Below are 112,492 nucleotides of genomic sequence, written 5' to 3' on the forward strand. Positions count from 1 at the left end.
GATCCCCGAGCGGCTCGAGACGATCTGGCAGAAAAGCGACGAGACCGGCGTCTCGCCCGATGTCGTCGCCGACCGCATGGCACAGAAGCTCATCGGTCGCTGACGACCGGCATAGCGGCTCGGATTTTCGACAGGGGCGAACACGCGGTGCAGCAATCGCACTTGCCCCGCGCCAGCCGTTTTGCCAAAGCTTAGGCGGACGGACACATGCACGGTTTCGCCAATCCCAAGCGCTTTCTGGGCCTCGCCCGATGGCTGACGCCGCTGCTTCTAGGCAGCGGCCTTTTGCTGTCGGCAATCGCGCTCGCCTGGGGTGTCTTCAACGTCCCCCCGGACCGCCTGATGGGCGACACGGTCCGCATCCTCTTCATCCACGTTCCCTCGGCATGGCTGGGGATGGGCGGCTGGACCGCAATCGCCATTTCGAGCGCGGTTTTCCTCATCTGGCGCCATCCGCTGGCAAGCCTCGCCGCACGCGCGGCTGCGCTGCCCGGTGCGGTATTCACCGCGGTCTGCCTTGCGACCGGCTCGATCTGGGGGCGCCCGACCTGGGGCACCTGGTGGGTGTGGGACGGGCGGCTGACTTCGATGCTTGTCCTGCTGTTCCTCTATTTCGGCTACATGGCGCTGTCGCAGTCGGTCGCGCGCGAGAACGCATCGAGCCGTATCCCCGCGATCTTCGGCCTCGTTGGCGCGATCAATATCCCGATCATCAACCGCTCGGTCGTGTGGTGGAATTCGCTCCACCAGCCGCCGAGCATCACCATGGGCAAGAGCGCGATCGACGGGGTCTTCCTCGCGCCGCTGCTGCTCGCGGTTGTCGGCTTCTCGCTATTGTTCGGCGGCATCGTGCTGGCCCGCATGCGCGCGCTGCTTGCCGATACGCAGGCCGAGGCGCGCCTGCGCCGCAAGGCGATGGGAGAAGCCCTTGCGTGAGAACCTCGACCAGATGGACTTCGTGGTCGCGGCCTATGCCGTGGGCCTCGTCGCGATCCTTGCGCTCGTCATATGGGCATGGTTCGACATGCGCCGGGCGGAAAAACGCCGCGACGATGCGAAACGGAAATAGAGTTTCATGAAAGCCAAGCACCAACGCCTCGTCCTCATCGTCATCGCGCTTGTCGCGCTGATCGGTGCCGGGCTGCTCGCGGCCTATGCGCTGCGCAACCAGGCGAGCTATTTCTACGTGCCGAGCCAGATGGCCGAGAATCCGCCCGCGGTCGGTCAGGCCGTGCGTCTCGGCGGCATGGTGCAGGAAGGCTCGCTCAAGACGCTCGAAGACGGGATCACGGTGTCTTTCGTCGTCGGTGACGGCGATGCGACCGTGCCGGTGCGTTTTGCCGGCATCCTGCCCGATCTCTTCGTCGAAGGTTCGGGCGTCGTCGCCGAGGGCAGCCTCGGGGCCGACGGCACTTTCGTCGCCGACAACCTCCTCGCCAAGCATGACGAGAATTACGTCCCGCGCGAACTGCAGGAAATGAGCGAGCATCAGGCGCGCGAAGTCGTCGCCGAGACGGAGGAATCCGCACGGTGATCGCAGAGCTCGGTCTTGCCGCCCTGTGGCTGGCGGGAGCTCTCTCCGTGCTCCAGCTCTTCGCCGGCGTGCTGGCGGTGCGCGGGCACGAGGACATGGCGGCGCTGGTCCGGCCTGCCGCAGTCGTGCAGGGCGTGCTTGCGTCGATTTCGTTCCTGACGCTGCTTTACCTATTCGCAATCACCGATCTGTCGGTGAAGCTGGTCGCAACGCATTCGCATTCCGCCAAGCCGTTGATTTTCAAGCTTTCCGGTGCTTGGGGCAATCATGAAGGCTCCATGCTGCTGTGGGTCACGGTGATGGCGCTGGCTGGCGGGCTGATCGCGCTGATCGAGCGGCGGCTGTCGGAAAAGACCATGCTGGCAACGCTGGCTGCGCAGGCTTTCGTAGGCATCGGTTTCTACGCCTTCATCCTGCTCAGCTCGAACCCGTTCGAACGACTGCCGATGCCCGCTGCCGAAGGACAGGGGCTCAACCCGCTGCTGCAAGACATCGGCCTCGCCTTCCATCCGCCCACGCTTTATTTCGGCTACGTCGGCCTCTCGGTCGCTTTCAGCTTCGCGGTTGGTGCGCTGCTGACCCGCTCGGTCACGCCCGATTTCGCCCGCGCGATGCGGCCGTGGATTCTCGGCGCATGGATTTTCCTCACCCTCGGCATCACGGCGGGTAGCTACTGGGCCTATTACGAGCTCGGCTGGGGCGGCTGGTGGTTCTGGGACCCGGTCGAGAACGCCTCGCTCATGCCATGGCTTGCTGCGACGGCCCTGCTGCATTCGGTGAGCGTGCTCGCCTCGCGCGATGCGCTGCGGACATGGACGATCATGCTCGGCGTGGTCGCATTTTCCATGTCGATGCTCGGCACCTTCCTCGTCCGTTCGGGGGTCCTCACCAGCGTCCATGCTTTCGCGGTCGATCCGGAGCGCGGGACCTTCATCTTGATCCTGCTTGGCATCTACATCGGCGGCGCGCTGACCCTGTTCGGCCTGCGCGCCAACAGCATTTCCGAAGGCGAGCGTTTCAAGGTGACGAGCCGTGAGGGCGCGCTGGTGTTCAACAACGTAATGCTGAGCGCGATCCTCGGCATCGTGCTGCTCGGCACGCTCTACCCGCTGCTGACCGAGGCGTTCGACGTGCGCGTGTCGGTCGGGCCGCCCTATTTCAATCCGGTCGGCGCGATCTTTACCGTGCCCATGTTGCTCGTCATGGCGGTCGGCCCGCTGCTGCGCTGGCGGCAGGACAAGCTGTCGCGCATCCAGATGCCGCTTGCGGTGATCTTCGCGATCATGATCGCGGTGCTGGGACTGGTCGTCGTTCTCGGCTCCTATTCGCTGCTCGCCGACCTCGGCCTTGCGATTGCCGTCGGCCTTGCGGTGGCGAGCTTCCTGCCGCTTCGCGGGCGCAACCTCCTTCGCGTGCCGCTTGCCACATGGGGCATGGTGATCGCGCATTTCGGCCTCGCCGTCGCGCTGTTCGGCATGGCGAGCGAATCCGCTTTCACCAAGGAGCGCCTCGCCGCCATTTCGGCTGGCCAGAGCACCGAAGTCGGCCCGTGGCAGGTGACGCTAGAGGGTGTGCAGCCGGTCGCCGGTCCGAACTGGACGGCGCTCGAGGGGCAGCTTTCCGCTTCCTACGAAGGTGGCGAGCCGATCATGCTCAACCCGCAGGCGCGCAATTTCTGGGCGCCGCCGCAGGAAACCAGCGAAAGCGTGCTCGCGACCCGCTGGAACGGTCAGCTTTACGCGGTCATCGGTAACGAGGCGGGGCAGGGCCGCTGGCAGCTTCGCCTGTGGTGGAAGCCCTTCGTGACTTTCATCTGGTACGGCGGCCTGCTCGTCGCGCTCGGCGGCCTGCTGGCGCTGATCGGACGGGTCGCGACCGACCTCAAGCGTCGCCGCGTCATGCGCAGGAAAGAGCTTCACCAAGAGGAGGCTGTGGCATGAAGAAGCTCTGGCTCTGGATACCGCTCGGCCTGTTCCTGATGTTCTGCGGCGTGGCAGCCTACCAGCTGACGCAGCCGAAGGATGAATTCATCCCGAGCACGATGATCGGCAAGCCGCTGCCGCAGTTCGACCTGCGCGCCGCAAGCGGGGACCGGCCCGGCCTGACCACCGCCGACCTCGCCGACGGCAAGCCCAAGCTGCTCAACATCTGGGCGAGCTGGTGCGTGCCCTGCATCGCGGAGGCCCCGCATCTCGAGCGACTTCGCCAGAGCGGTGCGGAAATCGTCGGCGTGGCGATCCGCGACCGGCCGGAAGATGTCGCCCGCTTCCTCGATCAATACGGCAATCCCTACACGCGCATCGGCGCAGACGACCTCAGCGAAGTGCAGCTCGGCATCGGTTCGTCCGGCGTGCCGGAGACCTTCGTCATCGATGGCAAGGGCACCATCGTCTACCAGCACATCGGCGACGTTCGTGCGAGCGATGTCCCGGTCCTGCTCGCCAAGCTGCGGGAGGCGGGGGCATGAGCAGGCTTCTTGCGATCCTGCTGCTGGCATTCGCCGCATTGCCTCTTTCGGCCCAGCAGTCGCTGCCGCCGGCGCCCTATGCCTACCAGCAGCTCGAAGACCCGCGGCAGGAAGCCGAGGCGCAGGCGCTGATGGAGACGCTGCGCTGCCTCAAGTGCCAGTCGCAGTCGATCGCCGATAGCGATGCGCCCATGGCTGGCGACATGCGCCACCAGGTCCGTACGCGTATTGCTGCCGGGGAAGAGCCCGAAGCGATCCGCGCCTGGCTCGTCGAACGATATGGCGACTACGTCAGCTATGCCCCGACGGTCAGTGAGACGACGTGGCCGTTGTTCGCAGTTCCCGCCGTGCTGGTGCTCGTCGCGCTGCTCCTGCTGTGGCGCCGTATGGGCCGCCGGAAAGAGGGTGAGGCATGAGCTGGGTCCCGATTCTCGCGCTTGCGGCGCTGGTCTTCATCGCGGCCGCCTTCTTCCTGAAGCTGCCAAAGGCCGGCTGGACGACATTCGGCGCGGCGCTGCTGTTCGGCCTTGCCGGCTATGCGCTGCAGGGCGAACCGGGCAAGCCCGCTGCGCCCAAGGATCGCGTGGCGGAAATCCAGCAGAGCAATTTCGCGCTGATCGAGGCGCGCAGGTCGCTGTTCGGCACCGACCAGCCGCCCGCACGCTGGGTCACCGTTGCCGACGGTTTCACCCGCAAGGGGCAATTCGCCGACGCGGCAGACCTGCTTCGCAATGCCGTCGCCGAGAACCCGCGCGATGCGGAAGCGTGGGTCGCGCTCGGTAACGTGCTTATCGAACACGCAGACGGAATGCTCACCCCGGCAGCTCTCTATGCCTACGAGCGCGCCGAGCGGATCGATCCGGGCAATCCGGCGGCAGCCTATTTCACCGGTTTCGCGCTGCTGAGGGCAGGGCAACCCGGCCAGACGCGGGCGATCTGGGCCGATATCCTCGAGAATGCGCCCGAGGATGCACCGTGGCGTGAAGAGCTTGCGGGCCAACTCGAACGGCTCGACCAGATGCTCGGCCAGGTCGCGAACTAGTCCGGTAGATTGTATTGCAGCGCAACACGCATGCTGCTACGCGCCGCAACCTTGTGAGCGGCCGATGCCGCATTAATCGAAGGACGGGGCCAGCGGTGCGATGAGCGACGCGTCTTCCCAAGCCGAAACCAATCCGCACGGGCACGGAAAAGGGCACGCAGCCTCGCGTACGGCCTTGGCCGTGGGCGCCATAGGCGTCGTCTTCGGCGACATCGGTACCAGCCCGCTTTACGCGTTCCGCGAGACCTTCATCGGTCCCAACCCGCTGCCGATCGACTACAACCACGTCCTCGGCGTCGTCAGCCTGATTTTCTGGTCGATGACGCTGGTCGTTGCGATCCAGTATGTCACCATCCTCATGCGCGCTGACAACAAGGGGCAGGGCGGTTCGCTCGCCCTCGTCGCGCTCATCTCGAGCAAGATGACGAACCCGCGCTATACGTGGGTCGCGATCCTGCTCGGCGTATTCGCAACCTCGCTGTTCTACGGCGACAGCATGATCACGCCGGCGATTTCGGTCCTGTCATCGGTCGAGGGCCTGACGGTCGTCGACCACAGGCTCGACCCCTATGTGATCCCGATCGCGCTCGCGCTGCTGGTATGCCTCTTCATGCTGCAGAAGCGCGGGACGGCGAAGGTCGGCGCTCTCTTTGCGCCGGTGATGATCGTCTACTTCAGCGTCATCGCGTTCCTCGGCGCTGCGCAGATATTGCAGCACCCGGAAATCCTCTGGGCGCTCAACCCGTGGTACGCGATCCAGTTCTTCATCCTCGACAAGTGGTTCGCCTTCCTCGCACTAGGCTCGGTCGTCCTCGCGGTCACCGGTTCCGAAGCGCTGTATTCCGACATGGGCCACTTCGGGCGCGGGCCGATGAAACTGAGCTGGTTCGGTTTCGTCATGCCGTGCCTGCTGCTCAATTACTTCGGGCAGGGCGCGATGATCGTGAGCCTGCCGCCGGAGCTTGCCGCAGAGGCGATCAAGAGCCCGTTCTTCTTCCTCGCGCAGGAAGAATGGCGCCTGCCGCTCGTTATCCTTGCGACCTGTGCGACCTTCATCGCCAGCCAGGCGGTGATTTCCGGTGCCTTCTCGATCACCCACCAGGCGATCCAGATGGGCTATGTCCCGCGCCTTTCGATCCGCCACACCAGCGAGACCGAAGGCGGCCAGATCTACATCCCGATCGTCAACTGGGCGCTGATGATCGCGGTCATCATCCTCGTCCTCACCTTCCAGAACTCGTCCAACCTCGCGAGCGCATACGGCATCGCGGTGACGGGTGCGGTGACCATCGATACGCTGCTGATGGCAGTGCTGCTGGTCGGCGTGTGGAAGTGGAAGTGGTGGTATGCCGCGCCGGTCGTGATCCTGTTCCTGATCGTCGACGGGGCCTATTTCGCCGCGAACCTGATGAAGGTGCCCGCGGGCGGCTGGTTCCCGCTGGTCGTCGGCGCGGTGATCTTCACCCTGCTCACGACCTGGGCGCGCGGCCGCAAGCTGATGCGCGAGCGCATGAGCGAGGTCGCCCTGCCGATCGAGGTGTTCGCCAAGTCGGCCAAGAACAGCGCGACCCGCGTGCCGGGGACCGCGATCTTCATGGCCTCCACCACAGGCGGCGTGCCGAGCGCGCTCCTGCACAACATCAAGCACAACAAGGTGCTGCATGAACGCGTGGTCATCCTGACCGTGCAGATCGACGACGTGCCCTATGTCGATGCGAGCGAGCGGTGCGAGTATCACGACCTCGGCGACGGGTTCTACCGCGCCATCCTGCACTACGGTTTCATGCAGGAAACCGACGTGCCGCAGGGCCTCAAGACCATGCAGCAGTGCGGCGGCGAGTTCGACATGATGCAGACCAGCTTCTTCCTCAGCCGCCAAACGCTGCTGCCGAGCGAGAAGCCGGGCATGCCGCTGTGGCGCGAGAAGATCTTCGCATGGATGCTGCGCAACAGCGCGACGGCGATGGAATTCTTCCGCCTGCCGACCAACCGCGTGGTCGAACTCGGCAGCCAGGTCCGGATCTAGCGGCTAGCTGCCGGTCGGCGGTTCTTCCTTCAACACGTCGTCCTTTTCTTCCACCGCCAGCCCATGCTTCAGCAGCATCGGGATCTGGGTGAAGGTGAAAAGGAAGCTCAGGGGCATGAAGACCCATAGCTTGGCCCAGAGCCATGATTCGAAGCTCAGGTTCGTCCGCAGTGCTTCGTTGAGGGCGGCCAGGAACAGGAAGAAAAAGCCCCAGTTGCGCGAGAGCTTCGCCCAGCCTTCGTCGCTCAGGCCTTCGAAGGCTGCTTCCAGCAGGATGCGCAGCAGCGCCTTGCCCTTCCAGTAATAGGCGCCGAGCAACAGGACACCGAATGTGACGTAAATGATCGTCGGCTTGATCTGCACGAACACCGGATCGCCCAGGAAGATCGTCAGGCTGCCGAAGCCGACGATCAGCGCGGTCGAGAACCACAGCATGGGCGATACCTTGCCGAGCCGCCATTTCGACACTGCGAGTGCAATGACCGCCGCGACCATGAAGGCGAGCGTGCCGCGAATGACGGCGGCGATTTCGGCAATCGGCTCGCTTTCTTCCGGCGAGAACCACTTGTAGACGCCGAGGAACACCAGCAGCGGGCCGTAATCGACCGCCACGTTGAGCCAGCCGGAGCCCTGCTTCTTTTGGCTCTCGGCCATCAGGCAACACCCGCAATGACGCGTGCGACGAGGTCCGGGTCGAACGGGCGCAGGTCGTCGATCTTTTCGCCCACGCCGATCGCGTGAATAGGCAGGCCGTATTGCTCGGCTGCCGCAACCAGCACACCGCCGCGTGCCGTGCCGTCGAGCTTGGTCATGATGAGACCGGTGACCCCGGCGACTTCCTTGAAGATCTCGATCTGCGAGAGGGCGTTCTGGCCGTTGGTCGCATCGAGGACGAGCACCACGTCATGCGGCGCCTCGGGGTTGAGGCGGCCGAGGACTTTGCGGATCTTTGCCAGCTCGTCCATCAGCTCGCGCTTGTTCTGCAGGCGGCCGGCGGTGTCGACCACCAGCGCGTCGATACCCTGGTCGGTCGCAGCCTTGACGGCATCGAACACGATGCTCGCCGGATCGCCGCCTTCGGGGCCGCGGATGATCGGAACGTCGATCCGCTCCGCCCAAGTCGCGAGCTGGCCGATTGCGGCGGCACGGAAGGTGTCGCCAGCCGCCAGCATCACGCCGTAGTCGTCTTCCTGGAACAGGTGTGCGAGCTTGGCGATGGTCGTCGTCTTGCCGCTGCCGTTCACGCCGATCACGAGGATGACCTGCGGGCGCGGGAAGGCGGTAATCTCGAGCGGCTTGGCGACCGGGCGCAGGATTTCGGCGATTTCCTCGGCGACGGCTTCCTTCAGTTCCTGCTCGGTGATCGAGAGGCCGAAGCGCTTGTCGGAAAGGCGCTGGCGGATGCGCGATGCCGCCGACGGACCGAGGTCGGACATGATCAGCGCGTCTTCGACATCGTCGAGCGTCGCATCGTCGAGCTTGGCGGTCGAAACCGCCTCGGTCAGGTTGGTCGAGAGGCGCTCCGACGTCTTGCGGAAACCGCCGAACAGGCGGTCGCGCCAACTGGTTTCGCTCATATGAGTAGGCCTTCCTCGAGGCGGCTGGGCGTCAGTGTGATGATCGTACCGGGCGCGGTGCCTTCGGGCACGCGGACCCGCGCGAAGTTCGGCGCATAGCCGGTTCCGTCGCGTTCGGCGAGAACGTCGAGCGGGGTTCCGACGAGCGATTTCAGCCAGCCGTCCCGCGCGCTGCGGACCTCCGCGCGCAGTTCGGCGGCGCGTTGCTTGATCGTCGCGCGCTCGACTTGCGGCATGCGGGCTGCCGGCGTGTCCGGGCGTGGCGAATAGGGAAAGATGTGGCCGTGAACGATGCCGAGTTCGCGGATGATGCTGCGGTTCTCGTCGTGCTGGGTCGCGTCCTCGGTCGGGAAACCGGCGATCAGGTCGGCGCCGATGGCGATTTCGGGCCGCTTCGCCTTGAGCCGCTCGACCAGTGCAATCACGTCGGCGCGCAGGTGGCGGCGCTTCATGCGCTTCAGGATCAGGTCGTTGCCATGCTGCAGCGAAAGATGGAGATGCGGCATCAGCCGCTCCTCGCTGGCCAGCAGTTCTTCGAGTAGCGGGTCGATCTCGATCCCGTCGAGCGAGGACATGCGAAGTCGCCCGAGCGAGGGAAAACGACCTAGGACCGCTTCGATCAGGCTGCCGAGCGGCGGCTTGCCGGGCAGGTCGTGGCCCCACGAGGTCAAATCGACACCCGTCAGGATGATTTCCGGCGCGCCTTTGTCGAGATGGCGCTCGACCTCACGCAGCACCTGATCGACCGTGAGAGACCGGCTCGGGCCGCGTCCCTGCGGGATGACGCAAAAGGTGCAGCTGTGGTCGCAGCCGTTCTGGATCGCGATGAAGGCGCGGGTGCGAGCGGGCGGGGCGGTCGCCTCAGTCTCCGGCACGTTCCACGCACGCGCGTCGAGCTTGGCGGTATTCGCAATGAGGCCGTCGACCTCGGGCATGGCGCCAAGCTGCTCGCGTTCGATATCGGCCGCGCAGCCAGTCACCATCAGGCGCGCATCCGGCCTTTCGCGGCGTGCGCGCCGGATCGCCTGCCGGGTCTGGCGGACGGCCTCGCTCGTCACCGCGCAGCTGTTCACCACGACGATATCGCTTTCGCCTGCGAGCATGTCACGGATGCGTTCGCTTTCTGCGATGTTGAGACGGCAGCCGAGTGAAATGACTTCCGCCCCCTTCGATTTCGTAAGGGTGCTCAAGCGAAGTCGTCCCACTCGAACGTGCCGCGGAAGGATTCGGTCGCTGGGCCGGTCATGCGGATTGTCCCGCCTTGCTCCCACGCGATTTCGAGCGCGCCGCCCGGCAGGTGGACGGTCACCGGCGAGGGGACCAGCTTGCGACGGAGCGCCGCGACGGCGGTTGCGCAGGCACCCGTTCCGCAAGCCTTGGTCAGGCCAGCACCGCGCTCCCACACGCGCAGGCGGATTTCGCCTCCTTCGATGGAGGCGACGTTGACGTTGATCCGCTCGGGAAACAGAGGGTCCTGTTCGATCACCGGGCCGATCCGTCCGAGGTCCACCGCTTCGGCATCATCGACGAAGAAGATCACGTGCGGATTGCCGACATTGACTGCATCGGGCGCTTCGAGCTCTTCCCAGCCGACCGGCATGCGCTGCGTATCCATCGGGTGGTCGAGCGGGATTTCGTCCCAGCCGAAGCGCGGTGCGCCCATGTCGACCGCTGCGCCGCTGCTGGCAGGTTCGAGCCCGATCACACCGCCGGACGTATCGACCGTGCAGGGTTCGCCATGAAGGCGGGCTACGGCGCGGGCCGCATTGCCGCAGGCCTCGACCTCTCCGCCGTCGGAATTGAAGATACGCATGCGGAAATCGGCCTGCGAGCCATCGGGCGCATCCTCGAGCACGATCAGCTGGTCGCAGCCGATGCCCTGGTGCCGGTTCGCGATCGCGCGCACGCGGCCGGGTTCGAGCGGCAGCGGCTCTTGCGAACGGCGGTCGAGAATGACGAAGTCATTGCCGAGCCCGTGCATCTTGACGAAGGGGATGCGCATCCAAGGCGCATCTATGGTGTGGCAGGCCCCGCGTCCAGAGGCGGCTTAGGCCTGGCGGCGCGCCTGAGGGTCGGCTGCGACTTCGACTTCCGGCGCGACAGCCGTATGCTCGGCTCGCTCAAGCGTGGCTTCACCGTGCCCGGCAACGCCCAGCAGGTTCTTCCCGGCAAGACGTTCGCGGACCTGCGCCGCGTCCTCCGGCTGGCCGTAGAAATAGCCCTGACCCTTGAGGCGGCCCTTGCCCTGCAGCGCCTGCAGGATCTCGTTGTCCTCGATCCCCTCGGCGGTCACCGGCAGTTGCAGCCCTTCGCCCAGCTGGATGATCGCGTCGATCAGCTTCTCGTTGCCGGCCTTGCCGTTGAGTTCGCCGACGAAGCTGCGGTCGATCTTCAGGCGGTCGAACGGCAGCGAGCGAAGCTGCGCGAGGCTGGAATAGCCGGTGCCGAAATCGTCGAGGCTGATCTTGACGCCCTGGTTCTTGAGGCTCGTGATCATCGAGCGCACCTGGCCGATATTCTCGTGCAGGCAGCTCTCGGTGATTTCGATCTCGAGCCGTTCGGCCGGGAAGTTCTGTTCGGTCAGCAGCTTGAGCATGCGCTGGGCGAACCACGGGTCGCGCAGCTGTACGGGCGAAATGTTGACTGACAGCGTGAGGTGCGGTGCCCATTCCTTGGCATCTTCCATCGCGGCGGAAATGAGCTGTTCGGAAAGGCGGCCGATAAGGCCGATTTCCTCGGCCACCGGGATGAAGATGTTCGGTCGCACGAGGCCGAGTTCGGCGGATTTCCACCGGGCGAGCATCTCGAAGCCGACGATCTCGCCGGTCTCGATGTCGATCTGCTGTTCATAGAAGGGTACGAATTCCTTTGCTTCGAGCCCCCGGCGAAGTGCCGTTTCGAGCTCCTTGCGGAAGCGCAGGTCGGTTTCCATCGTCGGATCGAACCAGAAGTGGCGGTTCTTGCCCTGCTTCTTGGCCTGATACATCGCGATGTCGGCGCGGTGGAGCAGGCCTTCGCCGTCGACCTTGCCGTCTTCCGTGTGCTCATCGCCGACTTCGGACGTCGCGACGCCGAGCGATATGGTCACGTCGAGCGGCACGCCGTCGAGGTCGTGTGGGCGCGAGATTGCTGCGGTCAGCTCACTGGCGAGCTGGTCAATCGCATCGGGCGAGCGCTTGTCGAATGCGACGACGCAGGCGAACTCGTCGCCCCCAAGCCGCGCAAGGAGCGCGTCGTCGGGGAGCGTGTTGCGCATGCGGTTGGCCACTTCGACCAGCAGCTGGTCGCCTACCTTGTGGCCGTTGAGGTCGTTGACCTGTTTGAAGTTGTCGAGGTCGACCATCATGAAGGCGACGCGCTTCGCATTATCGGCGCAATTCGCGATCAGCTCGTCGGTTGCAGGCGTGACGCTGCGTCGGTTGAGGCAGCCGGTCAACGGATCGGTTTCGGCGAGGATACGGGCGCGTTCTTCGGAGTCGCGGCGATGTTCGATCTCCGACATCAGCTCGCGGTAACGGCGCAGGCCGAAGACGATCAGGGCGATATTGAGGAGAAGGGCATTGAGGAGGACGTAGTTCGGCCCAGTGTCGTTGTAGACCCAGCTGCGGATGATCTGCGGCAGGATGGCGCCGCCGGTACCGATGAACATGAGGATCGCCGCGATGGCGATACCGAGTGCGACCACGTCGCGTTCAACTCTTTTCCGTACGCGACGGACAGGATCGATGATTTTTGCCATGCGACTGCGATCGACTGCGCGACCTTTCCCCCTTTGGCACCTTCCTTCGCTCGCTATGCAAGTTCACGATAAACATCCCGTTAATTTTGAAAGCCTTGGCGACAGCACCCGGCGAAACGTTGGACAGCGGCAGTCTTCACCACCAAGATCGGGGCGTATTTTCTTTGAAGAAGGCAATGAAGCATGGCGCGATACTGGCTCATGAAATCGGAACCCGACGAATACGGGTGGGACGATTTGGCGGCCAAGGGCGAGGGGCTGTGGGACGGCGTGCGCAACCACCGCGCGAAGAACAATCTCGCAGCGATGGAGGAGGGCGACCAGGCCTTCTTCTATCATTCCAACAAGGGTCTCGAGATCGTCGGCATCATGGAGGTGAGCGAAGCCGGGCTGACCGATCCGGCCGACCCGGAAGGGAAATGGGCCGCGGTCAGGGTGAAGCCGGTTCGCAAGCTCGACCGGCCTGTTACGCTCAAGGAAATCAAGGCCGAACCCGCGCTTGCCGAGATGGAACTGGTCAAGCTGATGCGCCTGTCCGTCAGCGAGGTTCGCAAGGACGAATGGGACCGCATCATCGCGATGAGCGAGGGCTGAGGACGGCGCCAAGAGGCTGCGCGTCGTAAAGTTACGCGGTTAATGTCCCATCCCGCGACAGGCCTGATTTTGCGGGAGGCGGATGGTTACCAATCGGTTAAGACGCCTGCATGCGCAGATCGCTTGTTCTTTCCGACGAAACCGCCCGCCACCCGTTCCTGGCAACGCTTCCGCCGCATGTCCGCAAGGGCGAAGACGCGGTTCCGGCCCGGCACTGGCTGTCGCTCACCAAGGACGACATCTCGGGCTTTGCGACTGCCTATGCAGCCTGCTTCATCGCGGTGCTGGTCTTCATCATCTGATATGAGCGGCCCGAGGGCCGGCAATCATACGAGCGAGTGATCCGTCTCGTTCTTGTAGAGCCGGTGGCCGAGCCATGCCGAGACGAGGCACATCGCTGCGCTCAGCAGCAATTGCTCGACGATCGGAATGCCGATCGCATTGAGCGACATCGCCAGCAGAGAACCGACGACCATTGCGCCCGAATTGACGATGTTGTTCGCCGCGATGGTCCGCGCCGCCTGCTCGGGCTTCACCCGCGTGGTCAGGAAAGCGTAGAGCGGGACGACGAACATGCCTCCTGCCACCGAGATGCCGAGCAGGCAAAGCAGCAGCACCGTCGCCATCGGCCAGCTGAGGAACTCCATGAAGTCGAGCAGGTCGCTCGGCGGGTCGGCCGCCCATAGCTTCGACACGATGTAGAAGGCGACAACGAACAGCCCCATGAAGATGACCGAGATCGGTGCATAGCGCGCCGATACGCGTCCCTTGAGCAGGGCGTTGATCGACACCGAGCCAACCGCAACACCGATCGAGAAGACGACGAGGAAAAGGCTGGCGACTTCCGGCTCGGCCATGATGACGTTCTTGGCGAGCGGGAAGAACTGGATGAACAGCACCGAACCGATGGTCCAGAAGAAGCTGATGGCGAGGATCGCGTAGAACACCTCTCGGTTGTGCATCGTCTCGGCGATCAGGTTCTTCGAGGAGCGGAAAATGTTCCAGTCGAGCTTTTCCTGCGCGCCTTGCGGCGGCGCATCGGGCACCTGGCGCGAGACGAAATAGCCGACCACCGAGGTGATGATGATCCCCGCTGCGGCAAATTGCACGTCGATCCATCCGGCGAGGATCGTGCCTGCGAGGATCGCGATATAGGTGCCCGCCTCGACGAGGCCGGTGCCGGCGAGTACCTCTTCCTTGCGCAGGTGCTGCGGAAGGATCGCGTATTTGATCGGGCCGAGGAAAGTCGACTGCACGCCTGTCAGGAAGAGCGCGAGCAGGAGGAGGGGTATGGCGATCAGCTCGACCGCGATGCCTTTCCACGCAAGGTAGAGTCCCGCCGCACCGATCACCATCAGCCCGATCTCGCACGCCTTCACCGTCCGGATGATTGCGGCCTTGTCGCGCATGTCGGCGAGCTGGCCGGCGAGAGCGGAAAGGACGAAGAACGGGAGGATGAACAGGCCCGATGCGACTGCGCTGAAAGCACCTTCGGTCTGGGGCGAATTGAACACCTCGTAGACCACGAAGAGGACCATCGCGTTCTTGTAGAGGTTATCGTTGAAAGCGTTGAAAAGCTGCGTGACGAAGAGCGGCAAGAAGCGCCGGCGGCGCAGTAGGTGCGTCGATGTCGTCATTAAACCCTGCTGCTTGCTGCGGCCCCTGCAGCCGGGTCTAACGCATATGACCCTTGGGACAAGGCCAATCATTGTCTTTTGCCCGCCGCAGGTCTGGTCTAGGGGAGGCAGGATGCTGACCCTGCCCAACATTCTCACGCTGTCGCGCATCGTCGCGGTGCCGCTGCTGGCGGCGCTGTTGTGGTGGCCGGAATGGAAGGTCGGCTACGCCCTGGCCTTCGCGCTCTACTGCCTCATGGGCATTACCGATTACTTCGACGGCTACCTCGCCCGGTCGAGCGGGACGGTGTCGAAACTCGGCATTTTCCTCGACCCTATCGCCGACAAGATCATGGTCGCCGCGGTGATCCTCGTGCTGACGGCACAGGGATATCTCCGCGGCCCATATGGCGGGGACGTCCACGTTATTGCCGGGCTGGTCATCCTGATGCGCGAGATCGCCGTGTCGGGGCTGCGCGAATTCCTCGCCGGGCTGCAGGTGTCGGTACCCGTGACCAAGCTCGCCAAGTGGAAGACGACGTTGCAGCTGGTCGCCCTGGGCGCGCTGATCCTGGGGGGCGCGGTTCACGGTCCGCCGCCGACGCTGGTGTCGGAGATCGAGCGTCCGCTGGCCGATCAATGGGTCCACCTCGTCGGTCTCGCGAGCCTGTGGGGCGCCGCGATCCTGACGCTGGTGACCGGTTGGGATTACCTGAGGGTCGGCCTCAAGCACATGGACTGAAGGCCTTTTCGGGCCCGTCAGCCGATCAGCGGAAGGCCGAAGCGGTCGCGCGGATCGTCGCGGTCGAATTCACTGTTCGGAACGTAGCCGAACTGCTCGACCACCGTCTGGTGCAGCGGGGTTTCGAACTTGATGCCGGCGTTCTTCTCGATGCGCCAGACAACGCGTCCGTTGACGATGACCTTGGGCTGCAGGCGCAGGCGGATCTGGGTGCCTTCGTCGATCGCCTCGTCGGGCGTTTCGATCATGCAGCCGCCGCATGAAAGGTTGTAGAGCTTAACTACGCCCCGTTTTCCGTCGACTGCGCACTCGATTTCCTGATCGGTGGAGAATCGGTTGTATGACCGCATTTCCATAGTTCCCTCGCCTTTCCGAGGGCACTTGTTAGCGCTCAATTTACCAAGAAAGCGTGAACGGTCACAATCGGACCGGACGGATCAGCCTGCGCGAAGTTCTTCTGCAAGCAGGCGAAATTCGTCTGCGCGGGGCGAATTCTTGCGCCAGATGAGCGCGATTTCCCGGCTCGCATTGGCCGATTTGACCGGCCGCGCGACGATTTTGGTGTTGTCGAGGATGCCGGCGTCGATCGCCATCTGGGGCAGCATGGTCAGGCCAAGTCCGTTGTCGACCATCTGTACGAGCGTATGCAGGCTCGTGCCGATCATGGTCGCGCTGGCCCGCAATTCCGGGCGCGCACATGCCGCAAGCGAGTGTTCGCGCAGGCAGTGACCGTCCTCGAGCAGCAAGAGGCGCCCCTCGTCGATCATCGAGGGCGGAATGGTCTCGGGCGGGTCGCGCGGATCGTTTTCCGGGAAGGCGACGTACAGCTTGTCTTCGCCGATATGCTCGTACTCGACCTCGCCGGTATCGAAGGGGAGGGCGAGGAGCACGCAATCGACCCGGCCATGATGGAGCGATTCGACTGCGTCCTGGCTGGTTTCCTCGCGCAGCATCAGCTTGAGGTTGGGCCGCTCCGTGCGCAGGCGCGGCAGGATGCGCGGCAGCATGAAGGGCGCGATTGTCGGGATGACGCTCATGCGCAGTTCGCCCGACAGCGGCTTGCCGCTCGCCTGGACGAGGTCGCTAAGTTCCTCCGCCTCGCGCAGCAGGCGATGGGCCTTGGCGACAACCTGTTCGCCCAGCGGAGTAAAGCGCACCACGCGGCGGCTGCGCTCGACCAGCGTCACGCCGAGCAGGGTTTCCAGCTCGCGGATGCCCGCCGAGAGCGTCGACTGCGAAACGAAGCTCGCCTCCGCAGCGCGGCCGAAATGCCCGTGCTCGTGCAGCGCGACGAGATATTGCAGCTGCTTGATGGTGGGCAGGTAGGTGCTCATTCGGCGGCGTGTGCCTCTTCGGTCTGGGCGGCCTCGGCCTGATCTTCAGCCTGTTCGACGGCAAGGTCTTCCTGCGCCTGAGCCAGGTCGTCGGCCATGTCGTCGATATGCGTCATGTGCAGCTTTCCGCCCTTCACGGCGAAAGCGAGCTTGCCTTCGACCAGTTCGAGCGCGTCGCGGCCGAAGACTTCGTAGCGCCAGCCCTTGAGGATCGGCAGGTCGCGGATGCCGGCGGCGAGCGCCTCCATCTCGTCGGCCTTGGTCAGCAGGCGGCTGGCGACGTCGATCTCGCGCGCACGGATCTTGAGCAGCAGCTTGAGGAGGTCGGCAACAAGCGCGCCTTCCTTGCCGAGCGGCGCGCCGCGCTTCATCTTCGCCGGCATCTCGCTCTTCGATAGTGGCTCGGCCTGCGCGATGACCTTCATCAGGCGCTTGCCGATGTCGTTGTCCTTCCACGCCTGGCTGAGGCCGCGCACTTTCACGAGGTCGGCCTGCTTCTTGGGCGGATGGCTGGCGATGTCGGCCAGCGTCTCGTCGCGCATGATGCGGCCGCGCGGGATGTTCTTGTGCTGCGCCTCGCCTTCGCGCCAGGCTGCGAGTGCCTTGAGGCGGCCGAGGACGGTCGGATTGCGCCCGGCCTGGCGGATACGCTTCCACGCGCGGTCGGGTTCGATGCGGTAGTTTTCCGGGTCGGCGAGTTTTTCCATCTCGGCATCGAGCCAGCTGCCGCGATCGGTCTTGATCAGCTTTTTCAGGATCTTGGGGAAGATCTTTGCCAGGTGCGTCACGTCGCCGATGGCATATTCGATCTGCCGGTCGGTCAGCGGACGGCGGCTCCAGTCGGTGAAGCGCGCGCCCTTGTCGACCGTGATGCCGAGCCAGCTCTCGACGAGGTTGGCATAGCCGATCTGTTCCGACTGGCTGATCGCCATCATCGCGATCTGCGTGTCGAAGATCGGGTGCGGCGTCTTGCCGGTGAGGTTGTAGATGATCTCCACGTCCTGCCCGCCGGCATGAAAGATCTTGAGGACCTCCTCGTTGTCGGTCAGCAGGTCGAGCAGGGGCTTCATGTCGAGCCCGTCTGCAAGCGGGTCGATCGCCGCCGCTTCCTCCTCGTTGCCGATCTGCACGAGGCACAGTTCCGGCCAATAGGTGTTCTCGCGCATGAACTCGGTGTCCACGCAAACGAAGTCGGATTTGGCGAGGCGGGTGCAGAGCTCTTCCAGCTCCGCGGTCTTTGTAATCAGGTCGTGTATTTTCATCGTTCTTGTCTGTATGTGGGCGGAGTACCGCCGCTCGGGTTCGTTCCCTCGGGCGCGCACGGCTTGACAAAGCCGGTCGCATCCCCTGTTAGCGCGCGCGATATTCGCGCGACGCGCCACCAGTGGGCGCGCCCTTAGCGCCATAGCTCCGAAAATGGAAAGATTTTAGATGCACGCCTATCGTACCCACAACTGCGCAGCCCTGACCAAGGCCGATGTCGGCGAAACCGTCCGTCTTTCCGGCTGGGTCCACAACAAGCGCGACCACGGCGGCGTGCTGTTCGTCGACCTGCGCGACCACTACGGCATCACGCAGATCGTCGCCGACAGCGACAGCGAGGCGCTGCCGGTGCTCGAGAAGCTGAAGCTGGAATCGGTCATCACCATCGACGGCAACGTGAAGGCGCGCGACGAAGTTGCAGTGAATGCGAACCTCCCGACCGGCGAGATCGAGGTCTTCGCCCGCTCCGTCACAGTGCAGAGCCGCGCGGAAGACATGCCGCTGATCGTCAACCAGGCGGAAGACTATCCCGAAGAAACGCGCCTCAAGTATCGATTCGTCGATCTGCGCCGCGAGCGCGTCCACAACAACATCATGCTGCGCAACCGCGTCATCACCTCGCTGCGCCAGCGCATGATCGAGCAGGGCTTCAGCGAGTTCCAGACGCCGATCCTGGGTGCATCGAGCCCCGAGGGCGCGCGCGACTACCTCGTGCCGAGCCGCCTCCACCCGGGCCGTTTCTACGCGCTTCCGCAGGCCCCGCAGATGTTCAAGCAGCTGCTGATGGTCGCCGGCTTCGACCGCTACTTCCAGATCGCCCCGTGCTTCCGCGACGAAGACCTGCGCGCAGACCGTTCGCCGGAATTCTACCAGCTCGACTTCGAAATGAGCTTCGTCACGCAGGAAGACGTCTTCCAGGCGATCGAACCGGTCCTCGCCGGCGTGTTCGAGGAATTCTCGGGCGGCAAGAGCGTGACCCCGGCAGGCGAATTCCCGCGCATTCCGTATGCAGAATCGATGCTGAAATACGGCACCGACAAGCCCGACCTGCGCAACCCGCTGATCATCTCTGACGTCACCGGCCACTTCGAGAAGTCGGGCTTCGGCCTGTTCGAGAAGATCGTCGGTACCGGCGGCCGCGTGCGCGTCGTCCCGGCACCGAACACGCATGAGAAAAGCCGCAAGTTCTTCGACGAGATGAACGACTGGGCGCGCCGCGAAGGTTTCGCCGGCCTCGGCTACGTCACTCGCAAGGGCGGCGAATTCGGTGGCCCGATCGCCAAGAACCACGGCACCGAAGGCATGGAAAAGCTCTATGCCGAACTCGGTCTCGGCGAAAACGACGGCCTGTTCTTTGCCGCGGGCAAGGAAAAGGACGCCGCCAAGCTCGCCGGTGCCGCGCGCACCCGCGTCGCCGAGGAACTGGGCCTGATCGAGGAAGGCTGCTTCAAGTTCTGCTGGATCGTCGATTTCCCGATGTTCGAATACGACGAGGAACTGAAGAAGGTCGACTTCAGCCATAACCCGTTCTCCATGCCGCAGGGCGAAATGGAAGCGCTGGAAACGCAGGACCCGCTCGATATCCTCGCCTGGCAGTACGACATCGTCTGCAACGGCTACGAGCTGTCCTCGGGCGCCATTCGTAACCACCGTCCGGACATCATGTACAAGGCATTCGAAATCGCCGGCTACACCAAGGCCGACGTGGACGAGAACTTCTCGGGCATGATCGAGGCCTTCAAGCTGGGCGCACCGCCGCACGGCGGCTCGGCCCCGGGTATCGACCGCATCGTGATGCTGCTCGCCGACGAGCCGAATATTCGCGAAGTGATCGCTTTCCCGCTCAACCAGAAGGCGCAGGACCTGATGATGGGCGCGCCCTCGCTGGTGAGCCCGAAGCAGCTGCGCGACGTGCATATCCGCACCGTCGAAGCCCCCAAGCCGGAAGGCGCGCAGGCGACTCGCGTCGACCGCGCCGGCGACAACTGAGCTCGAGACCCGAATTTCGTGCACACCTAAGCGCGTAGCGGATGCAGCGCAGGCACTTGCGCTGTGCCGCTACGTTCATTAGGGCGAAAGGGAATTTTCAAACCCCCACATTTCGAGAGGGAAATACATGAGCGATACCGCTGACCGCGTGCAGAAGATTGTCGTCGAGCACCTCGGCGTCGAGGCCGACAAGGTCACCCAGGAAGCCAGCTTCATCGACGATCTGGGCGCAGACAGCCTCGACATCGTCGAGCTGGTCATGGCGTTCGAAGAAGAATTCGGCGTGGAAATTCCCGACGATGCGGCTGAGAAGATCACCACCGTCGGCGACGCCACGAAGTACATCGAAGAGCACAAGGGCTGATCGGCCCTCCCGCCGTGCTCGCCTGACGTGAGTCGGCGGGATCAGACAGGCTCGACCCGGATGCGGGCCGGGCCTGTTCTTTTTTGACGGAGAATTGCATGCGCCGCGTTGTCGTAACCGGTCTTGGTCTTGTCACCCCGCTCGGTGGTGATGTCGAAACCTCGTGGAAGAACCTCATCGCCGGCGAAAGCGGCGCAGGCCCGATCACGCGCTTCGACGCCAGCAACCAGAAGTGCCAGATCGCCTGCGAGGTGAAGCCCAAGGATCACCCGTGGGGCTTCGATGCGGACAAGCGCGTCGACCACAAGGTCCAGCGCCAGGTCGATCCGTTCATCGTCTACGGCATCGATGCCGCCGGACAGGCGCTCGAGGACGCCGGCCTTGCCGAGATGGACGACGACCTGAAGATGCGCACCGGCTGTTCGATCGGTTCGGGTATCGGCGGCCTGCCGGGCATCGAGAGCGAATCCATCGTGCTGCACGAACGCGGCCCGGGCCGCGTCAGCCCGCACTTCGTCCACGGCCGGCTGATCAACCTGATCAGCGGCCAGGTCTCGATCAAATACGGCCTGATGGGCCCGAACCACGCGGTCGTGACCGCCTGCTCCACCGGCGCGCACTCGATCGGTGACGCGGCGCGTATGATCAAGGACGGCGATGCCGACGTGATGCTGGCGGGCGGCGCTGAGAGCACTATCAACCCGCTCGGCGTTGCAGGCTTCGCGCAGGCGCGCGCGCTCAACATGAGCATGAACGACCGCCCGACCGAAGCGAGCCGGCCCTACGACAAGAACCGCGACGGTTTCGTCATGGGCGAGGGCGCCGGCGTGGTCGTGCTCGAGGAATATGAGCACGCCAAGGCGCGCGGCGCGACGATCTACGCGGAAGTCGTGGGCTATGGCCTCTCGGGCGATGCCTACCACGTCACTGCGCCGCACCCGGAAGGCAAGGGCGCGGAACTCTCGATGCGCATGGCGCTGCGCAAGGCCGGTCTCGAGCCGGCGGATATCGACTACGTCAACGCGCACGGCACCTCGACCATGGCCGACACGATCGAACTCGGCGCGGTCAAGCGCGTGCTGGGCGACGATCTCGGCGGTGCTTCGATGAGCTCGACCAAGTCCGCCATCGGCCACCTGCTCGGCGGCGCCGGCGCGGTCGAGGCGATCTTCTGCATTCTTGCGATCCGTGACGGCATCGTGCCGCCTACGCTCAACCTCGACGATCCGGACGAGGGGACCGAGGGCGTCGACCTCGTACCCAAGCAGGCCAAGAAGCGTGAAGTACGCGCCGCGCTCAACAACAGCTTCGGCTTCGGCGGCACCAACGCCTCGCTGATCGTCAAGAAGGTCGACTGATGCTGCGCATCGGCGCCCTGCTGGCGCTGATTGCCGCAATCGTCGGCGCGGTCATCTTTGCGTGGGGATGGTACGGCGCGGCCGAGATCGAGGAGGAGACGCCGTTCGTCGTTTCCTCCGGCTCGACCCTGACGTCGGTTGCGCGCGATCTTGAGAACGACGGCATAATCGCCTCGGCCGATGCCTTCCTGCTGCGTGCGAAGGTGCTGGGCGGGGGCGATCCGATCCAGGCGGGCGAGTTCCTGTTCGAACCGGGCATCAGCCAGGCCGATATTCTCGACAAGCTTCAATCGGGCGATGTGATCCGCCGCTTCATCACCATTCCCGAAGGCATGCCCTCGATCATGGTCTACGAGCGGCTGATGGCGGAAGACCTGCTGACCGGTGAAATCCCGGTGCCGGTCGAAGGCTCGGTCCTGCCCGACACCTATGATTTCGAGCGCGGGGAGGAACGCGCTGCCGTTCTCGCCCGGATGCAGGCCGCGATGCAGAACTACCTCGCCGAGGCGTGGCCCAAGCGGGGGAACGACATCGCGGTCGACAATATCGCCGATGCCGTCACCCTCGCTTCGATCGTGGAGAAGGAAACCGGCGTCGCGCGCGAGCGCCGTATGGTTGCCGGCCTCTACTCGAACCGCGTGAAGAAGGGCATGCTGCTGCAGGCGGACCCGACGATCATCTACCCGATTACCCGCGGCAAGCCGCTCGGCAGGCGTATCCGTCAGTCGGAGATCGCGGCGGTCAACGACTACAACACCTACACGATGACCGGCCTGCCCAAGGGCCCGATCACCAATCCGGGCCGCGAGAGCATCGCCGCAGTTCTCAATCCGGCGGATACCGACGCGGTCTACATGGTTGCCGACGGCAGCGGCGGCCATGCCTTCGCGACGACGCTCGAAGAGCACAATGCGAATGTCGAGAAGTGGTACGCGCTGCGCCGCGAACGCGGGGAAATGTGAGCGGGGGCGATAACGATCCGCTGATCGTGACGGCCGAACTGCCGAAGGAACTGGCGGGCTGGGCGACCGGCCTGCGCCGCCAGCATTTCCCGCCCGAGCGCAACTACCTCGACGCGCACGTGACGCTTTTCCACGCCCTGCCGCGCCAGTACGAGCGCGAGGTGCGCGATTGCCTCTCCGACATCGCAAGGGAAACGCCGCCGGTCGATGGACATCTCGAAGGGATCATGTCGCTCGGCCGGGGAACCGCCCTGCGGCTGCACAGCGAAGGCATGATCGCCGTGTGGCGCGAAATGACGCGGCGCTTCCATGGCCTGCTGACCGCGCAGGACCAGCACAAGCCGCGCCTCCACGTCACCATCCAGAACAAGGTCAGCGGCGCGGAGGCCAAGGCATTGCAGGCGCAGCTCGAAGGCACGATCGAGCCGCGCGATTTCCAGTTTCGCGGCCTGTCGCTCTATATCTATCGCGGCGGTCCGTGGGAGTTTCTGCACACCTACGCATTTCGCGGCAAAAGGTAGGTTGACCGCGGGCCGGTGCAGCCCTAAATGCGCCGCCTGTCGAGCGAGCCCAGTGCTCCGACAGGCCCGATGGGGCGGAGTAGCTCAGGTGGTTAGAGCAGCGGAATCATAATCCGCGTGTCGGGGGTTCGAGTCCCTCCTCCGCTACCACGGATCATCCTATGAAGAGGCTGACCTCCAGGTTTCCCAAATTGCTTCGAGCAGGCTGCCTTTAGTGCGCGGCGCAGCGTGCTTCTATTCCCAAGCTGCGCTCGCAGATCGCCAGACTTTTGCCTCCTCGTCCCATACACTTGAGACTACACAGGGTGTGGGGTTGATCCCGTCGCAGTTGGACCCATGGACCCGTGCAAGCAAAACGGTGTGCGGACCGAATTTGGTGGTTGTCCAGCCTTGGTTCTGGATTGAATTCAGCTCAGATCCGATCATAAAGTGGGACATGGCACCGCCGGTGCCGCCGTAGAGCGATGCGGCAGTGGAGCATGCGAACCGGCCTTCGTTAACAACCCAATCATCGGCATTGTCCCCATCCAGGTCCACCCGTTGGACAGCACCTTCTTCGAGAGCGAATTCACCGCTGTCGAAATTCGCACATTCAGCCCGTGCAGCGTCAATCTTGGCTTGAATAGCACTTGGCATGTCCGCTGTATCAGCCGCTGCTGGCGACGACACAAGCGAAATGGCTGTAGCGAAAGCGAGGCAACCCGTTGATGAAATCTGGGCCATAGGACTCTCTCCTTCAATCCATGTGCTCGCCGACCCGAGAACGGATGGTGCGAAAATTTCTCGTACGGGGCAAGCATTCATCCCAGGGTGACTTCTCCCTCGTCGGAATCATAATCCGCATGTCGGGGGTTCGAGTCCCTCCTCCGCTACCAGGTTTTCCAGATCTCTGTGGTGTTTTGCCCGCTATTGCCAAGCTGCGACGGGCGGGTGTAGCCAATTGGTGAGGGTCGCTGGTGGGAGGTTCCATTGGCAGATCAACCGGCGAGAACGCGCGTTTATCAAAACCATCATCTGGATTCGACTAGATGGAACTGGTTCGAACCACGTGATGACGACATCATCATAGCGACGTCCTACAAAGCCGGGACTACCTTGATGCAGACGATCGTCGCCAATCTCCTATTTCCCGACGACGACATGCCGGCACCCGCTTCCGACATGTCCCCCTGGCTGGATTTTCGGCTCTTTCCCCTCGAACTGGTTCTTGGCCAGCTGGAAGCGCAGGAGCACAGGCGCTTCATCAAGACGCACACGCCTCTCGACGGATTGCCCTACTTCTCCAAAGCCAAGTACATTTGCGTGAGCCGCGACCCACGCGATGTCTTCATGTCGCTCCTCAACCATTGGGGCAATCACACCGAAGCGTTCTACATGGCGGCCAACACTACTCCGGGCAGAGTTGGTGACGAGTTCCCGCGTTTCAGCGGTGATATCAAGACCATATGGAGAGACTGGATCACCCGCAGTTGGTTCGATTGGGAACTGGGTGGCTATCCCTATTGGTCGCATCTGAGCTACGCACTCACGTTCTGGGAGCACCGTGATAGGGACAATATCATGTTGACCCATTTCAATGACCTGCGGGCCGATCTCGACGGCGAAATGCGGCTTATTGCGGATTATCTTCAAATCGACGTTCCAAAGGAGAACTGGAGCGATGTCGTGCGTCGCTGCACCTTCGAGGAGGTCAAGAAGAACCCGGCCAAGGTCGTGGGCGAGGGTATTTCTTTCGCATTCGAGGGAGGGGCAGATACCTTCATCCACAAGGGGACCAATCGGCGTTGGGTCGGCGTTCTCGATGAGGAAGACCTTGCGCTCTACGACGAAGCGATGGCGAAGCTGCCGGAGGACTTCAGGCATTGGCTCGAACACGGAAGAAAGGCGGAAGCGACCGCCTAGGCCCTGGTTTGCGGGCCGACAGGTCGAGCACCTCCTCCGTTATCGGCGCAATCGTCTGTTTGCAGGATGCGTGCCGCTGTCATAGTCTCCCGGTGGGTCGGGGGGAGATTGATGATGCATGCTTTCGCGCGATCCGTAGTCCATACATTTGCCGCTATCTCGTTGGCCGTTCCAGTCGTGGCGGCGAACGCACACGATTCTGTCGATCACCAGCTCGAGGAGATGCGTGTCGAGAGGATGCAGGAAGCCACCGTGGCCTTTCTCGCTACGCTGGACGATCAGCAGCGGGAAAATGTGATGAGCGCGCTGGACGACAATGCGACCAGGACGAGCTGGTCGAACCTGCCGATCACTATGGCACCGCGATCGGGCATGCCCGTGGCAAGCATGTCGTCCGAACAACGCCGCGCCTTGCATGTTATGTTGGGTGCGGCGATGTCGAGCCAGGGCTATCTCAAGTCGGCGACCATCATGTGGCACGAGGACGTGCTACGCGAGATGTTCGACACGATGGTGGCGGCAATGCCGGAAAGCGATCCGCGCAAGCAACAAGCCCTTGCCTTCGCCGACAATTACGACACCGAAAAGTTCTTCGTGACAGTTTTCGGGGATCCGGAAAGCGAGAATTGGGGGTGGCTCGTAACGGGGCATCATTTCGCCGCAAACTTCACCGTTTCCGGCGGCAAAATCGCCTTTACACCGATGTTTCTCGGAGCCAATCCGCAGGTCGTTCAGGAAGGACGCTACGCGGGCTGGCAACTGCTGCAGCACGAGGCGGACAGGGCATTGGACCTGCTCAATTCACTCGACGAGGGCCAACTTGGACAGGCTGTCGTTGCAGCAGAAGTCGACGGCTCCATATTTGCCGGGCCGGGAAACCAGGACAGCCACAAGACGGCTTTCGGCATCAAGGCCTCCGATCTCAACTCAATGCAGCGCCGCTTGCTGGCTGGTCTTATCGACGAATATCTCGGAGATGCTTCTGACGAGGCCGCCGCGCGGCAACGGGCAAAGATTGACGCGGACGGTCCTGACGCACTGAGGTTTGCCTGGTGGGGGCCGACCGATGAGCCCACGGGCCGCTACATGTTCAGAGTGCAAGGACCGTCGGTTCTTATCGATTACGTCCGCGAAAGATCTGGGGACGGGTCAAATAACCACGTCCACTCGATCATGCGCGATCCGTCGAATGATTATGGCGCCGACTGGCTCAAACGCCACTACGAAGAAGCGCATCAGGAATAACGAGCGGGATCGCATGGCGGAGGGCGAGTCCCTCCTCCACCGCCGGTCCCGAATGAACGCCTAAGGCCGTTTCTTCTTCGCGAAGCCCTTGCCGCCGCGGTTCGGTTTGCCGCCGGGCTTGCCCTTGGCCTTGTCGAACTTCTTGAAACCACCCTTCGGCCTCACACGCGCATTGTCGGCGTTTCCGCCACCGTGCTGGCGCTTGCGGTTGGTCCTGGCGATTTCGCGCGGGCCGGTTTCGGAGCGCTCGAACGCGATGGGATCATCGTCGCCGTCGGTTTCGGCTGAGCGCGCGGCGGCTTCGGCGAAGCGGTCGGCTATCTGGCGCGGGATCTGGAAGAAGGTTTCCTCCGGCCCGATGCGGATCGCGCCGATTTCGTTGCGGGTGATGTGGCCGCGGCGGCAGAGCAGCGGCAGGATCCAGCGCGGGTCGGCGTTCTGCCGGCGGCCGAGGTCCATGCGGAACCACACCGTGTCCTCGAAACCGGGACGATGGCGGTCCTTCTGCGCCTCACGCCGTGCCTCGGGCGTATTGGCAATGAGGTCTTCAGGCTCGGGCAGTCGCGCACGGTGTGAGCGCACGAGCATGGCCGCGATTTCCTCCGGCGTGCGCTCGGCAAGCAGGCGCTGGGCGAGCTCGCGGTCGGTTTCCTCGACCTCGACCGGCTGGAGTAGGGTTTCGAGCAGGCGCTCGCGATCCTTGGCCTTGATCATCTCGCGATGCGGCGCGTCGGTCCACTCGGCGGAAATCTTCGCATGACGAAGCATCGATTCGACGCGCTTGCGGCGCGAAAACGGCACGATAAGCACCGCCGTCCCCTTCTTGCCCGCACGTCCCGTTCGGCCCGAGCGGTGCTGCAGCGTCTCCGCATCGCGCGGAATCTCGACATGGACGACGAGGCTGAGCGTCGGCAGGTCGATACCGCGCGCGGCGACGTCGGTGGCGACGCAGACCCGGGCGCGGCGATCGCGCAGGGCCTGAAGCGCCTGGTTGCGCTCCGACTGCGAGTGCTCGCCCGACAGTGCGACGACTGCGAAGCCGCGCTCCTGCAGGGTGGCGTGGAGGTGGCGGACCTTCTCGCGCGTGGCGCAGAACAGGATCGCGGTTTCCGCCTCGTGATAGCGCAGCAGGTTGACCACCGCGTTCTCGATCTCGGGCGGGGATACCGTCACCGCTTGGTACGAGATATCGCCGTGCCCGCGGCCTTCACTGATGGTCGCGATCCGCAGGGCGTCGCGCTGGTAGCGGCGAGCGAGCGCCTCGATCGGGCGGGGCATGGTGGCGGAGAAGAGCAGCGTGCGGCGCGTTTCCGGCGTGGCGTCGAGAATTTCCTCGAGCTCTTCGCGGAAGCCCATGTCGAGCATTTCGTCGGCTTCATCGAGCACGACCGTTTGGAGGCCCGACAAATCGAGCGCACCGCGCTCGAGGTGATCGCGCAGGCGGCCCGGCGTACCAACGACGATGGTCGCGCCCGAACGCAGTGCCTTGCGCTCCTGCTGCGGGTTCATGCCGCCCACGCAGGTCGCGATGCGCGCATTGGCCTTGCCGTAGAGCCACGCGAGTTCGCGGCTCACCTGCAGCGCGAGTTCGCGCGTCGGCGCAACGATCAGCGCGAGCGGCTGGTCGGAGAAGGGAAGGGTGTCGGCATCGCCCAGCAGGTCTTTCGCCATGGCGAGACCGAAGGCGATCGTCTTGCCCGATCCGGTCTGGGCGGAAACGACGAGGTCGCGTCCGGCGGCTTCGGGCTGGAGCACTTCCGCTTGGACGGGTGTGGCGTCGCTGTAGCCACGCTCTGCAAGAGCGGCTTCGAGACTGGCGGGAAGGGGCGGAAAAGTCATGGCATGGGGCCTGAAACAAGAGGGGTAGGGCAGCTCGCTGCAACCGGCCCGAAAACGGCCGGCAGGAAGAGCGCTTTGGCTATCGAGCTTTGGGGGTTTGGCGCCCCCATACTCGCAGAAATCGCATTTGGCTTGCGAAAAAGCGGGGAGGCGGGCGAATTGCACGCGGAGGCGGTGTTGCCAGCGATGCCGGGCGGCGAATTTCCCTTTAGGTATCAGGGGGAATTCGATAGCACATCGCTTCGATCAAATTCCAAAGGCTCAGATGGCCGACATACCGACTTCCTACCAGCTCGCTTCGCCGTCGATCCGGCCGTACGTCCAGCAATTGTGGCCGGGCGCGATGGCGATGCCGTTCGATACGCGCGACGAAGAGGGGCGCAAGATCAAGCTGACCGACGATCATCTGTCGGGCCGCTACATGCTCCTCATGTTCCTCAACGACCCCGACAGCGAGCAGGTCGAGCCGCTGCTTCGCTCGCTGGCGGAACTCGAACCGCGGCTCGACGAGGCGAATGCGACGGTCGTGGCAGTCAGCGCATCGACCGATGCGGCGCGCAACAAGCGGATGAAGCGCGAGAGCGGCTTTCCCTGGCCTGTCATTTGCGATTCCTCGGGCGCGCTGTTCGCGTCCTACGGGCTGCACAAGGCAGGCGACCAGACGGTGCGGATCGTGATGATCACGCCCTACCGCCAGATCCGCGCGTGGTTCGACCTCGAAAAGGATGCAAGCGCAACGCTGAAGACGATTATGGACCTATTGAAGAACTCGCAGGCCGCAGAAGAACTGCGCTGGAGCCCGCCGCATGCGCCGATCCTGATGGTGCCCAACGTCCTGTCGCCCGAAGAGTGCGGCAGGCTGGTGGAATCGGTCGAAACCGACACCCCCTTCATGGTCAGGCCGCCGCGCCCGGGCGAGATTGCCGGCAATTACAAGATCCCGGTCTACGACCACGAGCGGCAGGACCGGGTCGACCTGATCATCAAGGACCCCAATACGCTGGCCTTCCTCGACGAGCGCATCTTTGGCCGGGTCACGCCGATGATCAAGAAGGCCTTTGCCTACGACGTGACGCGCCGCGAGGACCTGCACATCGCGCGCTATGTCGGCAAGCGCGAGGGCTTCGAAATGGGCCACCGCGACAATGTGGAACCGGCGGTCGCCCATCGCCGCTTCGCGCTCTCGATGAGCCTCAACGACGATTACGAAGGCGGCGAGATCGCGTTCAAGGAATTCAGCCCGAAAGGCTACCGCGTCCCCGCAGGGACGGCGATGATCTTCTCTTCGTCGCTGCTTCACGAGGTCCAGGAGACGACGTCGGGCGTGCGCTACAACCTGATCTCGCACCTCTTCAGCTAGGGCCGGTTTTTGCGATCACGCTTGCGGTGTAGTATTCGCGCTCCTGAAGGGAGAGAGCGATGAAAATCACCGCAAGAGCAGTCCTCGCAGGCATGTCCGCCTTGGCGATCGCGGCGTGTTCGCAGGCCGGGGAAGAGCCGGCTGCCGAGGAGGTCGTGGCCGAAGAAACGCAGGCGGCGGAAACTGCCGAGGAAACTGCGGCTGCTGCGCCTGAAGAGGTCTTCGAAGTGTGCGACGAGAATGGCAATCGCTATCCGTCGGAAGCGGACGCACAGGCCGCGGGTCTCAGCGAAGCGGAATACGGCGCGACGTTCTGCGACTATTTCCCTGAGGAATAGGGTCGTCGGGCTGCGGGGCTAGCCGGAGAAGCTGGTCTCAAGCGATTCCGGCACTTGTTCGGCCGACACCACCTCGGCGTATTTCGCTTCGAGGTCGCGCAGGTTCTGGCCGTGGAGATCCGCGTCCCGGTCGGCGCAGGCATCGCCGACCACGAACGGGATGTAGCCATATTGCAGCGTGTCGAGCGCGCTCGCCCGCACGCATCCCGAAGTCGAGAAACCGCCGATGTAGAGCGTGTCGATCGCGCGCTCTTTCAGCCAAGCGTCCAGCTCGGTGCCGAAGAAGGCGGATGGGTATTGCTTGATGAAAACCGGCTCGCCTTTGCGCGGGGCGAGTTGTGACGGGAATGCGCCTAGCGGGCCCTCGCCGACGAAGACCTCGAGCGCGGGTACCTTGCGGAAGAAATGACCGCCATCGGAGCCGCCCGGCTTGTAGCGCACCCCGGTCCAGATGACGGGCAGTCCACGCTCGCGAAACTGGTCGGCGAGAAGCGCCATCCGTTCGAGCGCCGCCTGTCCGCTGTCGAGGAACAGGGGCGATTGCGGCTCAACGTAAGCCGCAACTGGGTCCACCAGTAACAAGGCGGGCGATTTGCCGGGCTTCAGATGCCCCGAAAAGGCGCTGTGCCATTCTGTCACGTCGGACGCCCTTCCGCTCCCCTCAGATCGCTTCAGCCTCTTGAAGCCGCGCGATGTCGTCTTCGCCCATTCCCAGCAGCTCTGCAAAGACTTCCGCATTGTGGATGCCCGGCGAGGTTGGAGCAGGGCGGCGCACGCCGGAGGGGGTGGCTGAGAACTTGGGGAAGGCGTTCTGCATCTTGAGCTTGCCGTGACCGTCGGTCTCGACCTCGATGATCGCCTCGCGCGCCTTGAAATGCGGATCGTCGACCATGTCCCTGGCGGTATAGACCCGTCCGGCGGGGATCGAATATTCGATCATCAGCGCGTCGACCTCGTCGATCGTCAGCGTGCCGGTCCAGGCGTTGATCAGCTCGTCGAGCTCGGTCTGGTTCTTCCCGCGCGCAAGGTGCGTCTTGTAGCGCGGGTCTTCGGCGAGTTCGGGTTGCCCCATCGCCTTCGCCAAACGCGCAAAAATGGCGTCGTTGTTCGCCCCGATCATGAAGGGGCCGTTTTTGCAGCTGTAGACGTTCGACGGTGCGATGCCCGGCAGGATCGAGCCCGAACGCTCGCGGATGAAACCGTTGTAGTCGTATTCGGGCACGAGGCCTTCCATGACCTGTAGGACCGCCTCGTAAAGCGCGGTGTCGATCACCTGGCCTTCGCCCGTCTTCTCGCGGTGGTGGAGTGCGGCGAGCACGCCCATGCAACCGTATGTCGCACACAGCGTATCGCCGATCGAGACGCCCATGCGCGCCGGGGGACGGTCGGGATCGCCGACGATGTAGCGCCATCCGCCCATCGCCTCGCCGATGCCGCCGAAGCCCGCGCGGTCGGAATAGGGGCCGTATTGCCCGTAGCCCGACATACGCGCGATGATCAGGCCGGGGTTTTCCTTGTGAAGCTCTTCCGGCGACAGGCCCCATTTCTCGAGCGTGCCGGGCTTGAAGTTCTCGATCAGCACGTCCGCCTTGGCGATCAGCTTGCGTGCGAGCGCCTGTCCTTCGGGGATGCGCAGGTTGCAGGTGACCGAGCGCTTGTTGCGGCCGATGACTTCCCACTGGACCTTCTCGTCGCCCTGGCCCCACAGCCGCATCGGGTCGCCCGCGCCGGGCGGTTCGATCTTGATGACATCGGCCCCCATGTCGCCGAGCAACTGGCCGCAGAACGGACCGGCGAGGAGCTGGCCCATTTCGACGACGCGAATGTCGGAGAGTGCCCCGCTCATTCCGCTGCCTCTGCCAGCTGCGTTTCGTGCCATTCCGGCTGGATCGGGGCGGGAAGGCCCGTCTCCGCTTCGCAATTTGCGCGCAGCGCCTCGATACCGGGGCCGTAGTCGAACAGCGGCAGTTCTCCGCGATCGGCCTTCATCTGGGCGCGCAGGGCATCGGTGGCCGACGTGTCGATCTTGCCGTCCTTGTCCGCGACGACCCCATAGGCCTTTGCGCCGTCGGGCGTGACGAGACCTTGCCGGATTTCGAGGCCGACAAGTTCTGGATCGCGTTCGAGCGGATCGCCCCATCCGCCGCCGCCCCAGGTGATGAAGTGTAGCAGGTCGCCTTCGCGCACCGGCACGTCTTCGATCTTGTTGCCGACGATCTCAGTCGTGCCGTCGGCGCGTTCGAGCACCTTCTTGGCGCGCGCGCCGGGATGGCCGCCGTTGACGCCCCATGGCGGGACGAACCAGCGGTCGTCATGGATCGCTACCTGCCCGTCGGCGAGGAAGCGGTAGGTCATGTGGATGCCGTTGCCGCCGCGATGCAGACCCGCACCGCCGCTATCGGGCTCGGTCGAATAACGCTCGATGCGCAGCGGGAAGTAGCGTTCGAGGAACTCGTTCGGCACATTGGTGAAGCCCGGCCACAGCGAATGCCCGTCCGGTCCGTCGCCGAGGGGGCGCCCCGGAATGCCGCCGAAGCCGATCTGGAACAGCTGGAACCACTCGCGCTCCTTTCCGTCCCGCTGATCCCACCCGGAATAGAACAGGTGCGGCGAGGACGAGAAACCGGCTGCATTGAGGAACTCCGGCGTGCCCTGTCCGAGCAGGCCGCCGAGAATATCGAAGATGCGTCCGAGTGCGTGCGTGCGACCCGAAAGAGCGGCGGGGAACTGCGGCTTGAGCAGCGAACCTTCCGGGATGCGGACCTCGATCAGGTCGTAGAACCCGTCGTTGAACAGGATCTGCGGGTCGAAGACCATGATCATGTAGATCCCGAAGAACATCTTGAACATGTTCTCGTTGAGATAAAAGTTGATCGAGGCGGCGGACTGCGGATCGGTGCCGTCGAAGTCGAGGATGACCTTGTCGCCCTCGCGCCACATGGTGCACTTGATCTTGTAGGGGCCGTAGCCCTTGCCGTCGTCGCAGATGTAATCCTCGAAACTGGCGGGCTTTTCCGCAACCGCCTGCGAAATCAGTGCCTTCATCGCGCGGTAATTGCGATCGAGCAGTTCCTGCGTTGCCGAGACATAGACATCGTCGCCGAAACGCTCCGCCATTTCCACGACGCGGCGTGCAGCCACTCGGCAGGAGGCGATGAGCGCGTTGAGGTCGGCCTGGCACCAGTCGGGTTTGCGCGTCTGGTGCATGACGAGCTTCATCAGGTCTTCGTTGTAATCGCCCTTCTTCCAGATCTTCACCGGCGGGATGCGCACGCCTTCCTCGAAGATCGAGCTTGCCCCGATCGGCATGGAGCCGGGGACCGAACCACCGATGTCCGACTGGTGGCCGAACATCGCTGTGTAGGCGAGCAGGCGTCCGTCCTTGAACACGGGCAGCAGCACCAGCCAGTCGTTCGAGTGGCTGATCGCGCCCTCGCAGGAATAGGGATCGGACAGGAAGATCATGTCGCCGTCTTCCAGCGTGTCGTCGTAGCCTTTGAGGAAGCCGTCGATGAAGCTGCCGAACTGGCCGACGATCATCTTGCCCTTGGGGTCTGCGATGAGCGGGAAAGCGTCGCCCTGTTCGCGGATGCCGGGCGACATGGCGGTGCGCACCAGCGTCGCGTCCATCTCGATGCGCGCGTTGCGCAGCGCGTTCTCGATGATGTCGAGCGTGACCGGATCGATCGCGACCTTCTCGAAGGGCGTGTCGTTGGTTTCGATGATTTGTGCCGGCATCGTCTCAGCCCTCCTGGTTCGGGTTGATGAGAATGTTACCCACCTTGTCGACCGTGGCGACGCAGCCGCTCTCGACCAGGGTGGTGGAATCCATTTCGGTGATGATCGCGGGGCCGGAGATGATGTCGCCCTGTCGCAGTTTTCCGCGGTCGTAGATCACCGCGGCCTGCTCGCGCCCGTCCATCCATAGAGTGTGGTCGCGGATCTTGGCGGCAGACGGATCGCCGTCGCCCTTCTCCAGCTCGATTGCGGGGAGGGCAGGCGCCTGTCCGAGCGCAACGGCGCGCAGGTTCACGATCTCGTGCGGCGTATCCATGTTGAAGGTGAACAGGCGCAGGTGCTCCTCGTCGAAACGGGCGAGCACGCCTTCGATGCCGTCTTTCTCGAGGATCGCCTTGTCGATCGTCAGCGGGACTTCGAAGGCCTGGCCCGCATAGCGCACGTCGACTTCGAACTCGGTCGTGATCTGGTCTTCGGCAACCCCGTCGGCGAGCAATTCGCCGCGGGTCTGCTTCGCCATTTCGTCGAGCACTGCCTCGAGGTCTGCGATGCTCGTGTCCTTGGCCAGCTTCGAGAAGCTGCGCGCGGTTTCGGTGCGCATCTGGGTGGTCGCATCGCCGAGCGCACACAGCACGCCGGGCGAAACCGGCGAGACCGCGGGCCAGCTGCCCATAAGCTTGGCGACGGCGTTGACATGCAGCGGCCCCGCGCCGCCGAAACCCATCAGTGCGAATTCGCGCGGGTCGTAGCCCTGCTGCACGCTGATCATGCGCAGCGCGCCGAACATGTTCTCGTTCACGATGTCGATGATCCCGCGCGCGGCTTCCATCAGGCTCACCCCGAGCGCGTCCGCGATGGTTTGCACTGCCTTCTTCGCGCCCTCGCGATCGAGCTGGAAACTGCCGCCGAGCAGGTCTTCGGGCAGGTAGCCGAGAACGACGTTTGCATCGGTCACGGTCGGCTGCTCGCCGCCCTTGTTGTAGGCGACGGGGCCGGGCACCGCGCCCGCGCTTTCCGGGCCGACGCGCAGCGCCTTGGTCAGCTCGGGCACATGCGCGATCGAACCGCCGCCTGCGCCGACCGTCTTCACGTCGAGCGCCGATGCGCGCACCGAGAGGTGGCCGACATCGGTAGTCCGCACACGGCGAGCCTCCAGCCCTTCGATCAGCGCAACGTCGGTCGAAGTCCCGCCGACATCGAGGGTTAGGATGTTCTTCAGCCCGGCATTCTTCGCGACCCACTTTGCGCCAGTGACGCCTCCTGCCGGACCCGACATGAGGATGTTGACCGGATGCTCTTCCGCCTTGTGGCTGCTCATCAGGCCGCCGTCCGAACGCAGCAGCGAAAGCCTGCCTTCGACGCCCTGGTCTTCGAGCTTGGTGCGCAGGTTCGAGACATATTTGCTCACCACCGGGCGCACGGCAGCGTTGGCCACCGTCGAGAGCGTGCGCTCGTACTCCTGCATTTCCGGCAGGACTTCGTGGCTCAGCGACACGGGAACGCCGGGCAATTCCTCGGCGGCGATTTCGCCGATGCGCTTCTCGTGCGCGCCGTTGACGTAGGCGTTGATCAGGCTGACCGTCAGCGCCTCCACCCCGTTGTCCTTGAGCTTGCGCAGGGCCGTGCGCACTGCATCCTCGTCGAGCGGGCGCACTTCTTTGCCGTCTGCGCCCATGCGGCCGGGCACTTCGACCGTGTCTTCAAGATGGGCGAGCGGCTGCGGCTTGGGCCAGACGATCCAAGCCGCGAGGCCGCCGGGAACGAAGCTGCGCGCAATCTGCATTATGTCGCGGTAGCCTTCGGTCGTGACCAGCCCGACCTTCGCGCCCTTGCCTTCGAGCACCGCATTGGTCGCGACGGTCGTTCCGTGGAGGAAATAGGCGATATCGCTTGCCGAAACGCCCGCCTCCTCGGTGATCGCCTTCACCCCGTTGAGAATACCCTCGGAGCTGTCATGCGGGGTCGAGGGCGTCTTGTGGCGCCAGAACCGGCCATTGTCCTCGTCGAACAGCAGAAGATCGGTGAAAGTCCCGCCGACATCGACACCCAGCCTGTAAGTCATAGAATCTCCGTGGCTCAAATAAGGATCAGGCCGCGCGCGCGACCAGGGATGGCAGTTCCCGGCCCAGCCGTTCGGCGAACCAGTGGTTTGTGGCGATGGCCGCGTCGAGATCGACGCCGCTGTCGATCCCGGACTGGTCCATCAGGTAAATGAGGTCTTCGGTCGCGATATTGCCGGTCGCCTTGGGCGCGAAGGGGCAGCCGCCGAGCCCGCCGAGCGATGCGTCGAAAACGCGCACGCCCGATTGGTAGGCTGCCCATGCATTCGCGATTCCGGTGCCGCGGGTATTGTGGAAATGACAGCGCATCGGGATCTTGCCGCCGAGCAATTCGCCGAGCCTGCCGAATAGCTCGGTCACCTGTGCAGGAGTGCCGACGCCGATCGTGTCGGCGAGGGCGATTTCGTCCGGCTCCTCCGCTGCCATTTCCTCCGCGATCGCGAGGACGGTTTCGGGTTTGACCTCGCCCTCGAACGGGCACCCGAAGGCCGCGCTGATGGTAACTTGCGCGCGCATACCTTCCGCCTTGGCGAAACGGATCATGTCGCGGTTCTCGGCGATGCCCTGCTCGATCGTCTGGCCCTGGTTCTTCTGGCCGAATGTATCGCTCGCGACGAGCACGCAGCCGACCTGGTCGATACCTCTATTGCCGCCTTCACGCGTTGCGAGCGCGCGCATGACGCCGCGCTTGTTGAGGGTCAGGCCGATGTAGGTAACGTCCTCACGGTCGGGCAGGCCGGCGATGACGGCCTCCGCATCCGCCATTTGCGGGACACGCTTGGGATGCACGAAACTCGCAACTTCGAGCCTGCGCGCGCCGTAGCCGATCATGCGGTCGATCAAGGTGAGCTTGGTGCCGGTCTCGACCGTTTCGGGCTCGTTCTGCAGGCCGTCACGCGGGCCTACTTCTACCAGTTCGATTCTATCCGCGTGGTCTGTATACATTTTGTCAGGCCGCATCCTTGTCGATGGAAGGAAGGCCGCGATGTGCATCGGCATAGGCGTGATAGGCGCGGCGGATGTGCCCGGCCATCACCGCCTCGGCCCAGGCGCCGTCATGGCGGGCGAAAGCCGCCAGCAGGTCGTCATGCTCGCTGTGCGAACTGTTGAACGCATCGCGCCCGTAATGCTGCGCCGTGCGCCAGACGACCGGCTGTTCGATCAGCGATCCAAGCAGCCGGATCAGGCGCCGCGAACCCGAAGCCTCGAGGATAATCTCGTGGAATTGCTTGTTGTATTCGAGAAACGCCGCGACGTCGGGGTTCTTGCCGCGAATGGCCGTGTAAATAGCTGAATTACAAGCGCGAAGGCGTTCGAGGGTGCGATCGTCCATCCGCTCGGCCGCGCGCTTTGCGGCATAGCCTTCGAGCATGGCGCGCAGCTCGAATGCATCGGCGACATCGCTGAGCGACCAGTCGGCGACGAAACTGCGCTGGGATTCGTTCTTGCGCACGAGCAGCTCGGCTTCGAGTCGGCGAAGGGCATCACGGACTGGCGTGCGCGATACGCCGCAACGCTCGGCCAATGCTTCTTCGCTCAGTTGCTCGCCCGAAGAAAGCTCGCCCGACAGGATCATCGCGCGAATGGTGTCGTATGCTCTGTCTGAGGCCTTGGCCACAATGGTCTCTCGCTCTTGACTCGGACAAATTGTATACAATAAGACCCGCACAGCGCAACAGGCTCGAATATTGGGGGTCGGGCGCAGGGGAGTGCTTGCCGGGGACAGGCGGCGCCACGCAGGTGGCCGCATCCCGGCGCTGGAAATCACGGTTCAGGGAGAACTGGGAATGCGCAATCTGAAGTTCCATCTCGCCGCTGGGGTCGCTCTTAGTGCGGTGCTTCAAGCCAACCCCGTCATGGCGCAGGACGCCGAAGCGGCGACGGAAGGCTCTTCGCAGAATACTCCGATCATCGTGACCGCGCGTCGCCAGAACGAGCAGCTGCAGGATGTGCCTGCATCGGTCTCGGTCATCACGGCAGATGCGCTTGCAAAGACCGGCGCGGACAATGCGGAAGATTTCGTCCAGCTGACCCCGGGCGTGACCATCGTCACCGGAACGGCGGAAGCGGGCGATACACAGATCAACATTCGCGGCATCAACGGTGCGCGCGATGCGGAAAGCTCGATCGCGCTCGTGGTCGACGGCATTCTCAAGACGAACACTGCGCAGCTCAACCAGCCACAGGGCACGCTGCGGCAGGTCGAAGTGCTTAAAGGCCCGCAAGGCGCTCTCTATGGTCGCAACGCTGCTGCCGGCGCCATCGTCCTGTCGACGCTGAGGCCGTCGGACTATTTCGAAGGCGCGGCCAAGTTCTCCTACGCCAATGAAGACACGATCGAAGCGACCGCGCATGTCGCGGGCCCCATCGGTGACAATCTCGGCTTCGTCCTTTCGGGTTACTATCGCACCACCGACGGCTTCTTCGAAAACATCTTCACCAACAGCAAGACGGTAGACGACCAGGAAGTCTGGTCGGTCGACGGTCGCCTGATCGCCGAACTGGGCGATGCGACCGAGCTGGACGTGAAAGCGCGCTATTCGCAGCTGCGCGGCGCTTCGATCAACTTCAACGCCTCGTTCCACCTGCCGCAATTCGCAGCGTTCAATCCCGCCTTCTACGAGGACGTGAACGACCACGAATTCCGCTATTACAACAATATCGATCCGTCGAACGACCAGGACAGCTTCGATGTCTCGGCCAAGATCGAGCACGATTTCGACAGCGTCACGCTGACCGCCTGGGCGCTTTATTCCGATGTCGACCAGAGCCTCGTCGCGGACGGCACCTCGGCGGACTTTGCGCGCTACATTCCGTTCCCGGCTCCGACCCAGACGGCAGCGGACGTGGCCGGCGCATGTTTCGCATCGACTGCTGCGCTCACCGGCTTCCCGGTCAACCAGCCCGGCTTTATCGGTCCGACCCCGGTGCCGTTCCTGTTCGATCCGGCGACCGGCTCGACCTTCGGCCCCTACAGCCCGTCGACCTGCGACGGTACGCAGTTCCAGTCGCGCGAGCAGACCGATATCAGCGGCGAAATCCGCATCGCGTCGAACGGCAGCGGACCGCTCAGCTGGCAGCTCGGCCTCTATTACCTGAATATCGACCGTGAGACGGGCGTCAGCCTCGGTGCAGACACGGGCGGGGCGGTCATTCCGCAGCTCTACAACGCGCCTGGCACGTCGAACCCGACCTCGCTGCTGCTGGCCGACAAGTTCGATACGGATGTCTATGCGGCGTTCGGCAATATCGAGTACGAGATGGGCGACCTCACCGCAGGTCTCGCGCTGCGCTACGATATCGAGGATCGCAGCACGAGCTCGCTGGTTCCCAACGTGCTCGACCCGATCACCGGCGGGCCGATCAACCCGGGCCAGCTGTTCGGCACGCTCGATCCGGCCAGCGCGACCTACAAGCAGCTGCAGCCCAAGCTCAGCCTCAGCTGGCAGCCGAACCCCGACCTCAACGTCTATGCCAACTGGGGCATCGGCTTCAAATCGGGCGGCTTCAACAACCAGGGCTCCTCGGCGATCATCGACACCTTCTACGGTGACGGCGTGACCCCGGGCACGATCGATGCCGGAGTGACGATCTTCGACCAGTACGACAAGGAGGTGTCGAGCGCCTTCGAAGTTGGCCTGAAGGGCAATGTCGCCAATGGCCGCATCACCTTCGATCTGGCCGGTTACTACACCGAGATCGACGACATGCAGTTCTTCGAATTCTTCGTCGGCAGCTTCGGCCTGCTGCGCGTGGTTTCGAACATCGACGAGGTCGAGGTCATGGGCGCCGAGCTCAACGTGACCGGCGAGGTCGTCGATGGCTGGAAGCTCTACGGCTCGTTCAACGTCACCGACAGCGAGATCAAGGCGAACAGCTCGCGGCCTTACACGGTCGGCAACAAATCGCCTTACACCGCCGACTACACGATCAACCTCGGCACCGAGATCGACACTCCGCTCAGCGACGGCGTCGACCTGATCGTCCGCGGCGACTATCGCATCACCGGCCCGACCTGGTTCCACTCGGTGCAGGACCAGGAGCGTCCGACGATCTTCACCGCGCTCATTCCGATTTCGCAGGTCAATTTCCTGCCGGCCGAATTCGGCAATGCGCGCTACGATGTCGCGCGGCGCGATACCTACGGCGTGCTCAACGTGCGCGCCGGGCTGGAGATCGGCAACTTGAGCATCTTCGCCTTCGGCGAGAATGTGCTGGGCGAGGAATACATCGCAGAGGCGATCCCCGCGATCGAGTTCGGCGGTTCGTTCATCTCGCCGGGCGCACGCAGCCTCTACGGCGTCGAGGTCGGTTTCAAGTTCTAGCCCCTAGAACCGCCCGATAGGAAGGGCGTTGCCCGGACAGCCAGCGTTTGCACGTGCATACGTTTTTTGTCGGCAACGCCTTTGACCGCTCTCGGTAGCTTGCCTATCGCTCGATTCCGATGGCCGATCCGCGCGACCTCCCACCGCCACCGGACTTCGCAGCGTTGCGGGAGAGCGAGCGCGTCGCCCTGTTCCTCGACTTCGACGGCACGCTGGTAGAGATCGCGCCGACCCCCGACAGCATCGCGGTGCCGGACGACCTGTCCCTACGGCTCGAAGATCTCGCGCGCAGGCTAGACGGGCGGCTCGCGGTCGTAAGCGGGCGTTCGCCGGAGGATCTCGCGGGCCATACCGGGCGCATGGCTGTCGCTATCGCCGGCTCGCATGGAATCGCCCGACAACGGCCCGATGGTTCGACGCTGGGCAACTCAGCCGAGGGAATACCCGAAGAGCTGCGCGGGCGTATCGAGCGCATTGCAGGAGAGGTCGGAGCGGATATCGAGCGCAAGACCCACGGCATGGCGATCCACTATCGCTCGGCCCCGCATCTCGGCGAGCAGATCATCGACGCAAGCCGCGACCTTGCAGCCGAAACGCAATTCGAACTGAAGCTCGGCAAATGCGTCGTCGAATTCGTCCGCCCCGGCGCGACGAAGGCAGGCGCGGTCGAGGCTTTCATGGCTGAGCCAGAATTCAGCGGCTCGCTCCCGATATTCGTCGGCGACGACGTGACTGACGAGGACGGCTTTCGCGCGGCAAGCGCACTTGGCGGTTTCGGGATCGCGGTCGGGGAACGGGAAAGCGAAGGGGCGCGTTTCCATCTGTCGGACGTAAGGGATGTTTATGCATGGCTGAATCTGTGAGCGAGCGGCAGGCAAACCTCGAGCTGTGGCCGATTGGCAATTGCCAGGTCAGCGGCCTGATAGACGATGCGGGCGGCCTGGTCTGGGGCTGCGTTCCACGCGTCGATGGCGATCCGGTGTTCTGCTCGCTCCTCAATGGCGCCCAGCAGCAGGCCGGCGTGTGGCGGTTCGAGCTCGAAGGGCAGGTCTCCGCCACGCAGCGATACGAACGCAACACGCCGATCCTTATTACCCGGCTCGAGGCGGAGGATGGGAGCGCGGTCGAAATCTCCGACTTCTGCCCGCGTTTCGAGCGTTCGGGCCGGATGTATCGCCCGGTGGCGTTCATTCGCATCGTCCGCCCTGTGGCCGGGACACCGCGCCTGAAGGTCACACTGCGACCGATGAAGAATTACGGTGCGCAGCTTGCCGATACGACCAATGGCACGAACCATATCCGCTACCTGATCGGACCGCAGGCCATGCGCCTCAGCACCGACGCGCCGATCGGCTATTTGCTGGAGAACCGCAGCTTCCGGGTCGAAGCGGATATGCATTTCTTCCTCGGTCCGGACGAACCGTTCGTCGGCAATGTCCGCTCAGAACTGCGCCGGATGGAAGCCCAGACCGCGAAATACTGGACCCATTGGGTTCGCGGTCTGCACATTCCGTTCGAGTGGCAGGAAGAGGTGATCCGCTGCGCGATCACGCTCAAGCTGTGCCAGCACGAGGAAACCGGCGCGATCGTCGCCGCGCTCACGACTTCCATTCCCGAGGCGCCCAATAGCGAGCGGAACTGGGACTATCGCTACTGCTGGATTCGCGATTCCTATTACACGGTGCAGGCGCTGAACCGTCTCGGCGCGCTCGACGTGCTGGAGAAGTATCTCGCTTACCTGCGCAATATCATCGACGCGGCGCAGGGTGGGCAGATCCAGCCCCTCTACTCGGTCATGGGCGAGGGCGAACTGAACGAGACGACTGCGGCGCACCTTGCCGGCTATCGCGGCATGGGCCCGGTGCGCGTGGGCAATGCCGCCTACAAGCAGGTGCAGCACGACTGCTACGGCCAGATCGTTTTGCCGACCGTGCAGAGCTTCCTCGATTCCCGCCTCCTGCGCGTCGCCGACGATCATGATTTCGAAGGTCTCGAGCAGGTCGGCGAGATGGCGTGGAAGATGCACGACCAGCCCGATGCCGGTCTGTGGGAATTCCGCACGCGGCAGGAAGTTCACACCTATTCCGCCGTAATGTGCTGGGCCGCCTGCGACCGGCTGGCGACGACCGCGCATTATCTCGGCAAGGAAGACCGCGAGGAGTTCTGGCGCGAACGGGCTACGGCGATCGCAGGGAAGATCGAGAAAGAAGCCTGGGTCGAGAATGGCGAGGAGGGCGGTCACTACGGTGCCAGCTTCGAGAGCGATTATCTCGACGCGAGCCTGCTGCAGATGGTCGAGCTGCGCTTCCTCTCGCCCGACAACCCGCGCTTCAAATCGACCTTCGCTGCGATCGAGAAGGTCCTTCGCCGGGGCGAGCACATGCTGCGCTATGCGAGCGAGGACGATTTCGGCCTGCCGGAAACCGCATTCAACGTCTGCACCTTCTGGCTGATCGAGGCGCTGCACCTTGCCGGCCGTGATGAAGAGGCGTGCGAGCTGTTCCGCACGATGCTGTCGCACTCGACCAAGTCGGGCCTGCTGTCGGAGGACCTCGATTTCGAAACCGGCGAGCTTTGGGGGAACTTCCCCCAGACCTACTCGCTCGTAGGAGTAATCAACTGCGCGGGGCTGCTGTCGAAACCGTGGAGCGAAATCCGCTAGGGGGAATTCAATGAGCCGTCTCGTCGTCATCTCGAACCGCGTCGCCGTGCCCAAGGCCAGAGGCGCTGCCGGTGCGCAGGGCGGACTGGCGGGCGCGCTCAATTCCGCGCTCAAGAAATTCGGCGGCGTATGGTTCGGCTGGTCCGGCCAGCAGAGCGAAGGCGGCACTGGCAATATCAACCTGCAGCGCAGCGACGGCGTGACCACCGCGACGATCGACCTGTCGAGCCGCGACATCGACGAATATTACAACGGCTACGCCAATTCGACGCTCTGGCCGCTGTTCCATTACCGGATCGACCTTGCCGAATACGAACGCGAGTTCGGCAAGGGCTATGAGCGCGTGAACGAACGTTTCGCCGAGAGCGTCGCGCCGCTGGTCGAAGACGACGACCTCGTCTGGGTGCACGACTACCACCTGCTGCCGCTCGGTGAGCGCTTGCGCTCGCGCGGCATGAAGAACCGGATCGGCTTCTTCCTCCACACGCCGTGGCCGCCGACAAATCTGTTCGTATCGCTGCCCTATCACGAGCGGCTGGTCCGCACGATGCTCGAATACGACCTGATCGGTTTCCAGACGCGAACTTGGCTGGAAAGCTTCCTCCACTATTGCGGCAAGGAACTCGGCGCCGAAGTCGATGACGAGACCGGGCGCATCGAGTTCGAAGGGCGCGTCACCCATGCGCGCGCCTATCCGATCGGCATCGACTGGGACCACTTGCAGTCGCAGATGGACACGGGAGAGGCGCGGCAAGCGGGCCAGCGCCTGCTTTCGAGCACGCGCCACCGTACGGCGATGATCGGGGTCGACCGGCTCGACTATTCCAAGGGACTGCCCGAAAGGCTCGACGGCATCGGTCGCTTCTTTGACCAGAACCCCGACAGGGTGCGCGATCTCGTTTTCATCCAGATCGCACCGCCCAGCCGCGAGGATGTCGAGAGCTACCAGAAAATCCGCACGACGCTCGAACAGAAAACGGGCCAGATCAATGGCGCGCGCTCGGAAGTCGACATCGTGCCGATCCGCTACGTCAACAAGGGGCATTCGCTGGCCGAGCTGTGCGGCTTCTACCGCGCGGCGAAGATCGGCCTCGTCACGCCCTTGCGGGACGGCATGAACCTCGTCGCGAAGGAATATGTGGCGGCGCAGGACCCCGAAGACCCGGGCGTCCTCATCCTGTCGCGCTTTGCCGGTGCTGCCGAGCAACTGACCGAGGCGCTGCTGGTCAATCCGCACAGCCGTGACGATATCAGCCACGCGATCAGGACAGCGCTCGACATGCCGCTCGAAGAGCGCAAGCGCCGCTATGAAGCGCTGATCAAGACGGTGCGCGACGACAACGTCCAGCAGTGGACTGAGGAATTCACGCGCGACCTCGCCGGAGCCGGCTAGCAGACCGGACGATCGAACCGGCCGGGCTCGCGGTACTGGCCCGTACTTTCCTGCATGACGTCCTTGAGGTCGCGGTGCTTGGGTCGCTCCGCCCGGGCGCGCAGCACCTGGTTGACGCGCCAGACGAGGAACTTCTTGTCGAACGGCTTGCGGATGTAGTCCTGCGCCCCCTGGTACAGCGCCTGCTCCTCGTCCTGCGCACCGGACATGGCGGTGAACATCATGACAGGCAGGTCGTAGAGGCTGGCCGAACTCCTGATTTTTCGCAGCACTTCGCTGCCGCTGAAACCGGGCATGTCCTGGTCGAGCAGGATGAGATCGGGCCTGCGCCAGCCGAGCAGCTTCAGCGCCTGCGCCCCGTCGGTGACCCAACCGCAGGCGTGCCCGGCCGAAATGAGCACGTCGGCTGCCATTTCGGCGATCATCTCGTCATCGTCGGCAATCAGGATATAGGCCATTGCTCGAACGCTCCTGCTGGTTTGCTGGTGGATGCCGTCCTAGCCGCGGCACGAAAAGCGTTGCTGAAGAACGGGTTAGGTAGTTCTACCCCCGCTGGCTTGTGCCCCGGACAGGAAAAGCCGCTTGCCGCACAGGCAGGTGGCTGGCACGAGCCTGCGCATGTCCAAAGACCGTATTCTGCCCCTCGAAGGGGTTCACAATTTCCGCGACTACGGCGGCTACGTCACGACCAACGGCGGCCGTGTGAAGCGCGGCGTCCTCTGGCGCTCCGGGCAGCATGTCGATGCGACCGAGGACGACCTCGGCCGGATCGCCGAGCTGGACCTGAAGCACGTAATCGACTTTCGCGGGCGCAGCGAGCGCACCAGCTATCCCTGCCGCAGGCACGAGGATTTCGGAGCGCAGGTCCTGTTCTACGATGGCGAGACCGCCGCGCTTGCTCCGCATGTCGAAGCGGCCGAGGGCGTGCTCGATGTCGAGAGCGCTCATGCCAAGATGGAAGCGCTCTATTCGCGCCTTCCGCAGCGCGAGCCGGTGCTCCATGTCATGCGGCTTTATTTCGATGCACTGTCCAAGGGGGAGGGGGCCTCGCTCGTCCACTGCCTCGCCGGCAAGGACCGCACAGGAATGGCGGTCGCGCTGCTGCATCATACGCTCGGCGTGCATTGGGACGATGCGATGGAGGACTTCCTCCTCACCAACACAGCCGGCAACATCGAAGCCCGCGTTGCCGCAGGCGCGGTCGCGGTGCGCGACAAGTGGGGCAATATCAGCGACGATACCATCCGCGTGCTGATGGGCGTCGACGAGCGCTATCTCGCCGCGATGCGCAAAGCTGTGGAAGCGGAATACGGCTCCCTCGACGCTTTCCTGAAAGACGTGCTTGGAGTGGACGAAGAAAGGCGCGAGGCGCTGCGCTTGCACCTCGTCGAAGCGTGACCAGATTGGGTCACTGAAACGAATACCGAGAAGGCGATAATTCCATGGCTACCCATCGCACCAAGATGCTCATCATCGGCTCCGGCCCGGCTGGCTACAGCGCGGCGATCTACGGCGCACGCGCTATGCTCGAGCCGATCGTGGTGCAGGGCCTCCAGCCCGGCGGCCAGCTGACGATCACCACCGATGTCGAGAACTATCCCGGCTTCCGCGACGTGATCCAGGGCCCGTGGCTGATGGAAGAGATGAAAGCGCAGGCCGAGCATGTCGGCACGCGCATGATGTGGGACACGATAGTCGAGGTCGATCTCGAAAGCGGTCCGCCGTGGCGCGCGATCGGCGACAGCGGCGACGAATACATCGGCGACACGCTGGTCATCGCGACCGGCGCGCAGGCCAAGTGGCTCGGCGTTCCGGGTGAGCAGGAACTGGGCGGCAAGGGCGTCAGCGCCTGCGCGACCTGCGACGGCTTCTTCTACCGCGGCAAGAAGGTCGCTGTGATCGGCGGCGGCAATACCGCGGTCGAGGAAGCGCTCTACCTGACGAACCACTCCGACGACGTGACGCTGATTCACCGCCGCGACGAGCTGCGCGCGGAGAAGATCCTGCAGGAACGCCTGTTCGCCTCGGACAAGATCTCGACCCTGTGGAACAAGACGGTGGTCAGCTTCGAAGCTGGCGAAAACGGCACGCTCTCGCATCTCGTTCTCAAGGATACCGAGACGGGCGAAACCTCGACGCTGGAAGTCGACGGCGCTTTCGTCGCCATCGGCCATGCGCCCTCGACCGAGCTGTTCAAGGGCAAGCTGCCGATGGACGAGACCGGCTATTTGCTGGTCGAACCGGGCACGCCGAAGACCTCGCTACCGGGTGTCTTCGCGGCGGGCGATGTGATGGATCATACCTATCGCCAGGCCGTCACCGCGGCGGGCGTTGGCTGTATGGCTGCACTGGACGCCGAGCGCTTCCTCCAGACGATGGATTTCGCCAGGGAGGAAGCGCAGGCGGCTGAGTGAGCGGTTACTCGATGTAACCGAACACCACCGTCGCGGCGTGGAAGATCATCGCGATCAGCACGACGCTCGACAGGGCGAAGAGCACGAAGCGCACCATTACCTTGTTCGCCGTGACCTGCACCAGCGAGTGCGCGACGCGTAGGCCGACATAGATCCACGCCAGTAGCGCGTGCTGGCCGTCGCCGTGACCGGTGATCGCCAGCACCAGCGCGACCGCGTAGAACAGCGTCGGCTGTTCGTGCAGGTGGTTGTAGTTGTCCGCCTTCCAGCTGACCTTCTCCGGAAGCGCCGCGCGCAGGCTCGCGCCGGTCGAGCCGACGAGCTTGGTCGGGTCGGAAATGTCGGGTGATTTCGACATCGCGGGAATGCGCGTCGCATACATCCAGACCCACATGATCATGGTCCAGATCATGAGCGCCACGAGCGGCTGGAGAATTTGCGATTCGAGATAGGTCATCCGAGAACTCCGGGATCATGGAACAGCGTCGCGATCAGCGCGCGAACGGCGAGAATGGTGAGGGCGATCGTCGAGATCAGGAACAGCAGGAAGCGCACTTTCACGACGTTGACCGTCGCCTGCCAGATCGAATGGATGATGCGCAGTGCGACGTAGGCCCATGCGAAAAGCACGTCCCACTGGCCCGCACCCATGATCGCGAGGATCACCACGGTCGCATAGAACAGGGTCGGCTGCTCCATCAGGTGGGCGTAGTTATGCGCTTTCCAGTTGATCTTGTCGGGAATGACCCCTTCGAGGTCCTGTCCCCGGCCACCGGGCTTCGCGTCAGCGAGGCCGGTGCCCGCCTTCGAAATCGCCGGAAGCCGCGTTCCGGCCATCCAGAACAGCATGATGATCGACCAGACGACCAGCACGGCCGCGGGTGCAAGGATTTGTGCCTGCATGGATTCCCCCTCCATTTCGTTGACGGCAAGTGGTGGCGAGCGGGGGGAGGATTGTCAAACGCAACCTAGCGGTCGGTGATGACCCTGGCGAAGCTGTCGGCGTCGGTATTGCCGCCGGTGACCATGATCACCGTGTGCTCGTCGAGCGGGACCTTCCCGGCGAGCGCGGCTGCAAGGGCTGCGGCACCGCCGGGCTCGACGACGAGATGCATCCGGTCGAACGCGAAACGCTGGGCGGCGCGCACTTCATCTTCCGTCACCGTCACGCCCGGATCCGAGCGGTCTTTCAGGACGGAGAGGTTGATCGGCTTGGTCGCGGTCGGCTGCAAGGCGTCGCAGATCGTGCGCGGCGGGTTTGGCCCGACCTCCACGATCTCGCCCGCTGCGATCGCCTGGCCGACCATGTCCCACCCTTCCGGCTCGACCGGTACGATCGCGCTATTGGGGCAAGCGAGGGCGAGCCCGGCGGCAAGCCCGCCGCCACCGCAACAGGCGACGATACGGCTGGGCTGGCGACCGAGTTGGGCTTCGACCTCGACGCCTGCGCTCCCCTGACCCTCGATCACCCACGGATCGCCGAACGCATGGACAAGGATGCCACCGCGCTCTTCGATAAGCTTCGCCGCAACCTCGTCGCGGTCTTCGCCGGGGCGTTCGTAAAGCACGATTTCCGCGCCCAGCGCGCGCGTCGCCTCTAATTTCACCTTGGGGGCATCGCGCGGCATCACGATTGCGGCCTTGATGCCGAGCCTTCGCGCAGCCCACGCGACGCCTTGCGCATGATTGCCGCTCGAAACCGCGACGACGCCTGCCTCGCGTTCTTCCTGCGAAAGAGAAGACAGCCGGTGCCACGCCCCGCGTATCTTGAAGGCGCCGATAGGTTGCAGGCTTTCCGCCTTCACCCAGCAGGACTGCCCGTCGATCTCGACCGGCAGCAGCGGCGTCATCGGCAGGATATCGGCGATCTTGCGGGCGGCTTCGAGTACGCCGTCGCGAGTGGGTGTGCGGATCATTTTGTGGTCCTAGCGCATTCGACTAAGGAGCGTGCAAGATTCGTTTCCGGAGAAACCAAACCATGTCGACAGTTCTCGTAATCGGTGCCGGCGGCGTCAGCTCCGTCTGCGTCCACAAGATGGCCTTCAACAAGGACATTTTCACCGATATCCACCTCGCCAGCCGTACCAAGGCCAAGTGTGACGCTATCGCCGCCAGCGTGAAGGAGCGCGCTGGGGTGGACGTGAAGACCTACGAGATCGACGCCGAGGAAGTCCCGGCGATGGTCAACCTCATCAAGAAGGTCCAGCCGAGCCTGGTCGTCAACCTCGCGTTGCCGTACCAGGACCTGCCGATCATGGACGCGTGTCTCGAAGCGGGCGTCGATTACCTCGACACCGCCAACTACGAGCCCAAGGACGATGCCAAGTTCGAATACCACTGGCAGTGGGCCTATCACGACCGCTTCAAGGAAGCCGGCCTGATGGCGCTGCTGGGTTCGGGCTTCGATCCGGGCGTCACCAGCGTCTTCACCATGTGGCTCAAGAAGCACAAGCTCAAGACCATCCGCCAGCTCGACATTCTCGACTGCAACGGCGGCGACCATGGCCAGGCCTTTGCGACCAACTTCAACCCGGAAATCAACATCCGCGAAGTGACCGCGCCCGCGCGTCACTGGGAGAACGGCGAATTCGTCGAAACTCCGGCAATGGCGAAGAAGGTGGAATTCGACTTCGAAGGCGTCGGCCCCAAGAACATGTACATGATGTATCACGAGGAGCTGGAAAGCCTCGCCAAGTTCAATCCGGAGATGGAGCGCGCGCGCTTCTGGATGACCTTCGGCGATGAATACATCAAGCACCTCACCGTGCTGCAGAACGTTGGCATGACGCGGATCGATCCGATCAAGTACAAGGGCAAGGAAATCATCCCGCTGCAGTTCCTTGCAGCCGTCCTGCCCAAGCCCGAAACGCTGGGCGAAACGACCAAGGGTAACACCAACATCGGCGTCATCGCCACCGGTGAAGCGCTCGACGGTTCGGGCGAAAAGACTTTCTACATCAACAACATCTGCAGCCATGAAGCGGCTTACGAGGAAACCGGCAACCAGGCGGTCTCCTATACCACCGGCGTGCCCGCGATGATCGGCTCGGCCATGATGGTGACCGGCAAGTGGGAAGGCGACGGCGTGTTCAACATGGAGCAGATGGACCCCGATCCCTTCATGGACATGCTCAACGAGCATGGCCTGCCGTGGCAGGTGAAGGAACTGGATGGCCCGGTCGACTTTTGATGGGGCGAGCGATCCGCAGTCTTGGAGCTTTGCTGCTCGTTGCGAGCGCAGGCTCCTTGCAGGCTGACCCCACGACCGCGCCGGCGATCGAAGACCAGGCATTCACCTACAAGGGGCCGATCCCGGCGGAGTTTCGCGGCCTTTGGGCCTATACCGATTCCATGTGCGTGGACGGCAAGCACCGGCGCGTGCCGGAGACCGGTATCTTCGTCGGCAACGTGACATTCGGCACGTTCACGAACGGACTGCCCGATGCCGGGCAGAGCCTTGCCGTTGGGCATGAATGGACCGGCGAGCGTCAAATCTCGGTTGCGATGGGCCCCGGTACCGAACCGCAAGTGCTGACCTTGACCGACCAGGATCGCCTTGTCGTGCAATGGGGCGAACGCGGGCCCTTCGAATTCATCCGTTGCTCCCCTGTCGAGGAATAGGCTCGGTCGGCGGGCCGGGGGGCGGAGCGACCATCGCCTTGTCGATCCGCTGATCATGTTTAGGAAGCTGTAGTCTGATGGAAACCAAAGCCGGCGATCCGGGCGCTTTCGCCCACTTCGACCTCAATCGCGTCGACAGCCCCGCATTCGTAGTGGATGCGGCGAAGCTACGTGCGAACCTGCAGGTGCTCGCGGAAATCCGCGACGTGGCCGACATCAAGATGCTTTCGGCGCTCAAGGCCTTCAGCATGTGGTCGGTCGCGCCGATCATCGGCGAATATCTCGACGGGGTCTGCACCTCGGGCCTGTGGGAAGCTCGGCTTGCGTCGGAATTCTATGATGGCGAGATCAGCACCTATTGCGCCGCCTACAAGCCGGACGAGCTTGAAGAAGTGTGCCGCCTGTCGGACCACGTCATCTTCAATTCTCCGCAGCAGATCGAGCGAGCGCGGCTCATCCTCGAGCAGGCGCGTCACACCTCGGGCGACTTCGACATCGGCCTGCGCCTCAACCCGCAGGTGCCGACCGGCGAGGTTCCGCGCTACGATCCGTCCTCGCCCGGCTCGCGTCTCGGTTTCCCGATCGACCAGCTGGAGCCGGAACACATGGAAGGGATCGACGGCATCCACTTCCACAATCTGTGCGAGCAGGACTTCGAGCCGCTGCATCGCACATGGGACAAGGTGTTCGACGCGATCGAGCCCTATTTCGGCCAGCTCAAATGGATCAACATGGGCGGCGGCCACCACATCACCCGCGCCGACTACCAGCGCGAGGAGCTCGTCGAGTTCCTCAAGGATGCGAAGGACGACACCGGGGCGGAAATCTATCTCGAACCGGGTGAGGCCGTGGCGCTCGACGCAGGGATTCTCGTCGGCACGATCCTCGATGCAGGCGTGAACGAGGTGCCTTTCGCGATCACGGACGTATCGGCGACATGCCACATGCCCGATGTGATCGAGGCGCCTTACCGCCCGGCAATGCTGCACGAGAATCCGCAGAGCGGTAACAGCCCGGTGCGCCTCGGCGGTCCGTCGTGCCTCGCCGGCGACGTCATCGGCGATTACCACCTGCCGGTTCCGTGCGAGCCGGGGCAGCGTATCGCGTTCCTCGATCAGGCGCATTATTCGATGGTGAAGACCAACACTTTCAACGGTGTACCGCTCCCGTCGATCTGGCTGTGGGACAGCGAAACCGACGCTTTGGAGCAGGTCAAATCCTTCGATTACGAGGATTTTCGGAACCGTCTTTCCTGAGTGCGTTGATTCCTTGAAAACCACGGCAAGGACCGCGGGTGAGACAGCGCATTTTTGATTTGCGATTCAGCGATCAGGCCCTATATGCGCGCCTCCGCTGCCGCTCCCTTGGAAAAGGGCGGGGACTCTTAACCGCAAGGCAGCCTTGTCAGAAACTAAAACCTTCTGGGGGTCCCTTGAATTGCACATCTACCCTGACGCTCGGTCTGTAGTTCGCGATCTCGCGCCGGACGAACCGGTCATCCTCAACCGCCCGCACGCCGCTGCGCGCGCCGCCCGCTTCTTCAACGAGAAGTTTCCGGGCAAGTCGCTCTATGCCGTGAAGGCGAATCCATCGCCCGAACTGCTGCAGATCCTGTGGGACAACGGCATTTCGCATTACGATGTCGCGTCGATCGCCGAAGTGCGCCTCGCGCGCGAAACGCTGCCTGATGCCACGCTGTGCTTCATGCACCCGGTCAAGACGCCGCGCGCCATTCGCGAGGCTTATCACACGCACGGTGTGAAGACCTTCAGCCTCGATACGGTCGAGGAGCTGGAGAAAATCGTCGACGCGTGCCGTGATGAAGAGGGCAATGCGGCGAAGGACCTGCGCCTGCTCGTGCGCATGCGCGTCTCGTCGGAATATTCGGAGCTTTCGCTCGCCGCCAAGTTCGGTGCGGAACTCGCCGATGCAGCCGAACTGTTGCAGACCGTGCGCCAGCATTGCGACTGGCTCGGCGTGTGTTTCCACGTCGGCAGCCAGGCGATGACGCCGTTTGCCTATGTCACCGCGCTCGACCGCGTTCGCGCTGCGATTGCCGAGGCGAGCGTCGTGATCGACGTGATCGACGTCGGCGGCGGTTTTCCGAGCATCTATCCGGGCATGGAGCCTCCGCCGCTGGAGGATTACTTCGCCATCATCGCCAAGCATTTCGAGGCGCTCCCGATCGCCTACAACGCCGAGCTGTGGTGCGAGCCCGGCCGGGCGCTGTGCGCGGAGTATTCCTCGCTCATCGTCAAGGTCGAGAAGCGCCGGGGCGAAGAACTCTACATCAACGACGGCGCCTATGGCGCGCTCTACGATGCGGCGCATGTCGGCTGGCGCTTCCCGCTGGCGGCGCTCGAGGACGACCTGCGCGATCCGGAGATGGATTTCTCCTTCTACGGGCCGACCTGCGACGATGCCGACTTCATGCAGGGACCGTTCCCGCTGCCGTCGGACATCCAGGCCGGCGACTACATCGAGATCGGCATGCTCGGCGCCTATGGCACTGCGATGAAGACCGGCTTCAACGGCTTCGGCAATGCCGAGCAGGTCCTCGTCGCCGACGACCCCATGATGAGCCTCTACGACGGCAGCCGCGTGCAACCGGAGGCAGACAATGTGGTGAGCCTTCGCTGAAGGCCCCGCATTGCGACACGAGATAACCCCGGTGGCCCGAAGCTGCCGGGGTTTTTTCTTGCGCAATCGAGGCGGCCTGCCGATGCTGCGGGGAAAGGCAGAAGAGGGCTAGCGCATGATCGAATTCTTTACCGCACCGGCACCCAACGGCTGGAAGGTTGCGATCATGCTGGAGGAATGCGGTCTCGAATACGAACCGCGCTGGGTGAACCTCGGGGCCGGGGACCAGCACACGGAAGAATTCCTCGCGATCAATCCAAACGGGCGCATACCCGCGATCACCGACCACGCGCCGGCGGATGGAGGCGGGCCGCTGACGATCTTCGAATCCGGCGCGGTGCTGCTCTATCTCGCGGAGAAGTCGGGACAGTTCCTGCCCAGGGATGTCCGCGGTATCTCCGCAGTGCGCCAGTGGCTGTTCTGGCAGGTCGGCCACCTCGGCCCGACGCTCGGGCAGCACGGGCACTTCCACCTCTATGCGCAGGAGAAGCTGCCCTACGCGATCGACCGCTTCCACCGCGAGGCACTGCGCGTCTACGGCGTGATGGACGGGCAGCTTTCGCGCGAAGAATATATCGCCGGGCCCGAATACACCGTCGCCGACATGGCGTGCTTCCCCTGGGTTCGCACCTGGAAGGCGCAGGGCATTCCGCTCGCAGACTTCCCGCATGTGAAGCGCTGGTATGATGCGCTCAAAGAGCGGGAAGGGCTGCGGCGCGGCGTCGCGCTGGGGAGCGAGTTGCAGCGCAGCGGCGAGATGGATCCCGAGACACGCAAGAACCTGTTCGGCGGGGGAGGGCAGGCGCAATGAGCGTCAAAGTCGAGTTCTTCTTCGACCTGTCGAGCCCGTGGACGCGGCTCGCTTTCGCGAACATTCGCAAGACGCTGGATGGCCTCGACTACGAGCTGGTCTGGCGTCCGTTTCTCGTCGGCGGGGTGTTCAATGCCGTAAACCCGGCCGTCTATGAAAGCCGCAAGCCGGAGAACGCTGCGCGGCTGGCGCGCAGCTTCGGCTGGCTCAAGCAATGGGCCGAGCTGGCTGGTGTCGCGATGAACTTTCCGTCCGAATACCACCCATTGAAGTCGTTCCATGCGATGCGCTTCTGCTGCGCGCTGGAGGACGACCAGCAGGCTTTGGAGGCCTTCGCGCAAGCTGCATTCGAGGCCTATTTCACCGACGCCCGCAATCTCGACGACCCGGCCGAATTGGCGGCGGTCGCGAGCGAGGCGGGCTTCGACGGGCCCGCGATTGGCGCACAGGCCGCGAGCCAGCCGATCAAGGATCGCCTGCGGTCCAACACCGACGAGGCGATCGAGCGCGGGGCATTCGGCTCCCCGACGATTTTCGTCGACGGGGAGCACATGTATTTCGGCAACGACCAGCTACCGCTCGTGCGGCAGCGAGTCGTTGGGCTCGCCTAGCGCTTGCCGAAGACGACGCCGCCGACGACGAGGTCGCTGCTGTCCGCGCGGCGCGTGTTGAGCGAGAAGGCGTAGCCGAACTCATTACCCTGCGGGCCGAAGAACCAGCCGGCGAAAGTCCCCGCGACCGTGTTGCTCGAATCGACCAGCACGTCGTCGAAGTTCTGGGTCGAGCCATCGATGCCCGTACTGCCGGTGAAGGTGCCGAGATCGGTCACGGTGCTCGACGTGCCACCGCCATTGAGGATCTCGCGGCCCTTGATTTCGAGCGTTACGTCGATCTCGCCCGTGGTCGGGTTGGCGGTCAGGCGCGAGGTCGAGTTGCTGATGGCATATGACGTGGTGGGGCCGGCCCCGGCGTTCTGGATCACGTATACCGAGCCGTAGAACCTGGTTTCAGCAAATTCGATATTCGACGATGGGCTGTCGTTGAGTTCGGTCGGAACGCCGAATGCGCAATACATGTTCGCCAGCCCGTTCGGTGTCTGGGCAACGATCTGGCCGAAACGCCCGTATTCGAGCCTCGAACTCGAAGAGTTGGTGGGTGAAAAGCTGGAGAAGCGCTCGGTGAAGCCGTTGCCGTTGACCTTGGCAAAGATCTCGAGCGCCGGATCGGTGCTGGCATCGCGGTCGGCGGCCGAAAATGACAGGGTGAAGCCTGCCGAAGTCAGGCCAAGTCCGTCGGACTGGATGTCGAATGCAGGCGCATCGCGGTTAGAGGTGAGGGTCACGCCCTGTCCGAACGGAGCGGCAGGGATCGCCGATCGCTGCGGGCCGACGAACTCGACGCCCGCACAGGAGGTGCGGAAAGTCTGCGTACCGGTTAGCTCGGCAAATTTCGCATATGTCGGGCTCGGCGCAGGCGTGCCGCCGCCGCTCGACCCGCCGCCGGATCCGCCGCCGCTCGTGCTGCCGCCACCGCCGCCGGTCGGTGGCGGGCTCGATCCTTCGCCGCCGCACGCAGCAACAGTCAGCGCCAGCAAGGCGGCGCCCACCAGTTTCATCGGTTTCATCAAGTGCTCCCCTAGAATTCGGCAGGGAGCATAATCTTCTCAATTATATGTAGTTTGTATTCGCGCGACATTCTCGGGTCGAATGGAGCGCTGCGTTACCTACTGTGGTGGAAAACCCACGAAGCGCGCCGCCTCCGAAACTTCACGGCGGGTGATCTTCACCGGGTTTGCCGGGAAATCAGGGTCGGGCCAACCCATGGCGACCGCTTTCATGATCACCTGGTCGTCCGGGATATTCGCATGTTCGCGCACGACGGGCGACTGCATGATGCCTTGCGAATTGATCACGCAGCCGAGCCCGCGGCTCCAGGCCGCATTGACGAGTGCCGTCGTGACCGCGCCGCAATCGAAAGCGGTATCGTCGCTGTCGGAGAGTTCCTTGTCGTAGGTTACGATAACGCACACCGGCGCATCGAACTGGCGAAAACCGCGAAGGACCCAGTCCTGCCGCTTTTCCTTGTCGTCGCGCTCGATGCCCATCGCCTCGAACAACTGGATGGCGCAGCCGACCTGGCGTTCGCGGTGAACGCCCTGGAACGGGTGCCCGCGCCGGAATTCGCGGCTGTCGGGAACCCCGGCGAGAATGTTTTCCGTGTTACCCTTGCGGATCCGGTCGAGCGGTTCGCCGGTGATGACATGGAAATGATAGGGCTGGGTGTTCATCGAGGAGGGCGAACGCATAGCGAGTTCGAGCACTTCCTCGATCAGTTCCTGCGGCACCGGCTTGTCGAGATAGCCGCGAATGCTGCGGCGTCCCATGACCACTTCGTCATAATTCATCTGCGTGCCGGACATGCTGTCTCCCCAGTTTCGTTTCGAGACTGGTTAGCAGGCACTGGCGATGTGTCGAGTGGCTTAGCTCAGGCCGCCGACGGAAACTTCCATGAACTGGGGCCGGGATTCGTCGCGCTTGCCCTCGGTCGGGCCGGCAGTACCCGGCTTCGCTGGCAGGCCAGCGGCCGCGATGGTGTAGCGTGAAACGCGGTGACGGGTGCACAGGCCCCCGGCGCCGTCGCTGACGAGCGGGGTTTCGAATTCGACGCCGAACTCGCTGCCCTTGACGCGCATGACGGTGCACACCGCAAGCTGGCCTTCGCCCATGTCGAGGACGAGCTGCACGCCCGGTTCCAGCCCGACGATGCCCTCGAGCCCTGCGCCATTGCGCGAGAGGTCGCGCATCACCGCGTTGTAGTAATAATCCTCGTGGATCGCGCCCACTCGGCGGAAGACCGAGCGGCGGTCGGGGCGATAAACATCGGGGCCGTCCGGCTCGATCTTGAATTCGCCCGAAGCAAGCCGGCGGTCGATTTCCTCGACCGGCAGCGGCTTGGAATAGATGAAGCCCTGGACGAGCTTGGCGCCCTTTTCCTTGACCACTTCGAGCTGGTCGAACGCTTCGACGCCTTCGACCGTCGTTTCCATGTTGAGCGCGTTCGACAGGCCGACGATGGCGGCGATGATCTTGGCGCTGTTCTTGTCCTTCTGGGTACAGCTGTCGACGAAGCTCTTGTCGACCTTGATCTTGTCGAACGGAGCGGCGCGCAGGTAGCTGAGCGAGGAATAGCCTGTACCGAAATCGTCGAGCGCGAGCCGCACGCCGAGGTCCTTCAGGTTCTTGAAGGTGCGCTCGGTCTCGTCGCTATCGCCGACGAAGATGCTTTCCGTCAGTTCGAGTTCGAGGCGGTCCGGCTCGATCCCCGAATGGGCGAGCACGTTGGCGACCACGTTCGGGAAGCCCGGATTGGCGAACTGGACTGCCGAGACGTTGACTGCAACGCGCACGCTTTTCGGCCAATTGAGTGCCGCTTCGCATGCGGTGCGCAGCGCCCATTCGCCGAGGTTGTTAATGAGATCGCTGTCTTCCGCGACCGGGATGAACTGTCCGGGACTGATGAAGCCGCGGTCGGGATGCTCCCAGCGCATCAGTGCTTCGAGGCACACGACATTGCCGGTCTTGACCGAAACGACCGGCTGGTAATGCAGCAGGAGCTGGCCTTCCTCGAGAGCGATGCGCAGGTCGTCCAGCATCAGCTGGCGCACTTCTTCCTCGTCCTTGAGGTCGGAGGAATAGAAACGGTACTGGCCGCGCCCGCCATTCTTTGCGGCGTAGAGCGCAAGGTCGGCGCTGCGGGTCAGGTTCTCGCGCGTGTCGCCGTCGAACGGGGCGATCGCGACACCGACCGAGGTGCCGATGATGGCGCGCTTGCCCTCGTCGAGCGAATAGGGCTGCGACAGGATCTGGATGATCTTCTGCGCAAGTTCGCCCAGCGCGCCGCGGTCGTCCTGGTCGGGGACCATGACCTGGAATTCATCGCCGCCGAGACGTGCGACGGTGCCCTGTTTGCCGACGATGTTGGTCAGGCGCTCGGCAACCTGCTGGAGAAGCTCGTCACCGGCTTGGTGGCCCAGCGTGTCGTTGACGCGCTTGAACTTGTCGAGGTCGAGCATCAGCAGCGCACAGCTGCGGCCCGAGCTCTTGTAGGCGGCGAGCGTGCCGTCGAGTTGCTTGTTGATCGTATGGCGATTGGCAAGGCCGGTCAGCGAGTCGAATTCGGCAAGCCGCGAATCCGCCAGCTTGCGCTCGTATTCGCGGGTCACATCGACTGCGCTGCCGCGATATCCTTCGAAATTGCCGGATGCGTCCTGGACCGGATAGCCGGTGATCGACCACCAGACCTGCCGCACGTCCTGCTTGCTCTTGCCGAGCGCGAAACGCACGACCTGCTCGCGGATTTTCTTGTGGCCCTTGACCTGGAACTTGAGCGGGCGGACGCCCTGCTGGTCGGGGTTTTCCTCGTCGACCTCGAACACGTCTTCGATCGGATGGCCGAGCAAAGCGCCGACCTCCTGGTCGAGCGACGCGGCTGCCCGTTCGGACAGGTAGCACAGCTTGCCGTCGCTGTCGGTTGCCCAGACCCAGCCGATGCCCGCTTCCTCGAACTGGTCGAGCACGCGCGAACGCAGATCAGCGCTCACGCCAGCGGACGCGCCGCTACGGCCCGAAATATTCTTGAGGAAACCTGACATCGCCATACGGGATGCCTAGGTGCTCCATGGTTACTATTTCGCTAAAATCGGGGCTCTATTCGCCCTTGCGGAAATACGGTTTGTCGCCTGCAATCGTGACACGCTCCATCGCCCGGCGCTCGGGGAAATAGTCGCTTGCCGCGAGATGCTGGCATGCACGGTTGTCCCAGAAGGCGACCGAGCCCGCTTTCCAGCGAAAACGGCACTGGATTTCGGGATCGGCGGCGGTCGCATAGAGATGGGCGAGCAGCCAACGGCTCTCCTTGTCGCTCAACCCTTCGATATGGCTGGTAAAACCAGTGTTTACGTAGATCGTCGGCTTGCCGGTTTCGGGGTGGGTGCGAATGACCGGATGGCGCATCGGCGGGTATTTCTCGTGCAGTTCCTCCGGTGCCTTGCCGAGACGGCGCGCGAAAACCCGCGCGATGTCGTGAACGGCGGTAAGTCCTTCGCAGAACTCACGCATTTTCGGACTCAGCCGCTCGTAAGCGAGGTTCATGTTGGCAAACAGCGTGTCGCCGCCGACCTCAGGCACTTCGCGCGCAAGGAGGATCGACCCGAGCGACGGGCATTCGCGCCAGGTGACATCGGAATGCCAGTTGTTTTCCTGCCCCTTGCTCTTGGGCCCGTGCACGATGCGCAGGACTTCGGGGTTCGGCTGGTCTGCCGGTGTCGCCGGGTGGATTTCGAGCTCGCCGAAATGCCGCGCGAAGGCGATGTGCTGTTCCTGCGTCAGGTCCTGATCGCGGAAGAAGATTACCCCGTGCCTGAGCAATGCAGCACGGATTTCCGGAATGCAATTGGCGGTGTCCTTGGCACCGAGATCGATGCCGTGGATTTCCGCGCCGATCGCAGGCGTCATCGGACGAATGTCGAGCGAGCCGGTGTCGAGCTCCGGCGCGTCGGTCGGTTTGGCAAGTGTTGCCATGATCCTCTCCCTCCCGTTTTCGGGTTGGAGCGGAGTGTGCGCGCTTACGCCGCCTTGCGCAACTGCAGTTCGAGGCGGTCCCAGATTTCGACCAGAGCGGTGGTCAGGTCGTCCATCATAGCTTCGGTGTGTGCCGGGCCCGGGGTGAAGCGCAGACGCTCGGTGCCGCGGGGCACGGTCGGGAAGTTGATCGGCTGCACATAGGCGCCGTACTCGGCGAGCAGGATGTCGCTGATCTTCTTCGCGCGAACCGGATCGCCGACCATCAGCGGCACAATATGCGTCTCGCTATTCATGACCGGAAGGCCGGCCTCGGCGAACTTCGCCTTGAGCAGGGCGGCATTGCGCTGCTGTGCATCGCGTTCCTCGCTCGAGGCCTTGAGGTGGCGCACCGCGGCCAGCACGCCCGCAACGAGAGCGGGGCTGAGCGACGTCGTGAAGATGAAGCCCGGGGCATAGCTGCGGATGCAGTCGACGATCTTGGCATCGGCGGCGATGTAGCCGCCCATGACGCCGAATGCCTTGCCGAGCGTGCCTTCGATGATGTCGATCCGGTGCGCAGCCTCGTCACGCTCCGAAATGCCGCCGCCATGTTCGCCGTACATGCCCACCGCGTGGACTTCGTCGATGTAGGTCAGGGCGTTGTATTTTTCCGCGAGGTCGCAGATCGAGTGGATCGGGGCGACGTCGCCGTCCATCGAATAGACGCTCTCGAAGGCGATCAGCTTGGGCGTTGCTTCGTCTTCGGCTGCCAGCAGCTCTTCGAGGTGTTCGAGGTCGTTGTGGCGGAAGACGCGCTTTTCGCAGCCGGAATTGCGGATGCCGGCGATCATGCTGGCGTGGTTCAGCTCGTCGGAGAAGATGATGCAGCCCGGCAGCAGCTTGGCCATGGTCGAAAGCGTCGCGTCGTTGGAGACGTAGCCGCTGGTGAACAGCAGCGCGCTTTCCTTGCCGTGGAGGTCGGCCAGCTCGCGCTCGAGCTGGATGTGGTAGTGCGTGTTGCCGCCGATGTTGCGGGTGCCGCCCGAACCGGCGCCGACGTCGTGCAGCGCTTCTTCCATCGCGCCGATGACCTTCGGGTGCTGGCCCATTGCGAGATAGTCGTTCGAGCACCATACAGTGATCGGCTTAGGGCCGTTATGGCCGTGGAAGCAGCGTGCGTTGGGGAATGCGCCCTTGTTTCGAAGGATGTCGATGAAGACGCGGTAACGTCCCTCGGCATGCAGCCGGTCGATCGCCTGGTCGAAGACTTGGTCGTAATTCATCGTATTCCTACGCGTAGCGCCGCCCCGTCCGCGGCCTGTCCGTGAGGGCCGATTTAGTGGGAAACGCCCGATTTTGCCACCGCGATCTTTGCGAGCGATTCGCAAGTATCAGAAGCGTTCGAGACGCTCGATTCCGTAGGATTTCAGCGCGGGTGCAAGCGGTTGGAACTCTTCCAGCGGACCGGTCGTGACGGCCATGTCCGGCACGCTGCGCGCAAACTCCTGTCCTTCGACGAGATGCGCGATCCGGCGCGCGATTCCTGCCGAACCGTCGACCAGCGTAACGCCGGGGCCAAATTCCTCCGCCAATTCCTCGGCGAGCAGCGGGAAGTGCGTGCAGGCGAGGACGACTGTGTCGATCCTGTCGCCATCCGGCATCGACCTGAGCGCGCCAACCGCGCGCCTGATCGCCTCGCGATCGACCGGCTCGCCGCGCAGCTTGGCTTCCGCAGGGGCGACGAGTTCCGCAGCGCCGTGGCGAAGCAAGCGGTGGCCGTTGCCGAACTCGGCCTCGAGGCGGTCGACATAGGCCTGCCGGATCGTCGCCTGCGTGCCGAGCAGCCCGACTACACCGGTCCTGGTCATGGCAGCAGCAGGCTTAATCGCCGGGACCGTGCCGACGATCGGGATTTCGAGCACCTCGCGCACCATGCCGAGAGCGATAGTGCTGGCGGTGTTGCAGGCGATGCAGGCGAGGCGCGGGCGATAGCGTTCGCTCATCCGACCGAGCAGCCCGGCGACGCGCGCGGCGACCTCAGCCTCGGTCTTCTCGCCATAGGGCAGGCCCGCCTGGTCCGCGGCGAAGATGACCGGCGCTTCCGGCAGCAGCTTGCGCAACTCGCCAAGCACCGTCAGCCCGCCGACGCCGGTATCGAAGATCAGGATCGGAGAAGAGGCGGAATGGTCCAATTTCGTCCCGTTTTGCGCAGCAAGGGCATGTCGCCGCTTTGTCTTTTGCCAAGCGCCTATTAGAACCACCGCGTTTCGACAAGCACTTGGACTGGCGATAGGGGCGCAGATGGGAACCGAGTTTACGATCAACGTGCTGTGGGCGGCGCTGCTGGGCTACGGCTTCGGCTCGATCCCCTTCGGCCTGCTGCTGACGCGAATCGCCGGGCTGGGCGATGTGCGCAAGATCGGCAGCGGCAATATCGGCGCGACCAACGTCCTGCGCACCGGTAACAAGGGACTGGCGGCCGCGACGCTGCTGCTCGATCTCGCCAAGGGGTTCGTGCCCGTCTGGCTCGCCGCGCAGTGGTTCTGGCAGGACATGGGGTGGACGGCGCTGTTCGCGGTCATAGGCCATTGCTTCCCGGTCTGGCTCGGCTTCAAGGGCGGGAAGGGTGTTGCGACCAATGCGGGCGTCGCCTTCGGCCTCGCCTGGCCGTTGGGGCTGATTTATGCGGGCGTCTGGATCGGCATGCTGGCTATCACGCGCATCAGTTCGGTTGCCGGGATGAGCGCGGTCGTCGGTGCGGCCGTGGGTGCATTCGCGCTCGGCTTTGCAACTCCGGCGAAGGTGCTGGCGCTGGTCGCGATCCTGATCATCTGGCTCCACCGCGAGAACATCAAACGCCTGATTGCCGGGACCGAACCGAAGGTCGGCAGCAAGTCGTGAGCGAGGGGACAGGGTCGCAAACCGGCCTCTCGCAGGCCGAAGCCTTCGCGCGCATCCGCTTGCTGCGCTCGCCCAATATCGGGCCGGTAACCTACTTCCACCTGCTCCAGCGTTTCGGCGATGCGCAGGCCGCGCTGGAGGCCCTGCCGGATCTCGGGAAACGGGGCGGCAGGCAATATTCCGCTGCAAAGGTCGACCGGATCGAGCGCGAGGTCGATGCGGCGCGCAAGGCTGGCGCGAAGTATCTGTTTCACGATTCCCCGACCTATCCGGAACTCCTGCGCGAGATCGAGAGCGCACCGCCCATCCTGACCTGGCGGGGCGACTTCTCGCTCGCGCAGCAACCCTGTGTCGCGATGGTCGGCGCGCGAAATGCCTCGGCGGCCTCGGTCAAGCTGGCGCGCGAACTGGCTTCGGGGCTTTCGCAAGAAGGCTTCACGGTCGTCTCGGGCCTGGCGCGCGGGATCGACGGTGCGGCGCATGAAGGAGCGATGCCGCACACGATCGGCGTCATCGCGAGCGGGATCGACATCGCCTATCCGCCGCAGCACGCCGATTTGCAGGAGCGGATTGCGAACGAGGGGCTGTTGCTCGCCGAACAGCCGCCCGGCACCGAGCCACGCGGGAGCCACTTTCCGAGCCGCAATCGCATCATCGCGGGGCTCGCGGCCGGAACGCTGGTGGTCGAAGCCGCGCCAAAGTCGGGTTCGCTTATCACCGCACGGCTTGCTGGCGAGTCCGGGCGCGAGGTTATGGCAATACCCGGCAGCCCCCTCGATCCGCGCTCGCAGGGGTGCAACCAGCTCATTCGCGACGGGGCGGTGCTCGTCCAGTCGGCCGACGAGATCGCGGAACTCCTTCGCGGCTTCGACGGCTCGGCGCGAAGCAGCCTGCGCGAAGCCGCCTTTCCCGAATACGACTACGAAATCGACGAAGGCGCAGATGAACCGGCGGAAATCGTCGACCTGCTCACCACTGCTCCGGTCGCGGTCGACGAGATCATCCGCCAGTCGGGCGCAAGCGCAGGCTCTGTGCAAATGGCGCTGTTGGAGCTTGAAATATCCGGTGAATTGCACAGACATGCCGGTGGACGTGTCAGTATTGCACGAGGGGGTCGCATATGAATTCGGAAATGTCTGCCGGCGGGAAGGTCGAGATGATCTTCGACGAAGCCAAGCGTATCGGGCTGACCAGCCTGCCGTTCGCCATCGCCTATATCGCGCTGCTTGCCGGGGGTTCGACGCTGGTCGATGCCATGGCGTGGAACACGGGCGGCGATCTGCTGATCAACATCGCCTCGCTGATCCTCAGCTACATGCTCGTCAAATTCATGATCGAGAAGTCCGGCATCGCGCCCGATGGATTGCTGAACGGCTTCGGGACCTATTTCGGGATCGCCCTTCTTTCGGGCTTCGGCACGGTGCTCGGCATCCTGCTGCTCGTCATTCCGGGCCTTATCCTGATGATCCGCTGGTCGGCCGCCTATGGCTACGGCCTTGCCGGAGGGCACGGCGCGACCGAGGCTCTCGGCGAATCCTGGCGTGCGACCGAAGGCCACTGGTTGTCCGTCGGGATGGCGCTTCTGGTGCCGTTCACCGCTTTCGTGATCGGCCTTGGCGTCTACTTCCTGTCGATCGACGAGTTCGGCGTCGTCAACGTGCCCCTCTCGGGCCTCGGCAACGCGATGATGTCGCTCGGCACGGTGCTTTCGACGGCTATCGGGCTTGCCGTGTATTCGCTTACGGCGAGCCCGGTCGAAGAGATGGTCGACGTCTTCGAATAAGCGCATCGCTCATTTCAGCGCTTGACGCACCGCGCGGGCGGACCCCACTTTCGCGCGTACGTACACGTATACGCGTAAGGGACTGCTTCTACTTCCATGCAACTCGTCATCGTTGAATCGCCGGCCAAGGCGAAGACCATCGAGAAATATCTCGGCAAGGACTTCAAGGTTCTCGCAAGCTACGGCCATGTCCGCGACCTGCCGCCCAAGGACGGCAGCGTGCGTCCGGACGAGGACTTCGCGATGGATTGGGAACTCTACCGGGACAAGCAGAAGCGCTTCAAGGAAATCAGCGACGCGGCGAAGGATGCCGACCGCCTGGTCCTCGCGACCGACCCCGACCGTGAAGGCGAGGCGATCAGCTGGCACGTTCGCGAGCTGCTGCAGAAGCGCAAGGCGCTGCCGACCAAGGTCGACCGCGTCACCTTCAACGCGATCACCAAGAATGCCGTGACCGAGGCGATGGGCAAGCCGCGCGAGCTCGACCAGGACCTAATCGACGCCTATCTCGCCCGCCGCGCGCTCGACTACCTGTTCGGCTTCACGCTTTCGCCCGTGCTGTGGCGCAAGCTGCCCGGCGCGAAGAGCGCAGGCCGCGTCCAGTCGGTCGCGCTGCGTCTTATTTGCGAGCGCGAGCACGAGATCGAGATCTTCAAGCCCGACGAATACTGGAGCATCGTCGCCAAGCTTGAGCAGGACGGCACCGAATTCGATGCGCGCCTCGTCAAGTTCGACGGCAAGAAGCTCGACAAGCTGACGCTCGGCAACGAGGGCAGCGCGCTCGCCGCCAAGGCAGTCGTCGAGAACGGACGCTTCACGGTCGAGGATATCGAGACCAAGCCGCTCAAGCGCAATCCGGCACCTCCGTTCACCACCTCGACCCTGCAACAGGAAGCAGCCCGCAAGCTCGGTTTCTCGGCGAGCCATACGATGCGCCTCGCGCAGTCGCTCTACGAGGCGGGGGCGATCACCTACATGCGTACCGACGGGGTGCAGATGGACGGCAGTGCAATTGCCGCCGTGCGCGATGCGATCGGGGATCGCTACGACAAGTCCTACCTGCCCGAAAAGCCGCGGTTCTATTCGACCAAGGCGAAGAACGCGCAGGAGGCCCACGAGGCGATCCGGCCGACCAATTTCTCGCGCGATGCGGCAGGCAGCGGCGACGAGGCGAAGCTCTATTCGCTGATCTTCAAGCGCGCCATGGCGAGCCAGATGGCCGCAGCCCAGCTCGAACGCACGACTGTCACCCTGCGCGACGGGACCGGCCAGAACGAACTTCGTGCGACCGGCCAGGTCGTGAAGTTCCCCGGCTTCTTCGCGGTCTACCAAGAAGGGATCGACGACAAGGAAGACGATGACGACGGCCTGCTGCCGATCATCAACAAGGGCGATTGCCCGGCCAAGAAGTCGGTCGATGCGAACCAGCACTTCACCCAGCCGCCGCCGCGCTATTCCGAGGCGAGCCTCGTCAAGAAGCTGGAGGAACTCGGCATCGGGCGTCCCTCGACCTATGCCTCGACCATCCAGACGCTGCGCGACCGCGACTATGTGCGGATGGAGAAAAACCGTTTCTTCGCAGAGGAATCGGGCCGTCTCCTGACAGCGTTTCTCGAGCGCTTCTTCCCGACCTACGTCGCCTACGACTTCACCGCAGGCATGGAAGACGAGCTCGACGAGGTCTCGGGCGGGCGCGAGGAGTGGAAGGCGCTGCTCAGCCAGTTCTGGAAGGACTTCAAGCCCAAGGCCGACGAGGTCATGGAGAAGATGCCGTCCGAGGTCACCGAGGTGCTCGACGAATATCTCTCCGACTTCCTCTTCCCGCCGCGTGCCGATGGCAAGGACCCGCGCCATTGCCCGCTGTGCGAGACCGAGGGCCGCGAAGGCGGCCGCCTGGCGCTACGCGGTGGCCGCTACGGCGCGTTCGTCGCCTGCGCCAACTACCCCGAGTGCAAGTTCACCCGCCGCTTCGCCCAGCCGGGCGCGGATGGCGGCTCGGGCGAAGACGACGGCGTCATGGGCAAGCACCCCGAGACCGGCCTCGACATCGAGCGGAAGTCGGGACGCTTCGGTCCCTACGTCCAGATGGGCGAGGGCAAGGAAGCCAAGCGCGCGAGCATCCCCAAGGACCTCGACGATTTCGATCTCGAATGGGCGATCAAGCTGCTCGACCTGCCGCGCATCGTCGGTGCGCATCCGGAAACCGGCAAGGAAATCGAAGCGGCGATCGGTCGCTACGGTCCCTATCTCCGCCACGACGGCAAATATGCGAAGCTGTCGAATACGCGCGAAGTGTTCGAGGTCGGCATGAACGCAGCCGTGACGATGCTTGCCGAGGCAGCCAATCGCAAGGGCGGCGGGCGCGGCAAGGCAGAGCCGATCAAGACGCTCGGTGCGCACCCCACCAGCGGCGGCGAAATCAAGGTGATGCCGGGCCGCTATGGACCGTACGTCACAGACGGCACGACCAACGCGACGATCCCGAAGGACGTGAAGCCCGAGGACGTGACCGAGGCTCAGGCCATCGAGCTTATCGATGCCCGCGCCGCGAAGGGACCGGCGAAAAAGAAGCGCAAGGCCCCGGCCAAGAAGAAGGCCGCGCCGAAGAAAAAGGCTGCGGCGAAGAAATAGGCGTTCGAGGGAGCCGGCGATTACCGCACCCAATCCAGCCCGATTTCCTCGAACAGTTCCTTGCTCTCGGCCCAGTTCTCCTCGACCTTCACATGGAGGAAGAGGTGGACTTTCACGCCGAGAATTTCGCTCAATTCCTTGCGTGCAGCTTCGCCGATTGCCTTGATCCGCTGGCCGCCCTTGCCGAGCACGATGGGGCGCTGGCTTTCGCGGGCGATGACGATCTGCTGGTGGATCTCGAGACTGCCGTCGGGGCGGTGCTGGTATAGCTCGGGCCGGACAGCGCTGTCGTAGGGCAGTTCCTCGTGCAGCTGCTGGTAAAGCTGTTCGCGGGTGATCTCGGTGGCGAGCAGGCGTTCGGAGGCATCGCTCACCTGGTCTTCGGGATAGTGCCATACGCCGTCGGGCATCATCCCAGCCAGCGCTTCCTTCATTTCCGGCACGCCATCGCCGGTGAGGGCGGAGACGAAGAACACTTCGGCGAAATCGACCTTGGAAGTCAGTTCCTGCGCCAGTTCGAGCAGCGGCTCTTTCTTCGCGCGGTCGACCTTGTTGAGGACGAGGATCTTGCGCTCCGGGCGGTCCTTCAGGCTTTCGATCAGCGGCTCGAGTTCATGCCGGCGCTGCTTGATCGGGTCGACCAGCAGGAGCACTGCGTCGGCGGCTTCCGCACCTTCCCATGCCGCGCTCACCATCGCGCGGTCGAGGCGGCGCTTGGGTGCGAAGATGCCGGGCGTGTCGACGAGGATCATCTGGACGTTGTCGTGCAGCGCGATGCCGAGCATCCGCGCACGCGTCGTCTGCGCCTTGGCGCTGGTGATCGCGACCTTCTGGCCGACGAGCTGGTTGACCAAGGTGGACTTGCCCGCGTTGGGCGCGCCCAGCACGGCGACTACGCCGCATTTCGGGTTTTCGATCTCGCTCACCCGTACTGCTCCATGAATTTGCGGGCCGCTTCGGTTTCGGCCTCCTGCTTGCTGTTTGCGGTCGCTTCGGTCTCTCCGACCTTGTGGACGCTCACGCGGACGGTAAAGCGCGCCTTGTGGTCGGGGCCGGAGCGCTCGACGAGTTCGTATTTCGGCGGGCGTCGCTGGTTGCCGGCGGCCCATTCCTGCAATGCGCTCTTGGGATGCTTCTTTTCGCCCGAGGCCGCATCGAGCGCATCGGCCCACAGCCGCAGGATGACTTCGCGCGTCGCATCGAAGCCGCTTTCGAGAAAGCTCGCACCGAGCAGTGCTTCCATGATGTCGCCAAGGACGTTTTCGCTGTTCGCCGCGCCATCGTCGCGCGCCTGCTTGCCGAGGCGGATATGCTCGCTCGCGCCCATCGAACGGGCGACCTTGGCGCAAGATCCCTTGCTGACGAGCGCATTGAGACGCAGCGCCAGCTTGCCTTCCGCGCCGTTCGAATTGCGATAGAGCCATTCCGCCACCGCGAGGCCGAGCACGCGGTCGCCGAGGAATTCGAGCCGCTGGTAGTCGATCGCCTCGTCGGTACTGCCGTGGGTCAGCGCCTCGTGCCACAGCGCTTCGTCGCGAACAGCGAAGCCTTGCGCTTCGAGCCATTCGCGAGCCTTGGTTGCCAGTTCGCTCACAGTCCGGTCCCGAGCCTCGAGCCCCTCAAGGCGGTGAACCACGTCCACGGCAGCAGCCATTCGGCGCTACCGTCGGTCGACCACATGATGACTTCCGCGCGTCCGACCAGCAGTTCCTGGTCGACCAGCCCGACCCCGCCACCGGGCGCGGCGACGAAGCGGCTGTCCTGAGAGTTGTCGCGGTTGTCGCCCATGAGGAACAGCTTGCCTTCGGGCACAGTAATCGGCTCGAAATCGTCCTGGATGGTCGCTCCGAAATCGAGCACTTCGTAGGAGCGCCCGCCGGGAAGGGTTTCGCGGTACCGCTCGTAGCGGCAGGCCTGGTCGCCATCGACCGTCGTCAGCTCGGCCATGACGTGGCACTGGGTGTTGGGCGAAAGTTCGATGATGAAATCGTCGATCCGCTCCTTGTTCACCGGCTCGCCATTGAGGATCACCTGGCCTTCGCGCATGCCGATTTGGTCGCCCGGCAGGCCGATGACACGCTTGATGTAATCGGTCTTGTCGATCGGGTGCTTGAAGATGACGACATCGCCGCGCTCGGGCGTACCTGCAAGTATGCGCCCCGGGACCAGCGGAGCGTTCAGCGGCAGCGAGTACTTGGTGTAGCCATAGGGCCATTTCGAGGCGAGCAGGTAGTCGCCGTTCATCAGGCCCGGCAACATGCTTTCGCTCGGAATGTTGAACGGCGAGAAGAAGAAGCTGCGGAAGATCACCACGATCAGGGCGAGCTTGAGCAGGAAGACGGCGAAGCTGTCCTCCTTCTTCTCGCCCTTCTTGCCGGCTTTCGCTTCAGTCCCGCTATCGGCCGTCTTTTCGGCGGTCGCCTCGCTCATCGGCGGGCCTCGGAGCGGAATTCGTATCCGCGCTGGTCAAAGGTCTTTGCAATCATCGCGCGCTTCCCTACTCGCCGGAGCGCCAGAGGGAAAAGGATTTTTGCATGCCTGTTGCCGCCGCCCAGTGGAAAGCGATTGCCGATCACGCCGAGCGCAGCCTGACCGAATTGTTCGAGGATGGGGGCCGGCTCGACCTGCTCTCGACGCGTCTCGAATGGGGCGAGGGCGAAACGGCCGGCGGTATCCGGTTCGACTGGTCGAAGACGCATCTCGACGAAGGCTTGCTGGCGAATTTCGAAGCGCTGGCGGATGCGAGCGATTTCGCCGCCAAGCGCGAGCAACTGCTCACTGGCGCGAAGATCAATGTGACCGAGGGCCGCGCTGCAGAACACACCGCACAGCGCGGCGTGGGTGCCGAAGCTTCGGTCGAGGAAGCGGCTGCGCTGCACCTGCGGATGAAGATGCTGGTCGAGGCGATCCACGAAGGCGCGCTCGGCGAGGTGAACCACCTGATCCACATCGGCATCGGCGGCAGCGCGCTCGGCCCGGCCATGGCGGTCGATGCGTTGACCCGCGATCTCGAACTGGTCGACGTCCATGTCGTCTCGAATATCGACGGGCTCGCGCTGGAGCAGGCGTTTGCAGCCTGTGACCCGGCGACCACGCTGGTCGCGGTCGCATCGAAAACTTTCACCACCATCGAGACGATGACCAACGCGGCAAGCGCGCTCAAATGGCTCGCCGACAATGGCGTCACCGACCCTTCGGGCCGCGTCGTCGCGCTTACCGCGAACCCGGAAGCCGCGGTCGAATGGGGCGTGGATGAAACGCGCATCCTGCCGTTCCCGGAAAGCGTTGGCGGGCGTTATTCGCTGTGGTCGAGCATCGGCTTTCCCGTCGCCATCGCGGCCGGTTGGGACGAGTTCGAGGCTATGCTGGCCGGCGGGCAGGTTATGGACGAGCATTTCCGCACCGCCGAGGGACGCGCGAACCTGCCGCTACGCGCGGCCTTTGCCGACCAGTATTACACCCGCGTCCGCGGCTGCCAGACCCGCGCGGTGTTCGCTTATGACGAGCGGCTCGCGTTGCTGCCGGACTATCTCCAGCAACTGGAGATGGAATCGAACGGCAAGCGCGTGACAGCCTCAGGCGAGCCGGTCGATGCACCCACCGCTCCGATCACCTGGGGCGGGGTGGGGACGGATGCGCAGCATGCGGTGTTTCAGCTGCTGCACCAGGGTACGCACCTGATCCCGGTCGACTTCATCGCCAGCATAGCGCCAGGCGACGAGCTCGATCCGGCGCATCACCGTATCCTGCTGACCAATTGCTTCGCTCAAGGGGCAGCCCTGATGGCGGGCGGCAATATGGCGGCAGACGGCAAGGACCCGGCGCGCGCATTCCCCGGCAACCGGCCGAGCGCGACCATGCTGTGCGACGACCTCGATGCAGCGACGCTCGGGGCGCTGATCGCGTTCCACGAGCATCGTACCTTTGCCAATGCCGTGCTGATGGGCATCAATCCGTTCGACCAGTTCGGCGTCGAACTCGGCAAGAAAATGGCCAACGATATCGAGGGCGGCAGCGAAAGCTTCGATGCCAGCACCGAAGCGCTGCTCGCTGCGGCCGGATTGTCGGGCGACTAAATCGCGCCGATCTTTTCCAGCTTGGCCTGCATGCTGGCCTTGTCGAACGGCTTGACGATCCACTCGGTCGCACCGGCATCGATGCCCTTGTGAATGTCTATCGCGTCCGTGTTGGTCGTGCAGAACATGACCTTGGGCAACTTGTCACCGACCAGTTCGCGAAGCGCTTTCAGCGTCTCGATCCCGCTCATGTTCGGCATGTTCCAGTCGAGCGTGATGAGGTCGGGCAGGCCGTTCGCCTTGACGCGGGCGAGTGCTTCGGTGCCGTCTTCCGCTTCCGTCACCTGGTAGCCGAACCCTTCGAGGATTTCGCGCGAGAGGCGGCGGACCATGCGGCTGTCGTCGACGATCAGCGCGCGGCGCTGGCGCGGCGCGACCGGTTCGGCGCGCGGCGCGGCGACCTGCTCGTTGATAGTCCCGACAGTGCGGGCACCCGAAGGGCGCGGGGCGTTCTGGCCTTGGCGTTTGATCAGATTTTGAATGGCACCACCTCCCGCTCGGGCGACTGAGCATCGTTTGCCGCATCGATCTCGCCTTCCGACGGGGTCATGCGGACATGGAGGTAAGGCACCCAGACATCGCCATAGTCGGCCTTCTGGTACCACACGTCGAGCACGTCGTAGGACGCCCAGAAGCCGTCAGGCTCGCGCAGGCGAATGCCTTCGCCGATCCGCGGCACGGCTGCAAAGCGGATGCGCTCCTGCGTCTGGCGGTTTTCGTTCTGGATTTCGACTTCAATCACGGCGCGACCGTCCTCCCGGTAGGCCTCCCGCTCTAGCGGCGAATCCTTGCCGAATTGCCAACATCCATTGACTTTTGCCGCCTTCGCGACCATCTGCCCCGCATCGAAGCGCCAGCCAGCGTGAAGCGGCGGCAAGAGACATTGCCAGCCCCGGCGCGCTTCGGACGATATTTCCCAAGACTTCCCTTTTCACGCGGGCGGTTCCAACCCCCGCGCCGCGCGCCCCGATCGGGCTGCGCGCCGCATATTTTGCGAGTACAAGACACATGTCATTCGACCAACTCGGACTGTCGCAGCCCGTTCTCCAGGCGCTCGAGCTCAAGGGCTACGATACGCCGACCCCGATTCAGGAACAGGCAATCCCGCTGGTGCGCGAAGGGCGCGACCTGCTCGGCATCGCCCAGACCGGGACCGGCAAGACCGCAGCCTTCATGCTTCCGAGCATCGATAACCTGCGCGAATCCGACAACCGCATCCCGTTCAAGTCCTGCCGCATGCTGGTGCTTGCGCCGACGCGCGAGCTGGCCGGGCAGATCGCCCAGTCGGCCAAGGACTATGGCGCTATGGCGGGCCTCAAGGTCCAGTCGATCGTCGGCGGCACCTCCGTCGGCAAGGATCGCAACAAGCTGCACCGCGGCTGCGACATCCTCGTCGCGACGCCGGGCCGCTTGCTCGACCTGATCGACCAGAAGGCGTTCAACCTCGGCAGCGTCGAGATCCTCGTCCTCGACGAGGCGGACCAGATGCTCGACCTCGGCTTCATCCACGCGCTGCGCCGCATTGCGCAGCTGGTCCCGCAGGAGCGCCAGACGCTGCTGTTCAGCGCGACCATGCCGAAGTCGATCCGCGACCTTGCGGGCAACTACCTCACGAACCCGGCGCAGGTTTCGGTCACTCCGGCGGCGACCACTGCCGAGCGGATCGAGCAGTACCTCCTCATGGTCCAGCAGGACGAGAAGCAGGCCCTGCTCGAGCTCGTCCTCTCGGGCCGTTACGAAGTGCCCGGCAAGATGGACCGCGTGCTGATCTTCGCCCGCACCAAGCATGGTGCCGACCGTATCGTGAAGAAGCTCTCGCAGCGCGGCATCGCGGCCAACGCGATCCACGGCAACAAGAGCCAGCCGCAGCGCCAGCGTGCGCTTGCCGAGTTCAAGTCGGCCAAGGTTCCGGTCCTCGTCGCGACCGATGTCGCTGCACGCGGGATCGACATTCCGGGTGTCAGCCACGTCATCAACTACGAGCTGCCGAATGTGCCCGAGCAATACGTCCACCGCATCGGCCGCACGGCCCGCGCGGGCAAGGACGGCGTTGCGATCGCATTCTGTGCCGAGGACGAGCGCGCCTATCTCAAGGACATCCGCAAGAACACCGATGCGGAATTCGAGCGCCTGCCGCTGCCGGAGAATTTCCGCGCAGTCGTCGAGGGCGTCGGTCCGACCAAGCCCGCTCCGCGCCAGCCGCAGAAGCGCGTGAACCCGAAACCCAAGGGCGGCGAGGGCGCTGCATCTTCGGGCAAGCCGAAGCGCAAGCACCCCAATCGTGCCGGCAAGCCGCGCAAGCCCGGGCCGGGCGGTCCGCGTCGTAAGCCCGGTGGTGGCCAGCGTCGCAACCGGCAGGCAGGCAACCGCTAAACGGCACGTGTAACCTCTTGGTCGCTCGCCGCGAAGGAACGCGCGAGCAAGGCGGGCATTGGCAAGGGAACCACCTTTCGCCATATCGCCCGCCAACCAAGGGGAATTCTGCATGGCCGACGACTACGACTACGACCTCTTCACCATCGGCGGCGGATCGGGCGGCGTACGTGCCAGCCGGATTGCCGCATCGCACGGCGCGAAAGTCGCGCTGGCAGAGGAGTTCCGCGTCGGCGGCACCTGCGTGATCCGGGGCTGCGTGCCCAAGAAGATGCTCGTTTACGGCGCGCATTTCGCCGAGGATCTCGAGGATTGCGAGAAGTTCGGCTGGTCGATTGAAGGAAAGAGTTTCGACTGGGTCAAGCTGCGCGACCATGTGCAGAAGGACATCGACCGCCTCAACGGCGCCTACACCGACACGCTCGAGAACCACGACGTCGAGATTTTTCACGAGCGCGCGGAAATTACCGGCGATCATGAAATCACGCTGGCGAGCGGCAAGACAGTCACCGCGAAGTATATCCTCGTCGCCACCGGCGCGCGGCCGCATGTGCCCGATTGCCCGGGTCACGAGCATGGCATCACCAGCAACGAGGCATTCCACCTCGACGCAATCCCCGAGCGCATCCTGATCGCAGGCGGCGGCTATATCGCCAACGAGTTCGCCGGTATCTTCAACGAGTTCGGCAGCAAGGTGACGATCATCAACCGGTCGGACACGCTGCTGCGGTCCTACGACGAAAGCCTGCGCGACCGCCTGCTGCAGATCAGCATGATGAAGGGCATCGACTTCCGCTTCCACGCCGAGTTCCGGTGCATCGAGAAGCTGGACAACGGCAAGCTCAAGGTCTCGATGACCAATCACGACGACATGGAAGTCGATTGCGTGATGTTCGCGACCGGCCGTCTGCCGAACACCGAAGGGCTCGGTCTCGACACCATCGGCGTCGAACTGGGCGACAAGGGCGAAATCAAGGTCGACCGCTTCAGCAAGACCAATGTCGATTATGTCTATGCCGTCGGCGATGTGACCGACCGCGTCCAGCTGACCCCGGTCGCCATCCGCGAGGGCCAGGCTTTTGCCGATACCGTCTTCGGCAGCGGAGACCCGGTCGCAGTCGATCATTCCTGCATTCCGAGCGCCGTTTTCAGCCATCCGCCCATCGCGGCGGTCGGCATGACCGAGGGCGAGGCCAAGAACCAGCTCGGCAACGTGAAGGTCTATATCTCGGACTTCCGCGCGATGAAGAACGTCGTCGCCGACCGTCACGAGCGCAGCCTGTACAAGATGATCTGCGATGCCGGGAACGACCGCATCGTCGGCATTCACATGATAGGCCCCGAGGCGCCCGAGATCATGCAGGCAGCGGCCGTCGCGGTGAAGGCGGGCCTGACCAAGGCCGATTTCGACGCGACCACCGCGATCCACCCGACGATGGCGGAAGAGCTGGTGCTGCTGAAATAGGTTCAGCGGTCAGTCAGGGGTTGGATCGCACAAGTCCCTGATGATCCGGCTTTTTCCCCTCTTCGCCCTTTGCGCTGCCTGCACTCCGACCGGAGAGCAGGAGGCCGAAAAGACCTACGCGACCCAGACCGAGGCGCTGAGCCCGGACTATCGCGTGCTGCTGGCCGAAGAGTCGCTCGGCAACGTAAGCTGGGTGCGGCGCGAGGCGAGCGCACCTCCGCCTGCCGATGCGAAAGCGATCGGTGAAACTTGGATGGCGCGGCTCGAAGAGCGCGATGCGCTTCTCGGCGCGGGCTTCGCCGGCAAGGGACCGGACGGGCCGGTCATCTCGCTCGATACGGGCCTGACCGAACAGGAATTCGATGGGTGGGTCCGTGAGAACGGATGGTCCGTTCCCGATCACATCTCCTGGACCTTCGTTCCTGCGCTCAACCTGCCGCCAGTCGCCGATGTGGCGCGCGACGGCATCCGGGTTTGGCCCGCATCGACCGCCCGGACGGGAGCGCAGATGGAAGCCCTGCTTTACGGACGGGTCGAGCTTCGCGACGGGTGTTTCTACGTCGGCGAAGGCAATTCGGAGCCGGACAAGCTTGCCTGGTTCCATGCCGAGATGGGCCTCGACCGCGATGCGCAGGGTTTCTACGTCCTGAGAAGCCGCGTTTCCGGCCAAACGATGGCGCGCATTGGCGAGCAGATGAATTGGGGCGGCCCTGCTACGGCCGTCATCCCCCCTCAAGCCGAGAAAGCCCTGCGCGCAGCCTGCGGCGATGCGCCGATCTATGTCGTCGGTTCACCGGAATCGAGCGCGCGGTTCAACACGCAGTATCCGCCAAGCATCCCGCCTCCGCCGCCACCCGCCCCTTGATTGCAGATCGCCACCGGCTGGCCTAATCTCCTCGCAACAGGGAGACAGGATATGGCGGGTACGGTCTGCGTAACGGGCGGCACGGGTTACATTGCGGGCGAGCTGATAAGGCAGCTTCTCGCCAAGGGGTGGACGGTCCACGCGACCGTTCGCAACAAGGCGAAGAGCGAAGCCAAGCTGCGCGAGCGCGTCGGCAATCCGGGAGAGGACCGTTTCAAGGTTTTCGAAGCCGAACTGATGAGCGACGAGGGCTGGGCAGAGGCGATGGCCGGTTGCACCCACTGCGCGCATGTCGCCTCGCCGATCGCCGCATCGACCCCGAAAGACGAGGACGAGATGATCGTCCCAGCGCGCGAAGGAACCTTGCGCGCATTACGCTTTGCCAAGGAGGCGGGGGTCAAGCGCTTCGTCCAAACGAGCTCAATGGCGGCAGTCGCCTATGGCCGCAGCGAAAAGGTCTACACCGTCGACGAGCGCGACTGGACCGACATCTCGCACCCGGACGTCTATCCTTACGTCAAATCCAAGACCATCGCCGAACGCGCCGCGCGCGATTGGGTGGCGGAGCATGGCGGCGACTTGGAGTTCGTTTCGGTCAATCCCTCGATGGTGCTCGGCCCGGTCGACGATCCCGATTTCTCGCCCTCGGTCGAGGCGGTGAAGCAATTGCTCAACGGCTCGATGCCGATGGCACCCGATCTCGGCTTCGCCATTGTCGACACGCGCGACTGCGCCGAGCTGCATCTACGCTGCCTCGAGGAGCCCGATCTCGCGAACGAGCGCTTCCTCGCTTCGGGCCGTTTCATGAAAATGATCGAGGTCGGCGAAGTGATCCGCAGGAACCTCCCGCCCGAGCATACGAAGAAAGTGCCGACCAAGGTCATGCCGAACTGGATGGTCTCGGTGCTCAGCCTGTTCAACGCAGGCGTGCGCTCGATCAAGTCGGAACTCGGCAAGACGCGCGAGACCGATGCGAGCCATGCCAAACAGCGGCTCGGCTGGGAAACCCGCCCGGCGGAAGAAAGCATCACCGATTGCGCGAAAAGCCTGATCGAGAAGGGCGTGGTGAAGGTCTGATGGACGTTTCGGGCAAGACGGTCCTGCTGACCGGCGGCAGCGCCGGCATCGGACGCGAACTCGCGCGGCAGCTCAAGGCGAAAGGCGCGAAGGTCATCCTGACGGGCCGCAATGTCGAGCGGCTCGACTTCATGCGTGCCGAGGGTTTCGAGACGATCCGGGCGGACCTGTCGAATGCCGATGGCGTCGATGCGCTGGTGCGCGACCTGGGCGAGCGGCCGATCGATGTGCTGATCAACAATGCAGGGCAGGGTGTCGACCACGATTTCCGCAAGGCCGCGCCCGATGCGAATGCGTCGGACGGCTGCATCTATGCGAACCTCAATGCCCCCGTCCGGCTGATCACGGCGCTGTTGCCGCGCTTGCGTGAGCGGGGCGAGGCGGCGATCGTCAATGTGACGAGCGGCCTTGCGATCGCGCCGCGTGCCGGAAGCCCGGTCTATTGCGCGACAAAGGCTGGCCTCCGCAGCTACACGAAGGCCCTGCGCGCGCAGCTCAAGGGCGAGAATATCCATGTGATCGAGGCGCTGCCTCCCGTCGTGGATACGCAGATGACCGCCGACCGCGATGGCAACAAGCTTTCGCCGCAGGACTGCGCCAGCCAGATCATGGCGGCGATCGAGGGCAACCGCGACGAGGCGAATGTCGGCATGGTCAAGATATTGCGCGTGGTGAACTCGATCAGCCCGAAGCTTGCCGAAAGCATCATGCTGCGCTTCTGAGGGCAGTGCGCTTTCCTCGCTTGACGCTTTGCAACTGCGCTGGCTAACCGCTTGCCGGAAAACAGGGAGAGCGCATGTCCGCCAATATCGCCGAAATGGAACGCCGCCGTGAAGCCGCCCGCATGGGTGGTGGACAGAAGCGGATCGACGCGCAGCATGCCAAGGGCAAGCTGACCGCGCGCGAACGGCTCGAAGTGCTGCTCGACGAGGACAGCTTCGAAGAGCTCGACACCTATGTCGAACACGATTGCGTCGATTTCGGGATGCAGGACCAGAAGATCCCGGGCGACGGCGTGGTCACCGGATCGGGCACGATCAACGGCCGCCTCGTCTATGTATTCAGCCAGGACTTCACCGTCTTCGGCGGCTCGCTGTCGAAGCGCCACGCGGAGAAGATCTGCAAGGTGATGGACACTGCGATGAAGGTCGGCGCACCGGTCATCGGCCTCAACGATTCCGGTGGCGCGCGCATCCAGGAAGGCGTCGCATCGCTCGGCGGCTATGCCGAGGTGTTCCAGCGCAACGTGCTCGCCAGCGGCGTCGTGCCGCAGATCAGCGTCATCATGGGCCCGTGCGCGGGCGGTGCGGTCTACTCGCCGGCCATGACCGACTTCATCTTCATGGTCGAAGACAGCTCCTACATGTTCGTCACCGGCCCGGACGTGGTGAAGACGGTGACCAACGAAGTCGTCACGCAGGAAGAGCTTGGCGGGGCGAAAACGCACACCACCAAGACCTCGGTCGCCGACGTCGCCTTCGAGAACGATATCGAGGCGCTGCTCGCGACGCGCAATTTCTTCGACTACCTGCCTCTCTCCAACCGCGAGGAAGTGCCCGAGCGTCCGACCGCCGATCCGTGGGACCGCGAGGACCATTCGCTCGACACGCTGATCCCGGCGAATGCCAACCAGCCTTACGACATGCACGAAGTCATCCGTAAGGTGGTGGACGAGGGCGACTTCTTCGAAGTCCAGCCGAACCACGCGGCGAACATCATATGCGGCTTCGGCCGGGTGGAGGGGCGCACCGTGGGTGTCGTCGCCAACCAGCCGATGGTGCTGGCCGGCGTGCTCGACATCAACAGCTCCAAGAAGGCCGCGCGTTTCGTGCGGTTCTGCGACGCATTCGAGATTCCGATCCTGACGCTCGTCGACGTGCCCGGCTTCCTTCCCGGCACCGACCAGGAGCACAATGGCATCATCAAGCACGGCGCGAAGCTGCTGTTCGCCTATGCCGAGGCGACCGTGCCCAAGATCACCGTGATCACCCGCAAGGCCTATGGCGGCGCCTACGACGTGATGGCCTCGAAGCATTTGCGCGGCGACTTGAACTACGCCTGGCCCACCGCCGAGATCGCGGTGATGGGCGCCAAGGGCGCGGTCGAGATCATCTTCCGCCAGGACCGCGACGATCCCGACAAGATCGCCGAGAAAACGAAGGAATACGAAGACCGCTTCGCCAACCCCTTCGTGGCGGCGCAGCGCGGCTATATCGACGAGGTGATCTACCCGCACTCGACGCGCAAGCGGATCGCGCTGGGGCTTAGGAAGTTGCGCACGAAGCAGCTCGAGAACCCGTGGAAGAAGCACGACAACATTCCGTTGTGAGGTGATTGATGAACTGCCGGCATTGCGAAACCGAGTTAGATGAAGCGGCCAAGTTCTGCAGTGAGTGCGGAAGGAAAGTCATCGCTGGAACTCCAGCCAGCCGACGTGAGGCACTTGCGAAACATGCTCGGTCTGTTCTTGACGAAGGTCGGGTCGCCGCAGGCGATGGTATCGAGCTCGCAAAAGAGGGAATCAAGACACCGACAGGGAAAAGCGTTGCCGCTTGTGCTGCGATTGGAGCAGCAGCCGGGGCTGCAATCCCTCTTGTTGGAACGGTCACTGGTGCAGGTATTGGCGCCTTCATTGGCCTAGTCAGGAAGCTTTGAAATGAAACTAGGCCGTCTCAACCACATCGGCGTCGCTACGCCTTCGATCGAGGAATCGATCCGCTATTACCGTGACGTCATGGGCGCCACTCGCTTCCACAAGCCCTTCGATCTCGAGGCGCAGGGGGTGAAGGTCTGCTTCGTCGATACGCCGGGTGAGAATGGCACCAATGGCACGCAGATCGAGCTGATCGAGCCGCTCGGTCCGGAAAGCCCGATCAACAATTTTCTCGAGAAGAACCCGTCGGGCGGGCAGCACCATGTCTGCTATGAAGTCGAGGATATCGAGGAGGCGCGCAAGTGGTTCGAGGACATGGGCAAGCGCATCCTCGGCCCCACGCGCATCGGCGCGCATGGCACGCCGATCTTCTTCCTCCACCCGAAGGACATGATGGGCCAGCTGACCGAGATTATGGAAACGCCGAAGGAAGGCTCCCACTGGTCGAACTGACCGGTCCGGGGAGGGGAGAAAAACTTGCTGTTCTACGATAGCCCGAACCCGGCGCCCAATCCGCGCCGCGTCCGCATTTTCGCAGCCGAGAAGGGCATCGAGCTTCCGAGCCGCGAAGTCTCCATTCCCAAGCGCGAGCAGAAGGCGCCCGAATTTCTCGCCAAGAACCCGCGCGGGCAGACTCCGGCGCTCGAACTCGACGACGGTACGGTGATTGCGGAGAGCGTCGCGATCATGCGCTATCTCGAAGCCGAGCACCCCGAGCCGCCGCTGTTCGGGACTTCGGCGAAGGACATCGCCGAAATCGAGATGTGGTCGCGCCGGGTCGAAATGATCCTCATGCCGCCGGTCGGCGCGGTCTGGGTTCACACCCATCCGTTCACTGCCGCGCTGCCCGGTCGCAATGCCGAGTGGGGCGAGGCGAACCGGCCGCGGGTGGCAGAGGCGATGCGCTTCTTCGACCAGTCTCTCGCCGATCGCGAGTACCTCGCCGGCGATGCGTTCAGCGCTGCCGACATCCTGCTGCTGACGACCGTCGATTTCGCCGGTTTCGTCGGGCTGGAGATGCCGGAGGAATGCGAAGCACTGGCAGCCTGGCACGATCGAGTCTCGGCTCGTCCCAGCGCCTCGGCCTGAGCTTTCGACGCAGCGCGCCGTAGCGGACTTGCTAAGCGCCCCCGCACGGGTCTAGTCCGTTTCCAAACAAAACCTTTGGGGAGAGCCTCGTGAGCTACGAAACGATCATCGTCGAAAAGGACGGCCCGCTTACCACCATCACGCTCAATCGCCCGGATCGCCTCAACGCGATGCCGCCTCAGATGGCGGACGAGCTTGGCTCGGCGTTCTACGACCTTGGCGATAGCCGTGCGGTTCTCATCACCGGTGCGGGCAAGGGCTTCTGCTCTGGCGCCGATCTTGCTGCGCGCGGCGAACGCAGCGCGCTCGAGGCGAAGGGCGGCAGCCACCGCGCCTTGCAGAACCACTACAACCCCGCCGTCAGCATGGTGCTTCGCGCGCCGGTCCCGGTGATCTGCGCAGTCAACGGCCCTGCCGCAGGCGTCGGCTGTTCGCTCGCGCTGGCGGGCGACTTCGTGCTCGCGGGCAAGAGCGCCTATTTCCTGCAGGCTTTCGTCAACATCGGCCTCGTTCCCGATGGCGGCTCGACCTGGCTGCTCGCGCGCACCATCGGCCGGGCACGCGCGACCCGCATGATGATGCTGGGCGAGAAGATCGGCGCCGAGCAGGCGGAGGACTGGGGCCTCATCTACAAGGCGGTCGACGACGATGCGCTGATGAGCGAGGCGAAGGCGCTGGCAGAAAAGCTTGCGAACGGCCCGACCCTCGCGCTTGCGACGATGAAGCGCAACATCGCGACCGCAATGGACGGCAGCCTCACCGACGTGTTCCTTGCCGAGGCCGAGGGCCAGCAGAAGGCCGGTGCGAGCGCCGATGCGATGGAAGGCGGCATGGCTTTCCTCCAGAAGCGCAAGCCCGAGTTCAAGGGACAGTAAGGCGAATGGTCATCCCTGCGAAAGCAGGGATCCAGGGTCGCAGGCTCTCCCTCCGATTTCTCTCGATTCCCGCTTTCGCGGGAACGACGATTCTTGTTAGAGGCGCGGCATGACCGACAAACCAAGCTACGACGACTGGAAAGCCCGCGCCGAGAAAGAGGTGAAGGGCCGTGACCTCACGTGGTCGACGCCCGAGGGCTTCGACATCAAGCCGCTTTACACGAGTGCGGACACCGAGGGGATGGACCCCGGCGCTCCGGGCTTCGCGCCGTTCACGCGCGGCCCGTACGCCTCGATGTACACCGGTCGTCCGTGGACGATCCGCCAATACGCGGGCTTCTCGACCGCCGAGGAATCGAACGCGTTCTATCGCCGCAACCTCGCGATGGGACAGAAGGGCCTGTCGGTCGCCTTCGACCTCGCGACCCACCGCGGCTACGACAGCGACCATCCGCGCGTGGTCGGCGATGTCGGCAAGGCGGGCGTCGCGATCGACACCGTGCGCGACATGGAAATCCTGTTCGACCAGATCCCGCTCGATGAAATGAGCGTGTCGATGACCATGAACGGCGCGGTCATTCCGGTGATGGCGTTCTACATCGTCGCGGCCGAACGGCAGGGGGTGAGCGCGGACAAGCTCGCCGGGACCATCCAGAACGACATCCTCAAGGAGTTCATGGTCCGCAACACCTACATCTATCCGCCCGAGCCGAGCATGCGGATCGTCTCGGACATCATCGCCTACACCAGCGATAACATGCCGAAATTCAACAGCATTTCGATTTCCGGCTATCACATGCACGAAGCCGGCGCGACGGCTGTGCAGGAACTCGCCTTCACCATCGCGGACGGCAAGGAATACGCCAAGCGCGCGATCGAAACCGGGCTCGACCTCGACAAGTTCGCACCGCGCCTGTCGTTCTTCTTCGGCATCGGGATGAACTTCTTCATGGAAGTCGCCAAGCTGCGCGCCGCGCGTACGTTGTGGCACGACGTGATGGACGGGCTGGGCGCCGAAAATCCCAAGTCGAAAATGCTGCGCACCCACTGCCAGACGAGCGGTGTCTCGCTGCAGGAGCAGGATCCCTACAACAACGTCATCCGCACTACGATCGAGGCGATGGCAGCGGTGCTGGGCGGTACGCAGTCGCTCCACACCAATGCGCTCGACGAGGCGATCGCGCTGCCGACCGATTTCTCCGCCCGCATCGCGCGCAACACGCAGCTAGTGCTCCAGGAGGAAAGCGGCATCTGCAACGTCGCCGATCCGCTCGGCGGGTCGTATTACGTCGAGAGCCTCACGGCGACTTTGGTCGAGGAGGCCAAGAAGCTGATGGACGAGGTCGATGCGGCAGGCGGCATGACCGCCTTCGTCGCGACCGGTAAGCCCAAGGCGCTGATCGAGGAGGCCGCCGCGGTCAAGCAGACCAGCGTCGACAAGGGCGAGACGGTGATCGTCGGGGTCAACAAGTACCGCAAGGACGAGGAAGACCCGATCGAGACGCTCGACATTGACAATCACGCAGTGCGCCAGAGCCAGATTGCGCGCATTGAGCGAGTGCGTTCGGAGCGTGACGAGGCGGCGTGCAAGGCAGCTCTCGATGCTCTCACCGAAGGCGCGAAGGGCGGCGGCAACCTGCTGGCGCTCGCTGTTGAGGCCGCTCGCCACGATGCGACGCTGGGCGAGATTTCCGCGGCGATGGAAGCGGTCTTCGGTCGCCACGATGCGACGCCCAAGCCGGTGCGCGGCGTCTACAAGTCGGCTTACGAGTTCGACCGGCGATGGCAGCAGGTGCTCGACGGTGTCGAGGCTGTCGAACGTCGCCTCGGTCGCAAGCCGAAGATCATGGTCGCCAAGATGGGCCAGGACGGCCACGACCGCGGCGCCAATGTGATTGCCTCCGCCTTTGCCGACATGGGCTTCGACGTGGTGTCCGGTCCGCTGTTCCAGACGCCGCAGGAAACGCTCGAAATGGCGCTGGAAAACGGCGTCGATGCGATCGGCGCAAGCAGCCTCGCCGCGGGCCACAAGACGCTCATTCCCGAACTGATCGGCCTGCTGAAAGAGGCCGGGCGGAGCGATATCAAGGTCGTTGCCGGCGGCGTGATCCCGCCGCAGGACTACGATTTCCTGCGCGATGCCGGGGTGCAGGGCATCTATGGTCCGGGCTCGAACGTGGTCGAATGCGGCGCGGACATGCTCCGCCTGCTCGGCCACAACATGCCCCCCGCCGGAGACGAGCTGGACGAGGCGGCAGAGTGAAAACCACCCTGCTGGCTTTCGCCGCAGCCTTGAGTATCGCGGCTCCCACCCTTGCGCATGAGAGCCAGCTTGAACCGCTGACCATCGGCACGTCGCATATCGTTTCGACACATGGCGAAGAGCGCCGGATCAACGTCGTGCTCCCCTCGGACTACGAGGAGGGAGAGGCGAAATACCCGCTGGTCATCGTGCTCGATGGCGGGACCGGGCAGGACCTCTTCCTCGCCCTCGGTATCGCAAGGTGGAACGAGCTGTGGGGCCGCAGCGAGCAGGCAATCGTCGTCGGAGTAGAGACCGTCGACCGCCAGCGCGAGCTTCTTCCGCCAACCGCCGATGCTGCCGAGCAGGAGCGTTATCCGACCGCAGGTGAGGTCGACGCATTCCGGGGCTGGCTGATCGGCGAGATCGTGCCGATGCTGCGCGAAACCTATCGCCACGACGGGCGTGCGTATCTCGTCGGCGAAAGCGCTGCCGGTCACTTCGTTGCCGAAACATGGGCACACCAGCCCGGCGCATTCGACGGCTACGCCGCGCTGTCCCCCAGCTTCCAGTGGGACGGGCAACGCCTTTCCCGCGAGTTTGAAGCTATGGGCGCGCAGGAACGTCCGCCGATCTTCGTATCGCTGGCCGATGAGGGCGGGGCGACCGAGGAAGGGGCATTACGCTTCGTTTCGGCGGCCGGTCCTTCCCTCTGCTTCGCGGACCGCCGCGAAAGCCACGTGCGCCACTCCAACACTCTGCACCAATTGCTTCCCGAAGCACTCCAGTTCCTGATGCCGACCGAAGCCGACTGGCTCGAAGAGTTCGGTTTCACGGTCGAGTGCAAACAAAACGACGGGCCTTCCGAATGACCGAAATTCGCACCGACTGGACCCGCGAGGAGATCGCGGGCCTCTTCGACTTGCCCTTTACCGAGCTGCTGTTCCGTGCAGCGACGGTCCACCGCGAGTTCCATCCGCCCGAGCAGATCCAGCTGTGCACGCTGCTATCGATCAAGACCGGCGGTTGCCCCGAGGATTGCGGCTATTGCTCGCAGTCGGTGAAGGCCGATAGCGGCGTCGAGGCGACCAAGCTGATGGAGGTGCAGTCAGTTCTCCAGCGCGCGGCACAGGCCAAGGACCAGGGCTCGCAGCGTTTCTGCATGGGCGCGGCGTGGCGCAATCCGAAGGACCGCGACATGCCCGCGATCGTCGAGATCGTGAAGGGCGTCTCCGCCATGGGTCTCGAGACCTGCATGACGCTGGGCATGCTGACGCCGAAACAGGCGGAGATGCTGAAAGAGGCTGGCCTCGATTACTACAACCACAATGTCGATACCGGCCCCGAGTATTACGAACGTGTCATCTCGACTCGCAATTACCAGGACCGCCTCGACACGCTGCAGAACGTGCGCGATGCGGGCATCAACGTATGCAGCGGCGGGATCGTGGGGATGGGCGAAACGCGCGAGGATCGTGTCGGCTTCGTCCACACGCTGGCGACGCTCGAGCGCCATCCCGAAAGCGTGCCGGTCAATGCACTGGTGCCTGTCAAAGGCACGGTGCTGGGCGACATGCTTGCCGATACGCCGCTGGCCAAGATCGACGACATCGAGTTCGTGCGGACCGTCGCAGTGGCGCGCATCTGCATGCCAATGAGCATGGTGCGCCTGTCCGCAGGCCGTGAAAGCATGAGCGAGGCGACGCAGGCGCTTTGCTTCATGGCGGGCGCGAACTCGATCTTCACCGGCGACAAGCTGCTCACTGCGCCCAATGCCGGTGACGACAGCGATGCAGCCCTGTTTGCGAAACTCGGCCTTACCGCATTGGAAGGTGAGGAACCCCTTCGTCGGGAGAAGGGTGGGGCATGCAAGGAGGTCGAACCGGCTCGATGACGAATAGGCCTATCCTGGTCACTCTCGCCTATTGGGGCGTCGTCGCGATCATCCACCTCAATCGGCGCCGCGCCTCGGAGTAAGCGCGCGCGCCGGTGCTGCGTCCGCCGGAGCATGCCGTTCTCTGGTGCAGCCTCAATGCGGCGCGGGTAATATACTGACACCGTTTGCAAAATCTGGGATCTTCGCGTTACAACCCGCCATGTCGCTGCGAGCCTGCAGCGCTTCGGGGGTGTCGGCATGAGTGACTGGAAGAGCAAGCAGATCGAGCGTTTCCGGTCTTCGAACAGCGAAGACATCATGTACGATTACTTCAAGCACCTCGTCTCGCTTTCCCTGATCACCATCGGCGGCATGGTGACGATCGGCCAGGGGCTGTTCGGCGATGCCCTGCCGCTGCGCGAACTGTCCTGGGCGGTCGGGCTGGTCGGGATCGGCGGCGTCCTCGCGTTCCAGGGCCAGTTCGAGATCGTGCGCATCGCAGGAGGCGGAGAGGCATCGGTCTGGCTCCGCTTCGTTCATCGCCTCGCACCGATCAGCTTCGGCGCGGGGATCGGCGTTTTCCTCGGTTCGATTTTCATTCCTGCGCTGTGATCTGCCGCTTCCAAGGCAGAAACGGAGAAGTACCCAGCAGGTTGATGAAGCAGGCTTACGTTACGGCTTTGCGTGCCGCAGCTTGACAAAACGGCGATAAAAGCGTGTCTTGCGCGTCGCTGGGGGACAACAGCATAACAATTCGGATCGCTTCTTAGGGTCGTTATCCTTCTGATGGGGAGAGGACGTATGAAGAAGCTTGTGTTGACTGCCGTTGCGGCAGCGATGTGTGTTACCGCACCTATGCCAGCGGCTGCCGACAATCACGCGGCACCGGAGTTGGCCGAGGTCGACTGGTACCGTGTCATGATGATCAAGTGGAAACCGGGCAAGGCCGGTCGCGCCCACGAGATGATCGACCAGTTCCGCAAGGTTGACGAGGCGCTCGGCCTTTCGGGCGGCGTGGACATCCACATGAACACCGGTGAGTGGGACAGCATCGTCGCGCTTCCCATGCGGCAGGGGATCGCCGCAATGGGCTGGAAGGAAAATCCGGAAGGCAAGAAGTGGGACGACGAGCTCGCTCGCCAGCTGGGCGGTAAGGAAAAGGTCGAGGAGATGTGGAAGGAATTCGACTCCCTGATCGCGCGCCAGCAGCGCCATATCGGGCATATCGACCGCGATTGACGCGCATCACTTGATGCAGGGCCTCCGCTGGGGCATGGGCATGCAACGCTCATGCGACAGTCGGAGGCCCGCTTGTTTTCCAAGATACTGATTGCCAACCGCGGCGAAATTGCCTGCCGCGTCATCAAGACCGCTCGCCGCATGGGGATCGCAACGGTCGCAGTCTATTCCGATGCCGATGCCCGCGCGCCTTTCGTGAAGATGGCGGACGAGGCGGTGCACATCGGCCCGGCTCCCGCGGCTGAAAGCTACCTCATCGCCGACAAGATCATCGAGGCCTGCAAGCAGACCGCGGCCGAAGCGGTTCACCCGGGCTATGGCTTCCTGTCCGAGCGCGCGAGCTTCGTCGAAGCGCTCGCCAAGGAAAACATCGCCTTCATCGGCCCGCCGGCCGGCGCGATCGCGGCGATGGGCGATAAGATCGAATCGAAGAAGCTGGCCAAGGAAGCGGGCGTAAACGTCGTGCCCGGCTTCGTCGGCGAAATCCGCGATACCGACCACGCGGTCGAGATCAGCAACGACATCGGCTACCCCGTGATGATGAAGGCCAGCGCCGGCGGCGGGGGCAAGGGCATGCGCCTCGCCTATTCCGAGAAGGACGTGCGCGAAGGCTTCGAGAGCGTGAAGCGCGAAGGCCTCAACTCCTTCGGCGACGACCGCGTCTTCATCGAGAAATTCATCGAAGACCCGCGCCATATCGAGATCCAGATCCTCGGCGACAAGCACGGCAACGTCCTCTACCTGAACGAGCGCGAATGCTCGATCCAGCGTCGCCACCAGAAGGTGGTCGAGGAAGCGCCGTCTCCCTTCGTTACGCCGAAAATGCGCAAGGCGATGGGTGAGCAGTGCGTCGCACTCTCCAAGGCGGTCGACTACCATTCCGCAGGCACGGTCGAACTGATCGTCAGCGGTGCGGACAAGACCGGGGAGAGCTTCTACTTCCTCGAAATGAACACCCGCCTGCAGGTCGAACATCCGGTGACCGAAGCAATCACCGGTATCGATCTCGTCGAACAGATGATCCGCGTTGCTGCCGGCGAGAAACTGGCAATGACGCAGGACGATATCGGCATCGACGGCTGGGCGATCGAGAACCGCGTCTATGCAGAAGACCCCTATCGCGGCTTCCTCCCCTCGACCGGCCGTCTGGTGGAATACCGCCCGCCGCTCGACGGCTGGACCGACGATGGCAGCGCGAACGGTCGCCGCGGGGTCGATGGTGTGCGCGTGGACGACGGCGTCTACGAGGGCGGCGAAGTCTCGATGTTCTACGACCCGATGATCGCCAAGCTGATCACCTGGGGCGAAACGCGCGACGAGGCGGCGGACCTCCAGGTCCAGGCGCTCGACGCATTCCGCATCGTCGGCCTCGGCCACAACGTCGATTTCCTGAGCGCGATCATGCAGCACGAGCGCTTCCGCTCGGGCGATCTGACGACCGGCTTCATTGCCGAGGAATATCCGGACGGCTTCGAGGGCGCTCCCGCATCGGACGAGCTCAAGCGCGGCCTTGCAGCCGTGGCGGGCGTCATCGCGACCGCAGATGCCGACCGTGCGCGCAGGATCAACCAGCAGCTCGACGGCGACCTTTATGCGCCCGGCGACTGGACCGTCCGCCTGGGCGACACCGACTATGTCGTGCGGCTGGAAGAGGACGCGATTACGGTCGATGACGAACCGCTCGACATCGACATGGAATATACGCCCGGTGAAACCATGGTGGACGTCGAGATCGAGGGCGAGGCGCTGACGCTGCAGCTGAAGCCGACGCGCACCGGCTATGGCATCACGACGCGCGGCGCGACGCATCAGGTTCGCATCCTCCCGACCCGCGTGGCGCATCTTGCCGCGCACATGATCGAGAAGGAGCCGCCGGACCTTTCGAAGATGCTCATCTGCCCGATGCCGGGCCTGCTGGTGAAGCTGCATGTGAGCGAAGGCGAGGAAGTCCAGCCGGGCCAGCCGCTCGCCACGGTCGAGGCGATGAAGATGGAGAACATCCTGCGCGCCGAGAAGCAGGGCACCATCGCGACCATCAACGCCAGCGAAGGCGAGAGCCTCGCAGTCGATGCGGTGATCCTGGAGCTCGAATAAAATGTCGGGCGTCGCCGGCTGGAAGGCTGTCGACCCGAAATGGTCGGCGGTCGATGGGCTGGTCGAGGACGTCCTTCTCGAAGACGACGCCGAGCTTGCCGCGTGCATTGCGCGCAGCAAGGAAGCCGGCTTACCCGATATTGCCGTCAGTCCTGCGCAGGGTCGTTTCCTGCAGATGCTGGTCGAGCTTACGGGTGCCACGCGCGTGCTCGAGATCGGGACGCTGGGTGGTTACTCGACGCTCCATCTGGCGCGCGGAGTGGGTGAGGGAGGTAGCGTCGTGACGCTCGAGGCACGCAAGACCTACGCCGCGGTCGCCCAGGCCAATTTCGATGCGAGCGCGGCCGGCGGGCGCGTCGAGATGCAGATCGGCGCAGCGCTCAAATCGCTCGCGAAGCTGGAAGGCCCGTTCGACCTGACCTTCATCGACGCCGACAAGCCGAACAACTGCAATTACGTCGATCACGCGCTGCGGCTGTCGCGGCCGGGTGCGCTGATCATCGTCGACAACGTCGTGCGCGAGGGCAACATTCTCGATCCGGCCGAGGACGACGAATCCGCCAAGGGTACGCGCGCGCTCTACCATTACGTCGCAGCCGAACCCCGGCTCGAGGCGACCGTCCTCCAGACCGTCGGCGAGAAAGGTTGGGACGGCATGATGTTCCTCAAGGTGACAGACTGATGCATCTCTCCCACGCACCCGATGCTCCAGCCGGAGACGAGATAAGCTTCGACGATTTCCTGAAGGTGGATATCCGCATCGGGACCATCGTCGCCGCCGAGGAGTTTCCCGAGGCGCGAAAACCGAGCTTCCGGCTGCGCATCGATTTCGGCCCCGCGATCGGCGAGAAGAAAAGCTGCGCGCAGATCGCGGTGAACTACGTCTGCGACGAATTGGTCGGCAGGCAGGTCGCAGCCGTAGTCAATTTCCCGCCACGCCAGATCGGCCCGGCCATGTCCGAAGTCCTGACACTCGGTTTTGCCGACGAACAGGGTGAAGTCGTGCTCTTCGCGCCGGACGTCAAAGTACCCAACGGCTCGCGACTTTTTTGAGCTGCGGAAGAGACGTGGACCAAATCAGAGTCCAGCTTTGAGACGCACGCAATATTTGATATAGCTCAAGCAGCTCGTTGATATATTATTGTTCGACGTATCGTGAACTGGCTCGGGGATTCCCATGGGGCACAAGGGTGTAGGCTACTTCAACGCGAAGGGGCATTTCTTCAAGACGCCTGAAGAGGCGACCATGAGCGACCTCTCCTCCCTGCTCGGCAAGATCGGGGATGGCGACGGGGAAAGCCTGGCGCCGGGTATCGCCTATCTCATTCTCGAAAAGCGCGCGGAGATCGAAGCCATCTTCGCCGAACACGACGAAATGCTGGCCGAACATGCAGAGCGGGTTGCCGACGCGGAAGACAACGTCACCCCGATCGATCGCGCCAAAGGCGAGAAGTAGCGCAGGCCGGTCTCACTACCGCACTCGTCAATCGTCGATCAGCGCTACCGCACGAATCCAGCCTGCACTGGCCCGCTCGATCTTCACGGGGAAACAGCTGAAGGTGAAGCCGTGGCTTGGCAAGGATCCGAGATTGGTCAGCTTCTCGATCTGGTAATAGGGCCGGATGCGGCCGGCCTTGTGACCTTCCCAGATGATCGAGGGATCGCGCTTTTCGGCCCAGCGTTTCGCCGTATGGCTGAACGGCGCGTCCCAGCTCCACGCATCGGTGCCGACGACTTCGACACCGCGCTCGGTCAGGTAAAGCGTTGCCTCCGCGCCTAGCCCGACACCCTGGTCGGTGAAGTTGTCCGTCCCGTAGACGGCGCCGGACTGCACCAGAACAATGTCGAGCGGCTGGAGCTCGTAGCCGATCTTGTCGAGCGCTGCCTCGACCTCGTCCGCGCTCACCACATGGCCGTGCGGCAGGTGGCTGAAATCGAGCTTCACGCCCGGCCTGAAGAACCGGTCGAGCGGTGCCTCGTCGATCGACGGGGCGGGGCTGTCTCCTGCATCGGTCGTGGAATGGTAATGCCAGGGCGCATCCATATGGGTGCCGTTGTGAGTGGACAGCTCCAGCATCTCGACCGCCCAGCCTTCGCCATCCGGCAGGTCGTCCTTTTCGAGCCCGGGGAAGAACATGGCGATCTGCTGCCAGGTGTCCTCATGCGTCATGTACTGGATTTTCGGACGCATCACTTCGGGATCCGAAATGACGTCGTTGGTGATCGGGATCGAGAGGTCGACGAAGCGTGTCATGCTGCGCAGCATTGTGCGCAGCAATCGCCCTGTCAATCACCGGCCCGGACCCTTCTGACGGGTCGCACGTTGCTACACCATGTTCTTCAGCAATTGGCCCGACACCCTCAACATCTTTCTCACAGCGCTCACGGCTTATGTCGCAGTGGTGATCGTCCTGCGGTTTGCGGGCAAGCGCTCGCTATCGAAGATGAATGCCTTCGACCTGGTGGTAACGGTGGCGCTCGGCTCGATCCTCGCATCGGTGATCGTCACCAAGTCGCTGCCGGTATCGGACGGCGTCGTGGCCTTCGCGAGCCTTTGTGCCCTGCAGCTGCTCGTAACCTGGCTTTCCAACAAGTCGGAGACGATTGCGAAGGCTGTCCGTTCGGAGCCGAAGCTGCTGCTGCGCGACGGCGAGTTTCAGGACGAGGCGCTCGCAAACGAACGCGTCACGCGCGACGAGGTGGAAGCTGCGATCCGCAAGGACGGGCATGGCCGGGTCGAGGAGATCACCGCGGTCGTGCTGGAATCCGACGGTTCGATGAGCGTGATCGTCGAGGGAAAGTCGGACGATTGCACCGCGCTGCGCAGTGTCCTCAAGCCGGGCGAGACAAGCCTCTAGTGAGCCTGTAGCTGCTCGTCGAGAAACGCGGCGACATCATCCAGCACCACATCGCGATCGAGATATGCTGCGCCGATCCCGCGCAGAAGGAGGAAGGGGAGGGTGCCGCCTTCCATCTTCTTGTCGTGCATCATGTGAGCGGTCAGCGTCTGGCCCGAACAGTCGAGGCCGAGTGCCGAAATCTCGCTAGGCAAGCCCGCCGATGACACTGCTTCACCGACCTGCTGCGCTTCGTCCTCCGGCATAAAGCCGCGCCTCGCGGAAAAGCGGGCGGCGAGAACCATGCCGAGCGCAACGCCTTCGCCATGAAGCAAGCGATCGGAGAAACCGGTTTCGGCTTCGAGCGCATGGCCGAATGTATGGCCCAGATTCAGGAGAGCGCGCACGCCCGATGTCTCGCGCTCGTCTTCGGCGACGATCCTTGCCTTCGCGGCGACACTGGTGGCGACCGCGTGCGACAGCGCATCGGGTTCGCGCGCCAAGACTTTCGGGCCGTCTGCCGCAAGCCAGTCGAAGAATTCCCTGTCGCCGAGCACGCCGTATTTGAGCACCTCCGCATAGCCGGCGCGCATTTCGCGGTCGGGAAGGGTGCCCAGCGTGGCGAGGTCCGCGATCACGAGCGAGGGCTGGTGAAACGCTCCGACGAGGTTCTTGCCCGCCGAAGTGTTGATCGCCGTTTTCCCGCCAACCGAGCTATCGACTTGTGCGAGCAGCGTCGTCGGCACCTGGATGAAATTGCAGCCGCGCTTGACGATCGAGCACGCAAATCCGGTCAAATCGCCCACGACGCCGCCACCGAAGGCGATGACATGGTCCCTGCGCTCGATGCCGAGCGCGAGCATCCAGTCGACCAGCGCTTCGAGCATCGACCAGCCTTTCGAGGATTCTCCCGGCGTGACCTCGAACAGCTCGATCGTCATGCCCGCATCGTTCAGCGCGCGCTCCAGCGGCTCGCCGGCATTGGCCCAGGCAACCGTGTCGGCCACGATCGGTACGCGCTCGCCCCGCAGCCGATCGCCGGCTAGCGCGATGAAATCGGAGAGTAGCCCCGTGCCGACATGCACCTCGTAGCTTCGGCCCGAAAGCTCAACCGGAATTACAGCCATCTGTCGATCGCCTCGAGAATTGCCATTGCAGTATTGTTGTGCGGGCCGTTTTCGCTTTGCACGCGGATTTGCGCCTCGCTGTAGGCCGGTTCGCGCTGATCGCGAAGGCGGGTGAGGATCTTATGTGGATCGCCGTCGCGCAGCAGCGGGCGCGTATCGCGGCGACCGGTTCGCTCGACCAGCGTTTCGACGCTGCAATCGATCCACACGGCGATGGCCTTTTCGAGGATGAGCGCACGCGTTTCGTCATTGACGAAAGCCCCGCCACCGGTGGCGATCACCCCGTCGCGTTCCCCCATCAGGCGGGCGATGACTCGACGCTCGCCATCGCGGAAATATTCCTCGCCATAGGTCTCGAAGATTTCCGGGATGGACTGCTGTGCGGCGCGTTCGATCTCCTCGTCCGCATCGACGAAATCGCTGCCGAGCAGGGCCGCGAGTTTGCGCCCCACGGTGGTCTTTCCCGCACCCATCAGCCCGACAAGCACGATCGGCCGGTCGATCCGCCGCGCGATCGCGCCGATCTCCGCCTCGCCCAGCGTGGCTTTTTCGTCGGTTGGCATCCTGTCCTGCATTGCCGCCCCGCCTATAGATGGGCTAGGCGAGGCGCAACTCACGTTGAATTGGACCGGATAAAGACCACCCATGCCCGGAAACCGCATATCCGGAACGCCTTCCGCAAAACGCATCGCAACGATCGTCGCAATCGGCACCGCGCTGGTCGTGGTCGCGGCATGGATCGATGGCGGCGAGGAACCGCTGCGCGATATTACCCAACCGGTCGAACTGCCGGAGGGCGTGCTGTGAAGCGTATCCTTTTCATCGGCGCTGCGGCGCTGGCCGTATCCTCTGCCTTGGCTTCGGCGACCGAGCAGCCGGAATCGCTCCTGCCACCCGGTTTCGACGATCCGGCACCGGCTCCGTCGCCCGCACCTGCACCGCGTCCGACTGCCAGCCAGCCCGCAACCCCCGCGCAGCCGGCGACACCGGCACCGGGCGTATCGGGCGAGGTCGTCCAGCCGATTCCCGATGCCGGAGCGGAAGGCCCGCTGCCGCCGCTGCCGGCCGGTTTTCCTTCGATCGCCGAACTCGAGGACCTCGAAGGCGATGAACTCGACGAACTGCTCGGCCTGAAGCCGCGCTACGACATTCCGCCTGCCGCCCGTCGCTCGATGGAGCGTGTCGGTGTGATCGCCGCGCAGGAAGGCGGTTTCGCGGTCGGCGCGCTCGACGAGCAGCCCGCATCGATCGTTCGTGCGGCTCTCGGCGGCATGCGCGGGCCGGTCGTGTCGCGCTGGGGGCACATCCTGCTGCGTCGTGCGCTCGCCAGCCGTCTTGAAGCGCCGCAGGGTATGAGCCCGGTCGAGTTTGCCGCGCTGCGAGCTGCGACTTTGACCCGGATCGGCGAATTCGGCGTCGCCCGCAGCCTCGTGCAGGATGTCGACACCGGCAACTGGAACGACGCGCTGACCAATGCGGCGATCGACGCCTATATCGGCACCGGTGACATCACCGGCGCCTGCCCGGTCGTGCAGATCCGCGGCGGCGTTCGCGAGGACCCGCAGTGGCGCATGCTCCAGGGCATTTGCTTCGCTTATGCAGGGCAGGGCGCGCGCTCGAACTCGGTTCTGTCGCGGGTTGCGCCGGATGAAGGCATCGAGCGGATCGATATCCTCCTCGCCCAGCGTTTCGCTGGCGGAGCGAGCTCGTCGGGCAGGGCGGTCAATATCGAATGGGACGATGTCGAAGGCCTGACGCCGTGGCGCTTCGCGCTGGCCTCGGCAGTGGGCGAACCGATTCCGGACGGCCTCCTCTCCGATGCAGGGCCCTATTACCGCCGGGTGTCGGCCACCAACGGCTTCCTGACCCTCGAACAGCGCGCTTCCGGCGCGGATAGTGCAGCGCAGGAAGGCATCCTTTCCTCGCGCGCGATGGTCGACCTCTACAGCCAGATCTACGCGCAAGAAGGCGTCGATGGTGCATCCCGTGCCTCGGCAGCGCGCCTGCGCGATGCATATGTCGCCGACGACCCGGCTGCGCGAGCGGCGGCTATCCGCGACATCTGGGATGCGGGCGGCGCCGATCCGTTCGGTCGCTTCGTGCTGACGGCCTATGCTGCGGCGCGCATCCAGCCGAGTTCGGACCTTAAAGACGACGCCGGCGACCTGATCGCTTCCATGCTCACGGCCGGTCTCGACCGCAATGCGATGCGCTGGGAACCGGTCGTCGCCGACGGCTCGCTCGCCTGGGCGCAGATCGCGCTTGCCCGGCCGGGTGAGGGCGGAGAGGTCAGCGAAGCGCAGATCAGGCAGTTCATCGACGATGACGACAGCGCCGAGGCGCGCAAGTCGCAGTTCCTGCTCGCGGGGCTCGCGGGGCTAGGGCGAGTGAGCCCGTCCGTGCAGTCGGAGCTTGCCACCGATCTTGGAATGTCGCTCACGGCAGGGTCGCGCTGGGCGCAGCTGATCGAGAGTTCGGCCGAGGTGAACAATCCGGTCCTGGTCGCCTATCTCGCCGGTGTCGGGATGCAGGGCAGCAGCTGGGACAAGATGACCCCGCGCCACCTCTATCACATCGTCTCCGCCCTCAACCGGGTCGGTCTTTCGGCGGAAGCGCGGATGATCGCGGCAGAAGCGGTCGCACGCGGCTGAGCGGGCGCGTGGCATGAGCGCGCCGGTCGAAGATTTCCTCGCAATGCTCGCCGCAGAACGCGGTGCTGCCGCCAACACGCTCGCCGCCTATCGCCGCGACCTCGAAGGGGCGGAGGAAGTCGTCGGCGACCTGTCGGCTGCCTCACCTGCCGATCTCTCGCGTCTCGGGAAGGCCTGGGCGGACCTCGCGCCTTCGACGGTCGCACGCAAGTCCTCGGCGCTTCGGCAGTTTTATGGGTTCTGCGTCGATGAAAGGCTGCGCAAGGACGATCCGAGCCACACGCTTCCGCGTCCTCCCGCGCGGCGTCCCTTGCCGAAAATCCTCGGCCATGCAGAGATCGAGCGCCTGTTCGAGCAGGCGGAGGCGGAGGCCCAGTCAGACCGCACCCTGGCCGTCCGCCAGCTTGCATTGCTCGAAATGCTCTACGGTTCGGGCCTGCGGGCGACCGAGCTCGTCTCGTTGCCGATTTCAGCCGTTCCGCGAGATGCGCCGTTCTTGACGGTCATGGGGAAGGGCGGGCAGGCGCGCATGGTGCCCGTCAGCAAGCGGGCGCGGGCGGCGCTCGACCGCTGGGTATCGCTGCGTGACGGGGAATCGCGCTTCCTTTTCCCTTCGCGCAAGTCGCACCTGACGCGCATCCGGCTCTACCAGATACTCAAGGAGCTGGCGGCGCGCGCCGGATTGGCCCCGGAAAAAGTCAGCCCCCACGTCCTGCGCCATGCCTTCGCGACGCATCTGCTGGAGGGCGGGGCCGACCTCAGGGTGCTGCAAACGCTCCTCGGGCACGCCGACATTGCGACCACCCAGATCTATACGCATGTGGATAGCGCGCGGCTCGTGGCGCTGGTGAATGAGCGCCACCCGCTTGCAGAGCGCGGCACATAGGACTAGCGGAGCGTCATGATTTCCTATCTCGAATTCGAGAAGCCGGTTGCGCAGCTCGAGAACCGAATTGCCGAATTGCGCGCCGCAGCCGAGGGCGACGACGTCGATATCTCGAAGGAGCTGCGCCGGCTCGAGCAGAAAAGCGCGGACCTGCTGACCAGCACCTATGCCTCGCTTACTCCGTGGCAGAAGACGCAGGTTGCCCGGCATCCGTCGCGCCCGCACTTCCGCGATTTCGTGGAATATATCTTCGATGACTTCATGCCGCTTGGCGGCGATCGCACCTATGGTAACGACCAGGCGATCCTCGGCGGTTTCGCGCGCCTCAATGGTCGCCGCGTCATGTTGATCGGCCATGAAAAGGGCAACGACACCGAAAGCCGCATCCGGCACAATTTCGGCATGGGCAAGCCGGAGGGCTATCGCAAGGCGATCCGCCTGATGGAACTCGCCGGACGATTCGGCATCCCGGTCGTCACGCTGGTCGATACCTCGGGCGCGTTCCCGGGCGTCGAAGCAGAGGAACGCGGGCAGGCGGAAGCAATTGCACGCGCGACCGAGGCGTGTCTCGCACTTCCCGTCCCGATGGTCGCGACGATCGTCGGCGAGGGTGGCTCGGGCGGCGCAGTCGCGCTTGCCAGCGCAGAGCGGGTACTGATGTTCGAGCACGCGATCTATTCGGTCATTTCGCCCGAAGGCTGCGCCTCGATCCTGTGGCGCACGGCCGAAAAGGCTGCCGACGCAGCCGAAGCGATGAAAGTTACCGCCCAGCACCTGAAAGGGCTGGGCGTAATCGATCGCATCGTGCCGGAACCGGTGGGCGGCGCACATCGCGATCCGCGCGGTGCGGCAGAAACGCTGGGCAAGGTTCTCGGCGAAGAGCTCGATGCTCTCGGCGACCTGTCGAGCGAAGCGCTGCGCGAGATGCGCGAGGAACGCTTCCTCCAGATCGGGGCCTGAGCCTCACTCGCGGAACTTTCCGACCTGCTCGGATGTTAAGCTTCCAAAACGCCGTTCCCATCCGGGGCGCGGCCAATTGGAGGATACCGCGATGAAACCGCTGAAAAAAGCTGCGCTGGCAACGACCGGGTTGGCTGCTCTCACCCTGGCCGGGTGCATGGGCGGGCCGATTCCCGATGCGTCGGCCCCGATTACCGATCAGGAAGCGGCGCAGGGGGCGGAGTTCCACCCGCAACTGCTCCAGGAATTCGGCGGTACCTACCAGGGACCCTCGGCCGCCTATGTCGAGCAGGTCGGCAAGAACATCGCGGTCCAGTCGGGCCTCGGAAATGCGCGCGAGGACTTTACCGTTTCGCTGCTCAACAGCCCGGTAAACAACGCTTTCGCGGTGCCGGGCGGCTATGTTTACACCACGCGCCAGCTTGTCGCGCTGATGGACAACGAGGCCGAACTCGCCGCCGTCCTCGGCCATGAAGTCGGCCACGTCGCCGCGCGGCACTCGCAGCGCAGGCAGCAGGCGGCGCAGCGCAACTCGATCCTCGGCGTGCTCGGTGCGATCGGCAGCTCGATCCTGCTTGGAGACAGCGGTATCGGCGAAACGCTCTCGCGCGGCTTCCTGCAGGGTTCGCAATTGCTGACGCTCAGCTTCTCGCGCAGCCAGGAGCTTGAGGCCGACGAACTCGGGATCGAATATCTCAACCGCGCCGGCTACGATCCGCGCGCAATGGGCACGGTGCTGCAAAGCCTCGCCGCGCAGAACTCGCTCGATGCACAGCTGCAGGGTCGCCAGGACGCGCGCTTGCCGGAATGGGCGTCGACCCACCCCGATCCGCAGAGCCGTGTACAAACCGCGCTCGCCAAGGCCGGTGCCGGCACGGGTACGTTAAACCGCGATACCTTCCTCACGCGAATCGACGGGATTACCTACGGTGACGATCCGGCACAGGGCGTGGTCGAGGGCCAATCCTTCATCCACCCCGAGCTTCGTCTCGCTTTCACCGTCCCGCAGGGCTTTTACATGGTGAACGGCACGCGCGCCGTCTCGATCAACGGACAAAGCGGGAAGGCGCAGTTCAGCCTCGGGCCGTACAACGGCAATCTCGACAGCTATATCCGCTCGGTTTTCCAGGCTTTGGGCGGTCAGCAGCAGACGCTTGCGCCGGCTTCGATCGAGCGTACGACCGTGAACGGCATTCCGGCCGCCTATGGCACTGCGCGCGTCAACAACGGCAGCAGCCAGGTCGATGTCGTCGTGTTCGCCTACGAATTCTCGAACGACCGGGCCTATCACTTCGCAACGATCAGCCAGGCCGGCCGCTCGGGCACGTTTTCGCCGATGTTCAATTCGATGCGCCGCATCTCACAGGCCGAGGCCAGCGCGATCATTCCGCGCCGAATCGACATTGTGACCGTTCGTTCGGGCGACACGATCCAGTCGCTTGCTAACCGGATGGCTTATGACAGCGGCAAGGTGGAGCGCTTCCGCGTTCTCAACTCGCTCGGCACGGGCGATTCGCTGACCCCGGGCCAGAAGGTGAAGATCGTCGTCCGGGGGAGCTGATCCCCCGCGCGAATTTCATTCAGGCAAAACAAAAGGCGGCGGGATTGCTCCCGCCGCCTTCCGTATGCGTTTGATCGAACGTCTATTAGACGGTGTTCGATTCACCCATCTTCGTCGAAACGGTCGAGAAGGTGGTCTTGAGTTCACCGCCGAGGCCCTGCATCGCGGTGATGGCAGCAACAGCGATCAGTGCAGCGATCAGGCCGTATTCGATAGCGGTTGCACCCTGTTCGTCACGGACGAGATTCTTGAAGAAGGTCATTTTCAGTCTCCTAGTTGGTCTTCGTTACCCGCTCTTCCCCTGGTCAGATCGAGAAGAGTGAATGTCGGGATAGAATGGAGAAATTGACAAAAACCTAAGCGAGCATGCCTAAGATTTATTGAACGGCTCCCATTCCCTCCTGCACCTTGTTCGACACCGTGCCCCACAGACCGGTATTTTCGTCGGCTACTGCCTCGAAAGCACCGATCGAAGCGATGACGATCAATGATGCAATCAGCCCGTACTCGATGGCCGTACCGCCCTGCGTGTCGCGAGCGAGCTGCTTAAGCAGAAGCGGCATTTTCATCGGTTCACCCCATCAATTCTTGACTGACGATGTGGCTTATCGATCCAACCAGTTAAGAAAGGGTTGAGAGGAACTGCGCAGATGGAAAATATCCCGACATGGATGCTGGTCGTTGCCGGACTGCTGGAGGATGCAGAGGGCCGCTGGCTCATGCACCAGCGGCCTGAGGGCAAGCATCATGCGGGCCTTTGGGAATTTCCCGGGGGGAAGGTCGAACCCGGTGAGTTTCCGCCGTTTTCGCTGGTTCGCGAGCTGGAAGAGGAGCTGGGAATCGCAATCGATCCGGCTCATTTGCATCCGCTCGCTTTCGTCCAGGATCAGCCGGGATCGAGCGATAGGCCGATTGTCATACTGCTTTACAAAGCGACGTCCTGGGACGGTGAGCCGGCAGCCTTGGAGGGCGGGGCGGTCGGCTGGTTCGAACCCTCTAAAGCGGGGATGCTACCTATGCCACCACTCGATCAGGCCCTGACTGCGCAGCTTGAAAAAACTTTCGCGCGATAGGGCTTGCCAAGCCCGGAATGCCCGCCTAGATGGCGCCCTCCAAGCGCGCCAGTAGCTCAGCTGGATAGAGTACCTGACTACGAATCAGGCGGTCGGAGGTTCGAATCCTTCCTGGCGCGCCAAATGAGGCCATCCCGACAGGGGTGGCCTCTTTTGGTTTGGGCTGCTGTTTTTTCAGTCCCAGTCCGCCTCGTCTTCGAGAGCGTGCATCTCCTCGTCCGAAAAGCCAAAATGATGACCCGCCTCGTGGATCACGACGTGGCGAATCAGGGCATCGAACTCGACCCCGGTTTCGCGCCATTCTCGGATCAGGGGTTGGCGGAAGAGCGAGATGACCGGGGGCAGGTCGCCCGAATCCCAGCTCGACTGTTCGTTGATCGGCCTGCCTTCATAAAGGCCGGTCAGGTGCCAGCGGCTGGCAATGCCGACAGCCTGCAATTGCTCCAGCGTGGCAAATTCGCGGATCTGCAGGACGACATCTTCGAGATGCACGCGAAAGGCGCCAGGCAGGGTTTCGATAGTGTCGCGCGCAATGCGCTCCATGTCCTGCGTGGTCGGTGTCTGGCGTAGGAAACGCAGCATTGCGCGAATATGGGGCCGTGCCGCGGGCCTTCCAAGCTTTTCCGTTGGAACTCCAAACCGCTCATTCGGTTGAGAGGGAAAGACCTCACATTCCAAGGAGCCCCCACATGGCACAGGCCGAAGCTATCTTTGCCCGTTTGAAGGAAGATCACGACACGCACCGTGAGCTTCTCGACAAGATTTCCGAAACGCATGGCGACAGCGATGAACGCAATCGTCTCTTCACCGAGCTGACCAAGGAACTGAAGAGCCACGCTGCGGCGGAAGAGCAGGCGCTCTATTCGACCATGCTCCGCAAGCCCGACACGACCGACGAGACGCGTCACTCGGTGGCCGAGCATCACGAGATCGACGAGATGCTCAACGACCTCGCGGCGACCGACATGTCGTCGGGCGCTTGGCTGCAGAAGTTCAAGGACTTCGAGCACCGCTACCGTCATCACATCGAAGAGGAAGAGGAAGACCACTTCCCCGACTTCGCCGAGCACCTCACCGACGAAGACGAGCAGCACATGAAGAAGGTGTTCGAGCGCCGGAAGGAAGAGGAAAAGGAAGAGGCCGAGGTCACTCCCGAAAAGATGGAAGACGCCAAGGAGTAGCCTGATGCGGAGGGGGCACGCATGAGCGCAATCGACAACAAGGACACCGGGTTCGACGATTCGTCGGTCGAGCCCGGTGTCTGGCGTTTTGCCAAGGCCAGGCGGGCGACGGTCATCGTCGATGCCGAGAATTATTTTCGCAACATGCAGCAGGCGATGCTGCAGGCGAAGAAGCGCATTCTTCTGATCGGGTGGGATTTCGACACCCGCATCCACCTCGACAAGGGGAGGCGCTGGTGGCAGCGCGGCCGTTCGAAGGAATACCCGGCGCGGCTCGGCAGCTTCATCCTATGGCTCAACCGGCATCGGCCCGAGCTTGAAATCCGTATTCTCAAATGGAGCTACGGGTTTCTCAAGTTCTTCACCCGCGGGTCGATGACGCTCGATCTGATGCGCTGGGCACCGCGGCGCCGGATCGACTTCAAGTTCGATACGGCACATCCGGTCGCTTGCAGCCATCACCAGAAAATCGTGGTAATCGACGACCATGTCGCGGTCTGCGGCGGGATCGACATGACGACCCACCGCTGGGACACGCGCGAACACAAGGAAGACGATCCGCGCCGCAAGCGGCCTCGCGGCAGCTATTACGACCCGTGGCACGACGCGACGATGATGGTCGAGGGCGAGGTCGCCTCCGCGCTCGGCGAACTCGGTCGCGATCGCTGGGAACGCGCCGGCGGCAAGCCTCTGACACCGGTCGGCGAAGTCGAGGGCTCCGCATGGCCCGAAGATCTCGAAGCGCAGTTCGAGGACGTCGAAATCGGCATCGCGCGCACACGGGCGAAATACAAGGAGGCTCCGCAAATCTGCGAAATCGCGGATCTCTTCGTGAAGCAGATCAGCGAAGCGAAGGAATATATCTACGCGGAGAGCCAGTATTTCGCTTCCCGCAAGATCGCCGATGCAATCTGCAAGCGAATGTCCGAGCCGAATCCGCCCGAGGTTCTGATCGTCCACCCCAAGAATGCGGAAGGCTGGCTGGAACAGCAGGCGATGGACAATGCGCGAGCGCAGCTGGTCAAGGCCATCGGCGAGGTCGATCCGCACGGCCAGTTCAATCTCTACGTGCCCTACACTGGCGAGACGCCGATCTACGTCCATGCGAAGATCATGATCATCGACGATCGCATCATGCGCATCGGCTCGGCCAATATGAACAATCGTTCGATGGGCCTCGACAGCGAATGCGACATGTTCATCGACGCCAGCCGTCCCGGGAACGAGCATGCCAAAACGCCTATCGCCCGCTTGCGTCACGACTTGCTGGCAGAGCACTGCGGTCTCGATCCCGAAGAAGTGCCGGGGCTTCTCTCGCGCTATGGGTCGATGCACCGCATGATCCAGCAGATCGGGACCGACCGTTCGCGGACCCTTCGCCGTTTCGATCTCGAAGACACCAATGCCGTCCAGGAGAACCTTGCAGAATCCGAACTTCTCGACCCAGAACATCCCGACGATATGTTCGAGCCCTTTGCGGACGGCGGACTTTTCCCTAGGGACACCAGCCTGCGTCGCGCCAAGAAGAAGATTAAGGAAAAGGTCACATGAGCAGCCTGGTCGGTCCCGACGAAGACGATCCGCGCGGGAAGCCTCCGGTTCCGGAAAACGTGCAGGACGCGATCCGCACGCTCATCGAATGGGCGGGGGACGATCCTTCACGCGAAGGCCTCGTCGATACGCCCAAGCGCGTCGCTCGCGCGTGGAAGGAATATTGCGTCGGCTACACCGAGGATCCGGCAGTTCACCTGAGTCGCGTATTCGAGGAAGTGGGCGGCTACGACGAGATCGTCCTGCTCAAGGACATTCCGTTCCAGAGCCACTGCGAACACCACATGGCTCCGATCATCGGCAAGGCCGCGATCGCCTACCTGCCGCGCAACCGGGTTGTAGGCATCTCGAAACTCGCCCGCGTGCTCCACGGCTATGCGAGGCGGCTCCAGATCCAGGAGCGCCTCACGGCCGAAGTTGCGCAGTGCATCTGGGATCACCTCGATCCGAAGGGCGTGGCGGTGGTGATCGACGCCTCGCACGCATGCATGACCGCACGCGGCGTCCGTACGCCGGGCGTTTCGATGGTCACCTCGCAGATGATGGGGACATTCCTGAAGGACCAGCGCAGCCGCAAGGAAGTGCTGAGCCTGATGGGCTACTGAGCCCTAGCGTTCGCCGAGCAGCTTCCTGAGCCATTCGGGCTTCGCCGGCTTCGGCGCGGTGTGGCCCGACACGCGGAAGAGGAAATTCGCCAACAGGACCGCCTGGTCCTTGTCGAGATAGTAGTGATACTCCTCGATATCGTCGGGCGATTTCGGGGTGGAGCGGGTGCTCTGCATCCGCAGTCTCAGGCGCGAGCCAAGGTCGTCGGTTGCCCAGCCAACCAGCACGCCGTAGGGCGTTTCGGCCGGTTCCTCTTTCTTGGGAGCGGCTTTCTTGCGCGTCGCGGTCTTGCGCTTCTTGGCAGGCGTCGAAGTCGCCGCCTTCTTGCGCGTCGTCTTAGCCTTGGTCGTGGTCTTGCGCGTTGTCGCCATCACCGCAGGATTAGCCAATCGCGGCTAACGGGCAAAGTCCGCCTCTGGACTTGTCCCGAATGAAGAAAGGGCGCCGCAACTGCGACGCCCCCCAATTCTTCAGAGCTGGCCGAGCATGTGCTCCGCGCTCGAGACCGAGAAATCTCCCGGTGCCTCGACGTTGAGTTCCTTCACCACGCCATCTTCGACGATCATCGAGTAGCGCTGGCCGCGCTTGCCCATGCCGAAGCCCGAACCGTCCATGGTGAGGCCGACGGCCTCCGCGAAATCGCCATTGCCGTCCGCGAGCATGGTGACCGCATCGGCATCGTTGGCCGATTTCCACGCGCCCATGACGAAGGCATCGTTGACCGCCGTACAGGCGATCTCGTCGACGCCCTTCGACTTCAGTTCGTCGGCCTTTTCGACATAGCCGGGCAGGTGGCGCGCCGAGCAGGTCGGGGTGAAGGCACCCGGAACCGAGAACAGGGCAACCGTGCGGCCCTTGAAGTAATCGCTCGACTGCACCTGTTCAGGGCCTTCGGGCGTCGCCTTGACCAGCTTTACGTCTGGAAGCTTGTCGCCAACCGAAATTGCCATCGTGTAATTTCCTTTCGTGATCCCGTCCGTCTGCGCCCGATATAGGCGTGTGGCCGGACACGGCAACAACAAGACATATAAAGATCGCTTTATATTTGCCTCGGGGCGGGGCGCTCGCTACATGCGCTGGCAATCTCGCGGCACCCTGCGCGGTGCCGAATTCCTTGCCGAAATCAGGAGAAAATCCGTGGCAGACGCCAAGCAGGACTACATCATCAAGGATATCTCGCTCGCCCAGTACGGCCGTGACGAGATTTCGATCGCAGAAACCGAAATGCCGGGCCTGATGGCGCTGCGCGAGGAATATGGCGCTGCACAGCCGCTCAAGGGCGCGCGCATCACCGGCTCGCTGCACATGACGATCCAGACCGCAGTCCTGATCGAAACGCTCGTTGCACTCGGCGCGGAAGTGCGCTGGGCGACCTGCAACATCTTCTCGACGCAGGATCACGCCGCGGCCGCCATCGCCGACCAGGGCATCCCGGTTTTCGCGATCAAGGGCGAGAGCCTTGCGGATTACTGGGATTATGTCGGCCGTATCTTCGACTGGTCGAGCGAGGCCGATCCGGATCTTACCGCCAACATGATCCTCGACGACGGCGGCGATGCCACCATGTTCGCGCTGTGGGGTGCACGCCTCGAAGCGGGCGAGACCATGCCCGAGCCGCAGAATGCCGAGGAAATCGAAATGCAGCGCGCGCTCAAGGCGTTCATCGCCAAGAAGCCGGGCTACCTCACCAAGTCGGTCGAGGCCATCAAGGGTGTCTCGGAAGAGACCACCACGGGCGTCATGCGCCTCTACCAGATCTCGAAGCAGGGCAAGCTCCCGTTCCCGGCGATCAACGTCAACGACAGCGTGACCAAGTCGAAGTTCGACAACCTCTACGGCTGCAAGGAATCGCTGGTCGACGCGATCCGCCGTGCGACCGATGTCATGCTGGCCGGCAAGGTCGCCTGCGTCGCCGGCTATGGCGACGTCGGCAAGGGCTCGGCCGCTTCGCTGCGTGACGGCGGCGCCCGCGTCATGGTCACCGAAATCGATCCGATCTGCGCGCTGCAGGCCGCAATGGACGGCTATGAAGTCGTGACGATGGAAGAGGCCGTGAAGCGCGCCGACATTTTCGTCACCGCGACCGGCAACGAGGACGTCATCACCGCCGAACACATGAAGGCGATGAAGAACATGGCCATCGTGTGCAACATCGGCCACTTCGATAGCGAGATCCAGATTTCCGCGCTCGACAATTACGACTGGAAGGAAATTAAGGAAGGCACCGACCTCGTCACCTTCCCGGACGGCAAGTCGATCCTCATCCTTGCGAAGGGCCGCCTCGTGAACCTCGGCTGCGCTACCGGCCACCCGAGCTTCGTGATGAGCTCCAGCTTCACCAACCAGACGCTGGCCCAGATCGAGCTGTTCACCAAGTCGGACGAATACGACAACGACGTCTACGTCCTTCCGAAGCACCTCGACGAGAAGGTCGCCGCGCTGCACCTCGACAAGCTCGGCGTGATGCTGACGCAGCTCAGCCAGAAGCAGGCCGACTACATCGGCGTGCCCAAGGAAGGCCCGTTCAAGCCGGATCACTACCGCTACTGATCCGCGAGCCAATTCATGCGAAGCGCCGTATCCGTGAAGACGGGTGCGGCGCTTCGTCGTTTTGCCTGCGATTTAAGTGGCATTCTTTGTTCGATGGCGTTGCATCCGGTGCGGCGCGCGCATAGCTGACAGTTGATGGAATTCTCGCCCACTGCACTTGCTCTGATCGGCCTGCTCCTCGCCGCATGGACGGTGGGAGCCGCGTGGCTGATGATTTCAGCCGGTGCCAAGTCTTCGCGTGCCGAGGGTAGCCGCAAGGCCGCACGCCGCATGGCCCGCATGATCGACGAGGCACCGGCGATCCCGCTGTTGGTGCGAGCCGACGGGCGGATCGAAGCCTCCGACCGGCTGGCGGGCTGGCTCGGCATGGACAAGTTGCCGCGCTACCTGTCCGAACTCAACGGCGGCCCCGGTGTCGGCCTGTCGACCAAGCAGCTCGCCGAACTGACCGACAAGGTACAGCGCGCGCAGAAGACCGCCGCTCCCTTCCAGATGGCGCTCAACGTGCCCGGTTCGGACCGCACGCTCGCAATGAAGGGCGCGCTCGCTGATTCGCAGATTTCGCCAGGCGGTGCAGCGCTCGTCTGGGTGTTCGATTTCAGCGAGAGCCAGAACGAGCTTTCCAAGCTGCGCGAAGATGCGGCGCGGGCCAGAGGCGACTTCGCCGCGCTCGTCGGCCTGATCGAAGCCGCCCCGCTGCCCATGTGGTTCCGTGGGCCGGATGCGAAGATCAGGCTGGTCAACCAGGCCTATGTCGACGCGGTAGCCGGGGCCAATGCCGACCAGGTCGTCGAGGAACAGATCGAGCTGATCGAGAAGGTCGACGGGCTCGACGCGGCGCAGATCGCGCAGCAGGCAGCCGAACAGGATATGCCGATCGAGCGCATCGTCACCGCCACGATCGGCGGCCAGCGCCGTTCGCTCAAGGTCAGCGACCTGCCGCTCGGCAAGGAGGGCGTCGCCGGATACGCCGTCGATATCGAGGAAATGGAAGAGCAGGCGCGCGAATTCCGCGCTTTTCGCGAAGCGCAGCGCTCGATGCTCGACCAGCTGTCCGTCGGCGTCGGACAGTTCGATGCGAAGCACCGCCTGGTCTTCGCCAACCAGCCGTTCCGCCGGACGTTCAAGTTGCACAGCGGCTCGGTCGCGCAGGGCCTCGACTTCGCGCGCTTCCTCAACGACGCGCGCGAGAACGGAACGACGCCGGAAGTGCGCGACTTCCCCGCTTGGCGCGAAGAGCATGTCCAGTGGTTCGCAAGCGGCGAAGCACAGGAAGAGCGCTGGCCGCTGTCCGACGGCACTCACCTGCGCATTGTTGCCCAGCCATTGCCGGATGGCGGGCTGGTGCTCATTGCGGAGGACCAGACCGAGCAGCTCGCCCTTTCCGCCACGCGCGACACGCTGCTCCGCACGCGGACGGCGACATTCGACAGCCTGTTCGAAGCGCTCGCGGTGTTCGCGCCCGATGGGCACTTGCAATTGTGGAACCGCAGTTTCGCAGGAACCTGGGGGCTCGAGCCGGAAATGCTCGACGCGCATCCTTCGGCAGAAGACCTTCTCGAGGCAATCGCGCCCAATCTCGCAAAGTCGAAGCAAGCCAAGGGCATTGGCGAGGTCATCCGCTCCGCCACGCTCGACCGGCGCGAGAAGGCCGGGCGGATCGCGCTCGCCGACGGACGCACGCTCGAATTCGCCGGCGTGCCGCTTCCGGATGGAAACAGCCTGCTGACCGTGCTCGACGTGACTGCGAACGAGCAGGCCGAAACCGCGCTGCGCGAACGCGCGGTGGCTCTGGAAGAGGCGGATGCGGTGAAGACCCGCTTCCTCGCCAACATGTCCTACGAATTCCGCACGCCGCTCACCTCGATCGGCGGCTTCGCGGAACTGCTTCAGAGCGGCGCTGCGGGCGACATGAGCGAGCAGGCGGGCGAATATATCCAGGCGATCATCGAATCCGTCGCGCGCCTGACCGAGCAGGTCGAGAACGTGCTCGACCTGTCGCAGAGCGAGGCAGGCCTGCTTCCGCTCGCTAAGGAAAAATTCGAGCTGATGCCCTTCGTCACCGAAACGGTCCGCTCGCGTGAAGAGGCGATTGTCGGAGGAGGCCTTAGCCTCGACCTGCGCGGCAGCAAGGCTAGCGGGCGGATCGAGGCCGACCGCCGCCAGCTTGGCCGCGCGCTCGGCCACCTGCTCGACAATGCCATCGCCGCGACCCAGAAGGGCGGCAAGATCCTCGTCGACCTGTCGAAGAAGGACGGGCAGACACGGATCGTCGTGTCCGACAACGGTCGCGGCATGACCAAGGACGAACTCGCAAGCGCGATGGGCAAGCTGCCCCCGGCAGGTGGCGACAAGCGGCAGGGCCTCGGCATCCCGCTCGCGCGCCAGCTGGTCGAGGCGCATGGCGGTACGCTCGAAATCATGTCGCGCCGGGGCGAGGGAACCTCTGCGGTCATCACCCTGCCGTGAGTATCGAACTGCCCGATCTCGAAGCGATGGACGCGCTCGCGGCGAAAATCGCCCGGCGTCTGCGTCCCGGCGATGTCGTCGCGCTTCAGGGCACGCTCGGGACCGGAAAGACGACGCTTGCACGCGCGATCCTGCGGCATCTCGGGCTCGAAGGCGAAGTGCCGTCTCCGACCTTCACCATTATCGAAACCTACGACCCGCCGGCGGTTAGCCTGCCGGTCGTCCATGCCGACTTCTACCGTCTCGAAACGCCAGACGAGGCGGAAGAGATCGGCCTCGACGATTACCGTGATGGCGCCGCGCTGCTCGCCGAGTGGCCCGACAAGGCGGGCGGCTTCTGCCATGAGGCAGGCTGCCTCTCCGTCACGCTGGAATTTGCGGAGAAGGGTCGGATTGCGATTGTCGAGCCGGGGGCTGATTGGGTATCGCGCTGGCCATGAGCGATTTGCCCGAAGGTCTTGAATCCTTTCTCGCTTCCGCCGGCTGGGGCGGGGCGGAAATCGAACCCATTCCGGGCGATGCGTCGTTCCGCCGCTATTTCCGCATCCGCGACGGCGAACGCAAAGCGATGCTCATGCATGCGCCTCCGCCGCACGAGGACCCGAAGCCGTTCATCGACGTGGCGCGCTATCTCCAGCAGCACGGCCAGCGGGCACCCGAGCTTTACGCCGAAGCGCCGGGCGAAGGCTGGGTGCTTACCGAGGATTTCGGCAACGACCGGATGCGCGACTGGCTCGACGAGAACCCGCAGGGCGAAGAACCCGCCTATGCAGAGGCGATCGACGCGCTCGTCCGCCTGCACGACCAGCCTCCGGGCGAATTCGCGCCCTACGACATGCCGACTTACATGCGCGAAGTGCAGCTGCTGACCGAGTGGTACTGCCCGCACATGAAGCTCGACGTCGATACGGCCGCTTTCGACGCTGCATGGCAGGAGGCGCTTGCGCCGCTACTCGACCGCCAGCGGCCCGGGGTGACCGTTCTGCGCGATTACCATGCGGAAAACATCATGCTGCTCGATCCGTCCTCGGACGGACGCGGCGAGCAGGGGCTGATCGATTTCCAGGACGCGCTGGTCGGTCATGCGGCCTACGATATCGTCTCGCTGCTGCAGGATGCGCGGCGCGACGTGTCGCTCGGCCTCGAACGCAGCATGCTCGACCGCTATCTGGCCAAGGCCAATGCACCCGACGAATTCGAAGCGGACTATGCGCGGCTCGGTGCGCAGCGCAATGCCAAGATAGTCGGCATCTTCACCCGGCTCGCCAAGCGCGACGGCAAGCAGCGCTATCTCGCGATGATCCCGCGCGTATGGGAAGCGATGGAGCGGGATCTTGCCCATCCGGCACTCGGGCCCGTCGCACGCTGGTTCGAGGCGAACATCCCGCAGAACATCCGCGACACTTTCGGCGGTGAAATCCGGTGAGCGGCCTCGTTTCCGACACCGCGATGGTCATGGCGGCCGGCCTCGGCAAGCGGATGCGTCCGCTGACAGCGACCCAGCCGAAGCCACTTGTCCGCGTCGGTGGGAAGCCGCTGATCGACCACACGCTCGACCGCCTTGCGGAAGCGGGCGTCGGCAAGGCTGTCGTCAACGTCCACTACCTCGCCGATGCGCTCGAGGCGCATGTCCGCGAGCGGGCGAAGCCAAGCGTGCTCATTTCGGACGAGCGCGATGCGCTGCTCGAAACCGGCGGCGGGATGATCAAGGCGCAATCGCACCTGCCCGATCCGTTCTTCTGCCTGAACTCGGACAATATCTGGCTCGAAGGGCCGCGCAGCGCCTTCCACGACCTGTCCGCACGTTGGGACCCGGACGCGATGGACGCGTTGCTGCTACTCGTCCCGCATGCCCGCGCGGCGAACTTCGCGGGCAAGGGCGACTTCCACATGGACCCAACAGGCCGCCTTGCGCGCCGCCGCTCGGGACGAATTGCGCCGTTCATCTACACCGGCATCCAGCTCGTCAGCCACCGGCTGCTGCGCGATGCGCCGGAAGGCAAGTTCTCGACCAACGTCCTGTGGAACCGGGCGATGGAAGAAGAACGGCTGTTCGGTACGGCCTTCACCGGACACTGGTTCGAAGTCGGTACGCCCGAGGCGATCAAGCCGACCGAGGACGCGCTCAAGCGTGTCTGAAGCAGCAAGGCCCAACGTCTATTCCATCGCCGCACACCGCGGTTTTGCCGATGCACTGGTTGCAGGGCTCGTCCCGCGCTACTCCGATGCGGAGCTCGGCCTTGCACGGCTGACGCTGCTGCTGCCGAGTTCGCGCGCCATGCGCACGGTGCAGGAAGCGCTGATCCGTCATTACGGTGCCGAGGGGCGCGAGGGCATGCTGATGCCGCGCATGATTGCGGTCGGCGATCTCGACCTCGACGAAGCGCTCGGGCCGCTGCTCGACCCGCTGGGCGCTGCCGACATCCCCCCGGCGGTCGATCCGACCTATCGCTGGCTGAGGCTCGCCCACCTGCTGCGCGACGAGCTGGGCAAGGATGCTCCGAGCGGCGCGCCGCTGTTCCGGCAGGCGCAGGAACTCGCGCAGACGATGGACCGGCTGCTGGTCGAAGGCATCGGACCGGAGGAATTGTTGTCCGAACGCGTGCTCGACCTCGTCGACGACCTTTCGGACCACTGGAAGAAATCGCTTCGCACATTCGCACGAATGCAGGTGCGCTGGCTTGCGGAGCTCGACGAGCTTGAGCGGCTCGACACTGCCAGCCGTCGCAACCGGCTGTTCGACCATGCAGCGAAGCACTGGCGCGAGAGGCCGCCGCAAAATCCGGTCGTCGCGGCGGGCGTGACGAGTTCGTCGCCGTCGCTCGCGCGCTTGCTGAAAGTCGTCTCGCTGTTGCCCGAAGGCGCGGTCGTCCTGCCGGATTTCGACCTCACGATGGATGGTGCGACCTGGGAGGAGCTGGGCGGCGCGGGTGCGGAGGCCGATGCGCCGTTCGAGCGCGGCGATGCCGTTACCCATCCGCAATACCATCTCAAGCTGTTGCTCAACCGTATGGGTATTGCCCGCGAGGAAGTGCAGCCGTGGCATCGCAAGGGCATCGGCGCCGCTCCGCCCGAGCGCAGTCATGCCGTCTCGAACCTCTTCCTGCCGCCCGAGGCGAGCAAGGCCTGGGTCGGTCTCGAAGCGCGCAAACGCCGCCTCTCGGGCATGCGCCTGATGGAAACCGCCAATCCGGAAGAGGAGGCGCAGGCGATCGCGCTGCTCGTGCGCGAGGCGCTGGACGAGCCGGAAAAGCGCGTTTCGGTCGTGACGCCGGATCGCTCGCTTGCGCGCCGTATCGTGCATCATCTTCGCCGGTGGAATGTCGAGGCGGACGATTCCGCCGGCCAGCCGCTCAGCCAGACGCCTGCCGGGCGGCTCCTGTTGCTCGTCGCGGAAGTCCTCGCCGAAAATGCTGCGCCAGTACCGCTCATGGCGTTGCTGCAGCATCCGCTGGTCCGCATGGGCGAGCCGCGCCGCGAGTGGCTGCGTTCCGCTCGCGCGCTGGAGCGGGCACTGCGCGGGCCGCGGCCGTTTCCCGGCCTCGCACCCCTGGCCGACATGGCGGCGGAAGCCGGGCAGGGCGAGTGGTGGAGCGAGGTCGAAGCGATCCTCGCGCCGCTGCTTGCAGTGGGCGAGGATACGGACCTCGCCGACCTGCTCGACGTTCTCGCTTCGACGGGCGAGGCGCTATGCGGCGATGCCTTGTGGTCGCGCGAGGATGGCCGCGATCTCGCGCGTTTCGTCGAGGAACTTCGCCTACAGGCGCGCCGTGCACCGATCTCGCTGCCGGTCGACGATGCCCATGTCGTGCTGCGCGAGCGGATGGACATGCAGGCGGTGCGCCCTCCCTATGGCGGTCATCCGCGCGTCGCGATCTACGGCTTGCTCGAATCGCGCATGACGCGCGCCGATCTGGTGATCTGCGCAGGGTTGAACGAGGGAAGCTGGCCTGCGACACCTACGATTGATCCGGTCCTTGCACCGCCCGTCTTGCGACGGCTTGGCGTGCCGGGGGCCGATTTCCGTATCGGGCTCGCCGCGCATGACCTCGCAAGCCTGATGGGCGCGCCGGAAGTTGTTCTGAGCCGCGCCCAGCGCGATGCGGCAGGCCCGGCCATCCCGTCGCGATTCTGGCTGCGGACGAAGGCGCTGCTCGGCGAGAAGCTGGCGCGCGACCATGCCGAGACTCGCGCAGTCGAGCTCGCCAGGGCGCTCGACAAGCCGGCGAAGGCCATCCGCTACGAGCAGCCGGCACCCATGCCGAATGCCGAACAGCGCAAGCAGGACATCAGCGTCACCGCGCTCGATCGCCTGCGCTCGGATCCGTACCAGTTCTATGCGTCGAACATCCTCAGGCTAGCCCAGCTCGACGCGCTCGATGCCGAGCCGACGCCAGCGTGGCTGGGCATCGCCGCCCACGCGATCCTCGAGAAGTGGCACAAGACCGGTCGCCCGATGGGCGAGATCGCCGACGAGGAACTGGCCGAAATGAATGCGCACCCCTTGATGCGTGCGCTGTGGCAGCCGCGCCTGATGCGTGCTCTCGAATGGGTAGAGCAAACCATCGGCGAATACGACGACCGCAAGCCCACACTGTTCGAAGCGTGGGGCGAGATGGATGTGCGCGGGGTCACCATCGAGGGCAAGGTCGACCGGATCGACACGATGGAAGGCGGGGAACTGGCCATCGTCGACTACAAGACCGGCGGTCCGCCGAGTGGGTCGCAAGTCGAGGCGGGCTATGCGCTCCAGCTGGGTACCAT

113 protein-coding genes and 2 tRNA genes (2 of these 115 cut by a window edge) are annotated in these 112,492 nt (G+C 63.8%); 75 read left to right on the top strand and 40 right to left on the bottom strand.

Annotated elements, in window-relative coordinates:
• The 9 genes from EO245_RS07390 to EO245_RS07430 all read left to right on the top strand — a co-directional run.
• Positions 1-103: the end of a Glu/Leu/Phe/Val dehydrogenase dimerization domain-containing protein gene (locus tag EO245_RS07390; RefSeq protein WP_128892316.1), read on the top strand. 962 nt of this gene lie to the left of the window's left edge; only the last 103 of its 1,065 coding nucleotides appear in the window; its start codon lies beyond the left edge, outside the window; its stop codon occupies positions 101-103.
• A gap of 104 nt (positions 104-207) precedes the next feature.
• Positions 208-936, top strand: a complete 729-nt coding sequence (ccmC, locus tag EO245_RS07395; protein WP_128892317.1) for a heme ABC transporter permease CcmC — start codon at positions 208-210, stop codon at positions 934-936.
• Positions 929-1,069, top strand: a complete 141-nt coding sequence (locus EO245_RS07400) for a heme exporter protein CcmD (protein ID WP_128892318.1) — start codon at positions 929-931, stop codon at positions 1,067-1,069. Before ccmC ends, EO245_RS07400 begins: the two co-directional genes overlap by 8 nt.
• Positions 1,070-1,075: 6 nt before the next feature.
• The gene (ccmE, locus tag EO245_RS07405) at positions 1,076-1,534 is read left to right on the top strand and encodes a cytochrome c maturation protein CcmE (RefSeq protein ID WP_128892319.1); all 459 of its coding nucleotides are present in this window, start codon (positions 1,076-1,078) and stop codon (positions 1,532-1,534) included.
• Positions 1,531-3,474: a heme lyase CcmF/NrfE family subunit gene (locus EO245_RS07410; RefSeq protein ID WP_128892320.1), complete on the top strand. Its 1,944-nt coding sequence runs from the start codon at positions 1,531-1,533 to the stop codon at positions 3,472-3,474. The genes ccmE and EO245_RS07410 overlap by 4 nt, the downstream gene beginning before the upstream one ends.
• Entirely contained in the window at positions 3,471-4,001 is a 531-nt protein-coding gene (locus tag EO245_RS07415; protein WP_128892321.1) for a DsbE family thiol:disulfide interchange protein, read from the top strand. Before EO245_RS07410 ends, EO245_RS07415 begins: the two co-directional genes overlap by 4 nt.
• Positions 3,998-4,417: a cytochrome c-type biogenesis protein gene (locus EO245_RS07420; RefSeq protein ID WP_128892322.1), complete on the top strand. Its 420-nt coding sequence runs from the start codon at positions 3,998-4,000 to the stop codon at positions 4,415-4,417. The genes EO245_RS07415 and EO245_RS07420 overlap by 4 nt, the downstream gene beginning before the upstream one ends.
• Positions 4,414-5,043 (top strand): tetratricopeptide repeat protein, encoded by a 630-nt coding sequence (locus EO245_RS07425; RefSeq protein ID WP_128892323.1) that lies wholly within the window; start codon positions 4,414-4,416, stop codon positions 5,041-5,043. The genes EO245_RS07420 and EO245_RS07425 overlap by 4 nt, the downstream gene beginning before the upstream one ends.
• 100 nt (positions 5,044-5,143) lie before the next feature.
• Positions 5,144-7,069, top strand: a complete 1,926-nt coding sequence (locus EO245_RS07430) for a potassium transporter Kup (RefSeq protein WP_128892324.1) — start codon at positions 5,144-5,146, stop codon at positions 7,067-7,069.
• A gap of 3 nt (positions 7,070-7,072) precedes the next feature.
• Here the strand turns inward: EO245_RS07430 and EO245_RS07435 are convergent, their stop codons facing one another.
• From EO245_RS07435 to EO245_RS07455, 5 genes are read right to left on the bottom strand one after another with little or no spacing between them, the layout of a single operon-like run.
• On the bottom strand, positions 7,073-7,723 hold the full coding sequence (locus tag EO245_RS07435; RefSeq protein WP_128892325.1) for an inner membrane-spanning protein YciB: 651 nt from the start codon (positions 7,721-7,723) through the stop codon (positions 7,073-7,075).
• Complete coding sequence (gene ftsY, locus EO245_RS07440) at positions 7,723-8,646, bottom strand: signal recognition particle-docking protein FtsY (protein WP_128892326.1); 924 nt, start codon at positions 8,644-8,646, stop codon at positions 7,723-7,725. The genes EO245_RS07435 and ftsY overlap by 1 nt, the downstream gene beginning before the upstream one ends.
• Entirely contained in the window at positions 8,643-9,836 is a 1,194-nt protein-coding gene (locus EO245_RS07445) for a MiaB/RimO family radical SAM methylthiotransferase (protein WP_128892327.1), read from the bottom strand. The genes ftsY and EO245_RS07445 overlap by 4 nt, the downstream gene beginning before the upstream one ends.
• Positions 9,833-10,648, bottom strand: coding sequence for a diaminopimelate epimerase (gene dapF / locus EO245_RS07450; RefSeq protein WP_128892328.1), 816 nt, complete (start codon positions 10,646-10,648; stop codon positions 9,833-9,835). Before dapF ends, EO245_RS07445 begins: the two co-directional genes overlap by 4 nt.
• A gap of 45 nt (positions 10,649-10,693) precedes the next feature.
• Complete coding sequence (locus EO245_RS07455) at positions 10,694-12,331, bottom strand: putative bifunctional diguanylate cyclase/phosphodiesterase (RefSeq protein WP_370246045.1); 1,638 nt, start codon at positions 12,329-12,331, stop codon at positions 10,694-10,696.
• 237 nt (positions 12,332-12,568) lie between these two features.
• Here EO245_RS07455 and EO245_RS07460 point away from each other — a divergent pair, with 237 nt between their 5' ends.
• Positions 12,569-12,979 (top strand): EVE domain-containing protein, encoded by a 411-nt coding sequence (locus tag EO245_RS07460; protein ID WP_128892330.1) that lies wholly within the window; start codon positions 12,569-12,571, stop codon positions 12,977-12,979.
• A gap of 110 nt (positions 12,980-13,089) precedes the next feature.
• Positions 13,090-13,281, top strand: coding sequence for a hypothetical protein (locus EO245_RS07465; protein ID WP_128892331.1), 192 nt, complete (start codon positions 13,090-13,092; stop codon positions 13,279-13,281).
• Between the two features lie 24 nt (positions 13,282-13,305).
• On the opposite strand, the gene EO245_RS07470 is transcribed toward EO245_RS07465, so the two are convergent.
• On the bottom strand, positions 13,306-14,616 hold the full coding sequence (locus EO245_RS07470) for an MFS transporter (protein WP_128892332.1): 1,311 nt from the start codon (positions 14,614-14,616) through the stop codon (positions 13,306-13,308).
• Positions 14,617-14,728: 112 nt separating this feature from the next.
• On the opposite strand from EO245_RS07470, the gene pgsA reads away from it, so the two are divergent.
• A complete protein-coding gene (pgsA, locus tag EO245_RS07475) occupies positions 14,729-15,337 on the top strand; it encodes a CDP-diacylglycerol--glycerol-3-phosphate 3-phosphatidyltransferase (RefSeq protein ID WP_128892333.1) in 609 nt (202 codons plus the stop codon).
• 17 nt (positions 15,338-15,354) lie between these two features.
• Here pgsA and EO245_RS07480 read toward each other — a convergent pair whose 3' ends face one another.
• The 3 genes from EO245_RS07480 to rnd all read right to left on the bottom strand — a co-directional run bounded on the left by EO245_RS07480 (position 15,355) and on the right by rnd (position 17,933).
• Positions 15,355-15,693 (bottom strand): PilZ domain-containing protein, encoded by a 339-nt coding sequence (locus EO245_RS07480; protein WP_128892334.1) that lies wholly within the window; start codon positions 15,691-15,693, stop codon positions 15,355-15,357.
• An 81-nt stretch (positions 15,694-15,774) separates the two neighbouring features.
• On the bottom strand, positions 15,775-16,671 hold the full coding sequence (locus tag EO245_RS07485; RefSeq protein WP_128892335.1) for a hydrogen peroxide-inducible genes activator: 897 nt from the start codon (positions 16,669-16,671) through the stop codon (positions 15,775-15,777).
• Positions 16,668-17,933 carry a ribonuclease D gene (rnd, locus tag EO245_RS07490; RefSeq protein WP_128892336.1) on the bottom strand — a complete coding sequence of 422 codons (1,266 nt, stop codon included), beginning with the start codon at positions 17,931-17,933 and terminating at the stop codon, positions 16,668-16,670. The genes EO245_RS07485 and rnd overlap by 4 nt, the downstream gene beginning before the upstream one ends.
• A gap of 169 nt (positions 17,934-18,102) precedes the next feature.
• Here rnd and aspS point away from each other — a divergent pair, with 169 nt between their 5' ends.
• From aspS to EO245_RS07520, 6 genes are all read left to right on the top strand, one after another.
• Positions 18,103-19,923, top strand: a complete 1,821-nt coding sequence (aspS, locus tag EO245_RS07495) for an aspartate--tRNA ligase (protein WP_128892337.1) — start codon at positions 18,103-18,105, stop codon at positions 19,921-19,923.
• Positions 19,924-20,050: 127 nt separating this feature from the next.
• The gene (locus tag EO245_RS07500; protein WP_006834437.1) at positions 20,051-20,287 is read left to right on the top strand and encodes an acyl carrier protein; all 237 of its coding nucleotides are present in this window, start codon (positions 20,051-20,053) and stop codon (positions 20,285-20,287) included.
• A gap of 98 nt (positions 20,288-20,385) precedes the next feature.
• Positions 20,386-21,645 (top strand): beta-ketoacyl-ACP synthase II, encoded by a 1,260-nt coding sequence (fabF, locus tag EO245_RS07505; protein WP_128892338.1) that lies wholly within the window; start codon positions 20,386-20,388, stop codon positions 21,643-21,645.
• Positions 21,645-22,607: an endolytic transglycosylase MltG gene (mltG, locus tag EO245_RS07510; protein WP_128892339.1), complete on the top strand. Its 963-nt coding sequence runs from the start codon at positions 21,645-21,647 to the stop codon at positions 22,605-22,607. The genes fabF and mltG overlap by 1 nt, the downstream gene beginning before the upstream one ends.
• Entirely contained in the window at positions 22,604-23,128 is a 525-nt protein-coding gene (locus EO245_RS07515; RefSeq protein ID WP_128892340.1) for a 2'-5' RNA ligase family protein, read from the top strand. The genes mltG and EO245_RS07515 overlap by 4 nt, the downstream gene beginning before the upstream one ends.
• A 73-nt stretch (positions 23,129-23,201) precedes the next feature.
• A tRNA-Met gene (locus EO245_RS07520) sits at positions 23,202-23,278 on the top strand.
• An 84-nt stretch (positions 23,279-23,362) separates the two neighbouring features.
• Here EO245_RS07520 and EO245_RS07525 read toward each other — a convergent pair.
• On the bottom strand, positions 23,363-23,851 hold the full coding sequence (locus EO245_RS07525) for a hypothetical protein (protein ID WP_128892341.1): 489 nt from the start codon (positions 23,849-23,851) through the stop codon (positions 23,363-23,365).
• 246 nt (positions 23,852-24,097) lie between these two features.
• Here EO245_RS07525 and EO245_RS07530 point away from each other — a divergent pair, with 246 nt between their 5' ends.
• Positions 24,098-25,030: a sulfotransferase domain-containing protein gene (locus tag EO245_RS07530; protein WP_128892342.1), complete on the top strand. Its 933-nt coding sequence runs from the start codon at positions 24,098-24,100 to the stop codon at positions 25,028-25,030.
• 111 nt (positions 25,031-25,141) lie between these two features.
• Entirely contained in the window at positions 25,142-26,275 is a 1,134-nt protein-coding gene (locus EO245_RS07535; RefSeq protein ID WP_164931281.1) for a DUF3500 domain-containing protein, read from the top strand.
• A gap of 60 nt (positions 26,276-26,335) precedes the next feature.
• Here the strand turns inward: EO245_RS07535 and EO245_RS07540 are convergent, their stop codons facing one another.
• Entirely contained in the window at positions 26,336-28,114 is a 1,779-nt protein-coding gene (locus EO245_RS07540; RefSeq protein ID WP_128892344.1) for a DEAD/DEAH box helicase, read from the bottom strand.
• Between the two features lie 265 nt (positions 28,115-28,379).
• Here EO245_RS07540 and EO245_RS07545 point away from each other — a divergent pair, with 265 nt between their 5' ends.
• Positions 28,380-29,474, top strand: coding sequence for a redoxin domain-containing protein (locus EO245_RS07545; RefSeq protein ID WP_128892345.1), 1,095 nt, complete (start codon positions 28,380-28,382; stop codon positions 29,472-29,474).
• 59 nt (positions 29,475-29,533) lie between these two features.
• Positions 29,534-29,812 carry a hypothetical protein gene (locus EO245_RS07550; RefSeq protein ID WP_128892346.1) on the top strand — a complete coding sequence of 93 codons (279 nt, stop codon included), beginning with the start codon at positions 29,534-29,536 and terminating at the stop codon, positions 29,810-29,812.
• Positions 29,813-29,830: 18 nt separating this feature from the next.
• Here EO245_RS07550 and EO245_RS07555 read toward each other — a convergent pair whose 3' ends face one another.
• The 6 genes from EO245_RS07555 to EO245_RS07580 are packed head-to-tail and all read right to left on the bottom strand — an operon-like array spanning position 29,831 to position 37,228.
• On the bottom strand, positions 29,831-30,451 hold the full coding sequence (locus EO245_RS07555; RefSeq protein WP_234026843.1) for an isochorismatase family protein: 621 nt from the start codon (positions 30,449-30,451) through the stop codon (positions 29,831-29,833).
• A gap of 22 nt (positions 30,452-30,473) precedes the next feature.
• Complete coding sequence (locus EO245_RS07560; protein ID WP_128892348.1) at positions 30,474-31,658, bottom strand: CaiB/BaiF CoA-transferase family protein; 1,185 nt, start codon at positions 31,656-31,658, stop codon at positions 30,474-30,476.
• A complete protein-coding gene (locus tag EO245_RS07565; RefSeq protein WP_128892349.1) occupies positions 31,655-33,550 on the bottom strand; it encodes a hydantoinase B/oxoprolinase family protein in 1,896 nt (631 codons plus the stop codon). Before EO245_RS07565 ends, EO245_RS07560 begins: the two co-directional genes overlap by 4 nt.
• Positions 33,551-33,554: 4 nt before the next feature.
• Positions 33,555-35,612 (bottom strand): hydantoinase/oxoprolinase family protein, encoded by a 2,058-nt coding sequence (locus EO245_RS07570; protein ID WP_128892350.1) that lies wholly within the window; start codon positions 35,610-35,612, stop codon positions 33,555-33,557.
• Between the two features lie 25 nt (positions 35,613-35,637).
• A complete protein-coding gene (locus tag EO245_RS07575) occupies positions 35,638-36,555 on the bottom strand; it encodes a hydroxymethylglutaryl-CoA lyase (RefSeq protein ID WP_128892351.1) in 918 nt (305 codons plus the stop codon).
• A 4-nt stretch (positions 36,556-36,559) separates the two neighbouring features.
• Positions 36,560-37,228, bottom strand: a complete 669-nt coding sequence (locus EO245_RS07580; protein WP_128892352.1) for a GntR family transcriptional regulator — start codon at positions 37,226-37,228, stop codon at positions 36,560-36,562.
• Positions 37,229-37,397: 169 nt separating this feature from the next.
• Here EO245_RS07580 and EO245_RS07585 point away from each other — a divergent pair, with 169 nt between their 5' ends.
• From EO245_RS07585 to otsA, 4 genes are all read left to right on the top strand, one after another.
• A complete protein-coding gene (locus tag EO245_RS07585) occupies positions 37,398-39,935 on the top strand; it encodes a TonB-dependent receptor (protein WP_128892353.1) in 2,538 nt (845 codons plus the stop codon).
• A 119-nt stretch (positions 39,936-40,054) separates the two neighbouring features.
• Complete coding sequence (gene otsB, locus EO245_RS07590) at positions 40,055-40,798, top strand: trehalose-phosphatase (RefSeq protein WP_128892354.1); 744 nt, start codon at positions 40,055-40,057, stop codon at positions 40,796-40,798.
• Entirely contained in the window at positions 40,783-42,597 is a 1,815-nt protein-coding gene (locus EO245_RS07595; protein ID WP_128892355.1) for a glycoside hydrolase family 15 protein, read from the top strand. The genes otsB and EO245_RS07595 overlap by 16 nt, the downstream gene beginning before the upstream one ends.
• A gap of 10 nt (positions 42,598-42,607) precedes the next feature.
• A complete protein-coding gene (otsA, locus tag EO245_RS07600; protein WP_128892356.1) occupies positions 42,608-43,990 on the top strand; it encodes an alpha,alpha-trehalose-phosphate synthase (UDP-forming) in 1,383 nt (460 codons plus the stop codon).
• Here otsA and EO245_RS07605 read toward each other — a convergent pair.
• Positions 43,987-44,448 carry a response regulator transcription factor gene (locus EO245_RS07605; protein WP_128892357.1) on the bottom strand — a complete coding sequence of 154 codons (462 nt, stop codon included), beginning with the start codon at positions 44,446-44,448 and terminating at the stop codon, positions 43,987-43,989. The genes otsA and EO245_RS07605 overlap by 4 nt on opposite strands.
• A gap of 160 nt (positions 44,449-44,608) precedes the next feature.
• On the opposite strand from EO245_RS07605, the gene EO245_RS07610 reads away from it, so the two are divergent.
• Both EO245_RS07610 and trxB read left to right on the top strand, forming a co-directional pair.
• On the top strand, positions 44,609-45,388 hold the full coding sequence (locus EO245_RS07610; protein ID WP_128892358.1) for a tyrosine-protein phosphatase: 780 nt from the start codon (positions 44,609-44,611) through the stop codon (positions 45,386-45,388).
• 44 nt (positions 45,389-45,432) lie between these two features.
• Positions 45,433-46,404: a thioredoxin-disulfide reductase gene (trxB, locus tag EO245_RS07615; protein WP_128892359.1), complete on the top strand. Its 972-nt coding sequence runs from the start codon at positions 45,433-45,435 to the stop codon at positions 46,402-46,404.
• A gap of 4 nt (positions 46,405-46,408) precedes the next feature.
• On the opposite strand, the gene EO245_RS07620 is transcribed toward trxB, so the two are convergent.
• From EO245_RS07620 to EO245_RS07630, 3 genes are all read right to left on the bottom strand, one after another.
• Positions 46,409-46,861: an MAPEG family protein gene (locus EO245_RS07620; protein WP_128892360.1), complete on the bottom strand. Its 453-nt coding sequence runs from the start codon at positions 46,859-46,861 to the stop codon at positions 46,409-46,411.
• Positions 46,858-47,307, bottom strand: coding sequence for an MAPEG family protein (locus EO245_RS07625; RefSeq protein ID WP_128892361.1), 450 nt, complete (start codon positions 47,305-47,307; stop codon positions 46,858-46,860). The genes EO245_RS07620 and EO245_RS07625 overlap by 4 nt, the downstream gene beginning before the upstream one ends.
• A gap of 65 nt (positions 47,308-47,372) precedes the next feature.
• The gene (locus tag EO245_RS07630) at positions 47,373-48,320 is read right to left on the bottom strand and encodes a threonine/serine dehydratase (protein ID WP_128892362.1); all 948 of its coding nucleotides are present in this window, start codon (positions 48,318-48,320) and stop codon (positions 47,373-47,375) included.
• A gap of 62 nt (positions 48,321-48,382) precedes the next feature.
• On the opposite strand from EO245_RS07630, the gene EO245_RS07635 reads away from it, so the two are divergent.
• The 6 genes from EO245_RS07635 to EO245_RS07660 all read left to right on the top strand — a co-directional run bounded on the left by EO245_RS07635 (position 48,383) and on the right by EO245_RS07660 (position 54,087).
• On the top strand, positions 48,383-49,594 hold the full coding sequence (locus EO245_RS07635) for a saccharopine dehydrogenase family protein (protein ID WP_128892363.1): 1,212 nt from the start codon (positions 48,383-48,385) through the stop codon (positions 49,592-49,594).
• Positions 49,595-49,650: 56 nt separating this feature from the next.
• Positions 49,651-50,025: a hypothetical protein gene (locus EO245_RS07640; protein ID WP_128892364.1), complete on the top strand. Its 375-nt coding sequence runs from the start codon at positions 49,651-49,653 to the stop codon at positions 50,023-50,025.
• 77 nt (positions 50,026-50,102) lie between these two features.
• Positions 50,103-51,281 (top strand): carboxynorspermidine decarboxylase, encoded by a 1,179-nt coding sequence (locus EO245_RS07645; RefSeq protein WP_128892365.1) that lies wholly within the window; start codon positions 50,103-50,105, stop codon positions 51,279-51,281.
• A gap of 181 nt (positions 51,282-51,462) precedes the next feature.
• Positions 51,463-52,665: a type III PLP-dependent enzyme gene (locus tag EO245_RS07650; RefSeq protein WP_128892366.1), complete on the top strand. Its 1,203-nt coding sequence runs from the start codon at positions 51,463-51,465 to the stop codon at positions 52,663-52,665.
• A 115-nt stretch (positions 52,666-52,780) separates the two neighbouring features.
• The gene (locus tag EO245_RS07655; RefSeq protein ID WP_128892367.1) at positions 52,781-53,476 is read left to right on the top strand and encodes a glutathione S-transferase N-terminal domain-containing protein; all 696 of its coding nucleotides are present in this window, start codon (positions 52,781-52,783) and stop codon (positions 53,474-53,476) included.
• On the top strand, positions 53,473-54,087 hold the full coding sequence (locus EO245_RS07660) for a 2-hydroxychromene-2-carboxylate isomerase (RefSeq protein WP_128892368.1): 615 nt from the start codon (positions 53,473-53,475) through the stop codon (positions 54,085-54,087). The genes EO245_RS07655 and EO245_RS07660 overlap by 4 nt, the downstream gene beginning before the upstream one ends.
• Here the strand turns inward: EO245_RS07660 and EO245_RS07665 are convergent.
• From EO245_RS07665 to murI, 6 genes are all read right to left on the bottom strand, one after another.
• Positions 54,084-55,100, bottom strand: a complete 1,017-nt coding sequence (locus EO245_RS07665; protein WP_128892369.1) for a hypothetical protein — start codon at positions 55,098-55,100, stop codon at positions 54,084-54,086. The genes EO245_RS07660 and EO245_RS07665 overlap by 4 nt on opposite strands.
• Positions 55,101-55,199: 99 nt before the next feature.
• On the bottom strand, positions 55,200-55,895 hold the full coding sequence (locus tag EO245_RS07670) for a nitroreductase (RefSeq protein WP_234026844.1): 696 nt from the start codon (positions 55,893-55,895) through the stop codon (positions 55,200-55,202).
• Positions 55,896-55,955: 60 nt separating this feature from the next.
• Positions 55,956-58,076 carry an EAL domain-containing protein gene (locus EO245_RS07675; protein ID WP_234026845.1) on the bottom strand — a complete coding sequence of 707 codons (2,121 nt, stop codon included), beginning with the start codon at positions 58,074-58,076 and terminating at the stop codon, positions 55,956-55,958.
• A gap of 106 nt (positions 58,077-58,182) precedes the next feature.
• Entirely contained in the window at positions 58,183-59,055 is an 873-nt protein-coding gene (locus EO245_RS07680) for a TauD/TfdA family dioxygenase (protein ID WP_128892371.1), read from the bottom strand.
• Positions 59,056-59,099: 44 nt separating this feature from the next.
• Positions 59,100-60,320, bottom strand: a complete 1,221-nt coding sequence (hemA, locus tag EO245_RS07685) for a 5-aminolevulinate synthase (RefSeq protein ID WP_128892372.1) — start codon at positions 60,318-60,320, stop codon at positions 59,100-59,102.
• A gap of 108 nt (positions 60,321-60,428) precedes the next feature.
• Positions 60,429-61,229: a glutamate racemase gene (gene murI / locus EO245_RS07690; RefSeq protein WP_234026846.1), complete on the bottom strand. Its 801-nt coding sequence runs from the start codon at positions 61,227-61,229 to the stop codon at positions 60,429-60,431.
• Positions 61,230-61,338: 109 nt separating this feature from the next.
• On the opposite strand from murI, the gene plsY reads away from it, so the two are divergent.
• The 4 genes from plsY to topA all read left to right on the top strand — a co-directional run bounded on the left by plsY (position 61,339) and on the right by topA (position 66,352).
• Positions 61,339-61,938, top strand: a complete 600-nt coding sequence (gene plsY, locus EO245_RS07695; RefSeq protein ID WP_128892373.1) for a glycerol-3-phosphate 1-O-acyltransferase PlsY — start codon at positions 61,339-61,341, stop codon at positions 61,936-61,938.
• On the top strand, positions 61,935-63,062 hold the full coding sequence (gene dprA / locus EO245_RS07700) for a DNA-processing protein DprA (RefSeq protein ID WP_128892374.1): 1,128 nt from the start codon (positions 61,935-61,937) through the stop codon (positions 63,060-63,062). Before plsY ends, dprA begins: the two co-directional genes overlap by 4 nt.
• The gene (locus EO245_RS07705) at positions 63,059-63,721 is read left to right on the top strand and encodes a hypothetical protein (RefSeq protein WP_128892375.1); all 663 of its coding nucleotides are present in this window, start codon (positions 63,059-63,061) and stop codon (positions 63,719-63,721) included. The genes dprA and EO245_RS07705 overlap by 4 nt, the downstream gene beginning before the upstream one ends.
• A 96-nt stretch (positions 63,722-63,817) precedes the next feature.
• Complete coding sequence (gene topA, locus EO245_RS07710) at positions 63,818-66,352, top strand: type I DNA topoisomerase (protein WP_128892376.1); 2,535 nt, start codon at positions 63,818-63,820, stop codon at positions 66,350-66,352.
• Positions 66,353-66,372: 20 nt separating this feature from the next.
• Here the strand turns inward: topA and era are convergent, their stop codons facing one another.
• Genes era through lepB form a run of 3 tightly spaced genes read right to left on the bottom strand, consistent with a single transcriptional unit; the run spans position 66,373 to position 68,782 of the window.
• Positions 66,373-67,278 carry a GTPase Era gene (era, locus tag EO245_RS07715; protein WP_128892377.1) on the bottom strand — a complete coding sequence of 302 codons (906 nt, stop codon included), beginning with the start codon at positions 67,276-67,278 and terminating at the stop codon, positions 66,373-66,375.
• Positions 67,275-67,946: a ribonuclease III gene (gene rnc / locus EO245_RS07720; RefSeq protein WP_234026847.1), complete on the bottom strand. Its 672-nt coding sequence runs from the start codon at positions 67,944-67,946 to the stop codon at positions 67,275-67,277. Before rnc ends, era begins: the two co-directional genes overlap by 4 nt.
• Complete coding sequence (lepB, locus tag EO245_RS07725; RefSeq protein WP_128892379.1) at positions 67,943-68,782, bottom strand: signal peptidase I; 840 nt, start codon at positions 68,780-68,782, stop codon at positions 67,943-67,945. Before lepB ends, rnc begins: the two co-directional genes overlap by 4 nt.
• Positions 68,783-68,886: 104 nt before the next feature.
• On the opposite strand from lepB, the gene pgi reads away from it, so the two are divergent.
• A complete protein-coding gene (gene pgi, locus EO245_RS07730) occupies positions 68,887-70,428 on the top strand; it encodes a glucose-6-phosphate isomerase (RefSeq protein ID WP_128892380.1) in 1,542 nt (513 codons plus the stop codon).
• On the opposite strand, the gene EO245_RS07735 is transcribed toward pgi, so the two are convergent.
• Together EO245_RS07735 and EO245_RS07740 are read right to left on the bottom strand one after the other, a co-directional pair.
• Positions 70,425-70,841, bottom strand: a complete 417-nt coding sequence (locus EO245_RS07735; RefSeq protein WP_255416965.1) for a response regulator — start codon at positions 70,839-70,841, stop codon at positions 70,425-70,427. The two genes, pgi and EO245_RS07735, sit on opposite strands and share 4 nt — an antisense overlap.
• A gap of 56 nt (positions 70,842-70,897) precedes the next feature.
• Complete coding sequence (locus tag EO245_RS07740; protein WP_234026848.1) at positions 70,898-71,170, bottom strand: hypothetical protein; 273 nt, start codon at positions 71,168-71,170, stop codon at positions 70,898-70,900.
• 266 nt (positions 71,171-71,436) lie between these two features.
• On the opposite strand from EO245_RS07740, the gene EO245_RS07745 reads away from it, so the two are divergent.
• The 19 genes from EO245_RS07745 (at position 71,437) to EO245_RS07835 (ending at position 89,732) form a co-directional block, all read left to right on the top strand.
• Positions 71,437-72,801, top strand: coding sequence for a DEAD/DEAH box helicase (locus EO245_RS07745; RefSeq protein WP_128892382.1), 1,365 nt, complete (start codon positions 71,437-71,439; stop codon positions 72,799-72,801).
• A 112-nt stretch (positions 72,802-72,913) separates the two neighbouring features.
• Positions 72,914-74,266 carry a glutathione-disulfide reductase gene (gorA, locus tag EO245_RS07750; protein WP_128892383.1) on the top strand — a complete coding sequence of 451 codons (1,353 nt, stop codon included), beginning with the start codon at positions 72,914-72,916 and terminating at the stop codon, positions 74,264-74,266.
• Positions 74,267-74,306: 40 nt separating this feature from the next.
• Positions 74,307-75,131 (top strand): hypothetical protein, encoded by an 825-nt coding sequence (locus tag EO245_RS07755; protein WP_128892384.1) that lies wholly within the window; start codon positions 74,307-74,309, stop codon positions 75,129-75,131.
• 51 nt (positions 75,132-75,182) lie between these two features.
• The gene (locus EO245_RS07760; protein WP_128892385.1) at positions 75,183-76,208 is read left to right on the top strand and encodes an NAD-dependent epimerase/dehydratase family protein; all 1,026 of its coding nucleotides are present in this window, start codon (positions 75,183-75,185) and stop codon (positions 76,206-76,208) included.
• The gene (locus EO245_RS07765) at positions 76,208-76,930 is read left to right on the top strand and encodes an SDR family oxidoreductase (protein WP_128892386.1); all 723 of its coding nucleotides are present in this window, start codon (positions 76,208-76,210) and stop codon (positions 76,928-76,930) included. Before EO245_RS07760 ends, EO245_RS07765 begins: the two co-directional genes overlap by 1 nt.
• 74 nt (positions 76,931-77,004) lie before the next feature.
• A complete protein-coding gene (locus EO245_RS07770; protein WP_128892387.1) occupies positions 77,005-78,537 on the top strand; it encodes an acyl-CoA carboxylase subunit beta in 1,533 nt (510 codons plus the stop codon).
• Between the two features lie 8 nt (positions 78,538-78,545).
• Positions 78,546-78,863 carry a zinc ribbon domain-containing protein gene (locus EO245_RS13580; RefSeq protein WP_128892388.1) on the top strand — a complete coding sequence of 106 codons (318 nt, stop codon included), beginning with the start codon at positions 78,546-78,548 and terminating at the stop codon, positions 78,861-78,863.
• A gap of 1 nt (position 78,864) precedes the next feature.
• Positions 78,865-79,314 carry a methylmalonyl-CoA epimerase gene (gene mce / locus EO245_RS07780; RefSeq protein ID WP_128892389.1) on the top strand — a complete coding sequence of 150 codons (450 nt, stop codon included), beginning with the start codon at positions 78,865-78,867 and terminating at the stop codon, positions 79,312-79,314.
• A gap of 24 nt (positions 79,315-79,338) precedes the next feature.
• Positions 79,339-79,950: a glutathione S-transferase family protein gene (locus tag EO245_RS07785; RefSeq protein WP_128892390.1), complete on the top strand. Its 612-nt coding sequence runs from the start codon at positions 79,339-79,341 to the stop codon at positions 79,948-79,950.
• An 89-nt stretch (positions 79,951-80,039) separates the two neighbouring features.
• The gene (locus EO245_RS07790; protein ID WP_128892391.1) at positions 80,040-80,825 is read left to right on the top strand and encodes an enoyl-CoA hydratase-related protein; all 786 of its coding nucleotides are present in this window, start codon (positions 80,040-80,042) and stop codon (positions 80,823-80,825) included.
• A 109-nt stretch (positions 80,826-80,934) separates the two neighbouring features.
• Entirely contained in the window at positions 80,935-83,088 is a 2,154-nt protein-coding gene (gene scpA / locus EO245_RS07795; protein ID WP_128892392.1) for a methylmalonyl-CoA mutase, read from the top strand.
• Positions 83,085-83,939: an alpha/beta hydrolase gene (locus EO245_RS07800; protein WP_128892393.1), complete on the top strand. Its 855-nt coding sequence runs from the start codon at positions 83,085-83,087 to the stop codon at positions 83,937-83,939. The genes scpA and EO245_RS07800 overlap by 4 nt, the downstream gene beginning before the upstream one ends.
• Positions 83,936-84,961 carry a biotin synthase BioB gene (gene bioB / locus EO245_RS07805; protein WP_128892394.1) on the top strand — a complete coding sequence of 342 codons (1,026 nt, stop codon included), beginning with the start codon at positions 83,936-83,938 and terminating at the stop codon, positions 84,959-84,961. The genes EO245_RS07800 and bioB overlap by 4 nt, the downstream gene beginning before the upstream one ends.
• Before the next feature lie 240 nt (positions 84,962-85,201).
• Positions 85,202-85,555 (top strand): hypothetical protein, encoded by a 354-nt coding sequence (locus EO245_RS07810; RefSeq protein WP_128892395.1) that lies wholly within the window; start codon positions 85,202-85,204, stop codon positions 85,553-85,555.
• A gap of 243 nt (positions 85,556-85,798) precedes the next feature.
• Positions 85,799-86,182, top strand: coding sequence for a hypothetical protein (locus EO245_RS07815; protein WP_128892396.1), 384 nt, complete (start codon positions 85,799-85,801; stop codon positions 86,180-86,182).
• 72 nt (positions 86,183-86,254) lie between these two features.
• Positions 86,255-88,276 carry an acetyl/propionyl/methylcrotonyl-CoA carboxylase subunit alpha gene (locus EO245_RS07820; RefSeq protein ID WP_128892397.1) on the top strand — a complete coding sequence of 674 codons (2,022 nt, stop codon included), beginning with the start codon at positions 86,255-86,257 and terminating at the stop codon, positions 88,274-88,276.
• Position 88,277: 1 nt separating this feature from the next.
• Positions 88,278-88,958 (top strand): O-methyltransferase, encoded by a 681-nt coding sequence (locus EO245_RS07825; RefSeq protein ID WP_128892398.1) that lies wholly within the window; start codon positions 88,278-88,280, stop codon positions 88,956-88,958.
• Positions 88,958-89,329 (top strand): tRNA-binding protein, encoded by a 372-nt coding sequence (locus EO245_RS07830; RefSeq protein ID WP_128892399.1) that lies wholly within the window; start codon positions 88,958-88,960, stop codon positions 89,327-89,329. The genes EO245_RS07825 and EO245_RS07830 overlap by 1 nt, the downstream gene beginning before the upstream one ends.
• Before the next feature lie 124 nt (positions 89,330-89,453).
• Complete coding sequence (locus tag EO245_RS07835) at positions 89,454-89,732, top strand: hypothetical protein (RefSeq protein WP_128892400.1); 279 nt, start codon at positions 89,454-89,456, stop codon at positions 89,730-89,732.
• A 27-nt stretch (positions 89,733-89,759) separates the two neighbouring features.
• Here the strand turns inward: EO245_RS07835 and EO245_RS07840 are convergent, their stop codons facing one another.
• Positions 89,760-90,530: a cyclase family protein gene (locus tag EO245_RS07840; protein ID WP_128892401.1), complete on the bottom strand. Its 771-nt coding sequence runs from the start codon at positions 90,528-90,530 to the stop codon at positions 89,760-89,762.
• Between the two features lie 79 nt (positions 90,531-90,609).
• On the opposite strand from EO245_RS07840, the gene EO245_RS07845 reads away from it, so the two are divergent.
• A complete protein-coding gene (locus tag EO245_RS07845) occupies positions 90,610-91,134 on the top strand; it encodes a DUF421 domain-containing protein (RefSeq protein ID WP_128892402.1) in 525 nt (174 codons plus the stop codon).
• On the opposite strand, the gene aroB is transcribed toward EO245_RS07845, so the two are convergent.
• On the bottom strand, positions 91,131-92,240 hold the full coding sequence (gene aroB / locus EO245_RS07850; RefSeq protein WP_128892403.1) for a 3-dehydroquinate synthase: 1,110 nt from the start codon (positions 92,238-92,240) through the stop codon (positions 91,131-91,133). The genes EO245_RS07845 and aroB overlap by 4 nt on opposite strands.
• Positions 92,231-92,803 (bottom strand): shikimate kinase, encoded by a 573-nt coding sequence (locus tag EO245_RS07855; protein WP_128892404.1) that lies wholly within the window; start codon positions 92,801-92,803, stop codon positions 92,231-92,233. The genes aroB and EO245_RS07855 overlap by 10 nt, the downstream gene beginning before the upstream one ends.
• An 82-nt stretch (positions 92,804-92,885) precedes the next feature.
• Between EO245_RS07855 and EO245_RS13385 the strand changes: the two genes are divergently transcribed.
• The 5 genes from EO245_RS13385 (at position 92,886) to EO245_RS07875 (ending at position 98,298) form a co-directional block, all read left to right on the top strand.
• Entirely contained in the window at positions 92,886-93,047 is a 162-nt protein-coding gene (locus EO245_RS13385; protein ID WP_164931283.1) for a hypothetical protein, read from the top strand.
• The gene (locus EO245_RS07860) at positions 93,044-94,891 is read left to right on the top strand and encodes a hypothetical protein (protein ID WP_128892405.1); all 1,848 of its coding nucleotides are present in this window, start codon (positions 93,044-93,046) and stop codon (positions 94,889-94,891) included. The genes EO245_RS13385 and EO245_RS07860 overlap by 4 nt, the downstream gene beginning before the upstream one ends.
• A 13-nt stretch (positions 94,892-94,904) precedes the next feature.
• Positions 94,905-95,777, top strand: a complete 873-nt coding sequence (locus EO245_RS07865; protein WP_128892406.1) for a tyrosine recombinase — start codon at positions 94,905-94,907, stop codon at positions 95,775-95,777.
• A 15-nt stretch (positions 95,778-95,792) separates the two neighbouring features.
• The gene (locus tag EO245_RS07870) at positions 95,793-96,737 is read left to right on the top strand and encodes an acetyl-CoA carboxylase carboxyltransferase subunit alpha (protein ID WP_128892407.1); all 945 of its coding nucleotides are present in this window, start codon (positions 95,793-95,795) and stop codon (positions 96,735-96,737) included.
• A gap of 91 nt (positions 96,738-96,828) precedes the next feature.
• Positions 96,829-98,298: a M48 family metalloprotease gene (locus tag EO245_RS07875; RefSeq protein ID WP_128892408.1), complete on the top strand. Its 1,470-nt coding sequence runs from the start codon at positions 96,829-96,831 to the stop codon at positions 98,296-98,298.
• An 85-nt stretch (positions 98,299-98,383) separates the two neighbouring features.
• Here the strand turns inward: EO245_RS07875 and EO245_RS07880 are convergent, their stop codons facing one another.
• Both EO245_RS07880 and EO245_RS07885 read right to left on the bottom strand, forming a co-directional pair.
• On the bottom strand, positions 98,384-98,560 hold the full coding sequence (locus tag EO245_RS07880) for a Flp family type IVb pilin (protein ID WP_128892409.1): 177 nt from the start codon (positions 98,558-98,560) through the stop codon (positions 98,384-98,386).
• 115 nt (positions 98,561-98,675) lie between these two features.
• Complete coding sequence (locus tag EO245_RS07885) at positions 98,676-98,867, bottom strand: Flp family type IVb pilin (RefSeq protein ID WP_234026849.1); 192 nt, start codon at positions 98,865-98,867, stop codon at positions 98,676-98,678.
• A gap of 81 nt (positions 98,868-98,948) precedes the next feature.
• Between EO245_RS07885 and EO245_RS07890 the strand changes: the two genes are divergently transcribed.
• Positions 98,949-99,371, top strand: a complete 423-nt coding sequence (locus tag EO245_RS07890) for a (deoxy)nucleoside triphosphate pyrophosphohydrolase (RefSeq protein ID WP_234026850.1) — start codon at positions 98,949-98,951, stop codon at positions 99,369-99,371.
• Between the two features lie 45 nt (positions 99,372-99,416).
• Positions 99,417-99,493, top strand: a tRNA-Arg gene (locus EO245_RS07895).
• Positions 99,494-99,545: 52 nt separating this feature from the next.
• Here EO245_RS07895 and EO245_RS07900 read toward each other — a convergent pair.
• On the bottom strand, positions 99,546-99,953 hold the full coding sequence (locus tag EO245_RS07900) for a metallopeptidase family protein (protein WP_164931284.1): 408 nt from the start codon (positions 99,951-99,953) through the stop codon (positions 99,546-99,548).
• 107 nt (positions 99,954-100,060) lie between these two features.
• Between EO245_RS07900 and EO245_RS07905 the strand changes: the two genes are divergently transcribed.
• The 3 genes from EO245_RS07905 to folE are packed head-to-tail and all read left to right on the top strand — an operon-like array spanning position 100,061 to position 102,708.
• Positions 100,061-100,552 carry a hemerythrin domain-containing protein gene (locus EO245_RS07905; protein WP_128892410.1) on the top strand — a complete coding sequence of 164 codons (492 nt, stop codon included), beginning with the start codon at positions 100,061-100,063 and terminating at the stop codon, positions 100,550-100,552.
• Positions 100,553-100,573: 21 nt separating this feature from the next.
• On the top strand, positions 100,574-102,103 hold the full coding sequence (locus EO245_RS07910) for a phospholipase D-like domain-containing protein (protein ID WP_128892411.1): 1,530 nt from the start codon (positions 100,574-100,576) through the stop codon (positions 102,101-102,103).
• Complete coding sequence (gene folE / locus EO245_RS07915) at positions 102,100-102,708, top strand: GTP cyclohydrolase I FolE (RefSeq protein ID WP_128892412.1); 609 nt, start codon at positions 102,100-102,102, stop codon at positions 102,706-102,708. The genes EO245_RS07910 and folE overlap by 4 nt, the downstream gene beginning before the upstream one ends.
• Positions 102,709-102,711: 3 nt before the next feature.
• Here the strand turns inward: folE and EO245_RS07920 are convergent, their stop codons facing one another.
• Both EO245_RS07920 and EO245_RS07925 read right to left on the bottom strand, forming a co-directional pair.
• Complete coding sequence (locus tag EO245_RS07920) at positions 102,712-103,080, bottom strand: hypothetical protein (protein WP_128892413.1); 369 nt, start codon at positions 103,078-103,080, stop codon at positions 102,712-102,714.
• Between the two features lie 99 nt (positions 103,081-103,179).
• The gene (locus EO245_RS07925; RefSeq protein ID WP_128892414.1) at positions 103,180-103,659 is read right to left on the bottom strand and encodes a peroxiredoxin; all 480 of its coding nucleotides are present in this window, start codon (positions 103,657-103,659) and stop codon (positions 103,180-103,182) included.
• A gap of 187 nt (positions 103,660-103,846) precedes the next feature.
• On the opposite strand from EO245_RS07925, the gene ahcY reads away from it, so the two are divergent.
• The 6 genes from ahcY to EO245_RS07955 all read left to right on the top strand — a co-directional run.
• On the top strand, positions 103,847-105,259 hold the full coding sequence (gene ahcY / locus EO245_RS07930; protein ID WP_234026851.1) for an adenosylhomocysteinase: 1,413 nt from the start codon (positions 103,847-103,849) through the stop codon (positions 105,257-105,259).
• Between the two features lie 135 nt (positions 105,260-105,394).
• The gene (locus tag EO245_RS07935; RefSeq protein ID WP_128892415.1) at positions 105,395-107,728 is read left to right on the top strand and encodes a PAS domain-containing sensor histidine kinase; all 2,334 of its coding nucleotides are present in this window, start codon (positions 105,395-105,397) and stop codon (positions 107,726-107,728) included.
• A complete protein-coding gene (tsaE, locus tag EO245_RS07940; protein ID WP_128892416.1) occupies positions 107,725-108,168 on the top strand; it encodes a tRNA (adenosine(37)-N6)-threonylcarbamoyltransferase complex ATPase subunit type 1 TsaE in 444 nt (147 codons plus the stop codon). Before EO245_RS07935 ends, tsaE begins: the two co-directional genes overlap by 4 nt.
• Positions 108,165-109,154, top strand: coding sequence for an aminoglycoside phosphotransferase family protein (locus EO245_RS07945; protein ID WP_128892417.1), 990 nt, complete (start codon positions 108,165-108,167; stop codon positions 109,152-109,154). The genes tsaE and EO245_RS07945 overlap by 4 nt, the downstream gene beginning before the upstream one ends.
• Entirely contained in the window at positions 109,151-109,867 is a 717-nt protein-coding gene (locus tag EO245_RS07950; RefSeq protein ID WP_128892418.1) for a nucleotidyltransferase family protein, read from the top strand. Before EO245_RS07945 ends, EO245_RS07950 begins: the two co-directional genes overlap by 4 nt.
• A protein-coding gene (locus EO245_RS07955; protein WP_128892419.1) for a PD-(D/E)XK nuclease family protein crosses the window boundary here: on the top strand, positions 109,860-112,492 show its 5' portion. It continues 319 nt past the right edge of the window; the window shows 2,633 of its 2,952 coding nt (coding positions 1-2,633); the start codon lies at positions 109,860-109,862; the stop codon falls past the right edge of the window. Before EO245_RS07950 ends, EO245_RS07955 begins: the two co-directional genes overlap by 8 nt.

Source organism: Erythrobacter sp. HKB08 (assembly GCF_004114695.1).
GTDB lineage: Bacteria > Pseudomonadota > Alphaproteobacteria > Sphingomonadales > Sphingomonadaceae > Parerythrobacter_A.

Excerpts from the sequence above, each read along its gene's own strand:
- ccmC (WP_128892317.1), top strand. The coding sequence starts at position 208 with ATGCACGGTTTCGCCAATCCCAAGCGCTTTCTGGGCCTCGCCCGATGG.
- ccmE (WP_128892319.1), top strand. The coding sequence starts at position 1,076 with ATGAAAGCCAAGCACCAACGCCTCGTCCTCATCGTCATCGCGCTTGTC.
- EO245_RS07415 (WP_128892321.1), top strand. The coding sequence starts at position 3,471 with ATGAAGAAGCTCTGGCTCTGGATACCGCTCGGCCTGTTCCTGATGTTC.
- EO245_RS07420 (WP_128892322.1), top strand. The coding sequence starts at position 3,998 with ATGAGCAGGCTTCTTGCGATCCTGCTGCTGGCATTCGCCGCATTGCCT.
- EO245_RS07425 (WP_128892323.1), top strand. The coding sequence starts at position 4,414 with ATGAGCTGGGTCCCGATTCTCGCGCTTGCGGCGCTGGTCTTCATCGCG.
- EO245_RS07430 (WP_128892324.1), top strand. The coding sequence starts at position 5,144 with ATGAGCGACGCGTCTTCCCAAGCCGAAACCAATCCGCACGGGCACGGA.
- EO245_RS07435 (WP_128892325.1), bottom strand. The coding sequence starts at position 7,723 with ATGGCCGAGAGCCAAAAGAAGCAGGGCTCCGGCTGGCTCAACGTGGCG.
- ftsY (WP_128892326.1), bottom strand. The coding sequence starts at position 8,646 with ATGAGCGAAACCAGTTGGCGCGACCGCCTGTTCGGCGGTTTCCGCAAG.
- dapF (WP_128892328.1), bottom strand. The coding sequence starts at position 10,648 with ATGCGCATCCCCTTCGTCAAGATGCACGGGCTCGGCAATGACTTCGTC.
- EO245_RS07460 (WP_128892330.1), top strand. The coding sequence starts at position 12,569 with ATGGCGCGATACTGGCTCATGAAATCGGAACCCGACGAATACGGGTGG.
- EO245_RS07465 (WP_128892331.1), top strand. The coding sequence starts at position 13,090 with ATGCGCAGATCGCTTGTTCTTTCCGACGAAACCGCCCGCCACCCGTTC.
- EO245_RS07470 (WP_128892332.1), bottom strand. The coding sequence starts at position 14,616 with ATGACGACATCGACGCACCTACTGCGCCGCCGGCGCTTCTTGCCGCTC.
- pgsA (WP_128892333.1), top strand. The coding sequence starts at position 14,729 with ATGCTGACCCTGCCCAACATTCTCACGCTGTCGCGCATCGTCGCGGTG.
- EO245_RS07480 (WP_128892334.1), bottom strand. The coding sequence starts at position 15,693 with ATGGAAATGCGGTCATACAACCGATTCTCCACCGATCAGGAAATCGAG.
- EO245_RS07485 (WP_128892335.1), bottom strand. The coding sequence starts at position 16,671 with ATGAGCACCTACCTGCCCACCATCAAGCAGCTGCAATATCTCGTCGCG.
- rnd (WP_128892336.1), bottom strand. The coding sequence starts at position 17,933 with ATGAAAATACACGACCTGATTACAAAGACCGCGGAGCTGGAAGAGCTC.
- aspS (WP_128892337.1), top strand. The coding sequence starts at position 18,103 with ATGCACGCCTATCGTACCCACAACTGCGCAGCCCTGACCAAGGCCGAT.
- EO245_RS07500 (WP_006834437.1), top strand. The coding sequence starts at position 20,051 with ATGAGCGATACCGCTGACCGCGTGCAGAAGATTGTCGTCGAGCACCTC.
- fabF (WP_128892338.1), top strand. The coding sequence starts at position 20,386 with ATGCGCCGCGTTGTCGTAACCGGTCTTGGTCTTGTCACCCCGCTCGGT.
- mltG (WP_128892339.1), top strand. The coding sequence starts at position 21,645 with ATGCTGCGCATCGGCGCCCTGCTGGCGCTGATTGCCGCAATCGTCGGC.
- EO245_RS07525 (WP_128892341.1), bottom strand. The coding sequence starts at position 23,851 with ATGGCCCAGATTTCATCAACGGGTTGCCTCGCTTTCGCTACAGCCATT.
- EO245_RS07535 (WP_164931281.1), top strand. The coding sequence starts at position 25,142 with ATGATGCATGCTTTCGCGCGATCCGTAGTCCATACATTTGCCGCTATC.
- EO245_RS07540 (WP_128892344.1), bottom strand. The coding sequence starts at position 28,114 with ATGACTTTTCCGCCCCTTCCCGCCAGTCTCGAAGCCGCTCTTGCAGAG.
- EO245_RS07545 (WP_128892345.1), top strand. The coding sequence starts at position 28,380 with ATGGCCGACATACCGACTTCCTACCAGCTCGCTTCGCCGTCGATCCGG.
- EO245_RS07550 (WP_128892346.1), top strand. The coding sequence starts at position 29,534 with ATGAAAATCACCGCAAGAGCAGTCCTCGCAGGCATGTCCGCCTTGGCG.
- EO245_RS07560 (WP_128892348.1), bottom strand. The coding sequence starts at position 31,658 with ATGAGCGGGGCACTCTCCGACATTCGCGTCGTCGAAATGGGCCAGCTC.
- EO245_RS07565 (WP_128892349.1), bottom strand. The coding sequence starts at position 33,550 with ATGCCGGCACAAATCATCGAAACCAACGACACGCCCTTCGAGAAGGTC.
- EO245_RS07570 (WP_128892350.1), bottom strand. The coding sequence starts at position 35,612 with ATGACTTACAGGCTGGGTGTCGATGTCGGCGGGACTTTCACCGATCTT.
- EO245_RS07575 (WP_128892351.1), bottom strand. The coding sequence starts at position 36,555 with ATGTATACAGACCACGCGGATAGAATCGAACTGGTAGAAGTAGGCCCG.
- EO245_RS07585 (WP_128892353.1), top strand. The coding sequence starts at position 37,398 with ATGCGCAATCTGAAGTTCCATCTCGCCGCTGGGGTCGCTCTTAGTGCG.
- otsB (WP_128892354.1), top strand. The coding sequence starts at position 40,055 with ATGGCCGATCCGCGCGACCTCCCACCGCCACCGGACTTCGCAGCGTTG.
- EO245_RS07595 (WP_128892355.1), top strand. The coding sequence starts at position 40,783 with ATGGCTGAATCTGTGAGCGAGCGGCAGGCAAACCTCGAGCTGTGGCCG.
- otsA (WP_128892356.1), top strand. The coding sequence starts at position 42,608 with ATGAGCCGTCTCGTCGTCATCTCGAACCGCGTCGCCGTGCCCAAGGCC.
- EO245_RS07605 (WP_128892357.1), bottom strand. The coding sequence starts at position 44,448 with ATGGCCTATATCCTGATTGCCGACGATGACGAGATGATCGCCGAAATG.
- EO245_RS07610 (WP_128892358.1), top strand. The coding sequence starts at position 44,609 with ATGTCCAAAGACCGTATTCTGCCCCTCGAAGGGGTTCACAATTTCCGC.
- trxB (WP_128892359.1), top strand. The coding sequence starts at position 45,433 with ATGGCTACCCATCGCACCAAGATGCTCATCATCGGCTCCGGCCCGGCT.
- EO245_RS07620 (WP_128892360.1), bottom strand. The coding sequence starts at position 46,861 with ATGACCTATCTCGAATCGCAAATTCTCCAGCCGCTCGTGGCGCTCATG.
- EO245_RS07625 (WP_128892361.1), bottom strand. The coding sequence starts at position 47,307 with ATGCAGGCACAAATCCTTGCACCCGCGGCCGTGCTGGTCGTCTGGTCG.
- EO245_RS07630 (WP_128892362.1), bottom strand. The coding sequence starts at position 48,320 with ATGATCCGCACACCCACTCGCGACGGCGTACTCGAAGCCGCCCGCAAG.
- EO245_RS07635 (WP_128892363.1), top strand. The coding sequence starts at position 48,383 with ATGTCGACAGTTCTCGTAATCGGTGCCGGCGGCGTCAGCTCCGTCTGC.
- EO245_RS07645 (WP_128892365.1), top strand. The coding sequence starts at position 50,103 with ATGGAAACCAAAGCCGGCGATCCGGGCGCTTTCGCCCACTTCGACCTC.
- EO245_RS07655 (WP_128892367.1), top strand. The coding sequence starts at position 52,781 with ATGATCGAATTCTTTACCGCACCGGCACCCAACGGCTGGAAGGTTGCG.
- EO245_RS07660 (WP_128892368.1), top strand. The coding sequence starts at position 53,473 with ATGAGCGTCAAAGTCGAGTTCTTCTTCGACCTGTCGAGCCCGTGGACG.
- EO245_RS07665 (WP_128892369.1), bottom strand. The coding sequence starts at position 55,100 with ATGAAACCGATGAAACTGGTGGGCGCCGCCTTGCTGGCGCTGACTGTT.
- EO245_RS07670 (WP_234026844.1), bottom strand. The coding sequence starts at position 55,895 with ATGTCCGGCACGCAGATGAATTATGACGAAGTGGTCATGGGACGCCGC.
- EO245_RS07680 (WP_128892371.1), bottom strand. The coding sequence starts at position 59,055 with ATGGCAACACTTGCCAAACCGACCGACGCGCCGGAGCTCGACACCGGC.
- hemA (WP_128892372.1), bottom strand. The coding sequence starts at position 60,320 with ATGAATTACGACCAAGTCTTCGACCAGGCGATCGACCGGCTGCATGCC.
- plsY (WP_128892373.1), top strand. The coding sequence starts at position 61,339 with ATGGGAACCGAGTTTACGATCAACGTGCTGTGGGCGGCGCTGCTGGGC.
- EO245_RS07705 (WP_128892375.1), top strand. The coding sequence starts at position 63,059 with ATGAATTCGGAAATGTCTGCCGGCGGGAAGGTCGAGATGATCTTCGAC.
- topA (WP_128892376.1), top strand. The coding sequence starts at position 63,818 with ATGCAACTCGTCATCGTTGAATCGCCGGCCAAGGCGAAGACCATCGAG.
- lepB (WP_128892379.1), bottom strand. The coding sequence starts at position 68,782 with ATGAGCGAGGCGACCGCCGAAAAGACGGCCGATAGCGGGACTGAAGCG.
- pgi (WP_128892380.1), top strand. The coding sequence starts at position 68,887 with ATGCCTGTTGCCGCCGCCCAGTGGAAAGCGATTGCCGATCACGCCGAG.
- EO245_RS07745 (WP_128892382.1), top strand. The coding sequence starts at position 71,437 with ATGTCATTCGACCAACTCGGACTGTCGCAGCCCGTTCTCCAGGCGCTC.
- gorA (WP_128892383.1), top strand. The coding sequence starts at position 72,914 with ATGGCCGACGACTACGACTACGACCTCTTCACCATCGGCGGCGGATCG.
- EO245_RS07755 (WP_128892384.1), top strand. The coding sequence starts at position 74,307 with ATGATCCGGCTTTTTCCCCTCTTCGCCCTTTGCGCTGCCTGCACTCCG.
- EO245_RS07760 (WP_128892385.1), top strand. The coding sequence starts at position 75,183 with ATGGCGGGTACGGTCTGCGTAACGGGCGGCACGGGTTACATTGCGGGC.
- EO245_RS07765 (WP_128892386.1), top strand. The coding sequence starts at position 76,208 with ATGGACGTTTCGGGCAAGACGGTCCTGCTGACCGGCGGCAGCGCCGGC.
- EO245_RS07770 (WP_128892387.1), top strand. The coding sequence starts at position 77,005 with ATGTCCGCCAATATCGCCGAAATGGAACGCCGCCGTGAAGCCGCCCGC.
- EO245_RS13580 (WP_128892388.1), top strand. The coding sequence starts at position 78,546 with ATGAACTGCCGGCATTGCGAAACCGAGTTAGATGAAGCGGCCAAGTTC.
- mce (WP_128892389.1), top strand. The coding sequence starts at position 78,865 with ATGAAACTAGGCCGTCTCAACCACATCGGCGTCGCTACGCCTTCGATC.
- scpA (WP_128892392.1), top strand. The coding sequence starts at position 80,935 with ATGACCGACAAACCAAGCTACGACGACTGGAAAGCCCGCGCCGAGAAA.
- bioB (WP_128892394.1), top strand. The coding sequence starts at position 83,936 with ATGACCGAAATTCGCACCGACTGGACCCGCGAGGAGATCGCGGGCCTC.
- EO245_RS07810 (WP_128892395.1), top strand. The coding sequence starts at position 85,202 with ATGAGTGACTGGAAGAGCAAGCAGATCGAGCGTTTCCGGTCTTCGAAC.
- EO245_RS07815 (WP_128892396.1), top strand. The coding sequence starts at position 85,799 with ATGCCAGCGGCTGCCGACAATCACGCGGCACCGGAGTTGGCCGAGGTC.
- EO245_RS07825 (WP_128892398.1), top strand. The coding sequence starts at position 88,278 with ATGTCGGGCGTCGCCGGCTGGAAGGCTGTCGACCCGAAATGGTCGGCG.
- EO245_RS07830 (WP_128892399.1), top strand. The coding sequence starts at position 88,958 with ATGCATCTCTCCCACGCACCCGATGCTCCAGCCGGAGACGAGATAAGC.
- EO245_RS07835 (WP_128892400.1), top strand. The coding sequence starts at position 89,454 with ATGGGGCACAAGGGTGTAGGCTACTTCAACGCGAAGGGGCATTTCTTC.
- EO245_RS07840 (WP_128892401.1), bottom strand. The coding sequence starts at position 90,530 with ATGACACGCTTCGTCGACCTCTCGATCCCGATCACCAACGACGTCATT.
- EO245_RS07845 (WP_128892402.1), top strand. The coding sequence starts at position 90,610 with ATGTTCTTCAGCAATTGGCCCGACACCCTCAACATCTTTCTCACAGCG.
- aroB (WP_128892403.1), bottom strand. The coding sequence starts at position 92,240 with ATGGCTGTAATTCCGGTTGAGCTTTCGGGCCGAAGCTACGAGGTGCAT.
- EO245_RS07855 (WP_128892404.1), bottom strand. The coding sequence starts at position 92,803 with ATGCCAACCGACGAAAAAGCCACGCTGGGCGAGGCGGAGATCGGCGCG.
- EO245_RS13385 (WP_164931283.1), top strand. The coding sequence starts at position 92,886 with ATGCCCGGAAACCGCATATCCGGAACGCCTTCCGCAAAACGCATCGCA.
- EO245_RS07865 (WP_128892406.1), top strand. The coding sequence starts at position 94,905 with ATGAGCGCGCCGGTCGAAGATTTCCTCGCAATGCTCGCCGCAGAACGC.
- EO245_RS07870 (WP_128892407.1), top strand. The coding sequence starts at position 95,793 with ATGATTTCCTATCTCGAATTCGAGAAGCCGGTTGCGCAGCTCGAGAAC.
- EO245_RS07875 (WP_128892408.1), top strand. The coding sequence starts at position 96,829 with ATGAAACCGCTGAAAAAAGCTGCGCTGGCAACGACCGGGTTGGCTGCT.
- EO245_RS07880 (WP_128892409.1), bottom strand. The coding sequence starts at position 98,560 with ATGACCTTCTTCAAGAATCTCGTCCGTGACGAACAGGGTGCAACCGCT.
- EO245_RS07885 (WP_234026849.1), bottom strand. The coding sequence starts at position 98,867 with ATGAAAATGCCGCTTCTGCTTAAGCAGCTCGCTCGCGACACGCAGGGC.
- EO245_RS07890 (WP_234026850.1), top strand. The coding sequence starts at position 98,949 with ATGGAAAATATCCCGACATGGATGCTGGTCGTTGCCGGACTGCTGGAG.
- EO245_RS07900 (WP_164931284.1), bottom strand. The coding sequence starts at position 99,953 with ATGCTGCGTTTCCTACGCCAGACACCGACCACGCAGGACATGGAGCGC.
- EO245_RS07905 (WP_128892410.1), top strand. The coding sequence starts at position 100,061 with ATGGCACAGGCCGAAGCTATCTTTGCCCGTTTGAAGGAAGATCACGAC.
- EO245_RS07910 (WP_128892411.1), top strand. The coding sequence starts at position 100,574 with ATGAGCGCAATCGACAACAAGGACACCGGGTTCGACGATTCGTCGGTC.
- folE (WP_128892412.1), top strand. The coding sequence starts at position 102,100 with ATGAGCAGCCTGGTCGGTCCCGACGAAGACGATCCGCGCGGGAAGCCT.
- EO245_RS07920 (WP_128892413.1), bottom strand. The coding sequence starts at position 103,080 with ATGGCGACAACGCGCAAGACCACGACCAAGGCTAAGACGACGCGCAAG.
- EO245_RS07925 (WP_128892414.1), bottom strand. The coding sequence starts at position 103,659 with ATGGCAATTTCGGTTGGCGACAAGCTTCCAGACGTAAAGCTGGTCAAG.
- EO245_RS07935 (WP_128892415.1), top strand. The coding sequence starts at position 105,395 with ATGGAATTCTCGCCCACTGCACTTGCTCTGATCGGCCTGCTCCTCGCC.
- EO245_RS07945 (WP_128892417.1), top strand. The coding sequence starts at position 108,165 with ATGAGCGATTTGCCCGAAGGTCTTGAATCCTTTCTCGCTTCCGCCGGC.